General features: G+C 72.2%; 98 protein-coding genes, 1 tRNA gene, 2 pseudogenes and 1 riboswitch (1 of these 102 only partly in view). Of the genes and pseudogenes, 59 read left to right on the forward strand and 42 right to left on the reverse strand.

All coding sequences use genetic code 11. The features are described from left to right. Positions 1–23 precede the first annotated feature (23 nt). Positions 24–230 (reverse strand): annotated as a pseudogene (locus ACIQRW_RS15755) (AraC family transcriptional regulator); the annotation flags it as partial. A gap of 50 nt (positions 231–280) precedes the next feature. Between ACIQRW_RS15755 and ACIQRW_RS15760 the strand changes: the two are divergent. Further along, on the forward strand, positions 281–1486 hold the full coding sequence (locus ACIQRW_RS15760; RefSeq protein WP_403759827.1) for an MFS transporter: 1206 nt from the start codon (positions 281–283) through the stop codon (positions 1484–1486). Positions 1487–1518: 32 nt separating this feature from the next. After that, on the forward strand, positions 1519–2169 hold the full coding sequence (locus tag ACIQRW_RS15765) for an exonuclease domain-containing protein (protein ID WP_403759830.1): 651 nt from the start codon (positions 1519–1521) through the stop codon (positions 2167–2169). A 28-nt stretch (positions 2170–2197) separates the two neighbouring features. Here ACIQRW_RS15765 and ACIQRW_RS15770 read toward each other — a convergent pair whose 3' ends face one another. Beyond that, entirely contained in the window at positions 2198–3835 is a 1638-nt protein-coding gene (locus ACIQRW_RS15770) for a penicillin-binding transpeptidase domain-containing protein (RefSeq protein WP_403759833.1), read from the reverse strand. 94 nt (positions 3836–3929) lie between these two features. Next, positions 3930–4793: a hypothetical protein gene (locus ACIQRW_RS15775; protein ID WP_403759836.1), complete on the reverse strand. Its 864-nt coding sequence runs from the start codon at positions 4791–4793 to the stop codon at positions 3930–3932. A gap of 208 nt (positions 4794–5001) precedes the next feature. Between ACIQRW_RS15775 and ACIQRW_RS15780 the strand changes: the two genes are divergently transcribed. Continuing rightward, on the forward strand, positions 5002–5505 hold the full coding sequence (locus ACIQRW_RS15780; protein ID WP_403759838.1) for a hypothetical protein: 504 nt from the start codon (positions 5002–5004) through the stop codon (positions 5503–5505). A 170-nt stretch (positions 5506–5675) separates the two neighbouring features. Further along, positions 5676–5831 carry a hypothetical protein gene (locus tag ACIQRW_RS15785; RefSeq protein WP_010059700.1) on the forward strand — a complete coding sequence of 52 codons (156 nt, stop codon included), beginning with the start codon at positions 5676–5678 and terminating at the stop codon, positions 5829–5831. 229 nt (positions 5832–6060) lie between these two features. Here the strand turns inward: ACIQRW_RS15785 and ACIQRW_RS15790 are convergent, their stop codons facing one another. Continuing rightward, positions 6061–7830 (reverse strand): dolichyl-phosphate-mannose--protein mannosyltransferase, encoded by a 1770-nt coding sequence (locus tag ACIQRW_RS15790; protein ID WP_403759841.1) that lies wholly within the window; start codon positions 7828–7830, stop codon positions 6061–6063. A 53-nt stretch (positions 7831–7883) separates the two neighbouring features. Here ACIQRW_RS15790 and rsmI point away from each other — a divergent pair, with 53 nt between their 5' ends. Further along, positions 7884–8768, forward strand: a complete 885-nt coding sequence (gene rsmI, locus ACIQRW_RS15795) for a 16S rRNA (cytidine(1402)-2'-O)-methyltransferase (protein ID WP_403759844.1) — start codon at positions 7884–7886, stop codon at positions 8766–8768. 129 nt (positions 8769–8897) lie between these two features. Here the strand turns inward: rsmI and ACIQRW_RS15800 are convergent, their stop codons facing one another. From ACIQRW_RS15800 to ACIQRW_RS15820, 5 genes are read right to left on the reverse strand one after another with little or no spacing between them, the layout of a single operon-like run. After that, positions 8898–9965 (reverse strand): serine hydrolase domain-containing protein, encoded by a 1068-nt coding sequence (locus ACIQRW_RS15800; protein WP_403759847.1) that lies wholly within the window; start codon positions 9963–9965, stop codon positions 8898–8900. After that, positions 9962–10891 (reverse strand): DUF6895 family protein, encoded by a 930-nt coding sequence (locus ACIQRW_RS15805; RefSeq protein ID WP_403759850.1) that lies wholly within the window; start codon positions 10889–10891, stop codon positions 9962–9964. The genes ACIQRW_RS15800 and ACIQRW_RS15805 overlap by 4 nt, the downstream gene beginning before the upstream one ends. Continuing rightward, entirely contained in the window at positions 10888–11958 is a 1071-nt protein-coding gene (locus ACIQRW_RS15810; RefSeq protein WP_403759852.1) for a DUF6895 family protein, read from the reverse strand. The genes ACIQRW_RS15805 and ACIQRW_RS15810 overlap by 4 nt, the downstream gene beginning before the upstream one ends. Then, entirely contained in the window at positions 11955–12662 is a 708-nt protein-coding gene (locus ACIQRW_RS15815; protein WP_403759855.1) for a hypothetical protein, read from the reverse strand. Before ACIQRW_RS15815 ends, ACIQRW_RS15810 begins: the two co-directional genes overlap by 4 nt. Before the next feature lie 10 nt (positions 12663–12672). Continuing rightward, positions 12673–12849, reverse strand: a complete 177-nt coding sequence (locus ACIQRW_RS15820) for a hypothetical protein (protein WP_098892314.1) — start codon at positions 12847–12849, stop codon at positions 12673–12675. Between the two features lie 453 nt (positions 12850–13302). Here ACIQRW_RS15820 and ACIQRW_RS15825 point away from each other — a divergent pair, with 453 nt between their 5' ends. The 6 genes from ACIQRW_RS15825 (at position 13303) to ACIQRW_RS15850 (ending at position 19308) form a co-directional block, all read left to right on the forward strand. Further along, positions 13303–13674, forward strand: a complete 372-nt coding sequence (locus ACIQRW_RS15825; protein WP_403759858.1) for a hypothetical protein — start codon at positions 13303–13305, stop codon at positions 13672–13674. Between the two features lie 133 nt (positions 13675–13807). After that, positions 13808–14683 carry a TatD family hydrolase gene (locus ACIQRW_RS15830; protein ID WP_403759861.1) on the forward strand — a complete coding sequence of 292 codons (876 nt, stop codon included), beginning with the start codon at positions 13808–13810 and terminating at the stop codon, positions 14681–14683. Between the two features lie 118 nt (positions 14684–14801). Then, positions 14802–16109 (forward strand): ubiquitin-like domain-containing protein, encoded by a 1308-nt coding sequence (locus ACIQRW_RS15835; protein WP_403759864.1) that lies wholly within the window; start codon positions 14802–14804, stop codon positions 16107–16109. Continuing rightward, complete coding sequence (rsmA, locus tag ACIQRW_RS15840) at positions 16106–16978, forward strand: 16S rRNA (adenine(1518)-N(6)/adenine(1519)-N(6))-dimethyltransferase RsmA (RefSeq protein WP_403759867.1); 873 nt, start codon at positions 16106–16108, stop codon at positions 16976–16978. The genes ACIQRW_RS15835 and rsmA overlap by 4 nt, the downstream gene beginning before the upstream one ends. Beyond that, positions 16975–17874, forward strand: coding sequence for a 4-(cytidine 5'-diphospho)-2-C-methyl-D-erythritol kinase (locus ACIQRW_RS15845; RefSeq protein ID WP_403759870.1), 900 nt, complete (start codon positions 16975–16977; stop codon positions 17872–17874). The genes rsmA and ACIQRW_RS15845 overlap by 4 nt, the downstream gene beginning before the upstream one ends. Before the next feature lie 81 nt (positions 17875–17955). Beyond that, positions 17956–19308 (forward strand): acyltransferase, encoded by a 1353-nt coding sequence (locus tag ACIQRW_RS15850; protein WP_403759873.1) that lies wholly within the window; start codon positions 17956–17958, stop codon positions 19306–19308. Positions 19309–19318: 10 nt separating this feature from the next. On the opposite strand, the gene ACIQRW_RS15855 is transcribed toward ACIQRW_RS15850, so the two are convergent. Both ACIQRW_RS15855 and ACIQRW_RS15860 read right to left on the reverse strand, forming a co-directional pair. After that, a complete protein-coding gene (locus ACIQRW_RS15855) occupies positions 19319–19579 on the reverse strand; it encodes a Txe/YoeB family addiction module toxin (protein ID WP_403759876.1) in 261 nt (86 codons plus the stop codon). Next, positions 19576–19827, reverse strand: a complete 252-nt coding sequence (locus ACIQRW_RS15860) for a type II toxin-antitoxin system prevent-host-death family antitoxin (protein WP_361878268.1) — start codon at positions 19825–19827, stop codon at positions 19576–19578. Before ACIQRW_RS15860 ends, ACIQRW_RS15855 begins: the two co-directional genes overlap by 4 nt. 153 nt (positions 19828–19980) lie before the next feature. On the opposite strand from ACIQRW_RS15860, the gene ACIQRW_RS15865 reads away from it, so the two are divergent. The 5 genes from ACIQRW_RS15865 to ACIQRW_RS15885 all read left to right on the forward strand — a co-directional run bounded on the left by ACIQRW_RS15865 (position 19981) and on the right by ACIQRW_RS15885 (position 28698). Continuing rightward, positions 19981–21798, forward strand: a complete 1818-nt coding sequence (locus ACIQRW_RS15865) for an ABC-F family ATP-binding cassette domain-containing protein (protein WP_403759880.1) — start codon at positions 19981–19983, stop codon at positions 21796–21798. A gap of 67 nt (positions 21799–21865) precedes the next feature. Then, positions 21866–23599: a PQQ-binding-like beta-propeller repeat protein gene (locus ACIQRW_RS15870; protein ID WP_403759883.1), complete on the forward strand. Its 1734-nt coding sequence runs from the start codon at positions 21866–21868 to the stop codon at positions 23597–23599. 236 nt (positions 23600–23835) lie between these two features. Then, positions 23836–25761: a PQQ-binding-like beta-propeller repeat protein gene (locus tag ACIQRW_RS15875; RefSeq protein ID WP_403759885.1), complete on the forward strand. Its 1926-nt coding sequence runs from the start codon at positions 23836–23838 to the stop codon at positions 25759–25761. A gap of 85 nt (positions 25762–25846) precedes the next feature. After that, positions 25847–27718, forward strand: coding sequence for a PQQ-binding-like beta-propeller repeat protein (locus ACIQRW_RS15880; RefSeq protein WP_403759888.1), 1872 nt, complete (start codon positions 25847–25849; stop codon positions 27716–27718). Positions 27719–27987: 269 nt separating this feature from the next. Then, a complete protein-coding gene (locus ACIQRW_RS15885; RefSeq protein ID WP_403759891.1) occupies positions 27988–28698 on the forward strand; it encodes a response regulator transcription factor in 711 nt (236 codons plus the stop codon). Positions 28699–28740: 42 nt separating this feature from the next. Here ACIQRW_RS15885 and ACIQRW_RS15890 read toward each other — a convergent pair whose 3' ends face one another. Next, positions 28741–29067: a hypothetical protein gene (locus ACIQRW_RS15890; RefSeq protein WP_403760303.1), complete on the reverse strand. Its 327-nt coding sequence runs from the start codon at positions 29065–29067 to the stop codon at positions 28741–28743. 30 nt (positions 29068–29097) lie between these two features. After that, positions 29098–30768, reverse strand: coding sequence for a sodium:solute symporter family protein (locus tag ACIQRW_RS15895; RefSeq protein ID WP_403759894.1), 1671 nt, complete (start codon positions 30766–30768; stop codon positions 29098–29100). A gap of 224 nt (positions 30769–30992) precedes the next feature. Here ACIQRW_RS15895 and galT point away from each other — a divergent pair, with 224 nt between their 5' ends. Genes galT through galK form a run of 3 tightly spaced genes read left to right on the forward strand, consistent with a single transcriptional unit; the run spans position 30993 to position 34230 of the window. Next, positions 30993–32036 carry a galactose-1-phosphate uridylyltransferase gene (gene galT / locus ACIQRW_RS15900; protein WP_403759897.1) on the forward strand — a complete coding sequence of 348 codons (1044 nt, stop codon included), beginning with the start codon at positions 30993–30995 and terminating at the stop codon, positions 32034–32036. Beyond that, positions 32033–33031 carry a UDP-glucose 4-epimerase GalE gene (gene galE / locus ACIQRW_RS15905; RefSeq protein WP_403759900.1) on the forward strand — a complete coding sequence of 333 codons (999 nt, stop codon included), beginning with the start codon at positions 32033–32035 and terminating at the stop codon, positions 33029–33031. Before galT ends, galE begins: the two co-directional genes overlap by 4 nt. Beyond that, complete coding sequence (gene galK, locus ACIQRW_RS15910) at positions 33028–34230, forward strand: galactokinase (protein ID WP_403759903.1); 1203 nt, start codon at positions 33028–33030, stop codon at positions 34228–34230. Before galE ends, galK begins: the two co-directional genes overlap by 4 nt. A 21-nt stretch (positions 34231–34251) precedes the next feature. Here galK and ACIQRW_RS15915 read toward each other — a convergent pair whose 3' ends face one another. Beyond that, a complete protein-coding gene (locus ACIQRW_RS15915) occupies positions 34252–34692 on the reverse strand; it encodes a GNAT family N-acetyltransferase (RefSeq protein ID WP_403759906.1) in 441 nt (146 codons plus the stop codon). Positions 34693–34938: 246 nt separating this feature from the next. On the opposite strand from ACIQRW_RS15915, the gene ACIQRW_RS15920 reads away from it, so the two are divergent. Then, on the forward strand, positions 34939–35715 hold the full coding sequence (locus ACIQRW_RS15920; protein WP_403759909.1) for a LuxR C-terminal-related transcriptional regulator: 777 nt from the start codon (positions 34939–34941) through the stop codon (positions 35713–35715). Here the strand turns inward: ACIQRW_RS15920 and ACIQRW_RS15925 are convergent. Continuing rightward, positions 35671–36168 carry a MarR family winged helix-turn-helix transcriptional regulator gene (locus ACIQRW_RS15925; RefSeq protein ID WP_403759912.1) on the reverse strand — a complete coding sequence of 166 codons (498 nt, stop codon included), beginning with the start codon at positions 36166–36168 and terminating at the stop codon, positions 35671–35673. The two genes, ACIQRW_RS15920 and ACIQRW_RS15925, sit on opposite strands and share 45 nt — an antisense overlap. 89 nt (positions 36169–36257) lie before the next feature. Here ACIQRW_RS15925 and ACIQRW_RS15930 point away from each other — a divergent pair, with 89 nt between their 5' ends. Next, on the forward strand, positions 36258–37073 hold the full coding sequence (locus ACIQRW_RS15930) for a trans-aconitate 2-methyltransferase (protein WP_403759916.1): 816 nt from the start codon (positions 36258–36260) through the stop codon (positions 37071–37073). Between the two features lie 10 nt (positions 37074–37083). Here the strand turns inward: ACIQRW_RS15930 and ACIQRW_RS15935 are convergent, their stop codons facing one another. The 3 genes from ACIQRW_RS15935 to ACIQRW_RS15945 all read right to left on the reverse strand — a co-directional run bounded on the left by ACIQRW_RS15935 (position 37084) and on the right by ACIQRW_RS15945 (position 39458). Next, a complete protein-coding gene (locus ACIQRW_RS15935; protein ID WP_403760306.1) occupies positions 37084–37686 on the reverse strand; it encodes a Uma2 family endonuclease in 603 nt (200 codons plus the stop codon). 102 nt (positions 37687–37788) lie between these two features. After that, a complete protein-coding gene (locus ACIQRW_RS15940) occupies positions 37789–38475 on the reverse strand; it encodes a TetR/AcrR family transcriptional regulator (RefSeq protein ID WP_097869750.1) in 687 nt (228 codons plus the stop codon). Then, positions 38472–39458 carry an acyl-CoA desaturase gene (locus ACIQRW_RS15945; RefSeq protein WP_403759919.1) on the reverse strand — a complete coding sequence of 329 codons (987 nt, stop codon included), beginning with the start codon at positions 39456–39458 and terminating at the stop codon, positions 38472–38474. The genes ACIQRW_RS15940 and ACIQRW_RS15945 overlap by 4 nt, the downstream gene beginning before the upstream one ends. Before the next feature lie 400 nt (positions 39459–39858). On the opposite strand from ACIQRW_RS15945, the gene ppc reads away from it, so the two are divergent. Then, entirely contained in the window at positions 39859–42588 is a 2730-nt protein-coding gene (ppc, locus tag ACIQRW_RS15950) for a phosphoenolpyruvate carboxylase (protein ID WP_403759921.1), read from the forward strand. Between the two features lie 62 nt (positions 42589–42650). Here ppc and ACIQRW_RS15955 read toward each other — a convergent pair whose 3' ends face one another. From ACIQRW_RS15955 to ACIQRW_RS15985, 7 genes are all read right to left on the reverse strand, one after another. Beyond that, positions 42651–43121 carry a hypothetical protein gene (locus ACIQRW_RS15955; protein ID WP_403759924.1) on the reverse strand — a complete coding sequence of 157 codons (471 nt, stop codon included), beginning with the start codon at positions 43119–43121 and terminating at the stop codon, positions 42651–42653. 75 nt (positions 43122–43196) lie between these two features. After that, entirely contained in the window at positions 43197–43790 is a 594-nt protein-coding gene (gene pth, locus ACIQRW_RS15960) for an aminoacyl-tRNA hydrolase (RefSeq protein ID WP_403759927.1), read from the reverse strand. Positions 43791–43991: 201 nt separating this feature from the next. Next, positions 43992–44579, reverse strand: coding sequence for a 50S ribosomal protein L25/general stress protein Ctc (locus tag ACIQRW_RS15965; RefSeq protein WP_403759930.1), 588 nt, complete (start codon positions 44577–44579; stop codon positions 43992–43994). Between the two features lie 207 nt (positions 44580–44786). After that, positions 44787–45764, reverse strand: a complete 978-nt coding sequence (locus ACIQRW_RS15970; protein WP_015609053.1) for a ribose-phosphate diphosphokinase — start codon at positions 45762–45764, stop codon at positions 44787–44789. A gap of 119 nt (positions 45765–45883) precedes the next feature. Continuing rightward, the gene (gene glmU, locus ACIQRW_RS15975; protein WP_403759933.1) at positions 45884–47332 is read right to left on the reverse strand and encodes a bifunctional UDP-N-acetylglucosamine diphosphorylase/glucosamine-1-phosphate N-acetyltransferase GlmU; all 1449 of its coding nucleotides are present in this window, start codon (positions 47330–47332) and stop codon (positions 45884–45886) included. 107 nt (positions 47333–47439) lie between these two features. Then, positions 47440–47512 (reverse strand) — tRNA-Gln (locus ACIQRW_RS15980). Positions 47513–47519: 7 nt separating this feature from the next. Beyond that, positions 47520–48392 carry a hypothetical protein gene (locus tag ACIQRW_RS15985; RefSeq protein ID WP_403759936.1) on the reverse strand — a complete coding sequence of 291 codons (873 nt, stop codon included), beginning with the start codon at positions 48390–48392 and terminating at the stop codon, positions 47520–47522. A gap of 156 nt (positions 48393–48548) precedes the next feature. Here ACIQRW_RS15985 and ACIQRW_RS15990 point away from each other — a divergent pair, with 156 nt between their 5' ends. Further along, the gene (locus ACIQRW_RS15990; RefSeq protein ID WP_403759939.1) at positions 48549–49874 is read left to right on the forward strand and encodes a sensor histidine kinase; all 1326 of its coding nucleotides are present in this window, start codon (positions 48549–48551) and stop codon (positions 49872–49874) included. Positions 49875–50361: 487 nt separating this feature from the next. Here ACIQRW_RS15990 and ACIQRW_RS15995 read toward each other — a convergent pair whose 3' ends face one another. Together ACIQRW_RS15995 and ACIQRW_RS16000 are read right to left on the reverse strand one after the other, a co-directional pair. Next, a complete protein-coding gene (locus tag ACIQRW_RS15995) occupies positions 50362–50859 on the reverse strand; it encodes an SUKH-3 domain-containing protein (RefSeq protein WP_403759942.1) in 498 nt (165 codons plus the stop codon). 10 nt (positions 50860–50869) lie between these two features. Continuing rightward, a complete protein-coding gene (locus ACIQRW_RS16000) occupies positions 50870–51394 on the reverse strand; it encodes a YwqJ-related putative deaminase (protein ID WP_073805023.1) in 525 nt (174 codons plus the stop codon). Positions 51395–51629: 235 nt separating this feature from the next. Here ACIQRW_RS16000 and ACIQRW_RS16005 point away from each other — a divergent pair, with 235 nt between their 5' ends. The 4 genes from ACIQRW_RS16005 to ACIQRW_RS16020 all read left to right on the forward strand — a co-directional run bounded on the left by ACIQRW_RS16005 (position 51630) and on the right by ACIQRW_RS16020 (position 57616). Next, complete coding sequence (locus ACIQRW_RS16005) at positions 51630–52607, forward strand: SMI1/KNR4 family protein (protein WP_403759945.1); 978 nt, start codon at positions 51630–51632, stop codon at positions 52605–52607. 5 nt (positions 52608–52612) lie between these two features. Continuing rightward, positions 52613–55126 carry an SUKH-4 family immunity protein gene (locus ACIQRW_RS16010; RefSeq protein ID WP_403759948.1) on the forward strand — a complete coding sequence of 838 codons (2514 nt, stop codon included), beginning with the start codon at positions 52613–52615 and terminating at the stop codon, positions 55124–55126. A 247-nt stretch (positions 55127–55373) separates the two neighbouring features. Continuing rightward, positions 55374–56276, forward strand: coding sequence for a cellulose-binding protein (locus ACIQRW_RS16015; protein WP_403759951.1), 903 nt, complete (start codon positions 55374–55376; stop codon positions 56274–56276). 188 nt (positions 56277–56464) lie between these two features. Then, positions 56465–57616 (forward strand): cytochrome P450, encoded by a 1152-nt coding sequence (locus tag ACIQRW_RS16020; RefSeq protein WP_403759954.1) that lies wholly within the window; start codon positions 56465–56467, stop codon positions 57614–57616. A 129-nt stretch (positions 57617–57745) separates the two neighbouring features. Here ACIQRW_RS16020 and ACIQRW_RS16025 read toward each other — a convergent pair whose 3' ends face one another. The 6 genes from ACIQRW_RS16025 to ACIQRW_RS16050 form a co-directional block, all read right to left on the reverse strand. Then, entirely contained in the window at positions 57746–59014 is a 1269-nt protein-coding gene (locus ACIQRW_RS16025; RefSeq protein WP_403759957.1) for a cytochrome P450, read from the reverse strand. Continuing rightward, positions 59011–59625, reverse strand: coding sequence for a GTP-binding protein (locus ACIQRW_RS16030; protein ID WP_403759960.1), 615 nt, complete (start codon positions 59623–59625; stop codon positions 59011–59013). Before ACIQRW_RS16030 ends, ACIQRW_RS16025 begins: the two co-directional genes overlap by 4 nt. Further along, positions 59606–59962 carry a DUF742 domain-containing protein gene (locus tag ACIQRW_RS16035; RefSeq protein WP_097871632.1) on the reverse strand — a complete coding sequence of 119 codons (357 nt, stop codon included), beginning with the start codon at positions 59960–59962 and terminating at the stop codon, positions 59606–59608. Before ACIQRW_RS16035 ends, ACIQRW_RS16030 begins: the two co-directional genes overlap by 20 nt. Continuing rightward, the gene (locus tag ACIQRW_RS16040) at positions 59959–60375 is read right to left on the reverse strand and encodes a roadblock/LC7 domain-containing protein (RefSeq protein ID WP_007447032.1); all 417 of its coding nucleotides are present in this window, start codon (positions 60373–60375) and stop codon (positions 59959–59961) included. Before ACIQRW_RS16040 ends, ACIQRW_RS16035 begins: the two co-directional genes overlap by 4 nt. 115 nt (positions 60376–60490) lie before the next feature. After that, the gene (locus ACIQRW_RS16045; RefSeq protein ID WP_403759962.1) at positions 60491–62515 is read right to left on the reverse strand and encodes an ATP-binding protein; all 2025 of its coding nucleotides are present in this window, start codon (positions 62513–62515) and stop codon (positions 60491–60493) included. Positions 62516–63345: 830 nt separating this feature from the next. Beyond that, entirely contained in the window at positions 63346–64425 is a 1080-nt protein-coding gene (locus tag ACIQRW_RS16050; protein ID WP_403759965.1) for a methyltransferase, read from the reverse strand. A 451-nt stretch (positions 64426–64876) separates the two neighbouring features. Between ACIQRW_RS16050 and ACIQRW_RS16055 the strand changes: the two genes are divergently transcribed. Further along, positions 64877–66013: a cytochrome P450 gene (locus tag ACIQRW_RS16055; protein WP_403759968.1), complete on the forward strand. Its 1137-nt coding sequence runs from the start codon at positions 64877–64879 to the stop codon at positions 66011–66013. Positions 66014–66065: 52 nt separating this feature from the next. Further along, complete coding sequence (locus ACIQRW_RS16060; RefSeq protein ID WP_403759971.1) at positions 66066–66266, forward strand: ferredoxin; 201 nt, start codon at positions 66066–66068, stop codon at positions 66264–66266. 287 nt (positions 66267–66553) lie between these two features. Here the strand turns inward: ACIQRW_RS16060 and ACIQRW_RS16065 are convergent, their stop codons facing one another. The 3 genes from ACIQRW_RS16065 to ACIQRW_RS16075 form a co-directional block, all read right to left on the reverse strand. Continuing rightward, positions 66554–66943, reverse strand: a complete 390-nt coding sequence (locus ACIQRW_RS16065; RefSeq protein ID WP_403759974.1) for a VOC family protein — start codon at positions 66941–66943, stop codon at positions 66554–66556. Beyond that, the gene (locus tag ACIQRW_RS16070) at positions 66940–67233 is read right to left on the reverse strand and encodes a helix-turn-helix transcriptional regulator (protein WP_097912952.1); all 294 of its coding nucleotides are present in this window, start codon (positions 67231–67233) and stop codon (positions 66940–66942) included. The genes ACIQRW_RS16065 and ACIQRW_RS16070 overlap by 4 nt, the downstream gene beginning before the upstream one ends. A gap of 73 nt (positions 67234–67306) precedes the next feature. Then, positions 67307–69046 carry an MFS transporter gene (locus tag ACIQRW_RS16075; RefSeq protein ID WP_403759976.1) on the reverse strand — a complete coding sequence of 580 codons (1740 nt, stop codon included), beginning with the start codon at positions 69044–69046 and terminating at the stop codon, positions 67307–67309. Between the two features lie 527 nt (positions 69047–69573). On the opposite strand from ACIQRW_RS16075, the gene ACIQRW_RS16080 reads away from it, so the two are divergent. From ACIQRW_RS16080 to ACIQRW_RS16140, 13 genes are all read left to right on the forward strand, one after another. After that, positions 69574–70362, forward strand: a complete 789-nt coding sequence (locus ACIQRW_RS16080) for an ABC transporter ATP-binding protein (protein ID WP_403759979.1) — start codon at positions 69574–69576, stop codon at positions 70360–70362. Continuing rightward, positions 70359–72944 carry an ABC transporter permease gene (locus tag ACIQRW_RS16085; RefSeq protein WP_403759982.1) on the forward strand — a complete coding sequence of 862 codons (2586 nt, stop codon included), beginning with the start codon at positions 70359–70361 and terminating at the stop codon, positions 72942–72944. Before ACIQRW_RS16080 ends, ACIQRW_RS16085 begins: the two co-directional genes overlap by 4 nt. 346 nt (positions 72945–73290) lie before the next feature. Continuing rightward, a complete protein-coding gene (locus tag ACIQRW_RS16090) occupies positions 73291–73539 on the forward strand; it encodes a hypothetical protein (RefSeq protein ID WP_403759985.1) in 249 nt (82 codons plus the stop codon). A 134-nt stretch (positions 73540–73673) separates the two neighbouring features. Further along, entirely contained in the window at positions 73674–75647 is a 1974-nt protein-coding gene (locus ACIQRW_RS16095) for a BTAD domain-containing putative transcriptional regulator (protein WP_403759988.1), read from the forward strand. 5 nt (positions 75648–75652) lie between these two features. Beyond that, positions 75653–78049, forward strand: coding sequence for a TOMM precursor leader peptide-binding protein (locus ACIQRW_RS16100; RefSeq protein WP_403759991.1), 2397 nt, complete (start codon positions 75653–75655; stop codon positions 78047–78049). Between the two features lie 106 nt (positions 78050–78155). After that, on the forward strand, positions 78156–80120 hold the full coding sequence (locus ACIQRW_RS16105) for a TOMM precursor leader peptide-binding protein (RefSeq protein ID WP_403760309.1): 1965 nt from the start codon (positions 78156–78158) through the stop codon (positions 80118–80120). Positions 80121–80164: 44 nt separating this feature from the next. Next, positions 80165–81751, forward strand: a complete 1587-nt coding sequence (locus tag ACIQRW_RS16110; protein ID WP_403760312.1) for a nitroreductase family protein — start codon at positions 80165–80167, stop codon at positions 81749–81751. Positions 81752–81764: 13 nt separating this feature from the next. Next, the gene (locus ACIQRW_RS16115; protein ID WP_403759994.1) at positions 81765–84533 is read left to right on the forward strand and encodes a lantibiotic dehydratase; all 2769 of its coding nucleotides are present in this window, start codon (positions 81765–81767) and stop codon (positions 84531–84533) included. Continuing rightward, complete coding sequence (locus tag ACIQRW_RS16120) at positions 84530–85576, forward strand: lantibiotic dehydratase C-terminal domain-containing protein (protein ID WP_403759997.1); 1047 nt, start codon at positions 84530–84532, stop codon at positions 85574–85576. The genes ACIQRW_RS16115 and ACIQRW_RS16120 overlap by 4 nt, the downstream gene beginning before the upstream one ends. Further along, a complete protein-coding gene (locus tag ACIQRW_RS16125; protein ID WP_403760000.1) occupies positions 85573–86727 on the forward strand; it encodes a metalloprotease in 1155 nt (384 codons plus the stop codon). The genes ACIQRW_RS16120 and ACIQRW_RS16125 overlap by 4 nt, the downstream gene beginning before the upstream one ends. A 23-nt stretch (positions 86728–86750) precedes the next feature. Continuing rightward, entirely contained in the window at positions 86751–87713 is a 963-nt protein-coding gene (locus ACIQRW_RS16130) for an ABC transporter ATP-binding protein (protein ID WP_403760003.1), read from the forward strand. 81 nt (positions 87714–87794) lie between these two features. Then, positions 87795–88550 (forward strand): ABC transporter permease, encoded by a 756-nt coding sequence (locus ACIQRW_RS16135; protein WP_361332733.1) that lies wholly within the window; start codon positions 87795–87797, stop codon positions 88548–88550. Beyond that, positions 88547–90748 (forward strand): TOMM precursor leader peptide-binding protein, encoded by a 2202-nt coding sequence (locus ACIQRW_RS16140; RefSeq protein WP_403760007.1) that lies wholly within the window; start codon positions 88547–88549, stop codon positions 90746–90748. The genes ACIQRW_RS16135 and ACIQRW_RS16140 overlap by 4 nt, the downstream gene beginning before the upstream one ends. Positions 90749–90828: 80 nt before the next feature. Here the strand turns inward: ACIQRW_RS16140 and ACIQRW_RS16145 are convergent, their stop codons facing one another. Continuing rightward, positions 90829–91005 carry a thiazolylpeptide-type bacteriocin gene (locus ACIQRW_RS16145; RefSeq protein ID WP_003968635.1) on the reverse strand — a complete coding sequence of 59 codons (177 nt, stop codon included), beginning with the start codon at positions 91003–91005 and terminating at the stop codon, positions 90829–90831. Between the two features lie 183 nt (positions 91006–91188). On the opposite strand from ACIQRW_RS16145, the gene ACIQRW_RS16150 reads away from it, so the two are divergent. Both ACIQRW_RS16150 and ACIQRW_RS16155 read left to right on the forward strand, forming a co-directional pair. Then, positions 91189–92529 carry an amidohydrolase gene (locus ACIQRW_RS16150; protein ID WP_403760010.1) on the forward strand — a complete coding sequence of 447 codons (1341 nt, stop codon included), beginning with the start codon at positions 91189–91191 and terminating at the stop codon, positions 92527–92529. Beyond that, positions 92526–92792, forward strand: coding sequence for a hypothetical protein (locus ACIQRW_RS16155; protein ID WP_403760013.1), 267 nt, complete (start codon positions 92526–92528; stop codon positions 92790–92792). The genes ACIQRW_RS16150 and ACIQRW_RS16155 overlap by 4 nt, the downstream gene beginning before the upstream one ends. A gap of 156 nt (positions 92793–92948) precedes the next feature. Here ACIQRW_RS16155 and ACIQRW_RS16160 read toward each other — a convergent pair whose 3' ends face one another. Then, entirely contained in the window at positions 92949–93956 is a 1008-nt protein-coding gene (locus tag ACIQRW_RS16160; protein WP_403760015.1) for a helix-turn-helix transcriptional regulator, read from the reverse strand. A gap of 620 nt (positions 93957–94576) precedes the next feature. Between ACIQRW_RS16160 and mfd the strand changes: the two genes are divergently transcribed. Then, a complete protein-coding gene (gene mfd / locus ACIQRW_RS16165; RefSeq protein ID WP_403760017.1) occupies positions 94577–98110 on the forward strand; it encodes a transcription-repair coupling factor in 3534 nt (1177 codons plus the stop codon). Positions 98111–98181: 71 nt separating this feature from the next. On the opposite strand, the pseudogene ACIQRW_RS16170 reads toward mfd, so the two are convergent. Next, positions 98182–98573: pseudogene (locus tag ACIQRW_RS16170) on the reverse strand (ATP-binding protein). Positions 98574–98716: 143 nt separating this feature from the next. Here ACIQRW_RS16170 and ACIQRW_RS16175 point away from each other — a divergent pair. Together ACIQRW_RS16175 and ACIQRW_RS16180 are read left to right on the forward strand one after the other, a co-directional pair. After that, complete coding sequence (locus tag ACIQRW_RS16175; protein WP_403760021.1) at positions 98717–99256, forward strand: GntR family transcriptional regulator; 540 nt, start codon at positions 98717–98719, stop codon at positions 99254–99256. Further along, positions 99253–100038, forward strand: coding sequence for a GntR family transcriptional regulator (locus tag ACIQRW_RS16180; protein ID WP_403760024.1), 786 nt, complete (start codon positions 99253–99255; stop codon positions 100036–100038). The genes ACIQRW_RS16175 and ACIQRW_RS16180 overlap by 4 nt, the downstream gene beginning before the upstream one ends. Positions 100039–100040: 2 nt before the next feature. On the opposite strand, the gene ACIQRW_RS16185 is transcribed toward ACIQRW_RS16180, so the two are convergent. Both ACIQRW_RS16185 and ACIQRW_RS16190 read right to left on the reverse strand, forming a co-directional pair. Beyond that, positions 100041–100904, reverse strand: coding sequence for a nucleotidyltransferase domain-containing protein (locus tag ACIQRW_RS16185; protein WP_403760027.1), 864 nt, complete (start codon positions 100902–100904; stop codon positions 100041–100043). A gap of 135 nt (positions 100905–101039) precedes the next feature. Continuing rightward, positions 101040–101627, reverse strand: coding sequence for a TetR/AcrR family transcriptional regulator (locus tag ACIQRW_RS16190; protein WP_403760030.1), 588 nt, complete (start codon positions 101625–101627; stop codon positions 101040–101042). A 114-nt stretch (positions 101628–101741) separates the two neighbouring features. Here ACIQRW_RS16190 and ACIQRW_RS16195 point away from each other — a divergent pair, with 114 nt between their 5' ends. After that, a complete protein-coding gene (locus ACIQRW_RS16195; RefSeq protein WP_403760033.1) occupies positions 101742–102611 on the forward strand; it encodes a hypothetical protein in 870 nt (289 codons plus the stop codon). A gap of 130 nt (positions 102612–102741) precedes the next feature. Next, complete coding sequence (locus tag ACIQRW_RS16200; RefSeq protein ID WP_403760036.1) at positions 102742–103503, forward strand: HNH endonuclease family protein; 762 nt, start codon at positions 102742–102744, stop codon at positions 103501–103503. A gap of 22 nt (positions 103504–103525) precedes the next feature. On the opposite strand, the gene ACIQRW_RS16205 is transcribed toward ACIQRW_RS16200, so the two are convergent. Beyond that, complete coding sequence (locus ACIQRW_RS16205; protein ID WP_403760039.1) at positions 103526–104188, reverse strand: hypothetical protein; 663 nt, start codon at positions 104186–104188, stop codon at positions 103526–103528. A 191-nt stretch (positions 104189–104379) separates the two neighbouring features. On the opposite strand from ACIQRW_RS16205, the gene ACIQRW_RS16210 reads away from it, so the two are divergent. The 10 genes from ACIQRW_RS16210 to ACIQRW_RS16255 all read left to right on the forward strand — a co-directional run. Continuing rightward, positions 104380–105126: a GNAT family N-acetyltransferase gene (locus ACIQRW_RS16210; RefSeq protein WP_403760042.1), complete on the forward strand. Its 747-nt coding sequence runs from the start codon at positions 104380–104382 to the stop codon at positions 105124–105126. Beyond that, positions 105126–105731 (forward strand): cysteine hydrolase family protein, encoded by a 606-nt coding sequence (locus ACIQRW_RS16215; protein WP_403760044.1) that lies wholly within the window; start codon positions 105126–105128, stop codon positions 105729–105731. Before ACIQRW_RS16210 ends, ACIQRW_RS16215 begins: the two co-directional genes overlap by 1 nt. A 124-nt stretch (positions 105732–105855) precedes the next feature. Continuing rightward, positions 105856–106455, forward strand: coding sequence for a hypothetical protein (locus tag ACIQRW_RS16220; protein ID WP_403760047.1), 600 nt, complete (start codon positions 105856–105858; stop codon positions 106453–106455). Beyond that, positions 106452–108089: a protein kinase gene (locus ACIQRW_RS16225; RefSeq protein WP_403760050.1), complete on the forward strand. Its 1638-nt coding sequence runs from the start codon at positions 106452–106454 to the stop codon at positions 108087–108089. Before ACIQRW_RS16220 ends, ACIQRW_RS16225 begins: the two co-directional genes overlap by 4 nt. A 173-nt stretch (positions 108090–108262) precedes the next feature. After that, on the forward strand, positions 108263–108919 hold the full coding sequence (locus ACIQRW_RS16230) for a SurA N-terminal domain-containing protein (RefSeq protein WP_403760053.1): 657 nt from the start codon (positions 108263–108265) through the stop codon (positions 108917–108919). A gap of 106 nt (positions 108920–109025) precedes the next feature. Then, complete coding sequence (locus tag ACIQRW_RS16235; RefSeq protein WP_403760056.1) at positions 109026–110033, forward strand: nucleoside triphosphate pyrophosphohydrolase; 1008 nt, start codon at positions 109026–109028, stop codon at positions 110031–110033. Between the two features lie 251 nt (positions 110034–110284). After that, entirely contained in the window at positions 110285–111991 is a 1707-nt protein-coding gene (locus tag ACIQRW_RS16240) for a tetratricopeptide repeat protein (protein WP_403760059.1), read from the forward strand. Further along, entirely contained in the window at positions 111988–113328 is a 1341-nt protein-coding gene (locus ACIQRW_RS16245) for a cytochrome P450 (protein ID WP_403760062.1), read from the forward strand. Before ACIQRW_RS16240 ends, ACIQRW_RS16245 begins: the two co-directional genes overlap by 4 nt. Before the next feature lie 176 nt (positions 113329–113504). Beyond that, the gene (locus tag ACIQRW_RS16250; RefSeq protein WP_403760065.1) at positions 113505–114587 is read left to right on the forward strand and encodes a transglycosylase family protein; all 1083 of its coding nucleotides are present in this window, start codon (positions 113505–113507) and stop codon (positions 114585–114587) included. 340 nt (positions 114588–114927) lie between these two features. Next, a riboswitch (cyclic di-AMP (ydaO/yuaA leader) is annotated at positions 114928–115059 on the forward strand. A gap of 5 nt (positions 115060–115064) precedes the next feature. Then, positions 115065–115343 carry the start of a transglycosylase family protein gene (locus ACIQRW_RS16255; RefSeq protein ID WP_403760068.1) on the forward strand. The gene runs 426 nt beyond the window's last position, so only the first 279 of its 705 coding nucleotides appear in the window; the start codon lies at positions 115065–115067; its stop codon lies off the right edge, out of view.

A 115343-nucleotide genomic window follows, 5' to 3' on the forward strand; every position in this document is an offset into this window, starting at 1 on the left:
TGCACGGTGCCGGCGGGCACCCAGATCGCGCGCGTGGCCGGGGCGACCCAGGACCCCGCGTCGGTCGTGACGGTCAGCACCCCGCGGCCCGCGTAGACGATCTGGTGGTCGTCGTGCCGGTGGGCGTCGATCGAGCCGCCGGGAGCCAGCCGCCGGGTGCGGGTCGGGGCCACCGGATCGTGGCGGACGGAAGCCTGCCGGATGGCATTCTGGCGGATGTTCGTCATCATGTGGCAGTTTATCGAAAGCGCGACAGCGCCGCGGGCCGGAACATGGCGGGATGCCAAGGAACACGCCGATCGTCCTGCTGTCCGTGGGCCATGCCTGTGTCGACATCTACCAGGGCTCCGTCGCGGCCCTGGTGCCGTTCTTCATCGCCGAGCGCTCCTACTCCCTCGCGGTCGCCTCGGGCATCGTGCTGGCCGCCTCGCTGCTGTCCTCCGTGGCGCAGCCGCTGTTCGGCGTGCTCACCGACCGCTGGGCCATGCCGTGGCTCCTGCCGGTGAGCACGCTGCTCGGCGGTCTCGGCATCGCGCTCAGCGGCCTGAGCGGCTCCTATCCGCTCACCCTGGTGTTCGTCGCGCTGTCGGGGATCGGGGTGGCCGCCTACCACCCCGAATCCGCCCGGGTCGCCCGGATCGTCGGCCGGGGCAGCCACCGGGCGATGGGCTGGTTCTCCACGGGCGGCACGGTCGGCTTCGCGCTCGCCCCGCTCATGGTCGCCGCCGTGATGAGCGTCGGAGGGCTGCGCTGGACGCCCCTGCTCGTGCTGCCGGCCCTCGTCGGCGCCGCGTTGTGCCTGCCGGTCGTGCGTGTCCTTCAGCAGCGGCAGACCGCCGGGCCCCGGACGGCGACGCCGCCGACCGGGAGCGACGACGTCGCCTCCTTCGTGAGGCTGTCCCTGGCCGTGGTCTTCCGGTCGATCGCGTTCATCGGCCTGAGCACTTTCATCTCGCTGTACGTCCGCCAGCGCCTGGGCGGCGGCATCGCCGTGGGGACCGCGGCCCTGTTCGTGCTCTACCTCGGCAGCACGGTCGGCGCGGTGCTCGGCGGGTCCCTGGCCGCCCGGTGGGACCGGGTGGCGGTCGCGCGCTGGTCGTACCTGGTCACGGTCGCGGCCGTCGCGGGCGTGGTGTGGGTGCCCGGCCCGGCCGTCTTCCTGTTTCTGGCGCTGACCTCGGCCGGCCTGTACGTGCCGTTCTCGCTTCAGGTCACGCTCGGCCAGGACTACCTGCCCTCCCGCGTCGGCACCGCCAGCGGTATCACCCTCGGTCTGACCGTCAGCATCGGCGGCCTGGCCAGTCCCGCCGTCGGGGCGCTCGCCGACGCGACGTCCCTGCAGACCGCCTTGGCGCCGCTCGTGGCGATGCCCCTGCTGAGCTGGCTGCTCTTCCGCACCCTGTCCGAACCGGGTGTGCCGGGGGCCGAGTTGCCCGGGGCCGCTGCCGCCGCGCGCTCCGGGAGCGGGGCGGCGAAACCCGGATGATCCGGGGCGGGGGGCGCTCCTACGCTCGACCCATGGACATGGACATGGGCAGGCAGGACGGGCAGGGCGGGCAGGGCAGGCAGGGCGAGCAGGGCGAGCAGGACGGGCAGGGCGAGCAGAGACGGCACATCGACCACCTGCTGAACGTGGTCGACGTCGAGGCGACCTGCTGGGACGGGCAGCCGCCGCCCGGCCAGGTGAGCGAGATCATCGAGATCGGCCTCACCGTCGTCGACCTGCGCGCGGGCCGACGGCTGGCCAAGCACCGGCTGCTGGTCCGGCCCGCGCGCTCGAAGGTCAGCCCGTTCTGCACGGAGTTGACCGGGCTGACGCAGGCGGAGGCGGACGCCGGTATGCCCTTCGCCGAGGCCTGCCGGGTGTTGGCGGCCGAGCACCGTACGGGGCTTCTGCCGTGGGCGAGTTGGGGCGACTACGACCGTAACCAGTTCACGCGCCAGTGCCGGGCGACGGGCGCGGAATACCCCTTCGGGCAGCGGCACACGAATGCCAAGGTCGCCTTCACCGCTGCGTACGGACTGCGCCGCCGCCCCGGCATGGCCCAGGCGCTGGAGGTGGCCGGCCTCCCGCTGGAGGGCCGCCACCACCGGGGCGACGACGACGCGTGGAACATCGCCGCCCTGGTGCTGGACCTGGCGGGGCGGGGGGACTGGCCGGCGGGGTAGGGCCTTGGGCCCGGCCTCAGCCGCCCCCTCAGCCGCCCGCCTTCAGCACCTCCGCCACGACCGGGCCCGCCGCGTCGCCGCCGTGCCCGCCGGTCTGGACGACCGCCGCCGCGGCGAGGTCGTCGCTGAAGCCGGTGAACCAGCTGTTGGAGGTGTCCTGTCCGTCGACCTCCGCCGAGCCGGTCTTGGCTCCCTTGTCGCCGCCCACCGAGGCCATCGCCTCCGCGCCGGTGCCCCAGGCGGCCGTGGCGCGCATCATCGTCGTGAGCTGCTGGGTGACGGACGGCGACAGCGATCGCGAGGCCGTCGCCAACTGCCGGTTGTCCAGGGACTGCGGGACGATGACCGGCTGGCGGAACGTGCCGGTGCGGGCGGTGGCGGTGATGGACGCCATGTTGAGGGCGTTCATCTGGACCGTGCCCTGACCGATGTACTGGGCGGCGGCCTCACCCTGCACTTCCTCCGGCACACTGCCGTCGGTCGTGACGACACCGGTCTTCCAGTCCAGACCGATCCCGAAGACCTCCCGCGCCTCCTTGGCGAGCGCCGAGTCGTCGTCGACGTCGTCGATCAGCTTGACGAAGGCGGTGTTGCACGACTTGGCGAAGCTCTGCGTGAACGTCGAACCGTCCGGCAGGGCGAAGTGCTTCAGGTTGTGGATCGTGCGGGTGTAGTACCTGGCTTCCTTGGGGCACTCCGCCGCCCCGTTCGCCGTGACCAGACCCTTCTCCAGCAGCATCGCCGCCGTCATGATCTTCAGGGTGGAGCCGGGCGCCTGCTTCCCCTGCATCGCCGCGTTGAACCCGGTCGCCGGGTTGTTGGCCACCGCGCGGATCGCCCCGGTGGACGGCTTCACCGCGACCACGGACGCCTTCGGGAACTTCTTCACCGCCCGCTCGGCCGCCGCCTGCGCGCCCGCGTCAATCGTCGTCTGCACCCTGCCCGGCTTGCCCTTGGCCAGCGTCAGCAGGTTGACGTCCGGCTGGGTCTCGTCGGCGGGCTCGATCCACGTCTCGATGCCGGGCGAACCGCCCGCGCTCTCCCCGTACTTCTCGCGCAACGTGTCCAGGATCGGCCCGAGCGAGGGGTACTTCTCCTTGGTCAGTACCTTCCCGTCGTGGTCGACGGCCTCGATCGTCGGCGTCGAGGACTCGCCCGTCCTCAGCGTCGCGCCCTCCGTCAGCTGCGGGTGCACGACCGTCGGGGCCCAGTCGACGAGGGCCTTGCCCGTCGTCAGGCCGCGCACCACGGTCAGCTCCGATGCGTACGAAAGGGGCTTGGACTTCCCGTCGTACGAGACGGTCGCCTTCACCGTGTAGGGCACCTTCGTGCCGACGGCCGGGCCCGGGGTGATCTTCACCTTGCCGATGCGGGCGTCCTCACCGTACGAGGAGAGCACCGGCTCCGCGCCCGCCTCGTTGTTGGTGAGGAGCGACGCGGCCGTGGCGTCGCCGGACGCCCACGCGTCGAGGAAGCCCTTCGACGTCTCCGCTATCTCCTCCGCGCTCGGCGGCCCCGTCTTCACCTTCGACGACTCGGACGCGCTCCGCGTACCGCCGTCCCCGCTGCCCGTGTCCCCGAGCATGCTGTACGCCCCGTAACCGATCCCTCCGGCCACCAGGACGAACGCTCCGCCGATCACGGCGACCTTCGCTCCACTGCGCATCTCGCAGTCCCCCTCCCCAGGAGAGCCCCCTGAACACGTTCAAGGGGCAACCGTGAGGAACCCTAAAGGCTTGTGGCGGACGGTGAGAACGTTGTTACCGGACCGGAATGCTTGGCCGGAAAGCGCTCTCCGCAGTGTGGCGGTGGCCCGTCGTGGGCAGACTGGCCGGGAATGCGCGGGGGAGCGAGCGTCGGGGGGCGTGCGGCATGGGCATACGTGGGCGTGTGGCGGTGGACCGGTGACGGCGTATCACATCAAGCGTCTGCCACCCGAGATCCTGCCCGACGGCGCTTCCACCACCTGGTCCGTGACCGGAGGCGGCACGGTCTCCCGGCTGTCCGGCGGCGTCGCCGTCTGGCCCGCCGCCGGTGTTGGGGTCGCCGGTGCGCTCGCCGAGCCAGACCGTGGTCTCGGGGGCGCTGTCGTCCCAGGCGTTCTGGCCGCGGCTGTACCGGTCGCCGAGGCCGGCCGGGCGGATGTCGGCCGGAGGATCGATACGGGGCGCGGCGAACTCCTCGGCGGTGAGCCACAGGAGCGCGTGCGCGCCGCCGATGAGGTCTTCCAGGTCCCGCTGCTGGGGATGGCGTGCCGCGGCCGTCGCGGCCACCGCGGCGAGGAACGGATCGGCGGCCTGCTCGGCGGTGGGCGCGGTGCCCTCCAGCAGTTCGGCGACGCCTTCGATGTCGTCGGCGACATGGTCGTCGGCGTGGAAGAAGGAGAGGGCCACCAGGTCCTCGCCCTTGCGCCGGTAGTCCTCCGGCAGTTCGAGGGTGATGACATGGGTCATCGGCAGCCCGGTGACGGGGCTCCGGGGCCACGCGGCCGTCCCGATGCCGGGCGCACGACCGCCGCACCACCCGGCGACGCGGGCACCGGGCAGATCGGTCTCGATGGGCTTGCCGGGGCGGATCGTCAACTTGTCCGCGGATTCCCCGAACCCCAGTTCGTACGCCTTCACTGTGTGCCTTCCGTTCGACTGCGACGGCGCTCAACGTACGCGAGGGCACCGACACCCCTGGCCGTGGTTGCCGACAACAGGCAGCCGGGGCCGGTGCGGCAGTGCCGACATCACCCCCTGAAATCGCCTCGGTCGCCCGCCTACCCTGCTCGGAGACGAGGAAGCGGAACGTCGGCTGGGCGCCGACGGGCAAGGGGGGGCGAGCCAGATGGACGGCGAAGCGAGCGGGGGCGCGTCCGCGGTGCGCGCCCCGGCGAACACGGGTGCGGCAGGCAGCGGCGCGAACGGGCTGGGGCCCCGTGCGTCCATGCTGATGTCGTTGGCTCTCGGCCTGCTCCTGGGGGCGCTGTCGGCGCTGGTGATGTTTCCGGCGGCAGAACACCTGCGCTCCCTCCAGGACGGCGAGCGGGCTCAGGCGACCCTGCACACCAGCGGCGCGTGCATGGCGGGCCAGTGCGAGGTGAAGTTCGAGGCCGGCGGGCGGACCGTGGTGGCGGACCTCCCGGTGGGCAGCGGAGGCGGCAAGCGGTCCGTCGGCGCAGCCATGACCGTCCGGTACCAGGCGGACGACCCGCAGGTGGTCGTCCGAGAAGACGACCTCGGGGGTGGCGGCGCGGCCCTACTGGCGTGGATGTCGGGCGGGTCCGCCGCGTTCTTCCTGGTGATTTCGGGGGCGGCCGCGATTCTTCTGGCGCGACAGCGGCGGTCGTGACGGCGATGATGTGTAAGCGATGTGTGAATGCCGAATTGCGGGGCACCAGGACCTTCGCAACGAGGTTCTGGCGACATTCGGAACCGGGCGGTACCGGTGAGGTGGCACTGAGGCCGTTGTGAAGCGCAGGCGCATACGCGTCTGAACTGACTTGACGATGGGAAACGAAAATGATCATTCTTGGGCTTATTCTGCTGATCATCGGCCTGCTTGTCGGCATGGGGCTCCTGACGACCATCGGCGGCATCCTCATTCTGGTGGGTGCCATCCTGTGGATCCTGGGTGCGACCGGCCGCGCGGTGGGCGGGCGAAAGCACTTCTTCTAACCTTCGGGTTCAGAGGAGAGAGCCGGGAAGTCTGTCGACCGGACGGAATCCTGTGAAATGCGGGCGGGGGGGGGGGGGGGGGGGGGGGGGGGGGGGGGGGGGGGGGGGGGGGGGCGCCCCCCCCCCCCCGGGCCCCCCCCCCCCCCCCCGCCGGGGGGGCGGCCCCCCCCCCCCCCCCCCCCCCCCCCCCGCCCGCATTTCGACTTCCTGCCCGGTCACGTCGGGGTGCCTACACCCACGTGTCCAGCCACATCCGGTCCCGCCACAGGTCCTCCGGGATCGATGTCCCCGTGTACAGGGGCCAGAAGTAGATGAAGTTCCAGACGACCAGGAGCACCAGCACGCCCACCGCGATCGCCCCCAGCGTGCGGCGGCGTTCGCCGGTGGGGTCCTGGGCGGTGAGGCCCAGTTCGGCCCGGGCGCCCGTGCCCGCCGCCGGGCCCGCGATCGCGCCCAGCATCATCGTCACGGCCAGACACAGGAACGGGACGAAGACCACCGCGTAGAAGAGGAAGATCGTCCGCTCCTGGTAGAAGAACCAGGGCAGCCAGCCCGCCACCACACCGCAGGCGATGGCGCCCGCCCGCCAGTCGCGGCGGAAGAGCCAGCGCCAGACGACGTACGCGAGGGCGAAGCAGGCCAGCCACCACAGCAGAGGGGTGCCGATGGCGAGGACCTCGCTGGCGCACTTGCCGGTCGCCGACTCCTTGCAGCCCGCCTGCTCCTCGTAGTAGTACGACACGGGCCGGCCCAGCACGAGCCAGCTCCACGGGTTGGACTCGTAGGTGTGGCCCGAGGTCAGGCCGACGTGGAAGTCGTACACCTGGTTCTCGTAGTGCCACAGGCTGCGCAGCCAGTCCGGGAACAGCCAGCTCCAGGAGGAGTCCTTGCCCTCGGTGGCCGCCCAGTTCCGGTAGTAGCCCTTGTCCGTGACGATCCAGCCGGTCCACGACACGACGTACGTGACGATCGCGACCGGCACCGTGGAGAAGAACGCGGGGATCAGGTCGCGGCGCAGCACCGCCCGGTACGGGTGCACGGCCCCTGCCGTGCGGCGCGCCCCGACGTCCCACAGGACCGTCATCAGGCCGAACGCCGCCAGGACGTACAGGCCGTTCCACTTCGTGGCGAAGGCCAGGCCCAGCATCACGCCCGCCGCCAGCCGCCACGGCCGCCACCCCAGGCGCAGGGTCTCCGCGATCCGGGCGTCCGGGCGCAGCACCCCCTCCTCGTCGACCGGCAGCGCGTCGGCCAGTCGGCGGCGGGCATGGTCACGGTCGGCCACCAGACAGCCGAACGCGGCCAGCACGAAGAACATGACGATCAGGTCGAGCAGCGCGGTCCGGCTCATCACGAAGTGCAGGCCGTCCACCGCGAGCAGCAGCCCCGCCAGGCAGCCCAGGAACGTGGAGCGGAACAGCCGCCGGCCGATCCGGCAGAGGAGGAGAACGGAGATGGTGCCGAGCACCGCCACCATGAAGCGCCAGCCGAACGGCGTGAAGCCGAACAGCTGCTCGCCGAGCCCGATGATCCACTTGCCGACCGGCGGATGCACCACATAACCCGGGTCGGTCGGGATCGGGACGGAGGAGGGGTCCTTCAGGATCAGTTTGTCGACGTCCTTGGGCCAGGACCCCTCGTACCCCTGGTTGACCAGCGCCCACGCGTCCTTCGCGTAATACGTCTCGTCGAATATCACCGCGTGCGGCTGGTCCAGCCGCCAGAAGCGCAGCAGCCCGGCGACCAGCGTCACGAGCAGCGGACCGCCCCAGCCGGACCACCGCACCAGCCGGTCGGCCACGTGCGGCGGGATCGCGAGCACCGACCACACCTGCCGTCCCGGCCGGGTGTACGGCGGGTCCAGCCGGTCGCGGAGAGAGATCTCCGGACGGGGAACATGGCCGAAGCGGCGCAGCCGCCGTTGCCAGGAGGTCGGCTGTTCGCCGAGCGGGTCCCCGGCGTCTTGGCCCCGCTGGGTCTCGGGTGCGGTACTCGTCACCGCGCCATCGTAGGGAACGCATCTGTGCGAAGGGCGCTGCCCGTGCTGCGAGGATGGCTGATGTGACTGGAACGACTGGAACGCTCGTGCTCGCAGGGACCCCCATCGGTGACGTGTCGGACGCCCCGCCACGCCTCGCCGCCGAACTGGAGCGGGCCGACGTCGTCGCCGCCGAGGACACCCGGCGGCTGCGCCGGCTCACCCAGGCGCTCGGCATCCACACCTCGGGGCGTGTCGTCTCCTACTTCGAGGGGAACGAGTCGGCCCGTACGCCGGAACTCGTCGAAGCCCTGACCGGCGGCGCGCGTGTCCTGCTCGTCACGGACGCGGGCATGCCGTCCGTCTCCGACCCCGGCTACCGGCTCGTCGCCGCCGCCGTGGAGAAGGACATCCGCGTCACCGCCGTCCCGGGGCCCAGCGCCGTACTCACCGCGCTCGCGCTCTCCGGGCTGCCCGTGGACCGGTTCTGCTTCGAGGGGTTCCTGCCGCGCAAGGCCGGGGAACGGCTCTCCAAGCTCCGGGAGGTCGGGGACGAGCGGCGCACCATGGTCTTCTTCGAGGCCCCTCACCGGCTCGACGACACCCTCGCCGCGATGGCCGAGGTCTTCGGCGCCGAGCGCCGCGCCGCCGTGTGCCGGGAGCTGACCAAGACGTACGAGGAGGTCAAGCGCGGTCCGCTCGGCGAACTGGCCGTGTGGGCCGCCGACGGCGTACGCGGGGAGATCACCGTCGTCGTGGAGGGCGCCACCGACTCCGGCGACGAGGGACTGGACGCCGAGGAGCTGGTGCGGCGCGTGCGCGTGCGCGAGGAGGCGGGGGAGCGGCGCAAGGAGGCGATCGCCGCTGTCGCCGCCGCCGCGGGGCTGCCCAAGCGGGACGTCTTCGACGCGGTGGTGGCCGCCAAGAACGCGGAGAAGGCCGCTCCGCCGAAGCCATAGCGCTTACGGCGTCTCGGTCAGTCGGCCGTTGCGCTTACGGCGTCTCGGTCAGTCGGCCGTTGCGCTTACGGCGTCTCGGTCAGCCGGCCGTAGCGCCTACGGCGTCTCCGTCAGGCAGTCCGTAGCGGCCTACGGCGTCTCCGTCAGCAGGCCGTACGCCGTCGCGACGAACGTGTCCGCCCGGTGCACCCGCCGCGTCGCCGTCGCCGCCACCGCGAGACCCGTGCCCGGGCGGAAGCCCAGGAACGCCTGCTGGCCGAGGGTCGCTCCCGCGTGGAAGAGGACCGGGCCGTACGGGGACGGGTGGTGGAACCACGTGAGCGTGTGGGTGTGCGCGTGCCGCAGGCCCCGCCGCAGCAGGGGGCGGGACACGTCGGCGAGCGCGGCGACCAGCGTCGGGTCCCGGGGGTCGGGCCCGCCCGGACGTTCCTCCAGGTGCGCCTCCAGGAACGTCAGCAGGTCCAGCGGGGTCGCCCGGACCGCGCCCGCCGCCGTGAAGCCCCCGGTGTCCAGCGCGGGCACCGGCGTCCCGTCGCGGCGGTGGCCGACCGCCTCCGTGCCCTCCGGCCCCGGGCGCACCCGGGTCGCGTCCAGCCGCAGCGGGGCCAGCACCTGCTGGTGCAGCAGGACCTCCCACGGGGTGCCGGTGGCCGCCGCCAGGGTGTGGCCGAGGACCGAGACGGCGAAGTTCGAGTAGTGCCAGCGGGTCCCGGGCCGGTGGCGCGGGCGGGCCCGCAGGAAGGCCCGGACCACCCGGTCCGCCGGGTAGCCGCCGTACGGGTCGGTGGACCACCGGGGCACCGCCTGCGGGTAGAAGTCGGCAGGCAGGCCCGGCAGCCCCGAGGTGTGGGTGAGCAGATGGCGCAGGGTGATCCGGCGCACCGCCGGGTGCACCGGGAAGCCCGGGGCCAGCAGGTCCGCCGCCCGGTCCGCGTACCGCACCCGGCCCTGCGCCACCAGTCGGGCCAGCAGCAGCCCCGCGTACGGCTTCGACGCCGAGCCCAGCTCGTGGCCCAGCAGCTCACGGGGGACCGGGCCGGGCTCCCCGCTCCCCCCGGTGTGGACGGTGCGCACCCCGTTCCGGCTGACCGCGAGCACCAGGTCCGGGGCGTCGACCGCCCGGGCCGCCTCGGCGAGGAGGCGTACGGTGGCCGAGGAGTCGGGCGTGTCCACGCGGACCGCCGTCGCGTCCGTCATGCCGGGGCCGGGGCGGCGGAGAGGTCGGACAGCGCCCGGGACATCGCGAGCGCCGAGGCGAACGCGGCGACCAGCGTCGGGTGGTAGACGAGGTCGAACACCGCCTCCTCGTCGCCCTCCGGCATCCCGCCGACCACCGGCATCGCCCCGTCCGGCTGCTGGGCCTGCGCGAACCCCTGCCAGGCCGCCGGGTCCAGCGTCGGTTCGGGGAGGCACGCGTCGACGACCAGCAGCTCGCCCAGCAGGTCCCACCGTTTCAGGTCCAGCCAGTCGTCCAGCCAGACCGGCAGCCACAGCGCCAGGTACTCCGCGATGTCGGCGGGCAGCCCGGCCGGCTTCTCGCCCCAGTCGGTGAGGTGGAACACCGTGTGCGTGATGTCGTAGCCGATGTGGCCCTCGACCGTCCACGGCTCGGCCCGCCGCGCCAGCCAGGTGTGGGCCAGCGCCGCCGTCTCCGGGATGCCCGGCTCCACCCCGAAGCGCCGCTCGATCGCGCTCAGGCCGAGCCGCCGCACCGGCAGCACCTCCAGCGCCGCCCAGCTGGCCAGCCGGTGGTTGAGCCGGATCGCGGACTCCAGGTCCGGCTGCCGGTAGCCCAGCTCCCGGAACGGTACGTAGACCTCCAGCGGCACCGGCGACAGCGGTTCGCGCCGCTGGCCCTCCAGCAGCCGCGCACCGGAGTCCAGCAGCTCGTGCCAGGCGTGGTCCAGGAGCTTGTGGGCCAGGGAGGACTGCTGCGAGCCGGCCACGCCCTCGCGGAAGATGACCTTGCCGATCAGCGCCAGCTCGCCCAGCGGCTTGAAACGGTCCAGCATCCCCGCCTCCGGGGACGGGTCGGCCTCCAGCCGGAACCCCTCCCGGTGTTCGTACAGCCAGCCCAGGGCCTTCGCCCCCACGTCGTGGATCTGCTGGATGCCGCTGCTCATGCGGTCCGCCTTTCCCGGCCGGGCACGGCCTCGCCGGTCCCGGCCGCCCCGCGCAGCGACCTCAGGGACAGGGCCGCGGCGAAGGCCGTCACGAGGGTGGAGTGGTAGCAGTCGATGAAGGGGTACGGCTCCGGGGCCGTCGTGTCCCGCACCGGCGAGCCGGTCTCCGGCACGCAGCCGGTCCCGTGCTGTACGTCGGCGAGCACCGGCCACACCGCGTCCAGCAGCTCGACGGGCCCGGGGGCCGGCAACGACGCCGCCACCGCCAGCAGCTCGCCGGTGAGGTCCCACTGGCCGCTCTCCACGCAGCCGTCGGCCCACGCGGGCAGCCAGGTCCGCAGATAGCCGTCGATCCTCGCGGGGACCCGCTCGGGCATCCGGCCCCAGTCCGTGAGGTGGAAGACGGTGTGGGTCAGCGCGTAGCCGGAGGGGCCCTCGAACATCCAGGGCTCCGACAGGCCGCCCAGCCAGGTCCGGGACAGGACCGCGCCCGCGTCCGTGTGGGTCACCACGCCGACCCGCCGCTCGGAGTTGACCAGGCCCAGCTGCCGGTTGGCGTGCTGCTCGGTGTGGGCCCAGGCGCGGGTCGCGGTGAGCGGGCGGGCCAGGGCCTCGAAGCCCTCGTGGCGCAGCCCGTACCCGGCGAAGGCGGCGTAGATCTCGTACGGGTACGCGGCGAACGGCTCGGCGCGCAGCAGCTCCAGCAGCAGCTCGCCCGCCGCCACCTGCTCCCAGGCGTACGTGACGAGCTCCCCGGCCAGCTCGTGCTCCGGGGTGCCGGGGGCGGTGGTGCGGCGGATCGTGGAGCCGAGCTGGGCCAGTTCGCCCAGTGGCTTCAGCGTGGCGTTGACCTGGGTGTGGGGTTCCAGGACGTCGTCGGGGAGCGTGAAGTCCGCCCGGTGCGCGTCGGTCCAGGCGAGGGCGGAGCGCAGGACGCCGGGGAGGACCGCGAGCGCGGCGCCGGGGGCCGGGTGCTCCCGGTGGGCCGTGGACCCCGGCCCCGGGCGTCCCCGCGGACCCCCGGCCGGGCGGTCCTGGGAGGGGCCCTCGGTCGCGGTCGTGGTCACCGTGCCCTCGCTTCGGCCATCAGCCGGGCGGCCCGCACATGGAGGGTGACCCGGGAGTCGTGGCCGCCCATCAGCTCGACGAAGTCCAGGCCGCGTTCCAGGCCCAGCGTCGACGGTTCGCCGCCGATGGCCGCGAGCCAGCGGCCCGCGCCCGCCGCCTGGAGCCAGTCGCGCCGCCGGACCGCGCGGACGAAGCCGCGCGACAGGTCGACGGCCCGGTTCGTCGCGGCCTGCCGCACGGCCGATGGGGCGGCCGGCACGGCCAGCGGCGCGAGGACCGAGAGCTGGTGGGTGAACGCCTGCCAGGGCGCCCCCTCCAGCCAGGCGGCGTCGGGCTCCGCGTACGTCGCGGGAGCAGCCGCACCCGGTGGGGACGGCGCCATCCGCTGGAGCGTGGAGATCATGTGCCAGTGGCTCCAGGCCGTCGCGGCCGGAGCGTCGGGCTTGGGCGGGAACTCCCGCACCGCCCGGTCGAGCACGGCGACGTCACCCGGATGCGGATGACGTCCGTAGAGAACACTGGGCAGCAGCAGGTCGGCCCCGATGACCCGTGCCGCCGCGATTCCGGTCCGATTCTCCTCGTCGATTCCCGCCGCGCCGCACACCGTGGCGAGGTGGTCCCCGCTCCGAAGAGCGAGGACCACCTCTGTTGCCAGGTCATGCACGGCGCCCGCGAGGGGCGACGAAGCATGTGTCTGGTCCATGTGCCGTCGACTAGCCCTTCTTCGGGCGCGGGGTCGGAGGCGAGAGCAGCAGCGCGCCGCCGCCCGCGAGAAGCGCGAGATAGGCGCATTCGCGGGAGTCGCGGTACAGGCCTTCGACCTCGCCCGGGTTGAGGGCGGCGTCGAGGTCGAGCTCGACGTCGGTGGCAGTGGTGTCCGTGGTGAACATGGGTTGTTCCCCGTCCTGTGGGAAATGGGGTGGACGTAATGAGTGAAAAGGAGGAATGGGGGCGCCGCAAATCGGCGTGCGACATCCGGGGAAATCGCGATTTCAATTGAATGGTGAATTCATGGGGTGCGGGCGGGGGAAAAGCCCGAGAATTCAGGGGAGGGAGGCGGGTGGGCGGGGGTGGTGCGCCGGGCGCATTCACGACCGGGGCACGGCGCGCTCGGGGGCGCTCGGTGGTCCGGCGGTCACGCACCGCCCTCCCTTGGTCCAGTCCACTGCCATGCGTCGGCAAAGGGCCTCCAAAGGAGGCCAAGAACGCACCAATATTGGCTCCGAGCTGGTGCGTCCGTACGGGTGCAGGTGTCCACTGGAGGGGACGGGCCACCTGCTCGAAAACCCTCGGGCGGGCCGCCCGCCCCCGGAGCGCGTGACCCGCGGCCAAGAGGAGCAGGCATGAGCGAGATCGCAGCCACCACTGTCCATGAGGCGTATGCCTTCGCCTGCATGAAGTGCGGGTACGGCTGGGAGCAGTCCTACGAGATAGAGCACCATGTCGACGTCCACGGTCACGCCTTCGTCGTCTACACGGCGGGCGGCGAGCGCGTGCCGTCCCCGCTCTCCACGCCCACCTGCACGAACTGCGGCGGACACGTGGTGCGCATTATGCGGGCGGGGCGGGTCGCCGGCGTCCAGGAGCTGCTGCGGAAGCAGCGGATGCCGCGCGCGGCGGAGGCCGCCGCGAAGGACCGGACGGTGTCGACCGCCGCCGCTCCGGCCCGCCACTGGCGCCTGTCCGACCTGCTCCACCCCTTCCACCGCAGGTGACACGGACCAGCCACCGCGGGTGACGTGATCCTTCCAGTGCGGATGGGGTGGGCCTTCCGTCGCGGATGACGTACCCGGGTGGCTTCCGCAGCCGACGATCGTACGAGGGTGGGGCCCTCGTACGATCGTCGGCATGAGCCGTACCGAAGCCCCGCCGCTGCCCGAGCCCCTGCGGGTTCCGGTCGCCGACTCCCACACGCACCTGGACATGCAGGACGCCACCGTCGAGGAGGCCCTCGCCCGGGCCGCCGCGGTGAACGTGACGGCCGTCGTCCAGGTCGGCTGCGACGTGGCCGGCTCCCGCTGGGCCGCCGACACCGCGGCCGCGCACCCCGCCGTCCACGCCTCGGTCGCCCTGCACCCCAACGAGGCCCCGCGCATCGTCCACGGGTACGTCGAGGGCACCGGCGGCACCGCACGGCAGGGGGCGAGGGAGCCCGGCGGCAGGGCGGCGCTGGACGAGGCGCTGGCGGAGATCGACGCGCTGGCCGCCCTCGACCACGTACGCGGGGTCGGCGAGACGGGCCTGGACTTCTTCCGCACCGGACCCGAGGGCGTCGCTGCCCAGGAGGAGTCCTTCCGGGCCCACATCGAGATCGCCAAGCGGCACGGCAAGGCCCTGGTCATCCACGACCGCGACGCGCACGAGGACGTCCTGCGGGTCCTGCTCGACGCGGGCGCGCCCGAGCGGACCGTGTTCCACTGCTACTCCGGCGACGCCGACATGGCCCGGATCTGCGCGCGGGCCGGGTACTTCATGTCCTTCGCGGGCAACGTGACCTTCAAGAACGCCCAGCCGCTGCGGGACGCCCTGGCCGTCGCCCCGACCGAGCTGGTCCTCGTCGAGACGGACGCCCCTTTCCTCACCCCCGCCCCGTACCGCGGGCGCCCCAACGCGCCCTACCTCATCCCGGTCACACTCCGCGCCATGGCCGAGGTGAAGGGTCTGGACGAGGACGTGCTGGCCGCCGCGATCTACGACAACACCGCGCGCGCGTTTGATTTCTGACCGCCGACCGGACCGGTGCGGGCACGCTGCGTAGTCGTGTCGCTTTGGAGAGTCACCGCCGCTCCGCTATCGTCCCCGCGCACGACGGGGCGGCAGCGGGCGGATCTTCGGGAGCGGCGTGAACGGCGTGAACACTTCGCAGGACAGGCGTCTCGGCGCGTTCCACGAGCAGCTGACCGTGGCCGACGGGGTGTGGGCGGCGGCCCCCGCCGCCCACACCCCGACGGTGGTCGACACCCCGCTCGCCCCGCCGCCGCCCGCGTGGCCCCGGCAGGGCCCCACCCGGGCCGACGCCCGGCGGGCCGCCAAGCGCCGCCGGACGCTCGTCGCGAACCCCGGGAGTCTGCGGCGCCTCGTCCCGAAGGCCCTCGTCGTCGCCTTCCTGGCCGGCGGCACCACCGCGTTCGTCGCCCACGACAAGGCCGTCCGCCTGAGCGTCGACGGCACACCCCGGACCCTGCACACCTTCTCCGACGACGTCACCGGGCTCCTGGAGGAGGAGGGCGTCACCGTCGGCACGCACGACGTCGTCTCCCCGGCCCCCGGCACGGGCCTCGACCACGGCGACGAGGTCGTCGTCCGCCACGGACGGCCGCTCACCCTCACCCTCGACGGCGTCCGCCGCCAGGTCTGGACGACCGCCGACACCGTGGCGGGGGCCCTGCGCGCCCTCGGGGTCCGGGCCGAGGGCGCGTACCTCTCCGCCGCCCGCTCCGCACGCATCGCCCGCACCGGCCTGACCCTCACCGTCCGCACCGAACGCGCCGTGACCTTCATGGCCGACGGCCAGGAACGCACCCTGCGCACCAACGCCGCCACCGTCCACGAGGCCCTCGCCGAGGCGGGCATCACCCTGCACGGCCACGACACCACCTCCGTCGACCCCGCGAGCTTCCCGCGCGACGGCCAGACGATCTCCGTCATGCGGATCACCGACACCCGCGAGGTGCACGAGGAGACGGTCCCGTACGCCGTCGAACGGAGCGAGGACCCCGAGCTGTTCCGGGGCGCCGAGGTCATCGAGCGGGCCGGCCGCAACGGGGTGCGCCGGGTCACGTACGCGGTCCGGACCGTCAACGGCGTCCGGCAGAAACCGCGCAGGACCGCCGAGGAACTGGTCCACCTGCCGGTCAGCCGCGTCGTGCGCACCGGCACCCGGCAGCGCCCCGCATCGGTCGCCGGGGCGGACGGGCTGAACTGGTCCGCGCTCGCCGCCTGCGAGTCCGGCGGCCGTCCCGGCGCGGTGGACCCGAGCGGGACGTACGGCGGGCTGTACCAGTTCGACACAGGGACCTGGCAGTCCCTCGGCGGCAGCGGCCGCCCCCAGGACGCACCCGCCGCCGAGCAGACGTACCGGGCGAAGAAGCTGTACGTGCAGCGGGGGGCGAGTCCGTGGCCCCACTGCGGCCGTAGGCTTACCGGGTGAGCAGCACAGAGCCCGACGCCCTCCTGGGCCCCGCAGACATCCGCGACCTGGCCGCGAAGCTGGGCGTACGCCCCACCAAGCAGCGCGGTCAGAACTTCGTCATCGACGCCAACACCGTCCGCCGCATCGTGCGCACGGCCGAGGTCCGCCCGGACGACACCGTCGTCGAGGTCGGCCCCGGGCTCGGCTCGCTGACCCTGGCGCTGCTGGAGGCGGCGGACCGGGTGGTCGCGGTCGAGATCGACGACGTGCTCGCGGGTGCCCTGCCCGCCACGGTCCAGGCGCGGATGCCGGAGCGGGCCGACCGCTTCACCCTCGTCCACTCCGACGCGATGCTGGTCACCGAACTGCCGGGCCCCGCGCCCACCGCGCTCGTCGCCAACCTCCCGTACAACGTGGCCGTGCCCGTCCTGCTCACCATGCTGGAGCGCTTCCCCAGCATCGAGCGGACCCTCGTCATGGTCCAGGCCGAGGTCGCCGACCGGCTGGCCGCCCGCCCCGGCAACAAGGTCTACGGCGTGCCGTCGGTGAAGGCCAACTGGTACGCGGAGGTCAAGCGCGCCGGGTCCATCGGCCGCACCGTCTTCTGGCCCGCCCCGAACGTCGACTCCGGGCTCGTCTCCCTGGTCCGGCGCACCGAGCCCATCGCCACCACCGCGAGCCGCGCCGAGGTCTTCGCCGTCGTGGACGCCGCCTTCGCCCAGCGCCGCAAGACCCTGCGCGCGGCCCTGTCCGGCTGGGCAGGCTCCGCGCCCGCCGCCGAGGCGGCGCTCGTCGCCGCCGGGATCTCCCCGCAGGCGCGCGGCGAGGCGCTGACGGTGGAGGAGTTCGCGGCGATCGCGGAGAACAAGCCGGAGGCGTCCGCATGAGCGCCGCCGTCACCGTCCGCGTCCCCGCCAAGGTCAACGCCCAGCTCGCCGTGGGCGCCGCCCGCCCCGACGGCTTCCACGACCTGGCCAACGTCTTCCTCGCGGTCGGCCTGTACGACGAGGTCACCGCGGCCCCCGCCGACGAGCTGCGCATCACCTGCTCGGGTCCGGACGCCGCCCAGGTCCCGCTGGACACCACCAACCTCGCCGCCCGCGCCGCCCTCGCGCTGGCCAAGCGGTACGGCATCGAGCCCGCCGTCCATCTGCACATCGCCAAGGACATCCCGGTCGCGGGCGGCATGGCGGGCGGCAGCGCCGACGGGGCCGCCGCGCTCGTCGCCTGCGACGCCCTGTGGGGGACCGGCGCGAGCCGCGACGAGCTGCTGGCCATCTGCGCGGAGCTGGGCAGCGACGTGCCGTTCAGCCTGGTCGGCGGGGCCGCGCTCGGCACCGGACGCGGCGAGAAGCTGACCCCGATCGAGGTGGGCGGAACCTTCCACTGGGTCTTCGCGGTGGCGGACGGCGGGCTCTCCACGCCCGCGGTGTACGGGGAGTTCGACCGCCTCACGGCCGGCACCGAGGTCCCGGAGCCGGCCGCGTCCCCCGCGCTCCTCGCCGCCCTGCGCTCCGGCGACTCCGGCGCACTCGCGAAGGCCCTGGGCAACGACCTCCAGCCCGCCGCGCTCTCCCTGCGCCCCTCCCTCGCCGAGACCCTGGCCGCGGGCACCGAGGCGGGGGCCCTGGCCGCCCTGGTCTCCGGGTCCGGGCCGACGACGGCGTTCCTGGTGGAGGACGAGTCGGCGGCCGAGAAGGTGGCGGCCGCACTGCTGACGTCCGGGACCTGCCGCAACACGCGCGTGGCGGCCTCGCCCGCGCCGGGGGCGCACGTCATCTGAACTCCCTGCCCGGCGTACTCATCCCGGATCTGAGTACGGTCGCGCTGCCGCGCCCCGCCCGGCGCGCGCGACCGTACGTCCATGGGATCAAGTGTTCGTGAACTGGCCGGGGCGACGCCCGCCACCCGGGACCGCTACGTCGACCTCCTACGGGTCGCGTCGCTCGGCGCGGTCGTGCTCGGCCACTGGCTGATGGCCGCCGTCACCCCGGACGGGGTGGGCAACCTGCTCGCCGTCGTCCCCGAGCTCCAGCCGCTGACCTGGCTGCTCCAGGTCATGCCGGTGTTCTTCTTCGTCGGTGGCTTCTCCCACGCGCTGTCCTACCGCTCCCTGCTCCGCAAGCGCACCGAGGGCTCCCAGAGCTCCCAGGGCTCCGAGGACTCCGTCTACTCCGCGTTCCTCCGCGCCCGCCTCCAGCGGCTGCTGCGCCCGACCATGGTCTTCGTCCTGGTGTGGGGTGCGGCGGCGCTGCTGGTCCAACTCCTCGGCGCGGGCGGCGGACTGACCGGCGTCACCCTGCGCATGGTGACCCAGCCCCTGTGGTTCATCGGGATCTACCTGGCGATGGTCGCCTTCACCCCGCCGCTGCTGAAACTGCACGAGCGGTACGGCTGGGGGGCCTTCGCCGGACTGGCCGGGGCGGCGCTCGCGGTGGACGTGCTGCGCTTCGCGGCCGGAGTCCCGTACGTCGAGTTCCTGAACTTCGCGTTCGTCTGGCTGGCCGTCCACCAGCTCGGCTTCCTGCGCGCCGACGGCCGCGTCCGCCGCCCCGCGCTCCTCGCCGGGGCGGGCCTGGTCACCGCCGGCGCGCTGGTGGCGTTCGGGCCGTACCCGCTGTCCATGGTCGGGATGCCCGGCGAGAAGGTCAGCAACATGGCCCCGCCGACCCTCGCCCTGCTCTGCCACGGCCTCTGGCTCGTCGGCGCGGTCGAACTCCTCCGCGCCCCGGCCGCCCGCCTGCTGGAGCGCCCCCGGGTCTGGCGCACGGTGGTGGCGGCCAACGGGGTGGCGATGACCGCGTTCCTCTGGCACCTCACGGCGATGTTCGGGGTGTACGGGGTGCTGCTCGGCCTCGGCGTCGAGCTGCCCGTGCCGGCGTCGGCCGCCTGGTGGGCCCAGGTCCCGCTGCGGCTCGCCCTCGCGGCGGCCCTCACCGCGGGGCTCGTCGCCGCCTTCCGCGCCTTCGAACGCCCGGTCTCCGGGACCTCCGGGGCCTCTACGACACCCGGAGCAGCCGGGGCCGGCCCCCTCGCCGCCCTCGGCGCGACGCTCTGCCTGCTCGGCGTGCTGGGCCTGTCGATGGTCGGCTTCGGCGGCCTGCTGGACGGCCGTACCGCCCTGCTGATCGTGATCCCGGTCAGCGCCCCGGCCGCCGTCGCGATGACACTGGGCGGCTGGCTGCTGGTGGAGCGGGCGGGGCGGGGCGGGCGGTAGGGGGCAGGCTTCAGCGGCCGTAGTGGTACCGGCAGGCGGCGATACGGACCTCGTCGTCGGCCACCTTGCAGATGAGCCGGTGTTCGTCGGTGATGCGGCGCGACCAGTACCCCTGGAAGCCGTGTTTCAGGGGCTCCGGCTTGCCCATTCCTTCGTTGCCGTTCCGGGCGATGTCCTGGAGCAGTGTGTTGATCCTCTTGTGGATCTTGCGATCCTGGTTCTGCCACCAGACGTAGTCGTCCCACGAGGACTGGTCCCACACGAACTTCACTCCGCGAGCTCCCGCACCGTGCCGCCGCCGTTCTCCAGGCGGTCGATCGAGGAGAGCAGCCGACGGGCGTTCTCCGGGCTCCGGAGCTGGTACGCGGTCTCCTTGAGGGACTCGTACTCATCGAGCGCCACTATCACCACGGGCTCGTGCCCGGCACGCGTGACCACGACCTCCTCGCGGTCGTCCACGACGGCGCTCAGGGTCTCGGCGTACTTCGCCCGCGATTCCGTATAGGTCATCGTCCGCATGCCCTGCTCCTCTGCACGTCATCTCCGTACGTCATTCTGTACGTACAGGAAATTGTACGGACCGCTGGTCGTGCGGGCAAGGCCGCACGACCGGACCCCCCGCCACCGCGCCGTACCCTGGGAAGGTCGATCAACCCCCTAGGCAGGAGTGAAATGGCCGTCAATCTGGTCAATGTCGAGCAGGTCAGCAAGGTGTACGGCACCCGTGCCCTGCTCGACGGTGTATCCCTCGGGGTCTCCGAGGGCGACCGGATCGGTGTCGTGGGCCGCAACGGCGACGGCAAGACCACCCTCATCCGGATGCTCGCCAAGCTGGAGGACGCGGACACCGGCCGCGTCACCCACAACGGCGGGCTGCGACTCGGCGTCCTCACCCAGCACGACTCCCTGGACCCGAAGAAGACCGTCCGCCAGGAGGTCATCGGCGATCTCGCCGACCACGAGTGGGCGGGCAGCGCCAAGATCCGCGACGTGCTCACCGGGCTCTTCGGCGGCCTCGCCCTCCCCGGCTTCGAGCACGGGCTCGACACCGTCATCGCCCCGCTCTCCGGTGGCGAGCGCCGCCGTATCGCGCTGGCCAAGCTCCTCATCGACGAGCAGGACCTGATCGTCCTCGACGAGCCCACCAACCACCTCGACGTCGAGGGCATCTCCTGGCTGGCCGGCCACCTGCGGACCCGGCGCTCCGCCCTCGTCTGCGTCACCCACGACCGGTGGTTCCTCGACCAGGTCTGCACCCGCATGTGGGACGTCCAGCGCGGCACCGTCCACGAGTACGAGGGCGGCTACAGCGACTACGTGTTCGCCCGCGCCGAGCGGGAGCGCATCGCCGCCACCGAGGAGTCCAAGCGGCAGAACCTCATGCGCAAGGAGCTGGCCTGGCTGCGCCGCGGCGCCCCCGCCCGTACCTCCAAGCCGCGCTACCGCATCGAGGCCGCCAACGAACTCATCGCCGACGTGCCGCCGCCGCGCGACACCAGCGAGCTGATGAAGTTCGCCAACGCCCGCCTCGGCAAGACCGTCTTCGACCTGGAGGACGTGACCGTCCAGGCCGGGCCCAAGACCCTCCTCACCCACCTCACCTGGCAGCTCGGCCCCGGCGACCGCGTCGGCCTGGTCGGCGTCAACGGCGCGGGCAAGACCTCGCTGCTGCGCGCGCTCGCCGAGGCCGCCCGCACCCAGGGCGACGAGCAGCCCGCCGCCGGGAAGGTCGTCGTCGGCAAGACCGTCAAGCTCGCCTACCTCTCCCAGGAGGTCACCGAGCTCAACCCGAACCTCCGGGTCCTGGAGGCCGTCCAGCAGGTGCGCGACCGGGTCGACCTCGGCAAGGGCCGCGAGATGACCGCCGGTCAGCTCTGCGAGCAGTTCGGCTTCACCAAGGAGAAGCAGTGGACGCCCGTCGGCGACCTCTCCGGCGGTGAGCGCCGCCGGCTCCAGATCCTGCGGCTGCTGATGGACGAGCCCAACGTCCTCTTCCTCGACGAGCCCACCAACGACCTCGACATCGAGACCCTGACGCAGCTGGAGGACCTCCTCGACAGCTGGCCCGGGTCGATGATCGTGATCTCCCACGACCGGTTCTTCATCGAGCGGACCACCGACCGGGTCATGGCGCTCCTCGGCGACCGCGCCCTGCGGATGCTGCCGCGCGGCATCGACGAGTATCTGGAGCGCCGCCGGCGGATGGAGGAGGAGTCCACCCCCTCCGCCGCCGCACCCCGTACGTCCACCGCGGCCGCCGCGGCCCCGGCCGTCTCGGCGCAGGAGGCCCGCGCCGCGAAGAAGGAGCTCCAGAAGGTCGAGCGGCAGCTCGACAAGCTCTCCACCCGGGAGACCGCGCTGCACAAGCAGATCGCCGACAACGCCACCGACTTCGAGAAGGTCGCGGGCCTCGACGCCGAACTGCGCGAACTCGTCACCGAGCGGGACGAGTTGGAGATGCGCTGGCTGGAACTGGCCGAGGACGTCTGACGGACGGCGGTGCGGCAGGTGGTAGAACGGGACGGCAGGGACCGTACGTTCGAGGGGGACCACACTGATGTCGCAGCCGCCGCCGCATCCGCCGTCGCAGGGCGGGCCGGGGGAGCAGGAGGGCTTCGGCGCTCCGTACGAACCGCAGCCCGGTGCGTACGGGAACCCCGTGCCGCCCCCGTACCAGCCGCAGCCCCAGCCCGGCCCGTACGGTCAGCCGCCCACGGCGCCGTACGGCTACCCGCAGCCGCAGCCGCAGCCGCAGCCGCAGCCGCCCACCGTGTCGTACGGCCACCCGGGGCCCCGGCCCTCGCCCTCCGGCGGGCGCTCGCGGGGCCGGGCCGCGGGTCTCGTCGCCGCCGTGCTCGCCGGGGTCCTCGTCATCGGGACCGGCGTCTGGTTCGCGGTGGGCGGCGATGACGGCACCGACGACAAGAAGCCCCTCGCGAAGGAGAGCACCTCCCCGAAGCAGCCCGGCGCCGGGCCGGGCCCGAGGACGGCGCACGCCCCGGGGGCCGCGGAGATCAACAAGGGCCGCAAGGAGGGCGAGGCGAAGGCCCGCTGGGTCCAGAGGAACGGCGTGGACCTGCCGGGGGGCGGCGCCTCCGCCCTCGGCCCCTGGGTCGTCGGCGATGTCGTGGCCAAGGCCATGTACCGCACGGCGTCCGGCTATTCCCTCGACGACGGCGCGCGGAAGTGGAGCCTGCGGCTGCCCTCCGACGTCTGCGCGGCACCCACCCGGCCGACCGCGGACGGGAAGATCGTCGTCGGGCTCCTGACCGACACCTCCACGGAGAATTCGGTCTGCGACAAGCTCCAGATGATCGACCTGGCCACCGGTGAGGCGGGCTGGTCCGCGACCTTCGAACGGGCGCCGACGCAGGACGGGCTCGCGAACATCGTCATGGCGATCAGCGGCGACGTCCTGACGATCGGGCGCGTCGGCCGCACCGATGCCTACCGGGTCAGTGACGGCAAGCACCTGTGGGACAAGCTTCCCGGCCCCTGCCAGTCGTACGGTCTCGCCGGCGGAGCCGCCCTGCTCGCCGCTGTCAGCTGCCGTGATCAGCCGGCCGGAGAGTCCGAGGCCGACGATGCCATCGAGGAAGTGCGGCGCATCGACCCGTCCACCGGCCGGACCCTGTGGACCTACAAGCCCGGGAAGGGCTGGCTGATCGACCAGTTCCACTCCGTCGACCCGCCGGTGATCTCGCTCCGCAAGGGCGGGGCGGTGGAGGGCAAGTGGGCGATCACGGTCCTGAACGCCGACGGAACCTTCCGCTCCCGGCCCATCGCCGGTGACGACGTCCCCGAGGCCCGGTGCACCGGCATGCGGCGGAACGTGGGCGCGAACCTCGACACCTGCGTCGGCGTGGCCGCCGACGCCGACACGCTCTACACCGCCACGAAGCACCGGTTTGCGGACGGGGTGCTGACCAACGACGTCGTCGCCTTCGACATGAGCACCGGCAAGAAGAAGTGGAAGGTCCCCGCACCCGCCGGCCAGACCCTGATGCCGCTGCGCGTCGAAGGCGGCAAGGCGCTGATCTACCTCAGCCCGCCCGGCGCGAAGAGCGGGACCAAGGGCGTCGGCGGCGGCATCGTGGCGCTCGGGCAGGACGGCGGCGCGCCGCGGCAGGTCCTGCGCCACCCGGCGTCGGCCGCGGTGACCGAGCGCACCTTCACCGATCCGCTCGTCCTCTACACCGGCGGCCGCTCGCTGCTCATGCTCACGTATGTCTCCGCGGCCACCGACGAGGAGGAGATGAAGCTGCCGACGATGATCGCCTTCGGTGACTGACCATCACCTCCCCCCGGGCGTAACGGAGGCATCACAAGGCGGTTCTCCCTTGGGAACAGGGGTTGGCCCGAACCGGTTCCCGGTGGCGGGCGGGTGGTACAAAGAAGCCCCGCCCGACTGTCGTAACACCGCGGAAGCCATGCCCGATTCGCTCCTTTCCGAGGGGAATTGACCCTCTTGGGAATGCGGGGGAGACCGATTCGCGCACCGGGCCGCACGAAGGGGGACGTGCTGATATGAGCCAGCCGCCCAGCCAGCAACCGCCGCAGGGAGGCTTCGGGGCTCCGCAGGAGCCGCCGAACGGAGCTCCTCAGCAGCCCCAGGACCAGCCGAACCTGGCGAAGCCGCCGCAGACGCCGCCCGGTCAGCCGCCCCAGGGGCCGCCCCCCGCGCAGCCGCCGGCGCCCCCGGCCGACCCGCCGCAGACGCCCCCGCCGGGCACCCCGGCGTACGGCTATCCGCAGCAGCAGCCCCCGGCCGGGCCCGGCTACGGCTATCCGCAGCAGCCCGGCCAGGCCCCCGGCCCGTACGGGCAGCAGGCCCCCGGACCGTACGGCCAACAGCCCGGCCCCTACGGTCAGCAGGCCCCGGGCCCGTACGGCCAGCAGGCCCCGGGGCCGTACGGCCAGCAGCCCCAGCCCGGCTACGGCTACCCGACGCAGCAGCACCCCGGCGCCCCCGCCCCCGGCGGACCGGGCTCCGGCCCCGGCGGGCTCCTCAAGAACAAGACCGGCATCGTGGTCGCGGCGGCGCTCGCCGTGGTCCTGGTCGCCGGGGCGGGCACCTGGTTCCTCGTGAGCGACGGCGGGGACGACCCCAAGAAGCCCGTCGCCGGCACGAGCAACGACCCCAAGCCCCCCAGCGAGTCGCCGACGGTCGACGAGGGCGACGGCAACGGCGACGGCCGCGAGGGCAACGACGACCTCAACGCCGGGCGCAAGCCGGGCGAGGCCAAGGTCGCCTGGCTCCAGAAGAACGACGTCGACCTGCCGCGCAACGGCGCGTCCGTCGAAGGCCCCTGGTTCACCGGCGACCTGGTCGCCAAGGCCATGTACCGCGGCGTCTCCGGCTACTCCGTCGCCGACGGCAAGCAGAAGTGGACCCTGGCACTCCCCGCCGACGTGTGCGCCACGCCCAACACCGCGACCGCCGACGGCAAGCTCGTCATCGGCGTGAAGGACGGCACCACCGACCGGGCCAAGTGCTCCGTCCTCCAGATGATCGACCTCAACACCGGCAAGGCCGGCTGGAAGAAGACGATCAAGAAGAACGGCACCTGGGACTTCCTGTCGGACATCGGTCTGGCGATCAGCGGAGACACCGTCACGGTGGGGCGCACCGGCAACTCCAACGCCTACCGCGTCAGCGACGGCAAGGAGCTGTTCGGCAACCCCGAGGGCAACTGCAAGCCCTTCGCCTTCGCCGGCGGCGCGAAGCTGATCGCCGCCACCAGCTGCCGCACCGACGACGCCAAGAACCCGCAGCACCAGGTCCAGGAGCTGGACCCGGTCACCGGCAAGGCCAAGTGGACGTACCAGCCGAAGCGCGGCTGGGAGGTCACCAAGGTCTACTCGGTCACCCCGCTCGTCGTCAGGTTCGACAACGAAGCGAAGAAGCAGTACGCCATCGCCTCGCTCACCGAGAGCGGCAAGCTCCGCTCGCAGCTCGCACCCGCGCAGGGCGACAAGCTCACCGTCGACTGCGGGGGCAGCTTCGCGATCTTCGGCGAGAAGCTCGAAGGGTGCAGCGGCGTCGCCGCCGACGCCAACACCTTCTACATCGCGACCGAGGACGACAGCAGCGGGACCTCCCGGACGAACAAGGTCATCGCCTTCGACCTGAACACCGGGAAGCCCAAGTGGGAGGCGCCCGCCCCGGCCGAGCGTGTTCTGAAGCCGCTGGGCATGGAGGGCGGCGACGTACTGCTCTACATGCGGCCGAAGTACGACACCGCCGGCGCACTCGTGACCCTGCCGCCGACCGGCGGCACTCCCAAGACGCTGCTCCAGCACCCGGCGTCGGCCGGCCGGATCGAGAACGGCTTCTTCTCGTCCAAGGTCCTCTACCAGGACGGCCGCTCCTACATCTTCAGCAAGCGTGTGAGCGCGAGCAACGACAAGGAAGAGCTGGAGCAGTCGACGATGCTGGTGTTCACCAAGTGACGGTCCGCCACGGCATCCGACCGCGGTCGGCCCCTCCCGGCCTCACGCGCCCCCACACCCACTCGTCTCCCGAGGTACGCACGCCATGACCCAGCCGCCCCAGCCACCGCAGCAGCCGCCCAACGAACCGCCGAACACGCCCCCGGCACCGCCCGCAGGCCCGCCCTCCGGTGGGTTCGGCGCGCCACAGGACCCGCCGCCGGGAGGGTTCGGCCGGCCGACCCCGCCGCCCGCGGACCCCTTCGGCAAGCAGCCGCACCAGCAGCCCGCCGCCCCGCAGGACGCACCCGCCGGGGGCTACGGCACCCCGCCGCCGGCCGGTGGCTACCCCACCCCGCCCGCGCCGCAGCCCAACGGATACGGCTACCCCCAGGCCCCGCAGCAGGGTTACGGCTACCCGCAGGGGCCCGCCGGACAGCCCGGGATGCCCCAGCAGGGTTACGGCTACCCGACCCAGCCGATGCAGCCGCAGTACGGGGCCCCGCAGCCGGCCGGCGGCGGCGGCAAGAAGTTCTCCACCCAGATGCAGATCATCGTCGCCGCGGCCGTCGCCGTGGTGCTGATCATCGGCGGCGGGATCATCTACGCCTCCACCGGCGACGACAAGGGCGGCACGGACGAGGCCTCCTCGTCCGGCGCCACCGGCGGCGAGGCCAAGGGCGGCGAGGGCGGCCTGGCCGGCGGCGAGGAGAAGGCGCCCGCCAACACCAAGTCCAAGGTCGCCTTCCAGTTCCCGGAGCCGGTGGTCACCGACATCACCACGGTCGCGGGCTCCTGGGTCACCGACAAGGCGTACGTCAAGTCCGGCATCGCCGAGGTCACCGGCTACGACCGCGACAAGGGCACCAAGCTCTGGTCCTTCCCGCTGGCCGGCGACATCTGCACCGTGTCCCGGCACATGAGCAAGGACTACAAGGCGGCCATCGTCTTCCAGGAGACGAAGGCGACCAAGGAGAACAAGTACCCGTCGTGCAACCAGGTCGGCGTGATCGACCTGAGCGCCGGCAAGCTCCTGTGGAGCAAGAGCGTCACCTCCGCCACCGGCGGTGACCGGCCGATCCGCTTCGACGAGGTCACGCTCAGCGGGACCACCGTCGCCGCGGGCGGAACCTCCGGCGGCGCGGCCTTCAAGCTGGCCGACGGCGCCGAACTCTGGAAGCCGAAGGTCGGCGCGGACGGCTGCTACGACCGTGGCTACGCGGGAGGCGAAGCCCTCGCCGTGGTCCGCAGGTGCGGCACGTCCGACAGCCCGCAGCTCACCGTGCAGGCGCTGAACCCGGCGACCGGCGCGCCGTTGTCCTCGTACCAGATGCCCGCGGGCGTCGAATACGCGAGCATCGTCTCCACCAAGCCGCTGGTGGTCGCGGCCGACGTCGGCGACACCGCCGGCGACGGCAGCAGCATCTCCGACTTCTTCTCGATCGACGCGGCGACCGGCAAGCTGATCGTCCGGATCCCCGCCGACGCGGACAAGTACGCGGCGGAATGCGGCTCCACCGATGTCGAGCAGTGCAAGCACATGGCCGTCGGCAACAACCGGCTCTACCTGCCGACCGAGAGGCACGACGGAACCAGCGAGTACGGCGACACGAACGAGATCGTCGCCTTCGACCTGACCACCGGAAAGCTCCTCGGCGGCCGGGCGGACGCGGGCGACCGCCACACCCTGACCCCGCTCCGGATGGACGGCACCAGCATCATCGCCTACAAGGAGGGCCCGTACGACAAGGGCGGCCAGGTCGTCTCCATCGACGGCGAGACCCTCAAGCAGACCCTCCTGATGGAGAACCCGAGCGACGAGACCGTCCGGGAGGCGGAGAAGCGGTTCTCCATCGACACGGGCGAACTCCTCTACACCGACGGCCGGTTCTACATGGCGAGCAGCTCGGTCCACAAGCCCAGCACCGTCAACCCCGACGAGAAGCGCTACCTCGTCGTCGCCTACCGCACCGACTGATCACCGCGCTCCCCGGGGAGCGCCCGCAGTGCCAGGCCCCGCCGGTCGATCACCTCACCGGCGGGGCCGATCGTTTTCCGCCCGTGAAGTGATCGCGAAGTGCCGGTCAACGAGCCATGAACGCAGGTCGACGAGGCCCGAATGGCGCAGGATTCGGCATTCCGGGGGGCTTCTCCCACGTAAGGGCCGCGCGGTGTCGAACGAGCGTGTAACTTGCCGGGGCAGGAGTCCGGGGGGCCGGGCGTACAGGGGCTTTGGGGGTGAGGACCGTGGGTGTGCGGCTCATAGTGGTCGACGATCACCGGCTGCTCGCCGAGGCACTCGCCTCGGCGCTGAAACTGCGCGGGCACCGGGTGCTCGCGGCGGCGGCGCCGACGTCCGGGGCAGCGGAACTGGTCGTCAGCAGGGCCCCGGAGGTCTGTCTGTTCGGTACGGCCTCGCCCGCCGCCCCCGGGGTCTTCGACCCGATCACGCGCATCGGTCAGGAGCGCCCGCAGGTGGCGGTGGTGGTCCTCGGGCCGGTGCCCAGCCCGCGCGGGATCGCCGCGGCGTTCGCCGCCGGGGCCGCGGGGTACGTCCGGCACGACGAGCGCATCGAGGGCGTCGAGCGGGCCATGCTCAAGGCGCGGGCGGGGGAGAGCGCCATCGCCCCGCAGTTGCTGCGGGGGGCCTTCGCCGAACTGCTCAACCCGGCGGCCCAGCCCGACGACGAGGGGCGGCGGCTGCTGCGGATGCTGACCCCGCGCGAGGCGGAGGTGCTGGTGCGGGTCGCCGAGGGCGAGGGCACCCGGCTGATCGCGGCCGGCATGGACATCGCCCCGAGCACCGCCCGCACCCACGTCCAGCGGGTCCTGATGAAGCTCGGCGTCGGCTCCCGCCTGGAGGCGGCCGCCCTCGCGGCCCGTACGGGACTGCTGGAGCGGGCCGCGGACAACTGCGGTACGCCGCGGGGGCCGTACATCCCCGGACAGCGCGGGTGACGTACGGCCCCTGCGGGCACGGCGGACGAGCGGTGGGGCGGGTCAGCCCGCGTCGGACTCCGGCTTCCGGGCCGGGTCCGGGCCGGAAGCCCGGTCCGTTTCCGGGGCCGCCGGGGCCTCGGCCGGGCGCAGCTTCATCCAGACCAGGAAGAACAGGCCGAGCGCCAGCATGGCGAGGCCCGTCCACAGGTTGATGTGGACGCCCTCGGCCTTCTTCAGGTCGGCGTCGGACGGGCTGATGCCCGCGATGGTGACGATCACTCCGTAGACCACGAACAGGCCGCCGATGATCCGCCGGATGTCGAAGAGACGGGCGGCGGTGGCGGACTTGCGCTCCAGCTCGGAGACTTCCTTGTGCAGGTCGGACATGTGCGGTTCGGACATGGTGAGTTCCTCCGATCAGAGCGAGTAGGGGATGTAGCAGACGGCGGCGAGGACGACCGCGCCCCAGCCGAGCAGCGCGGGCTTGCGGTACCAGGCGCTGTCGGCCTCGTCGGCAGCCTCGTCGGGGTCCGGTGATTCGGTCCCGTACACCAGACCGGCCAGTTCCGCTTCGGGCTTCGGCGCGGTGAAGAGGGTGACGGCGACCATGACGACGGCTCCGGCGACGAATCCGACGATCGCGGAGACGAAGTTGGCGCCCTGGTCGGACGGGATGTCGATGATCCCGCCCTTGTAGATCCAGAAGTAGTTGATCATCGCGGCCCCGGTGCCCGCGACCAGGCCCCAGACACCGGACTTCATCGAGGCCCGCTTCCAGAACATGCCGATGATGAAGACGACGAACATCGGGACGTTGAAGAACGAGAACAGCGTCTGGAGGTAGCTCATGATGTTCGAGAAGCTGGCGGCGATGAACGCCGTGCCGATCGAGGCCAGCACACCGATCGCCGTGATCAGCCGCCCGAAGCGCAGGTAGTAGGCGTCCGGCTTGTCCTTCACCACGTACCGCTGCCAGATGTCGGTGGTGAACACCGTGTTGAACGAGGACACGTTGGCCGCCATGCCCGCCATGAACGCGGCGAGCAGACCGGTCACCGCGATGCCGAGCACGCCGTTGGGCAGCAGCTCCTGCATCAGCAGGGGTATCGCGTCGTTGTACGTGAGGTCGGAGTCCGGGGTGCCGATCTTGGGCACGATCACGGCGGCGACCAGGCCCGGGATCATCACCGCGAAGACGATGAAGATCTTCGGGAAGGCGGCGATCAGCGGGGTGCGCTTGGCGGCGGAGAGGTTCTTCGCGGACAGGGCGCGCTGCACCTCGGCGAAGTTCGTCGTCCAGTAGCCGAAGGACAGCACGAAGCCGAGACCCAGGATGATCGTCAGCCAGTTGGCGCCCAGCGGGTTGGCGTCACCGATGCCGGTGCCGCCCCAGGCGGTCATGAAGTCCCCGCCGTGCTGCTTCGTCAGCGAGTCGCTCATCGCGTCCCAGCCGCCGACCCGCTTCAGGCCGAGGACGGTGAGGGGGATCAGCGCGGCGAGGATGACGAAGAACTGGAGCACCTCGTTGTAGATCGCCGAGGAGAGTCCGCCGATCGTGATGTAGACCAGCACGAACAGGCCCGCGACGACGATCGCGACCCACTGGGGCCAGCCGAGGAGCGCCTCCACGACGATCGACAGGGCGTAGAGGTTGACGCCCGCGATGAGGATCGCCGCGAAGGCGAAGAGCACGGAGCTGAGCAGGTGCGCGGACTTGTCGAACCGCTGGAGCAGGAACTCCGGCACGGAGCGCACCTTGGAGCGGTAGTAGAACGGCATCATCACCAGGCCGAGGAAGACCATGGCCGGGATCGCGCCGATCCAGTACCAGTGCACCACCGCGACGCCGTACTGGGCGCCGGTGGCCGCCATGCCGAGGATCTCGGTGGCGCCCAGGTTCGCCGCGACGAAGGCGAGCCCGGTCACCCAGGCGGGCAGAGACCGTCCGGAGAGGAAGAAGTCGAGGCTCGTCCTCACACTGGCACGGGCCGCGAAGCCGATGCCGAGCACGACGACGAAGTAGATCGCCAGGATGGCGTAGTCGAGCCCGTTCGTGGGGAGCCGAAGCCCTTCGGCAAGTGTGTGCATGGGGGGTACTCGCTTCGTTGCGCGAACTGAACCCGTCGGAACTTACGCCTCTGTGTTCGAGAAATGAACAGCTTCATTGGGGTTCTTTGTTCGATCGTGATCGAGTGCGGGTGAATGTCCGGTATGCCGCACCCGGGGCGCGGGTGCTCATGGCCATTGACGCTAGTGTTTGCTTGTGATTTGTTATGTGCGATTATGTTGGGAGGATCTGGTGGAGGACCCTGGTGAAGAAGACGGTTACGACCCTCGCCGACGGCCGTGAGCTGATCTATTACGACTCCGCGGACGACACCGTCCGCGACGCCGTCGACCACCGCCCGCTGGACCCCGTCTCGACCTCGTCCGAGATCCGCCGCGACCCGCTGCTCGGTGACGCGGTCGCCATCGCCTCGCACCGCCAGGCGCGCACCTATCACCCGCCGGCCGACGCCTGCCCGCTCTGCCCCACGCGCGACGGACGCGCCGGCGAGATCCCCGACAGCGACTACGACGTCGCCGTCTTCGAGAACCGCTTCCCCTCCCTCGCCGGCGACTCCGGCCGCTGCGAGGTCGTCTGCTTCACCTCCGACCACGACGCGTCGTTCGCCGACCTCACCGAGGAACAGGCCGCCCTCGTCCTCGCCGCCTGGACCGACCGCACCGCCGAACTCGCCGCACTCGACCAGGTCACCCAGGTCTTCTGCTTCGAGAACCGGGGCGCCGAGATCGGCGTCACCCTCGGCCACCCGCACGGCCAGATCTACGGCTACCCCTTCGTCACCCCGCGCACCGAGCTGATGCTCCGCTCGGCCTCGCGGCACCGCGAGGAGACCGGCCGCAACCTCTTCGACGACGTGGTCGCCCGCGAGGAGAAGGACGGCTCACGCGTCGTCCTCGCCACCGACCACTGGACCGCCTTCGTCCCGTACGCGGCGCACTGGCCCTACGAGGTCCACCTCCACCCCCGCCGCCGCGTCCCCGACCTGCGGGAGCTGGACGAGGAGGCGCGGACAGAGTTCCCACAGGTCTATCTGGAACTCTTGAGGCGCTTCGACCGGCTCTTCGGACCCGGCGAGCCGCCGACCCCGTACATCTCCGCCTGGCACCAGGCGCCGTTCGGGGTCCCCGGACGGGAGGACTTCGCCCTGCACCTGGAGCTTTTCACCATTCGCCGGACCTCCGGCAAGCTGAAGTTCCTCGCGGGGTCCGAGTCCGGCATGAGCGTGTTCATCAACGACGTGCCGCCGGAGGCCGCGGCCGAGCGACTGCGAGAGGTAGCGAGCAAGTGAGCGATTCCCCGAATGCCGGCAAGCTCCCGAAGAAGTACCTGGTCACCGGCGGCGCCGGCTACGTCGGGAGCGTCGTCGCCCAGCATCTGCTGGAGGCCGGGCACACGGTGACCGTCCTGGACGACCTCTCCACCGGCTTCCGGGCGGGCGTCCCGGCCGGAGCCGCGTTCATCGAGGGCCGCGTCCAGGACGCCGCCCGCCATCTGGACCCCTCCTACGACGGCGTCCTGCACTTCGCCGCCTTCTCCCAGGTCGGCGAATCCGTCGTCGACCCGGAGAAGTACTGGGTCAACAACGTCGGCGGCACCACCGCCCTGCTCGCCGCGATGCGCGAGCACGGCGTGCGCACCCTCGTCTTCTCCTCCACCGCCGCCACCTACGGCGAACCGGTCTCCAGCCCCATCACCGAGACCGACCCCACCGCCCCCACCAGCCCCTACGGCGCGTCCAAACTCGCCGTCGACCACATGATCAGCGGCGAGGCCACCGCCCACGGCCTGGCCGCCGTCTCGCTGCGCTACTTCAACGTGGCCGGGGCCTACGGCAGTTGCGGAGAACGCCACGCGCCCGAGTCCCACCTCATCCCGCTGGTCCTCCAAGTGGCCCTGGGACAGCGCGAGTCGATCTCCGTGTACGGCGACGACTACCCCACCCCCGACGGCACCTGCGTCCGCGACTACATCCACGTCGCCGACCTCGCCGACGCCCACCTGCTGGCCCTTCAGGCCGCCGCCCCCGGCGAGCACCTCATCTGCAACCTCGGCAACGGCAACGGCTTCTCGGTCCGCGAGGTCATCGAGACCGTCCGCAAGGTCACCGGCCACCCCGTCCCCGAGACCGCCGCCCCCCGCCGCGGCGGCGACCCGGCCGTCCTCGTCGCCTCCGCCTCCACCGCCATCGAGCGCCTCGGCTGGCAGCCCTCCCGCGCCGACCTGGCCGGAATCATCGCCGACGCCTGGCAGTTCGCCCGCCGAGAGGACACGACCACCCCATGACCGAGACCACCGCTCCGTCCACGCCCCTCGCGGAGCCGGACGGGACCGACCCCGCCGCCACCTTCGCCGAGCTGTACGGGGGCGAGCCCGACGGCATCTGGGCGGCACCCGGACGAGTGAACCTGATCGGCGAGTACACCGACTTCAACGACGGCTTCGTCATGCCGCTCGCCCTCCCGCACACCGCCGTCGCGGCCGTCTCCCGCCGCGACGACGGCATCCTGCGCCTGTACTCCTCCGACGTCCCCGGCGGCGTCGTCTCCCTGCGCGTCGACGAACTCGCCCCGCACTCCGGCCACGGCTGGGCCGCCTACCCCGCCGGGGTGCTCTGGGCGCTGCGCGAGGCCGGACACCCGGTGACCGGGGCGGACATCGCACTGACCTCCACCGTGCCCACGGGCGCCGGACTCTCCTCCTCCGCCGCCCTGGAAGTCGTCACCGCGCTGGCCCTGAACGACCTCTTCCACCTCGGCCTCACCGGACCCGAACTCGCCGTCGTCGGCCGCCGCGCCGAGAACGACTTCGTCGGCGTGCCCTGCGGGATCATGGACCAGATGGCCTCGGCCTGCTGCGTCGAGGGCCACGCCCTCCACCTGGACACCCGCGACCTCTCCCTGCGCCAGGTCCCCTTCGACCTGGCCGCCCAGGGCCTGACGCTGCTGGTCGTCGACACCCGGGTCAAGCACGCACTCGGCGACGGGGCGTACGCGGAGCGCCGCGCCGGCTGCGAGGAGGGCGCCCGGCTGCTCGGCATACCGATGCTGCGCGACCTGCCGTACGCCGGTCTCGACGCGGCGCTCGCCACCCTCGCCGACGCCGGGGCGGACGAGCCCGTGATCCGTTACGTACGCCATGTCGTCGGCGACAACCGCCGGGTCGAGCAGGTCATCGCCCTGCTCGACGCGGGCGACGTCCGGGCGGCGGGCCCCGTCCTGAACGAGGGCCACCGCTCGCTCCGCGACGATCTGCGGGTCTCCTGCCCCGAACTGGACCTGGTGGTCGAGTCGGCGAACGAGGCCGGGGCGCTCGGTGCCCGAATGACCGGCGGCGGCTTCGGCGGCTCGGCGGTCGTCCTGGTGGAGGAGGCGGCGGCCCACGCCGTCGCCAAGGCCGTCAGCGAGGCGTTCGCGGCGGCCCGACACACGGCCCCGGGGATCTTCGACGCCATCCCGTCGGCCGGGGCGCGCCGACTGCGCTGAGCCCGCCGCGGAGCACCGCGCTCACAACTCCTTGACCAGGATGAACTCGGTGACGCCCGGCGGGTAGTCCGCGACCCGGCCGATCTCCTCGTACCCCTGTCCGCGGTAGAAGCCGGGGGCCTGGAAGTCCCAGGTCTCCAGCCGCGACCGGGTGCAGGCGCGCTCGGTGCGGGCGGTCCGTTCGGCCTCGGCGAGCAGACGCGCGCCGAGGCCGGAGCCCCGGTGCGGGGCGTCGACCCAGAGCAGATCGACATGCAGCCAGTACGCCCAGGTCCGCCCGGTCAGCCCACCGGCCAGGGCCCCGTGCTCATCCAACGCCCAAACCTCCAACGGAACTTCGTGCTCGGCGGAGGTGGAGAGCAGCGCACGCAGGCCGGCCGCGGCCGCGATGTTGTCCTCGTGCAGACGCCCGCTCAGCAGAATACGACGTTCTTTGTCTACTTCTGTCTCAAGACGGAACATGAAGCACACCCTAAACACCTGAGGCAACCAGTTCGGTGAATCGCCTTCCCCCCGTGGCCCCCACCCGTACGCTGATGCTCAGCACCGGTGGGGGCCGGTGCTCATTCAGGGGAGCGAGAGAGCCGGGTACGGCGCCCGGGGGCGGGGCGGCAGGCGGTGCGAAGGCGGCGGCCGGAGCACAGCGGGCCGCGCCGATGCCTCCGGGCGCCGTACCCGCAGCTGTCCGCCCCCACCGATGGGGGTTCTGTGGCGCGCATCCGGGTCCTGGTGGTCGACGACCACCGCATCTTCGCCGAGTCGCTCGCGGCGGCCCTCGCGGCCGAGCCGGACGTGGACGTGTCCGCGGCGGGCAGCGGCCCGGCCGCGCTGCGCGCCCTGGAGCGCGCCGCCGCCGAGGGGCGCGGTTACGACGTGCTGCTGGTGGACGCCGAGTTGGGCGCCCTGACGGCCGGCGGCGCGCACGCCGTCCCCGCGCCCCGGCAGGAGGAGACGGGCGTCGTCGACGGCATCTCCCTGGTCGCCGGGGTCAGTTCGGGCCGGCCCGCCGTCCGGTCGGTGGTGCTGGCCGAGAAGGACGACCCGCGGGCCGCCGCACGGGCGCTCCAGGCGGGCGCCTCGGGCTGGGTGGCCAAGGACTGCTCGCTGCAGCGGCTGCTGGCGGTGATACGGGGCGTGCTGCGCGACGAGACGCATCTGCCGCCCGCGCTGCTCACCGGCGTACTGCGGGAGCTGACCGCCGCCCGCAAGCACCGCACCGAGAGCGAGCGACTGGTGGAGTCGCTGACGCCCCGGGAGCGGGAGGTGCTGCGCTGCATGGTGGCGGGGCTCGGCCGCAAGGCGGTCGCCGAGCGGCTGTTCCTGTCCCCGCACACGGTGCGCACCCATATGCAGAACGTGCTGGGCAAGCTGGGGGTGCACTCGACGCTGGCCGCGGTGGCGCTGGCGCGCCGGGCGGGGGTCGGCCCCGCCGAACCGCCGCTACGTGGGGATGTTGTCGAACGGGGCGGTCAACTGGCGCAGTAGCCCGGCCAGTTCGCCGCGCTGGTGGCGGGAGAGCTCGCCGAGGATGGCGCGTTCCTGGTCGAGCAGTCCGGCCAGCGACTGGTCGGCCTTGTCGCGTCCCTCGGCCGTGAGCCGGACGAGGACGCCGCGCCGGTCGCTCGGGTCGGGCAGCCGCTCGACGAGGTTCTTCTTGGTCAGCCGGTCGATGCGGTTGGTCATCGTGCCCGAGGTGACCAGGGTCTGGGTGAGCAGTTGCCCGGGGGAGAGCTGGTAGGGGGCGCCGGCCCGGCGCAACGACGTCAGCACGTCGAACTCCCACGGCTCCAGATGGTGCTCGGAGAAGGCTATGCGGCGGGCCCGGTCGAGGTGGCGTGCCAGGCGGGAGACGCGGCTGAGCACCTCGAGTGGTTCCACGTCGAGGTCGGGGCGCTCTCGGCGCCATGCAGCGACCAGTCGGTCGACCTCGTCCTCCATGTCGATCAGTGTAGAGGGTCCCTCGACATGAAGTCTCTTGAATTCAAGTGTCTTGACATCAAGAGATTCTCGGCGTGATCCTGTTTCCCATGACCGCACCCGACCAGCCCTCCTGGGACCCGCAGCAGTACCTGCGCCACGCGGACCACCGCACCCGCCCCTTCCACGACCTCCTGGCCCGCATCGGCGACCTCCCCGGCCACCCCGCACCCCGCATCGCCGACCTCGGCTGCGGCGCGGGCAACGTCACCGCCCTCCTCGCGGACCGCTGGCCGACCGCCCGGATCACCGGCTACGACACCTCGCGCGAGATGCTCGCCGAAGCCGCCGCCCACGCCCGGCCGCCCCTGCTCGACTTCGCCGAGGCCGACGCCGCGACCTGGACGCCCACCGAGACGTACGGTCTGATCGTCTCCACCTCCGCACTCCAGTGGATCCCCGGCCACGCCGAACACTTCCCCCGCTGGCTCGACGCCCTCGCCCCCGGCGGCACCCTCGCCTTCCAGGTCCCCGGCAACTTCACCGCCCCCAGCCACACCCTCCTGGCCGCCCTCCGCGAATCCGACCGCTGGCGCCCCCTGCTCCACGGCATCGGCGACCGCACCGCCTCCGCCCTGGACCCCACCGACTACCTCACCCGCCTCCGCGACCTGGGCTGCACGGCGGACGTCTGGGAGACCACCTACCTCCAGACGCTGGGCGGCGACGACGCGGTCCTCGACTGGGTCAAGGGCACCGCACTGCGCCCCGTCCTCACCGCCCTGGCCGACGACCCGGCGGCCCGCGACGCGTTCCTCACCGAATACCGCGACCTGCTCCGCGAGGCCTACCCGCCCGGCCCGTACGGCACGGTCTTCCCGTTCCGCCGCATCTTCGCCGTCGCCCGCAAGGAGCCGGAGGCGTAACCGGCGGGCTTTACAGCTCCTTGAGCGCGTCCGCCGAGACGTCGATGTCCACCGGGAACGGCACACCCGTCTTCAGCCGGTCGTGATGGATCCCGGTCAGCGCGTACGCCTTCGTCACCGGGTCCAGCTCGTAGACCCGCACGACGGGGTGCTGGTCGGTGCCGGTCATCTCCACCAGCCAGAAGTGCGGGATGCCGGCGGTCGCGTACTTGTGCGGCTTGGCCTCACGGTCACGGGCCTCGGAGTCGGGGGAGACGACCTCCACGGCGAGGAGGACGTCGGCGGCCTGGTACCGCGTCACGTCCAGCCCGGTGACCGCCTCGGTCCGTACGACGGAGACGTCCGGCTCGGGAGCGTTCCGCCGATCCAGCACCACGGTCATCTCCCGGCGCACCCTCACCTCCGGCGGTGCCGTACTGCGCAGTCCCGTCACCAGCAGATCGATCATCGTGCTGTGAAAGTCTCGCTGCGGACTCACGAAAACCAGGCTCCCGTCGATCAGCTCTGTGTGCGGCGGGAGATCGGGCAGCGTGAACAGATCGTCCACGGTGTATCCGTCCTGCGGGGGCACCGGCCAGCGGGAGCTGTGCGCGGTGGTCGGCTCGGCGGTCATGGTTCCTCCCATGGACGAATCCTCTGCCCTCCCGACCACACTACGGCCGGAAATCCGCACCCGTCATGACAACGAGTGACCTGTGCGAACAGGTTTCGAAGATCAGTTCTTCCGGTGCCCTATCAGCCGAGGCTTCGCCTCCAGGTTCTCCAGCCCGTGCCAGCACAGATTCACCAGATGGGCGGCGACCTCGGCCTTCTTCGGCTTGCGCACGTCCAGCCACCACTGGCCCGTCAGCGCCACCATCCCCACCAGCGCCTGCGCGTACAGCGGGGCCAGCTTCGGATCGAAGCCCCGGGCCTTGAACTCCAGGCCCAGGATGTCCTCCACCTGCGTGGCGATATCACTGATCAGCGAAGCGAACGTGCCCGTCGACTGCGCCACCGGCGAATCCCGCACCAGGATCCGGAAACCGTCCGTGTACGACTCGATGTAGTCCAGCAGCGCGAACGCCGCCTGCTCCAGCAGCTCGCGCGGATGGCCCGCCGTGAGCGCCCCCGTCACCATGTCCAGCAACTGACGCATCTCGCGGTCGACCACCACCGCGTACAGGCCCTCCTTGCCGCCGAAGTGCTCGTACACCACCGGCTTGGACACCCCGGCACGCGCCGCGATCTCCTCCACCGAAGTGCCCTCGAAACCCTTGTCGGCGAACAGGGCGCGCCCGATGTCCAGCAGCTGCTCGCGGCGCTCCTTGCCCGTCATCCGGACCCGCCGGGCCCGGCGGGATGGGGAGGTCCTGCTCTTCTCGCTGCTCGTGCTGCCGTCGGTCGCCACGTCGTCAATCATGCCGCGTCGGCCGGAACGGACATGCGCCGGGAGTCGATACGCTCTACATCCGGCCACCGCACATCCGTGGCCCAGCCCGCCATCTCGAACCAGCGGATCAGCCGGGCACTGGAGTCGATCTGCCCCCGCATCACACCGTGCCGGGCGCTCGTCGGGTCCGCGTGGTGCAGGTTGTGCCACGACTCGCCGCACGACAGCACCGCCAGCCACCACACGTTCCCCGACCGGTCACGGGACTTGAAGGGCCGCTTGCCCACCGCGTGGCAGATCGAGTTGATCGACCAGGTCACATGGTGCAGCAACGCCACCCGCACCAGCGAACCCCAGAAGAACGCCGTCGCCGCACCCCACCACGACATGGTCACCAGGCCGCCGACCAGCGGCGGAATCGCCAGCGAGACAATCGTGAAGGAGAGGAAGTGGCGCGAGATGCCCCGGATCGCCGGGTCCTTGATCAGGTCGGGGGCGTACTTCTGCTGCGGCGTCTGCTCCTCGTCGAACATCCACGCGATGTGCGCCCACCACAGCCCCTTCATCAGGGCCGGCAGGCTCTCCCCGAACCGCCACGGCGAATGCGGATCACCCTCCGCGTCCGAGAACCGGTGGTGCTTGCGGTGATCGGCCACCCACCGCACCAGGGGCCCCTCCACCGCCAGCGAACCCATCACGGCCAGCGCGATCCGCAACGGCCGCTTCGCCTTGAACGAACCGTGCGTGAAATACCGGTGGAAGCCGATCGTGACCCCGTGACAGCCGATGAAATACATCGCCACCAGCAGCCCCAGGTCCAGCCAGCTCACCCCCCGGCCCCACGCCAGCGGCACCGCCGCGACCAGGGCCACGAACGGCACCACGATGAACGCCAGCAGCGCGAACTGCTCGATCGCCCGCTTGTTGTCGCCGCCCAGCGTGCCGGGGGGCAACGAGGTCTGGGCCGCTCCGGGAGGCTCGGTCTCGTCGATCACATGGGGGGTTCTCGCCATGGGGGGATACCTCTGAGGGTGAGGGAGAAGACTCGGACGGCCGTGGCTACGGTTCCGTAACCTACGGCTTGGTAAGTATGGCAGTGACGGGCCCCACAACACGAGAGGCCACTCCAACCCGTCCCGCGCGATACCCCCGCCCGCCCGCTGGGTAAGGGGATAGAGGCCCGGGTGTCCCGGGCGGCGACCGCGACCCCCGTCGGGGCAACGGACACGCCGCCTGCGACGACACCTATCCTGGGAGCGTCGGACAGCGCGGTCCGCACCCGCTCGTCGGGGCGTGGCGACAGCACCGCTGCCAGCCGCAGGGCCCCGGACCCCGCCACCCGTCCCCACCACCACGTAACGGGGGGCGGCGAAGCGAACGCACCTCCTCATTCACTGCAAGGAGCCGCACACTGTGAGCAGTGCCGACCAGACCCCTGCCGCCAGCCCCGCGCTGCGCGCCGACATCCGCCGCCTCGGCGACCTCCTCGGCGAGACCCTCGTACGCCAGGAGGGCCAGGAGCTCCTCGACCTCGTCGAGCGGGTCCGCGCCCTGACCCGCACCGACGGCGAAGCCGCCGCCGAGCTCCTCGGCGACACGGACCTGGAGACCGCGGCACAGCTCGTGCGCGCCTTCTCCACCTACTTCCACCTCGCCAACGTCACCGAGCAGGTCCACCGCGCCCACGAGATGCGCGACCGCCGCGCGGCCGAGGGCGGCCTGCTGGCCCGCACCGCCGACCGGCTCAAGGACGCCGACCCCGAGCACCTCCGCGAGACGGTCAAGAACCTCAACGTCCGACCCGTCTTCACCGCACACCCCACCGAGGCCGCCCGCCGCTCGGTCCTCAACAAGCTCCGCCGCATCGGGGCCCTCCTGGAGACCCCGGTCATCGAGGCCGACCGGCGCCGCCTGGACCTCCGCCTCGCCGAGAACATCGACCTCATCTGGCAGACCGACGAACTCCGCGTCGTCCGCCCGGAGCCCGCCGACGAGGCCCGCAACGCCATCTACTACCTCGACGAACTCCACGCAGGCGCCGTCGGAGACGTCCTGGAGGACCTCGCCGCCGAGCTGGAACGCGTCGGCGTCGAACTGCCCGCCGGCACCCGCCCCCTCACCTTCGGCACCTGGATCGGCGGCGACCGCGACGGCAACCCCAACGTGACGCCCGCCGTCACCTGGGACGTCCTGATCCTCCAGCACGAGCACGGCATCACCGACGCCCTGGAGATGATCGACCACCTCCGCGGCCTCCTCTCCAACTCCATCCGCTACGCCGGAGCCACCGCGGAACTCCTCACCTCCCTCCAGGCCGACCTGGAACGCCTCCCCGGCATCAGCCCCCGCTACAAGCGGCTGAACGCCGAGGAGCCCTACCGCCTCAAGGCCACCTGCATCCGCCAGAAGCTCGTCAACACCCGCGAGCGCCTCGCCGAAGGCACCCCCCACCGCCCCGGCTGCGACTACCTCGGCACCGCCGAGCTGATCGCCGACCTGGAACTCATCCAGACCTCCCTGCGCGCGCACAAGGGCGGCCTCTTCGCCGACGGCCGGATGGACCGCACCATCCGCACCCTCGGCGCGTTCGGCCTCCAGCTCGCCACCATGGACGTACGCGAACACGCCGACGCCCACCACCACGCCCTCGGCCAGCTCTTCGACCGGCTCGGCGAGGAGTCCTGGCGCTACGCCGACATGCCCCGCGACTACCGGCAGAAGCTCCTCGCCAAGGAACTCCGCTCCCGCCGGCCGCTCGCCCCCACCCCGGCCCCGCTCGACGCGGCCGGCGAGAAGACCCTCGGCGTCTTCCACACCATCAAGCAGGCCTTCGAACGCTTCGGCCCCGAAGTCATCGAGTCCTACATCATCTCGATGTGCCAGGGCGCCGACGACGTCTTCGCCGCCGCCGTCCTCGCCCGCGAGGCCGGACTCGTCGACCTCCACGCCGGCTGGGCCAAGATCGGCATCGTCCCGCTCCTGGAGACCACCGACGAGCTCAAGGCCGCCGACGTCATCCTCGACGAAATGCTCGCCGACCCCTCCTACCGCCGCCTCGTCTCCCTGCGCGGCGACGTCCAGGAGGTCATGCTCGGCTACAGCGACTCGTCCAAGTTCGGCGGCATCACCACCTCCCAGTGGGAGATCCACCGCGCCCAGCGACGCCTCCGCGACGTCGCCCACCGCTACGGCGTACGCCTGCGCCTCTTCCACGGCCGCGGCGGCACCGTCGGCCGAGGCGGCGGCCCCTCCCACGACGCCATCCTCGCCCAGCCCTGGGGCACCCTGGAGGGCGAGATCAAGGTGACCGAGCAGGGCGAGGTCATCTCCGACAAGTACCTCATCCCCGCCCTCGCCCGCGAGAACCTGGAACTGACCCTCGCGGCCACCCTCCAGGCCTCCGCCCTGCACACCGCGCCCCGCCAGTCCGACGAAGCCCTCGCCCGCTGGGACGCGGCCATGGACACCGTCTCCGACGCGGCCCACGGCGCCTACCGCAAGCTCGTCGAGGACCCCGACCTGCCCGCGTACTTCCTCGCCTCCACCCCGGTGGACCAGCTCGCCGACCTGCACCTGGGCTCACGGCCCTCCCGCCGCCCCGGCTCCGGCGTCTCGCTCGACGGCCTGCGGGCCATCCCGTGGGTCTTCGGCTGGACCCAGTCGCGGCAGATCGTGCCCGGCTGGTACGGCGTCGGCTCCGGCCTCAAGGCCCTGCGCGAAGCCGGACTCGACACCGTCCTCGACGAGATGCACGAGCACTGGCACTTCTTCCGGAACTTCCTCTCCAACGTGGAGATGACACTCGCCAAGACCGACCTGCGCATCGCCCGGCACTACGTCGACACGCTCGTCCCCGACGAGCTGAAGCACGTCTTCGACGCCATCGAGGCCGAGCACGCGCTGACCGTACGGGAAGTCCTCAAGGTCACCGGCTCCACCGAACTGCTCGGCACCAGCCCGGTGCTCCAGCAGACCTTCGCCATCCGCGACGCCTACCTGGACCCGATCTCCTACCTCCAGGTCTCCCTGCTGGCCCGCCAGCGCCAGGCGGCCGAGCGCGGCGAGGAAGCCGACCCGCTGCTCGCCCGCGCCCTGCTGCTCACCGTCAACGGCGTCGCGGCAGGACTCCGCAACACCGGCTGACCGTAAGGAAGTACGGAAGTACGGAAGCAGGGAAGTACGGAAGGACCCCCGGGGCGGTCCTGCTACAGCGCGACGAACGTCGCCACCAGCAGGGCCGCCCCCGCCGTACCGACACCCCACGCCGACCGCGACATCCGCAGCCCGCCGCCGATCACGAACGCGGCCAGCACCATCGCCCCGCCCAACGGCACCCACGCATGCAGAAAGCCCGGCACCCCCGTGCGGACCACCGCATCGGAACCGGGCTTCACCACCACGGGGAAACGATCCCCCTCCCGCGCCGCGACCGACCGGTCCACGCTCACCCGCGGGCGCTCCCGCGACACCGCGTCCGGCTCGTACGAACCGGTGCACGTCTCCTCGCCGCACCCCGTCACCGTCACGGTGCCGTGGTCACGCCCCTTGGCCAGAACGATGTGGTGCGCGGTGTTCCACGACGACCACGCACCCGCGACCAGCAGCACCAGGACGACCAGCCCCATGGCCGCCCGACGGCCCGCGAGCGCCGCACGCTGGGAAGAGCTCCGCTTCATGGGGGCCGATCCTTGGCCAGACCCCCACCCGCGGTCAACCTGTGGCCGAAAAACGCCCCACCAGGGAAGGGAATGTCAGGAGTTGTACGCGCTCTGCGCCCGCTCCAGCCCCTCCGCCAGCAGACACTCCACCGCGTCCGCCGACCGGTCCACCAGGAACGCCAGCTCCTTGCGCTCGGTCGACGAGAAGTCCTTCAGCACGAAATCCGCGACCTGCATCCGCCCCGGCGGCCGCCCGATCCCGAACCGCACCCGGTGATAGTCCGGACCCATCGCCTTCGTCATCGACTTCAGCCCATTGTGCCCGTTGTCGCCGCCACCCAACTTCAGCCGCAGCATCCCGTAATCGACGTCCAGCTCGTCATGGACCGCCACGACATGATCCGTCGGCACCTTGTAGAAGTCGCGCAGCGCCGTCACCGGCCCGCCCGACAGATTCATGTACGACATCGGCTTCACCAGGATCACCCGACGGCTCGCCGGACCCGGCGGACCCACTCGCCCCTCCACGACCTGCGCCTGCGCCTTCTGCGCCCGCTTGAACTTCCCGCCGATCCGCGTCGCCAGCAGATCGGCGACCATGAACCCGACGTTGTGCCGGTTCGCCGCGTAGTCGGGACCCGGATTGCCCAGGCCCACGATGAGCCAGGGGTCGGTGGCGTCGGACATCAGCGCTCGGTCTCCTCGCACGCAGGGGATGGCAGGACTAGCACGCATGGCCCGCATGGCCCGCATGGCACGCATGGCCCGCATGGCCCGCATGGCACGTATGGCAGGGGTGGCACGCATGGCAGGCAAACGGGGCGGCGGCTCCCCGGAAGGGAACCACCACCCCGTCAGTCAAGCAGGTGGAACGGTGAGCGGTACGGCTCAGGCCTCGGCGGCGGTCTCGCCGGCCTCGTCCGCGGACGGCTCCTCGGCCTGCGCGGCGACGACCTGGATCACGATGGCGTCCTCGTCACCGGCCAGCACGGAGCCCTTGGGCAGCTTGATGTCCTTGGCCTGGATCGAGTCACCGGCGTCCAGACCCGCGACGGAGACCGTCACGGACTCGGGAATGTGGGTGGCCTCGGCCTCGACGAGCAGCGTGTTCAGCACGAACTCCAGCAGGTTGGCGCCCGGCGCCAGGTCGCCCTCGGCGTGCACCGCGATCTCGACGTTGACCTTCTCGCCGCGCTTCACGGTCAGCAGGTCGACGTGCTCGATGGTGCTGCGGAGGGGGTGACGCTGCACAGCCCTGGGGATGACCAGCGCGTCCTTGCCGTCGATCTCCAGACCGATCAGGACGTTGGCCGTACGCAGCGCCAGCAGCAGCTCGTGGCCCGGCAGCGTGACGTGGACCGGCTCGGCACCGTGGCCGTAGACGACCGCGGGAACACGGTTGGCACGACGCACACGGCGGGCAGCGCCCTTGCCGAACTCGGTACGGACCTCGGTGGCGAGCTTGATCTCAGCCATGGTTGCACTCCTCGTCAGGTGGGTGAGCCGTCGGGAGACGGAACACGAACGGTCACCCGGCCCACGACAGGCCTGCTACGAAGAGCGCGTCGATAACGGACCGCCGTACACACAGGTACGGCCTCCCTCGCCGAGCAACTCGCTGAGTCTACCCGGCGGGGAGGCCGCACCCCAAAGTGGATCACCAGAGGGTGATCGTCACTGCTGTCAGCCCTGCTCCTCGAAGAGGCTCGTCACCGAACCGTCCTCGAACACCTCACGCACCGCGCGCGCGATCGTCGGCGCGATCGACAGCACCGTGATCTTGTCCAGCTCCAGCTCACCCGGGGTCGGCAACGTGTCCGTGAACACGAACTCGCTCACCTTCGAGTTCTTCAGCCGGTCCGCCGCCGGACCCGACAGCACCCCGTGCGTCGCCGTCACGATGACGTCCTCCGCACCGTGCGCGAACAGCGCGTCCGCGGCGGCGCAGATCGTGCCACCGGTGTCGATCATGTCGTCGACCAGCACACAGACCCGGCCCTCGACGTTGCCCACGACCTCGTGGACGGAGACCTGGTTCGGCACGTCCTTGTCGCGACGCTTGTGCACGATCGCCAGCGGCGCGTCCAGCCGGTCGCACCAGCGGTCGGCGACCCGCACCCGGCCCGCGTCCGGCGACACGATCGTCAGCTTGGAACGGTCGACCTTCGCGCCCACGTAGTCCGCCAGGATCGGCAGCGCGAACAGGTGGTCCACCGGGCCGTCGAAGAAGCCCTGGATCTGGTCCGTGTGCAGATCGACGGTGAGGATCCGGTCCGCACCCGCCGTCGCCATCAGATCCGCCACCATGCGCGCCGAGATCGGCTCACGGCCACGGTGCTTCTTGTCCTGGCGGGCATAGCCGTAGAACGGCACGATCACCGTGATGGAGCGGGCCGAAGCGCGCTTCAGCGCGTCCAGCATGATCAACTGCTCCATGATCCACTTGTTGATCGGAGCCGTGTGGCTCTGGATCAGGAAGCAGTCCGCGCCACGTGCCGACTCCTGGAACCGCACATAGATCTCACCGTTGGCGAAATCGAAGGCCTTCGTCGGCACGAGACCGACTCCCAGCTGATGGGCGACCTCCTCGGCAAGCTCGGGGTGGGCGCGGCCGGAGAAGAGCATCAGTTTCTTCTCGCCGGTCGTCTTGATCCCGGTCACAGCACAGTCTCCTCAGACGTGTATCTGGCGCTGCACGCATAGGTCCCGATGTGCAACGAGCCAGCCGAAATGGGTGAGCATCTATCACGGTACGCCGTCACCGGCGCACCTGTTTCCGGTCAGCTTTGCCCGTCGGTCTCCTGCGACGACGCCTGAGCGGCCTGTGCGGCGGCACTGCCCGGCCGCTTCCGGGCCACCCAACCCTCGATATTCCGCTGCTGGCCCCGCGCCACGGCCAGTGAACCGGCGGGCACATCCTTGGTGATGACCGACCCGGCGGCGGTGTAGACCCCGTCCCCGACCGTGACGGGCGCCACAAACATATTGTCCGAACCGGTACGGCAGTGAGAGCCGATCGTCGTGTGGTGCTTGGCGACACCGTCGTAGTTCACGAAGACGCTCGCCGCACCGATGTTGGTGTGATCACCGATCGTCGCGTCACCGACGTAACTCAGATGCGGGACCTTGGTCCCTTCCCCGATCGTCGCGTTCTTCATCTCCACGTACGTACCGGCCTTGGCCTTCGTCCCCAGCCGGGTGCCCGGCCGCAGATAGGCGTACGGGCCGACAAGCGCCCCCGCCCCGATCTCGGCCGAGTCCGTCACGGAGTTGTCCACCCGGGCGCCGGTCCCGACGGTGGTGTTCTCGATCCGCGAGTTCGGCCCCACCTCGCTGTCCTCCGCGAGGTGCGTGGTCCCCAGCAGCTGGGTCCCCGGGTGCACGACCGCGTCCCGCTCGTACGTCACCGTCGCGTCGATCAGCGTGGACGACGGGTCCACCACGGTCACACCCGCGAGCATCGCCCGCTCCAGCAGCCGCTCGTTGAGCAGCCGGCGCGCCTCGGCCAGCTGGAGCCGGTTGTTGATGCCGAGGATCTCCCGGTGGTCGCCCGCCACGGAGGCCCCGACCCGGTGCCCGGCCTCGCGCAGGATGGACAGCACGTCGGTGAGGTACTCCTCGCCCTGGCTGTTGTCGGTGCGCACCTTGCCCAGCGCGTCGCCCAACAGCCGCCCGTCGAACGCGAACACCCCGGAGTTGATCTCCCGGATCGCCCGCTGCTCGTCGGTGGCGTCCTTGTGCTCGACGATCTCGGTGACCGCACCGGTGGCGGGGTCGCGCACGATGCGCCCGTAGCCGGTGGAGTCGGGGACCTCGGCGCTCAGGACGGTGACCGCGTTGGCGTCGGCGGCGTGGGTGGCGGCGAGGGCGCCGAGCGTCTCACCGGACAGCAGGGGGGTGTCGCCGCAGACGACGATCACGGTGCCCTCGACGGCTCCGCCCAGCTCCTCGAGACCCATACGGACGGCGTGACCGGTCCCGTTCTGCTCGGCCTGGAAGGCGGTGCGCACGGGGGCGTCGCCGGCGTTCAGGTGCGCGGTGACCTGCTCGCTGGCATGGCCGACGACCACGACGAGGTGCTGGGGATCCAGCTCACGGGCGGCGGCGACGACATGTCCGACGAGCGAGCGCCCGGAGATCTCGTGCAGAACCTTGGGTGTCTTCGACTTCATGCGGGTGCCCTCACCCGCTGCGAGGACGACGACGGCTGCCGGGCTGGTTGCGCTCACGGATGTGCCCTTCGGCTTCGGGTGGTGGTCATCCGCAGGATACCGGGGGTGTTTCCGGTGGAAACGGGGGCGGGCCCCGACCGGTGTGGTCGGGGCCCGCGAAGTCGCTCCGCCGCTAGGACTCGAACCTAGACCGAACACCTCCAAAGGGTGCCGTGCTGCCAATTACACTACGGCGGAACACGCGTCAGCAGGGCAGAGAGACGTCCTGCCCGAAAACGCTGCCGCCTACTATGCCGCACCACCACCCTTCGATGCGACGGTAGAGGTCAGCGCTTCGCTGGACCTGGATGACCAGACAGCCGCGATAGTCCGTGCCGACGTTCTTGCGGTTGGTCTTCGGGTTGTGCTTCTTGAGCGTGGTCTTGCCGAACGACGCGACATCGGTCCCGGCGAGATCTGCCCAGTAGTCCAGGGCTGAGGGCACATCGGCCGATTCGTGGATCATCACGTGGAAGCGAAGCCGCTCGTGGTCGACCTTGAGAAGGGCGAGCCAGGCCAGGAAGACCTTGATCATGTCGGGGTCGCTGTTCACGAAGGCCACGCGTTCCCGGCGCGCATGAGGCTTGTCCTTAGTGCCCTCGGCCCAATACAGCCCGACGCCCAAGAGAAACAGCTCACGCTCGGACAGGGCGCCGATCTCACGCTCTGCTGCACTCTTGGCCGCCTGGCGCTCTGCCTCGCGTCGTTGCAGAGTCGCTTCCCATCCCCGCCTCGCGATCGCTGACGCTTCTTCCTTTGTGCGTGGCTCGGGCTTCGGCAGATCCCGTACCCACAGTGAGATGGACCCCTTGGAGCACCCCAGCTCCACCTGGATCTGGTCATACGTCATCCCCTGGAGACGCAGTTCCCGGGCCTTCGCCCGTACGTCGTCCTTGGCGCGGGGCCGCTTCGTCCAGTCCGGAGCTGGCTCACCCTCCAGGAGCCGGTTGAGGATGTCGTTGTTGTCCACGTGGAGCCGGTCGCGGATCTGGCGGCGGCTGAGCCCCTCCCGGCGCAGCGCCACTGCCTGCTCACGCAATCCCTCGAAGTCGGCGTACTTGCTTGTGGTTTCCGTCATACGGGGATCGTCGTCCGGAATGCGAACGTCCGGGTCGAAAGCGCGGTCGATTCGCCATTTCAGGCGATCGGCATGTGTTTCGTGCTTGTTCGAATGCGGAACGTGCTGTTGCCGGTCACCCGAAAATGAGATGCGTCCGCCCGTAGGCTGGATGCCATGACCGCAACGGGGGCAGACCGGGAAGCGGCGGGATCGACCACCCGCGGCTACTGGTGGTGGGAGCGGCGACGCAGTGTCGCCCTGGACGTGGGACTGGCGCTGGTATCGGCGCTGGAGTGTGGCCTGGAGGGGGTGGAGTTCGCCCGGAACACCGGGATACCGGTGCCGGTGGGCGTGGTGTTCGGGCTGTTGGCGGGTTCGGTGCTGCTGGTGCGCCGGCGGTGGCCGATCGCCGTGGTGCTCGTGACGATCGCGATGACGCCCGCCGAGATGGGCTTCCTGATGGCCCTCGTGGGGCTCTACACGCTGGCCGCGTCCGAGGTGCCGCGCCGGATCACCGTCGTGCTGGCGGGGATGGCGCTGGTGGGGACGTTCATCGTCACCTGGGTGCGGCTGCGGCAGAGCGTGGCTGAGCAGGCGGACTTCGGGCCGGGGGGCTGGTACGTCCCGCTGTTGTCCGTCTTCATGGCGGTGGGGCTCACGGCCCCGTCTGTGCTGCTGGGCCTCTACATAGGGGCCAGGCGCCGTCTGATGGAGAGCCTGCGGGAGCGGGCCGATTCGCTGGAGCGGGAGCTGTCGCTGCTCGCGGACCGGGCCGAGGAGCGGGCCGAGTGGGCGCGTACGGAGGAGCGGACCCGGATCGCCCGGGAGATGCACGACGTGGTCGCCCACCGGGTGAGCCTGATGGTGGTCCACGCCGCGGCCCTCCAGGCCGTCGCGCCGAAGGATCCGGCGAAGGCCGTGCGCAACGCGGCGTTGGTCGGGGACATGGGCCGGCAGGCGCTGACGGAGTTGCGCGAGATGCTGGGGGTGCTGCGGACCGGGGACGCGTTGACCGCGCCGGCCGCCGCGGGGGCGGTTCCGCTGGCGTCGGTGAGGAAGGCGGCTGTCGCGGCCGCTGCCGCTGCCGCGTCCGAGGACGGGCCCCGGCTGCATGAGCTGGAGGCGTTGGTGGCGCAGTCGCGGCAGGCGGGGATGGTCGTGGAGCTGTCGGTGGACGGTGATGTGCGGCCGTATCCGCCGGAGGTCGAGCAGACGGCGTTCCGGGTGGTGCAGGAGGCGCTGACGAACGTGCACAAGCATGCGGCGGGCGCGAAGACGTGGGTACGGCTCGCGCATCGGGAGGCCGAGGTCGCGATGCAGGTGGAGAACGGTCCTTCGGACTCGGCGGCGGCGGACGCGGGGCTGCCGAGCGGGGGGAACGGGCTTGTGGGGATGCGGGAGCGGGTGCTGGGGCTGGGGGGTGTGTTCGTGTCCGGTCCCACGGACGCGGGGGGCTTCCGGGTTTCGGCGGTACTCCCGGACGCCTCGCGCGACGCCTGAAGCCGGCGATTTCGGGCCGCCCATTTCAGCCCGTCCGGCGTTTGCGGGCCGCCCGCTTCGGCCTGCCTGTGGGCGCCGCCAACTTCGGCCTGCCTGCTTGAGGGCCGCCCATTTCAGCCCGTCCGGCGTTTGAGGACGGAACCCTGGTCGTGGGGAGCGGCGACCCTTCCGTGTCCGGGAAGCGATGGTCCCTCTCGGTGTCCGGGAAGCGATGGTCCCCGTTCGTCCCGAGCGACGGTTCCGTCCTCAAGCGCCGGACGGGCTGGAGGGTGTGGCTGGTTTCGCCTCAAGCGCCGGACGGGCTGGAGGGGCGGCCGGTTTCGCCTCAGGCGCCGGACGGGCTGGAGGGGGTGGCCGGTTCCGTCCTCTGGCGCCGGACGGGCTGGAGGGGTGGCCGGTTTCGCCTCTGGCGCCGGACGGGCTGGAGGGTGTGGCTGGTTCCGCCTCAGGCGCCGGACGGGCTGGAGGGGGCCGGGCAGGCCCGGGGTCAGGCGGAGGTCAGGCGGGCCGGTTGGGTGCCGGTGACCAGGGTGGCCAGGGCCTCGTCGATGTCCTGGCCCAGGAACCAGTCCCCCGTGTGGTCGATGCTGTACACCCGGCCCTCCGTGTCGATCGCCAGGACCGCCTGCTCCTCGCCCTCCGCCCCGAGCGGGCTGACCTCCGTCTCCAGGGCGCGGCCGAGGTCCCCGAGCGTCCGCGCCAGGTGGAGGCCGCTGAGCGGGTCGATGCGCACCGCGGCGGGCGCGATGTGCCGGCCGGGTGCGGACGCGGTGATGTGGAGGCCGCCGAACTCCGCCCAGGCCTCGACCGCGGCCGGGAAGACCGCGTGCTGGTGGCCGGCCGGGGAGGCGTGGGAGCGCAGTGCGTCGGCCCATTCCTCGGCCTGGCGGATGTCCCAGCGCCCGGGCTGCCAGCCCGCGTCGCGCAGGGCGGCGTCGACGGCGACGGGGAAACGGGTGGAGGAGTGCTGCTGACGGTCGTGCATCGGTGGGCGGTCAGCCCTTCTCGGCGGTGGTCGCGGCGCCGGTGGAGGTCAGGTCGACGGGGCGTACGCCGAAGTGGGACAGGAGTGCGGAGCAGGACCGGCAGGGTGGTGCGTAGCTGCCGTGGAGGGGGTCGCCGTCCTCGCGGATGCGGCGGGCGGTGAGCCGGGAGTGCTTGAGCGCGCGGCGCGCTTCCCCGTTGGTCAGGGGTTTTCGCTGGGCGCGTTTGGAGCGCCCGCTCTCGGCGGCGGTGAGTTGGCGTGAGAGCAGTATGGCTTCGGGGCAGCGGCCGGTGAAGCGTTCGCGTTGGCCGCTGGTGAGGGTGTCGAGGAAGTCCTGGACGAGCGGGTGCAGTACCGGTGGCTGGTCCCCCTTGCCGGCGGTGCAGGTCAGCGTCTCGCCGCGTACGGACAGCGCGGCGGCCACGGCGGGCAGAATCCCGTCGCGGCGGTGGATCAGTCGGGGCGTACGGCTGGTCTCGGTGCTGCTCCAGCTGAGGCGCGGATCCCCTGATGTGACGGTTTGTGTGGAATGCATCGTGTTGACGTCCCTCCCTGCAATCCCCCGAGTTGCGGGGACAGCCTGCCAAATGTGCCAGGTGGTGGGGAAGCTGGGTCGGGGAAACGTGTCTGCGTGTCGCCCGAAGGTGCGTGACTGCCGCCTCACCGTCACGCGAATGTGACCGTTCGTGACGGATTCGGCGGGACGGGATCCCCTGTTGCCCCACCGCTTAGGCTGTGCGGAACACCGGACGCAGCAGGGGGCAACAGCCATGACGACAGGTCGGCTCGGGCAGCAAGCCGCGCCACCGAACGCCGCCTACGCCGGGCAGGTCGTGAACTTCCCGGACCCGGTCCGGGCGTCCCGCCACCCCAGAGGGGTGCGGATGGACGGGAGCGGCCACCCGGTTCTTTCGCCGTACGCGCGTGCCGCCGCCGAGATCGCCGATCCGCCTCCGGGCTTCGGCATCGATGAGCTGCGCCTCACCGACTACGTGTCGGCGAACGCGGCGTTGGCGGCGAGCGGTCACGACCTGTGGGACACGATTCCCGCGGTGGCGACCCCGCACGGCTGGACCTGGCATCACGTGCCGGGCGGCCGGCGGATGGAGTTGGTGCCGGTCGAGGTGAAGGCGCTGCTGCGTCATCACGGCGGTCTGGCGGGCACGGATGTGGATCAGCACCGGCGTGGCACCCGCCCGTTGCAGGAGACCCGCCCGGCGCACTTCCGGCTGCCCAAGGGTGCGGCCGCGGTGAGTGAGCAGCAGGTCCAGGGCGTCGAGGAGGATCTCGGCTACCGGCTGCCGGGTGCGTACCGCTCGTTCCTGAAGGCGGCGGGTGGTTCGGCCCCGGTGGGCGCGGCGTTGGACCCGGAGCTGGGGCTGCTGGTGGACCAGCCGTTCTTCACGGTGCGTGACGAGGCCGCGGTGAACGATCTGGTGTACGTGAACAAGTGTCTGCGGGACCACTTCACCAAGGATTTCCTGGGCGTCGCGTTCGTCCAGGGCGGGATTCTCGCCGTGAAGGTGCGCGGTCAGGATCCCGGTTCGGTGTGGTTCTGCCCGTACGACGATGCCCGGGACCAGGACGGCTGGAGTGTCCAGGAGCGTGTGGAGCGGCTGCTGCTGCCCTGCGGTGCGGACTTCGACGCCTTCCTTCAGCGGCTGGCGGGCAATCCGCCGGAGCTGGAGACCGTGGCGAACCTGATGGTGGACGGTGGCTTCGCGCGCGCTGTCCCGGTGGAGGGGTGAGCGCGGTGGTGACTTTCGCGCAGGCGCAGGAGCGGGCGGACGAGTGGGTCAACGGTGACGTGCCCGCGTATCAGCACCGTGAGGTGCGGGTCCGTGAGTTCGAGCTGGGTTTCGTGGTGTGGGCCGAGGACCGGGCGGAGGGCCCCGTGTCGGACGGGGGCCGTCAGCGGCTGGTGATCGCGCGGGACAGCGGTGAGGCGACGTTGTGGCCGGGGTTGCCGGTGGGTGAGGTGATCCGGCGGTACGAGGAGGAGTACGGGACTCCGGCCGGTGCGCCGGTCGCCGCTCCCGAGCCGCCGCAGCGAGTGGATCTGAACCAGACGTCGTTCCTGCTGACGCCGCCGGAGTGGCTCCAGGAGGCGGCGGACAAGCTGGGGATTCCGGATCATCGTGCGGAGCGCCGGGAGTCGGCGGAGGCCGCCGCGGCGGCCTCGGGTGCGCCCGCTGCCCCTGCTGCTTTTGTTCCGGAGCCCGAGCCCCGCCCCGTGCCCTCCGCTGTCGGGGACGCGTCGCCGCCGCTTTCCTCTGCCGCTTCCGCCGGGGGTTCCGCCGCGTCGTGGCCCGCCGCCGGTGGTGGCGACGCCCATGAGCCCACGGCGTCCGACGGCGTGCCCGCGGGGGCGACGCCCTGGGCGGGTACGGACACCAACTCGGACTCCGACGACGGGGCGGTTCCGCTGCCCGCGACGGTGTTCGCGCCGCCGCTGTCGGGCACGGACGACGAGGAGGCGCCGCCGCCGGTCGTCCCGGCGGAGGCGCCCACGGCCCTGATGTCCGGGGGCAGTCAGCTGCCGCGTACGCAGGTGGCGCAGGCGCTCCGGCCGGACCAGGGTCCCCCGGGCGGGGCCGGTGACATCGCGGACGCGGCCACCAGCAAGGCGGTCGTGCCGCCGCGCGGGGCTCGCGGGGGCGGTGCGTCGACCCCGCCGCCGCCCGGTGCCCCGGGGGTTCCCGGGATGCCGCCCGGTGCGACGCCGCCGCCTTCGGGTCCGGGTGCGCCCGGTGCTCCGGCGGGCGGGTACGTCCCGACGCAGCTCGTGTCCCAGCTCGGCCCGCCCGGTGCCACCCCGCCGCCGGGGCCGCCGCCGGGTTCCACCCCACCGCCCGGTCCGCCCGCGCCTCCTGGGCCTCCCGGTTCCACGCCGCCTCCGGGCGGGGGGTTGCACCATGCCGCGACGATGTTCGCCGACGGGAGCAGCATCGGTGCGGGCGTCGCGGGTGCGCCCAGGCCGCCGGGTCCGCCCGGTGCCCCGGGAGTCCCGCAGCCTCCCGGCCCGCCCGGTGTTCCGGGTGCGCCGCAGCCTCCCGGTCCGCCGGGTCCGCCGCCGGGTTCCACGCCGCCTCCCGGTGGCGGGGTGCACCACGCGGAGACGATGTTCGCGGGTCCGGGGCAGGTCGGTCCGCCCGGTCCTCCCGGGGCCCCTGGCGCTTCGCCGGTCGGGGCCCCCGGTCCCGTACCGCAGCCGCCGGGTCCGCCCGGTCCGCCGCCCGGTGGGCACACTCCGCCGCCGGCGGCGTACGGCTATCCGCAGCAGCCCACCGGTCAGCCGACCGTGGGCCCCGGCTACCAGGCCGTGCTGCGGTTCCGGGCTCCGGACGGCAGCGAGCAGCAGCTGATCCGCCGTTCGGCGCCGGGCACCCCGCATCCCGAGTGGCAGATGCTGCACGAGCTGCGGGCGATGAACGTGCCGCCGCAGCAGGTCATCGAGCTGCACACCGAGCTGGAGTCCTGTGAGCTGCCGGGCGGGTACTGCGCCCGGATGATCCGGGAGACCTGGCCGCAGGTGCGGATCACCAGCGTCGCCCCGTACGGCACGGATCACGCCAGCCGTCAGCAGGGCATGCAGCATCTGCTGACGCACCAGGGCGAGCTGCACCAGGTCGCGGACGGCCCGGCGCGGCCCGCGCCGGTGCGGGCGCCGCTGCCGCAGATGCCGCCCGCGCCCGCGCTGCCGCCGGAGGCGGTGGCTGAGGAGCTGGCGCAGGCGTTCGGTCCGCAGGGCATCCTGCGGTTCGACCAGCGTGCGGTGTCCCGTCAGGGGGTGCCGGAGGTTGTCGCGCACACCCTGGTGTGGGCGGGGCTGCCCGCCGATTTCGGGCCGTTCTTCTGGGCGCAGCCGGGTCAGCCGGTGGTGCCGACGCTGGCCGAGCTGGCGGCGCAGCGTCAGGTGCGGCCCGCGCCGGACGCGGGGTCGTATCTGGTGATGGGCACGGACTTCGGCCGGGCGATCTGTGTTCAGTACGGGACGGCGAACATCGTGGCCGTGCCGGTGGAGGCGGGTCCCGGCGGGCAGTCGGTGCCGCCGCAGTTCGTGAACACCGGGCTGCCGGAGTTCGTGCGGTCGATGGCGTTGCTGGGCCGGATGTGGCGGCTGCGGTTCGGGCTGAACCCGGAGCAGGCGGGCCGCTGGACCGTCGATTTCCAGGCACAGCTGGTGGCGCTGGACCCGGCGGCGCTGGCGTCGCCGGAGAGCTGGTGGTCGGTGCTGCTGGAGCAGATGTGGGACGGCCTGATCTGAGCCGTACGCGGAGCTGAGCGACGAGCGCGTACGAGGCGCCCGGACCCGGAAGGGCCCGGGCGCCTCCTTGCGTACCGGGGCGTCCGGCCGATGATCACCGGTTCGCCCGGGTCTGTGATGCCGGTCGCTTCCGGCCTGAATGCCGCTGATCGATTCCGACTTCCGGCATCAATTGCCGCATCCTTGGCGTAACACGGGTGTCGGAGCGTGGCAGAGCGTGTCGGCGGGTCGGAGAGAGGTTTCAGGGATGAGTGCTGGACCGGTGTCCGCGTACGACGTCGTCGGGGTGCGGGGGCGTGGTTACCGTCCGGAGCAGGTGGACCGGGCGACGGCCGCCCTGATCGCCGAGCGGGATGGGGCGCTCGCCGAGCTCGCGCGGCTGACGGGCCGGGTGGAGGAGCTGCTCGCCGAGTCCGCCCGGCTGGCGGAGACCGTCGCGACGCTGCCCGTGCAGGACTACGCGGAGCTGGGGGAGCGGGCGCAGCGGATCCTGGCGCTGGCCGAGAGCGAGGCGGAGGCGCTGGACGCCGCGGCGGTGGCGGCCGGCCAGGCGCTGCGGGACGCGGCCGGGGCGGCGGGCCGGGCGGCCGGGGACGCGGCGCGCGGGGCGGCCGGCGAGGTGCGTGCGGCGGCGGACCGGGCGGCCGACGAGCGGGTGGCCGGGGCGGTCCGGGAGGCGGAGGGCCTGCTCGCCGCGGCCCGGCAGGACGCCGAGGAGGTGCGGGCGGCGGCCGCTTCCGCGATGGCGGCGACCCGTGACCGTACGGCGAGCGTGCTGGCCCACCAGGAGCAGGAGCACGCGGAGCGCCTCAAGGCGGCCGAGGCCGAACTGGCCGACCGGGAGGCGGCGTCGGAGGCCCGGTTCGCGGGGCTGACCGAGCGGGCCGAGGCGCTGCTCGCGGAGGCGGGCCGGGACCTCGCCGCCACGCAGGAGGCGGCCCGGCACGGCCAGGAGGACGCGGAGGCGCGGGCGGCGGAGCTGCTGGCCGAGGCCCGGGTCCGCGAGGAGCGGGTGGTGCGGGAGACGGAGCGGATCCTGCGGGAGCACGAGGAGTGCCGCGAGGAGGCCCAGGCGCACATGGCGCATGTGCGCAGCTCGCTGGCGGCGCTGACGGGACGGGTGGCGTCGGGCGACGGTCAGGAGGACTGAGCGGGTCTGGGTCCCGGCGGATGGCAACGGGTGGCAACTCTTGACGAACGCGTGTTCTCGGGAGGTGATGGAAGCGTTCAGTTCACACGTTTCCGTTCCCCGTTCAGCAGGGAGTGTTCATGTCGGTCCCAGCGCCGGACATTCTGTCACCGGAGTTCGAGAGAGATCCGTATGGGGCATATCGCCTGATGCGTCAGGACACGCCTCTCATGTGGCACGAGGCCACCGGAAGTTACATCGTCTCGCGTTACGAGGACGTCGAGCGCGTCTTCAAGGACAAAGAAGGCGAATTCACCACGGAGAACTACGACTGGCAGATCGAACCCGTACACGGGCGGACGATTCTCCAGCTCAGCGGGCGCGAGCACGCCGTGCGTCGGGCCCTGGTGGCACCGGCCTTCCGGGGCAGCGACCTGCGCGAGAAGTTCCTACCGGTCATCGAGCGCAATTCGCGCGAATTGATCGACGGGTTCCGTGACGCGGGTTCCGTCGATCTGGTCGCCGACTATGCCACCCGCTTTCCTGTCAACGTCATTGCCGACATGCTCGGACTGGACAAGTCCGACTATGAGCGCTTTCACGGCTGGTACACGGCCGTCATCGCGTTTCTCGGCAATCTCTCCGGTGATCCGGAGGTGACACGGGCCGGTGAGCGTACGCGCGTCGAGTTCGCCGAGTACATGCTGCCGATCATCCGGAAGCGGCGGGAGGCGCCGGGCGACGATCTGCTGTCGACCCTGTGCACCGCGGAGGTCGACGGCGTCCGGATGGGCGACGAGGACATCAAGGCGTTCTGCAGTCTGCTGCTGGCCGCCGGGGGCGAGACCACCGACAAGGCCATCGCCGGTATCTTCACCAATCTGCTGCGCCACCCGGAGCAGTTGGCGGCGGTCCGCGCCGACCGCACCCTGATATCCCGCGCCTTCGCCGAGACGCTGCGCTACACACCGCCGGTGCACATGATCATGCGCAAGTCGGCGACGGAGGTGGCGCTCAGCGGCGGCACCGTACCGGCGGGTGTCACCGTCACCTGCCTGATAGGCGCCGCCAACCGTGACGAGGACCGCTACCGGAACCCCGATGTCTTCGACATCTTCCGTGAGGACCTGACCGCCACGAACGCCTTCTCGGCGGCGGCCGACCATCTCGCCTTCGCACTCGGCCGGCATTTCTGCGTCGGTGCTCTGCTGGCCAAGGCCGAGGTCGAGATCGGGGTGGGCCAGTTGCTGGACGCGATGCCGGACCTGCGGCTGGCCGACGGCTTCGACCCGGTCGAGCGGGGTGTCTTCACCCGAGGGCCGCAGAGCCTGCCGGTCCGCTTCACGCCGGTGTCCGGCTGACCGGAACGTCGGCGTCGACCCGAGCGGCCGGATCCACCACGGACTCCGGCCGCTCGCACCGCTCAGCTACGGGGCGGCTACCGCGCCCCGCTCGCCCTCGCTCGCCCCCGGTCGCCCCGCGACGGTCCGCTACTGCGCCATCGGGCTGAACTGGACCGGCAGCGTCGACAGCCCGCGCATCCAGATCGAAGGACGCCAGGAGAGCTCCGTCGGCTCAACCGCCAGCATCAGGTCCGGCAGCTGTTCCAGCAGCGTCTCCACCGCCGTACGGGCCATCACGTCGGCCAGGAGCGGTGCGGGGTAGGGGCAGCGGTGTTCGCCGCCGCTGAACGACAGGTGCGCGGAGTTCTCGGCCCCGACGTACGACTCCGGCCAGATCTCCGGGTCGGTGTTGGCCGCGGCGAGTCCGAGGACCAGGCAGTCGCCCGCCCGGATGTGCCGGCCGCCGAGCTGGGTGTCCCGTACGGCCCAGCGGCCGATGAAGTTCTGCGTCGGGGTGTCGAGCCACAGGACCTCGTTGAGCGCCTCGCCGACGCTGAGCCGGCCGCCGGAGACGTTCAGCGCGAAGCGTTCGTCCGTCAGGAGCAGCCGCAGCGTGTTGCAGATCCAGTTCGCGGTGGGCTGCTGGGCCGCGGCGATCACCGAGATCAGGTCCTGGACGATCTCCTCGTCCGTGAGGCCCGCCCCGTGCGTCACCATGCGGGAGGTGACGTCGGCGCCGGGTGCCGCCCGTTTGTCCTTGACCAGTTGGCGCAGCCGGTCGCCGACGCGGCCGTAGGCCGCCACCGGGTCGTCGCCCTCGCCGGCGTCGAGCGAGATGCGCAGGTCGTCCACCAACTGCTGGGTGTCGGAGCCCGACACGGGCATGCCGCACATCTGGACCACGGCCCGCATCGGCAGGGCGTGGACGTAACTGCTCATCAGTTCCGTCCGGCCGCTTCCGGCGAAGTCCGCGATGAGCCGGTCGGCGATGCGCCGGCAGTCGCGTGCCAGCTCGAACTGGTCGATGCCTTCGAGGGCTTCGGTGATGACGCCGGCCCTGCGCCGGTGCTCGTCGCCCTCGGTGAAGAGCACCGACGGCTGGTAGCCGACGAACGGCATCAGCGGCCAGTCCGGGGGAATGGTCTCCCACTGGTTCCAGCGGCGTGAGTCCCGCGCGAACAGTTCGTCGTGCGTGGTGACGTAGGACAGTTCGGCGTAGCCGAGGACCAGCCAGGCCGGAACGTCACCGTCCAGCAGTACCGGCGCCACCGCCCCGTGATCCCGTCGCAGCGAACGGTAGAGCTCCGTGGGCGTCTGCTGGTAGGAGGCTCCGGACAGCCGCACCGCGCCGGCGCCGCCACCGACCGGGCAGCCGGAGGGGGCCTGGGGATGGAAGGAGGGGCTGGAGGTGCTCATGGTGTCGTCTCCCGGGCGATGGCCATCGTGCGCAGATGGTCGACGAGCGTGATCAGTACGTTCTTGCTGGACCGCCGGACCCGGGCGTCGCAGTCGATCATCGGGATGTGCTCGGGCAGCGCCAGGGCCTGACGGATCTCGTCGAGGGAGTGGGCGAGGTCGTCGTCGAAGCGGTTGACCGCCACCACGAACGGTGTGCCGTGGTGTTCCAGCCGGTCGATCGCGTACCAGGAGTCGCCCATCCGACGGGTGTCCACGAGGACCACGGCGCCGAGCGTGCCGGAGAACAGGCGGTCCCACAGGAACCAGAAGCGCTCCTGGCCCGGGGCGCCGAACAGATAGAGCACGATGCGCTCGTTGAGGCTGATGCGTCCGAAGTCGAAGGCGACCGTGGTCGTCGTCTTGGCGTCGACACCGTCCGTCTCGTCGACGCCGACGCCCGCCTGCGTCATGACCTCTTCGGTGTTCAGCGGCCGGATCTCGCTCACCGAGTGGACGAGCGTGGTCTTGCCGGCGCCGAATCCTCCGACGACGACTATCTTCAGGCCGGTTTCCGCGGCGTCGGCCAGCGGCGTGCGCCGGTCCGGCAGCTCATAGCTTCCGGAGTCCATGGAGCACCTCCTTCAGCAGGTCGGAGTCGGGCAGCGCGCTGGGTGAGGTGGCCGAGCGGGGGTGGCGGGCGGTGATACGGCCCATGTCGTGGAGGTCGTCGAGCAGGATGCGCACCACGGTGACGGGAAGCGAGAGCTCGGCGGCGATCTCGACGACGGCGGTCGGGTGGCGGCACAGGTCGAGGATCTGCGCGTGCTCCGACTGCATTCCGGCGGTGGGCCGGCACTCGCTGACCACGAGGGTCACCAGGTCGAAGGAGTCAGCGGAGCGGCTCCGTCCGCCGGTGACCGTGTAGAGCCGGTCGGGAGCTCCGGTGTCGACGGGGCGAAGGGTCATGACGCGCTCCTCGGCACCTCGCCGCGTGGTGCGGCGCGCAGGTGCTCGCCGATCTGCTCGACCATCTCCGTCATCTGGTGGCCCACCACGCTGGGGTCGGCCTCCTCCGTGGCGACGACGGCCAGATGCGCGCCCTCACCGGCTTCGACGATGAAGAGCAGACCGCCGTGGAACTCGGTCATCGAGTGCCGGACGCCTCCGGTGCTGTCGCCGAACTCGATGGAAGCGCCCTGTGCGAGCGCCTGCATGCCCGAGCAGATGGCCGCCAGTTGATCGGCCTGGTCCAGGGTGAGGTGCTCGGTCCAGCAGAGCTTGAGCCCGTCGCGTGACAGGGCCAGGGCGTGCCGGGTGCCGGGGGTCTGCTCGAGGAGCCTCTGCAGGAGCCAGGTGAGGCTGTTGTCTGTGGTCTGCATGATGAGTGAACGGGACCGCGGCGCCGGGGGAGCGGCGAGGGCCCGTACCTCCAATCTCGGGTGTTCGAGCGAGCGCGTCCGGTGGACCGGACACCGAACGGATGGGCGTTCCGGGTTACGGAGCGGTGGTCGGCGGTACGGTCCCGCCGTCGGGTCCTTCGGCTCTGCCGTCGGCGCCTCCGGCCCTGCCTTGGGGGTTTCCGGGACTGCCTCCGGGACTGCCTCCGGTATTGGCTCCGAGATTGCCTCCGGGCTTGGTACCGCGCCGGAAGGCGCCGAACTGCTGTCCCGCGCTGCGTGGCGGTGAGGTCCGCGGTGTGTTGCCGCGCGGGTCCCCCGGAGAGGCGGGCGCGGGCGAGCCGCGGTGACGGCCGCGCTCCCGGTCCGCCTCGGCCATGGTGCGGCCGGGCGTGCGTACGGGCAGACCTCCAGGGGTGGAGCTCACCGCCGGGCCGACGGCCTCCCGCCCGTGCTCGCGCGGACGGACCACGAGGTGGTTCTCCGCCGTTGCGGGCGCCGGAGGCGTTACGGCGGCGGGCGCGACCGCTTCGGGCACGGAGGGTGCCAGGGGCGCGGGGGCGGCGGGCGGGGGTGTGGAGGACGGTGACGGCTGTACGGGCGTGGGCTCGGGTGCGAGCGGAGGCGCCGGGGAAGCCGGTGCGGCCGGTGTCGGGGTCGCGGGCGGCGTCGGCGCGGGCGCCTGTGCGGCTGCGGCGGGCGCGGCGACCGCCCGCTGGACCGGAGCCGGGTGGTTCTCCCGGGGCTCCTGCGCGATCAGGTGCCGGGGCAGCAGGACGACCACGCCGGTGCCGCCGCGTGAGGACGGACGATAGTTGACGCTGATCCGGTGCTTGAGCGCGAGCCGTCCCACGACGGCGAGGCCGAGCCGGGTGCCCTGGAGGGTCGCGAGGTCGGTCATCCGGCCGGCGACGGAGTCCGCCGCCCGTCGCATCGCCGCGTCGGCCATCTTCAGACCGCTGTCCTCGATGGTGATGACGATCCCGGTGCCGCGTTCCTCGACGTAGACGTGCACCTCGTCGATGGGCGGCGAGAAGTTGGCGGCGTTGTCCATCAGTTCGGCGAGCAGGTGCATGACGCCTTCGGCGGCGAAGCCGGAGATGGAGACGCTGGACGAGCAGTGCAGCCGGACGCGCTGATAGGCGGCGATGCGGCCGACCGCGCCCCGCAGAATGCTCTCCATGACGATCGGCCTGTTCCAGGCGCGGCTCGGCCGGCCGCCCATCAGCAGCGCCAGCCGGTCCGTCATCAGACCGAGCTGCGAGGTGCTGTGGTCCAGCCTCAGCAGATCCCCGAAGACCTCTTCGCCGTGACGTTCCTGCATGCCGCGCAGATCGGCGAGCATGCTGACGGACTTCGCCTGGACACGGCTGAGCGCCTTGGCCGACGCGGTCGTCGCCGCGAGAGCACGGCGCTCGCTGAGCGCGAGCTCCCGGAGCACCGCCTCGATCGACGCGCGCAGCAGCGGCTGCTCCGGCAGGTACACCTCGGACTGCACCGTGGCGCCGGACTCGCCGTCACGGAGCCTGGCGACCACGCCCGGCAGCGTCTCACGCGTGAACCGGTCCACCTCGGAGGTCAGCGCGTGCAGCTCCTCACGGAGCCGTGCGTTCTCCGCTCCCAGCTCGTCGTGGACCCGGGTGCTCTCCGTCCGCAGCGAGGCGGTCTGCTGCGCCTGCCCGTCGACCGTGGTCGCGAGGACGTGCAGCAGCTTGCGCTGACGGGGGCTGCGCGGCAGCGGGATCCGGCCGAGGGCGTCGGAGGCCTTCACTCCGCCGCGTACCAGCTGGATCAACGCGGGCAGCGCCACGTCGGCGGTGTGCGCCGTGTCCGTTTCGAGAGCGGCCAGCGAGGCCTTGAGCCGTTCGGCCTCCGCGCCCCGGTCGGAGGCCGAGCGCCGGGCCCGCCGGGTGACGCCGTGAGCGGTGGCGAGCGTGACGGCCAGGGCCACCCAGGCGGTGAGAACCACCGCCACAACCCAGCCGCGGGCCTCCGAAGGCGCCAGAGTCGCTGCCACGGCTCCGGCGACGGCACTCGCCGACAACACGGCCACGAGCGGGGCTATCGCGGCCCTCGGCGCTTTCCTCGGCCGGTGCTGACTGGCTGGTGCTGGTTTCGGCATGGATGCGGTTCCTCAGTTCTACCGGGCAGAAGTATGCGGCCGTTCCGAGAAGGTGGTGATCACCTTGGTGCATCGGAGGAAAGCGGAAGCGGTCTTTCCTGTCAGGGGTTGACCACATCGTAGACATGCTTGCGCGGCGGATGATCCGGTCTGCGGCATAGTCCGTAGGCAGAGTGATTTTGTCGAGAAGTGGCCAGCGGGCTTTGGGCGTTGTGGTATTTGCGCGGCGGCGCGCTCGCGATGGCGGGCGCCGGCGCGGAGACTGGCCACGGGAGGGCGTCCCAGGTGTGCGATGCGCCCACCGGAAGGCCTCGGATGAAGCCGAGAATCGAGCCGCAAAGCGGAGATGGCCCCTGCGGAGGAATTCTTTTCGGTCAATCTGAAAAATCTCGCCGGGTCGTTCGATCGGCACCGACGGCACCGACGGCACCGACGGCACCGGTGGATTCGGGATGACACCAGTAGGAAGTCACCTCATTTGGACGACTCCGTAGAGTGTTGGCCATGGTGGGGATCGTTGGGCGGCTGGTGCCGGGCGAGTTGTGGGAGCTGTTCCAGCGGGTGGTGCCGGAGGCGCCGTCGCGGAGTACGGCTCGAAGATCCACCTGATCACGGAACGATCAGGTCTGCCTGGCCCGTCGGCTGTCACCGCCTCCCCCGACGCTACGAACGCAAGGCGCAGCGCCTTCGCGCAGCGTACGGCCCTGACGCGCGTTACCTTCCTCGGCTGGTCCTCGGCTGAGCGGGGCCGGTGGACCTGTGGAGGCCGGGGTCCGAAGCCGCCGGGTGTTCGTCGGCCGAAAGGGAGGAGGTGCCGTCCCTGTTTCCGGTCACCGGCCCGTCTGCGGGGAGGGGAGCGGGATCCGTGGCGTGCACTCGAAGGCGTGGTGTCCGCTGGCCAGTCCGGTGACCGAGAGCAGGTCCAGGCCGGCCTCGGTGAGCAGCCGCCGCATGTCCTCGGGCGTTTCGAAGGCGCCGGCCCCGCTTCCGGAGATCACCGTCCGGAAGAGAGCGTGGACGGAGTCGGCTTCCCGGTCGAGGAGTGGTTCGAGCACGATAAGGCGGGGCGGGGCCGCACCGGGTGCGCGGGAAGCCGGCGAGTGCGTCATCGCGTTCCGCACGGACGCGAGAATGCGCAGGCACAGGTGCCAGGGCCAGTCGTGCAGGACGTTCTTCAGCAGGTACAGGTCGCCGCCGTCGGCCACCGACTCGAAGATGTTTGCCGGGTGGAAGCTGAGCCGCCCGCCGTGGGGATGGCCGGCCGCCGCCATCCGGGTGGCCGACCGGGCACAGACGCTGGGCCGGTCGACGCACACGCCCTCCAGGTGCGGGTTCCTGGCCAGGATCGCGCCGAGTACTGTGCCGTTGCCCCCACCGATGTCGACCACACACCGTACTGCGGAGAAGTCGAACTGCTCGGCGACGGCCTCCGCCGCCGACTGTGCCAGCTCGGCCATCGCGGCGTCGAAGACCTGCTCCGTGGCCGGGTCACCTTCGAGGTACTCATACAGGGAGGATCCGAAGACCTTGTCGAATCCGGGGCGGCCGGTCCGCACGGTGCTGAGGAGTGCGCCGAAGGCGTCGTCGTAGGTTTCCGCCAGCAGGATGCAGCGGTTTCGCACAGAGTGGGGATGGTCCTTCCGGAGCGCGGCGAACTCTTCGGCCAGGGCGAAGGTTCCGTCCGGGGCGCTTTCGAAGATCTCGTAGTGGGACAGCACGTGCAGGATGCGGAGCAGTACGTCCTGGTCGGTCCCGGTGCGTGCCGCGAGGTCGTCCGGCGTCATGGAGCCGCCGTCCAGGATGTCCGCGAGTCCCAGTCTGGCCGTCACCGCCAGCACGCGGGAGATGCAGCCGCCCGAGGCCAGCGCCGCGAGCCGGGGACCGCCCAATGTGTCGTGCTTCTGGTGCAATGTCTCATCCCTCACAGGTGCTGATGCCCAGCGCGTCCGGCGCGGTCGTGGGCACGGTGTCCGGATGTCGCGCCTGCGGCTGTCAGCAGGTGTGGTCCCACCGCTCGGCGCGTGAATGAACAACGAGACCGGGGCCGGTAGGGGAACGGGCCCCGGCGCTGATCGGGCGGCGAACACACGGCCGGAGAAGCCACATGAGGATGAACATGACCGTTTCGGATGGCGTCGCGGACCGGCGGGTCGGCACTCTGTTGGCGGGACCGTCCGGCGCGTCGCAGGGTGCCGGGAGTCCGCCGCGGCGGCGGGCCGGGTCCTCGGTCTCCCGTCGCGTACGGGATTGGTGATCGGTCCGCGTGCGGCCCGGCATAGGGTGAGGAAGACGGTGACAGTTACCCCTCAGGACACGGGCCAGGCTCCGACGTACCCGATGTACAGGAGTTGCCCTTACGAAATGCCCCCGGGCTACGTCGAGCTGCGGAAGCGCAGGCCGCTCTCACGAGTGTCCCTGGGCGACGGTCGCGAGGTGTGGCTCGTGGCCGGGAACGCCGAGGGCAGGGCCCTGTTGCGCGATTCCCGGCTGTCATCCAGCACGAGCCGTCCGGGCTTCCCCTGTCTGGCCGGGCAGGAGGTGCCCGAGCTCCCGCTGATCGGCACGGACGACCCCGTGCACGCCGGGCAAAGGCGGCTGTTGGCGTCGAGCTTCGGCATCCGCCGGATCGCCGCCCTGCGCCCGCAGATCGAGCGCACCGCGGAAGAGCTCATCGACGCGATGTTCGCCGGGGGCGACGGCGCCGAACTCGTCCGGGCCTACTCGCTGCCGCTGGCATGCGACGCGTCCTTCGCGTTCCTCGGCGTGCCGCGTGAGGAACGGCACCTGCTCAAAGACCTGGTCCGGAGCACCCTGCTGGGCTCTCCGGAGAAGGAGACGCACACCTCCCAACACGCTTTCACCGACATCCAGGACCATCTGCGTGAGTTGATCGCGCGGAAGGAGCGGAATCCCGGTGACGGGCTGATCGACGAGCTCCTCGCGGCCCACCCGCTTCGTGACGAGGCGGACCGGGACGAACTGGTCCTGCTCTGCACGGTTCTGGCGACCGGCGGGAACGAGACCACCTCGGCGACCATCGCCACCTCCGTCTTCGCGTTGCTCGAACACCCGGAGCAAGCAGCGGTGCTGAGGGCCGATCCCACACTGACGGCGGCAGCCGTCGAGGAGCTGAACCGGCTCATCTCGGCCGGTGACGCGCTTCTGCGAGCGGCCGTCGCGGACATCGAGATCGCGGGGCACACCATCAGGGCCGGAGACGGAGTGATCATCTCCACGATGCTGATGAACCGGGACCCCGGCGCGTGGGACGGACCCGATGTCCTCGACATCCGCCGCCGGGCCACCCGCCACGTCGCCTTCGGCTACGGCATCCACCAGTGCGTGGGTCAGAACTTGGCCCGCGCGGAGATGGAGATCGCACTGAACACCCTGCTGCGGCGTGTTCCCACACTGCGCCTGGCCGTCCCCGCCGACCAGGTGCGGAGCACCACCGCGACCACGCAGGAGGGCGTCGCCGAACTGCCGGTCACCTGGTAGCGGGAGGGGGGAGACGGCAACGGCGAAGAGGGGGAAGGAGAGGCGGAAACGGATGCGTATCGACATCGACATCGACACCGACCGGTGCATCGGGGCGGCCAGGTGCGTGCAGCACGCCCCCGGCGTCTTCACGCAGAACGATGACGGCGTGGTCGAGCTGCTGCCGGACTCCGGCGAGCGGGAGGATGCCCCGCTGGTCCAGGAGGCCGTGATCGCCTGCCCGGTGCAGGCGATCACTGTGGAGCATCCCTGATGAGCCGAGGGCCCGACGCGCACCGTCCGTCAGCGGGGCTTCCCGGCTCGTGCGAATAGGTTCCATCGCCTCTGTCCAGACTGCGGCTTCCTCCTGCGGCTTCCTCCTGCGGAATCCCCTGCGCCACGAGCCCGGCCCGGTAGGCGGACGGCTCGACGCCCGGTAGACGGACGGCTCGACGCCCTGATCAGAGAACCGGGGGCGGCGACGTCACCTGCGAGGAGGGGGCAGGCAGTACGTCGTGGACGCGCACCTGAGGGCGGCCCGCGCCGCGCCCGTGCTCCGTGTCAGGAACCGTGCATGATCTGGATCAGGTTGCCGACGGTGTCGTCCAGGACCGCCGTGGTGACGGCGCCCATCTCCGTCGGCTCCTGGGTGAACCGCACGCCGAGCTTGCTCAGTCGCTCGAACTCGGCCTGGACGTCGTCCACGGCGAAGGCGGTGGCCGGGATGCCGTCCTCGACCAGGGCCGTCGTGTACGGCCGTACGGCGGGGTGCTTGTTCGGCTCCAGGAGGAGTTCGGTGCCGTCGGGGTCCTCCGGTGAGACCACGGTCAGCCAGCGGTCCTCGCCGCCGAGCGGGACGTCGTGCTTCTTCCGGAAGCCCAGTACGTCCGTGTAGAAGCGCAGGGCCTTCTCCTGGTCTTCGACGAAGACGCTGGTCAAATTGATCCTCATGGGGTGCTCTCCGGTGCTTTCGGCCCGAGCCACCGGCTGACGATGTGCTCAAGGGGTTCGGTGTCGAGGTCGTGGAACTTGTAGCGGCCCTGGCGGCGCGTGACGACCAGCCCCGCCGCTTCCAGGACGGCCAGGTGCTGGCTGACCGCCTGGCGGGACAGGCCCAGGCCGTGTCTGGTGGCCAGTCGCGCGCATATCTCGAACAGGGTCTGGCCGTTCCGTTCCGTCAGTTCGTCGAGGATGTGCCGCCGGGTGGGGTCGGCCAGGGCCTTGAAGACATCGTCCGCCATGACCCCACAATAGGCAAGTAGCGACTTGCCTATCAAGGCGGGGCGCTCGCGGACAGCTCCGTGACCGCGGCGGCTAGGAGGGGCTGTCCTGCCGGCCGGCCGCCCCGGTCCTGGGGGCGGCGACGGTCTCGGTGATGACCGGGAAGCGGCGCGGGGCGAGGGTGATCAGGGCGAGCAGGGCCAGGGCCGCGGCTCCGGCGGCCCCGATGTAGACGTGGTCCACCGCGGCGTCGACCGCCCGGCGCAGGTAGTCCGTGGCCGCCGCGGAAAGGGTGCCCGGCTCCTCCAGGGCGCGGGCGACCGCGTCCAGGTCGTCGGGGAGGCCGGTCACCGGGGCGTCGAGGAGGCGGGCGGCCAGGACGCCGTTGGCGACGGCCCCGAAGACGGCCGCGCCGATGCTCTGGCCGACCTGGCGGCAGAAGAGGACGGACGCCGTCGTCGTACCGCGCTCCGCCCAGCCGACCGTCGACTGGACGCCCACGATCAGGGGGAGCTGGAAGAGGCCGAGGGCCGCGCCGAGCAGGAGCATGAGCAGGGCCGGGTGCCAGGGCTCGCCGGGGTAGGGGAGCAGGGGGAAGGCCAGCAGGATCAGCAGGGCCGCACCGATGCCGATGATCGCGGTGAGCCGGAAGCCGATGCGGTTGTAGACCCGGTCGGACAGGGCCGCCGTGACGGGCCAGCTCAGCGTCATCACGGAGAGCACGAACCCGGCCGCTATCGGGCCGAGGCCCAGCACCGACTGGGCGTACGTGGGGAGGAAGACGGTCGGCGCGACCATCAGCAGGCCCAGCGCGCCGAGCGCCAGGTTGACCGAGGCGATGGTGCGCCGACGCCACACCCAGCCCGGGATGATCGGCTCCGCCGCCCGCCGTTCGATGACGACGGTGAGCGCGGCCAGCACCGCGCTCACCCCGAACAGGCCGAGCGAGGGCGCCGAGAGCCAGGGCCAGGCGACACCGCCCTGTACGAGCGCGGTGAGCAGCAGGGCGCCGGTCGCGAAGACGGCGAGCGCGCCCGCCCAGTCGACGCGGGGCCGGACGGCGGGGCGGGGGCGTGCGGGTTCATGGAGGTGGCGGACCACCAGCCAGAGGGCGATCGCCCCGACCGGGAGGTTGATCAGGAAGATCCACCGCCAGTCGGCGTACCCGGCGAGCAGCCCGCCGACCACCGGTCCGGCGACCGCGGAGGTGGCCCAGACCGTCGACAGCTTCGCCTGGATGCGCGGGCGTTCCTTGAGCGGGTAGAGGTCGGCCGCGATGGTCTGGACCGTGCCCTGGAGCGCGCCGCCGCCCAGGCCCTGGACGATGCGGAACGCGATGAGCGCGCCCATGTTCCAGGCGGCCGCGCAGAGGATCGAGCCGATCAGGAACAGGATGATCCCGGCTATCAGGACCGGCTTGCGGCCGAAGGTGTCGGAGAGCTTCCCGTACAGGGGGAGCGTGACGGTGACGGCCAGCAGATAGCCGGAGAAGAGCCAGGAGAAGACGGTGAACCCGCCGAGGTCCCCGACGATCTGGGGGACGGCGGTGGACACGATGGTGCCGTCGATGGCCGCCAGCGCCATGCCGAGCATGAGCGCCGCCACGACGGGGCGGCGGCCCCGGGGGGTGGTGAGGGCGGGCGGCCCGCCCGTGCCGTCCCCGCCCGCGCCGGGGCCCGTACTCGTACTCGCCCCCGCGCCGGGGCCCGTCCCGGAGCCCGCGCCTGGGCCGGCTTTGGCGTCCGCGCCCGTGCCGGTCCTGTCCGCGCCGGGGGCGGAGCCTGCCGCTGTGTCGTCCGCGCCCACGTCGCTCTTGTCGTCCGTGCCGCTCACCGGGTTTCCTTCCCTATGCACGTATCTCCCGGGGCACTGTCTCATCCGGGAGCGCCGTACGGGGCGGGACGAGGAGAACCGTCGAGGGGTTCGGCGGGGGGAAGGGCAGGGTGGGCAAGGGGGCACCGGCGGACGCCTCCGCTCCGGTTGGGTGGCCGCCCCGCCCGGGGTCCCGCCGGGGCGAACGGTGCCCCTGACCTCGCCTCCCCCTGGGGGGCGAGTCCCCTAGGGGGTGCCCCCTCATGGTGGCCAGGGCCCGTTCCTCCCGGCGGAGGACGTGGCGGCAGGGGGCGTTTCCTTAACCTGTTCTTACGCCCTAGGGAGTGTCCGCAAAGTATCGTCGTCCGCCCTCTGGGTGGGCCAGACGAGACTTTGCGGACACGACCTAGGGCCCACCGCAGGGGGGCAGGTAGGGAAAACCCCACCTGAAGACTGCGCTGGGCACCATCGCGCCGGACACCGTCCAGAACCCAGACTCGGACCGTACCCAATGACGTCCAGTCATCGACTGACATAGGAGAAATACCGTGACAACGGCTGTGACCATTCCCAGGCACGGGGGCACTGGAGGGCGTACGGCCGTCGCGGCGCGAGCGCGGCAGGTCGTGAAGGCGTACGGCACCGGGGAGACCCGGGTCGTCGCGCTCGACCATGTCGATGTGGACATCGCCCGCGGGCAGTTCACGGCGATCATGGGCCCGTCCGGCTCCGGCAAGTCGACCCTGATGCACTGCCTGGCCGGGCTCGACACGGTGACGTCGGGCGAGATCTTCCTCGACGAGACCGAGATCACCAAGCTCAAGGACAAGAAGCTCACCCAGCTCCGGCGCGACCGGATCGGGTTCATCTTCCAGGCGTTCAACCTGCTCCCGACGCTCAACGCGATCGAGAACATCACGCTGCCGATGGACATCGCGGGCCGCAAGCCCGACGCCGCCTGGCTCCAGCAGGTCGTGGAGACGGTCGGGCTCTCCGAGCGCCTCAAGCACCGGCCCACCCAGCTCTCGGGCGGTCAGCAGCAGCGTGTCGCCGTCGCCAGGGCGCTCGCCGCCCGGCCGGAGATCATCTTCGGTGACGAGCCCACCGGAAACCTGGACTCCCGCGCCGGGGCCGAAGTCCTGTCCTTCCTCCGCAAGTCGGTCGACGAGCTGGGCCAGACCATCGTCATGGTCACCCACGACCCCGTCGCCGCCTCCTACGCGGACCGGGTGCTGTATCTCGCCGACGGTTCCATCGTCGACGAGATGTACAACCCGACCGCGGAGCAGGTCCTCGACCGCATGAAGCACTTCGACGCACGTGGGCGGACGTCATGACTGTCTGGAAGACCTCGGTGCGCAACTTCCTCGCGCACAAGGGCCGGATGGCCCTCTCCGCCGTGGCGGTGCTGCTGTCCGTGGCGTTCGTCTGCGGCACGCTCGTCTTCACCGACACGATGAACACCACCTTCGACAAGCTCTTCGCGGTGACCTCGCCCGACGTCACCGTCAGCCCGAAGACGGCCGGCGGGAACGACGAGCAGCCCGACAACGGCAAGCCCGTCTCGCTGCCCGCCTCCGCCGTCCAGGAGGTCGCGAAGGCCGACGGCGTGAAGAAGGCGGAGGGCGCCGTCTTCTCCATGGCGGTCACCGTCGTCAACAGCGAGAACAAGAACATGGGCTCCGAGACCGGAGCCCCCACCATCGCGGGCAACTGGACCGAGAACGACCTGCGTTCGATGGAGATCACCTCCGGACACGCACCCCGCGGCCCCACCGAGGTGATGGTCGACGCCGACACCGCGAAGAAGCACAAGCTCAAGATCGGTGACGAGCTGCGCACCATCGCCGCCACCGGTGACATCACGGCGAAGATCAGCGGCATCGCGTCGTTCACCGTCACCAACCCGGGCGCGGCCGTCGTCTACCTCGACACCGCCACCGCCCAGAAGCAGCTGCTCGGCGCCCCCGACGTCTTCACCCAGATCCTGGTGAGCGCGGAGAGCGGCGTCAGCGACACCCAGCTGAAGAAGAACGTCGCCACCGTCCTCGACGGCTCGGCCGCGTACAAGCTCCAGACCCAGCAGGAGGCCACGGACGCCAACAAGGACTCCATGGGCTCCTTCCTGGACGTCATGAAGTACGCGATGCTCGGCTTCGCCGGAATCGCCTTCCTCGTCGGCATCTTCCTCATCGTCAACACCTTCTCGATGCTGGTCGCCCAGCGGACCCGTGAGATCGGCCTGATGCGGGCCATCGGGTCCAGCCGCAAGCAGGTCAACCGCTCCGTGCTGGTGGAGGCGGTCCTCCTCGGCATCGTCGGCTCCGTGCTCGGCGTCGCGGCCGGCGTCGGTCTCGCCGTCGGGCTGATGAAGGCGATGGGCGCCGTGGGCATGGAGCTGTCCACCGGCGACCTGACCGTCGCCTGGACGACCCCCGCGATCGGCCTCGTGCTCGGCGTCGTCGTCACGGTTCTCGCCGCGTACATACCGGCCCGCCGGGCCGGCAAGGTCTCGCCGATGGCCGCGCTGCGCGACGCCGGGACCCCCGCCGACGGCAGGTCCGGCTGGATCAGGGCCGGTATCGGCCTGTTCCTGACGGCGGCCGGCGGTGCGGCGCTGTGGGCGACGACCCAGGCGGACAAGGCCACCGAAGGCTCGACGTTCCTCGCCCTCGGCGTGCTGCTGACCCTGATCGGCTTCATCGTGATCGGCCCGCTCCTGGCCGGTGTGGTGGTGCGCGCCCTGAGCGTCGTCGTCCTGCGGCTCTTCGGCCCGGTCGGCCGGCTGGCCGAGCGCAACGCCCTGCGCAACCCCCGGCGTACGGGAGCGACCGGCGCCGCCCTGATGATCGGGCTCGCCCTGGTGGCCTGCCTGTCCGTCGTCGGGTCCTCCATGGTGGCCTCGGCCACCGAGGAGCTCGACAAGTCGGTCGGAGCGGACTTCATCGTCCAGGACAGCGGCGCCGGGCGGCCGATCGTGCCCCAGGCCGCCGAGGCCCTGAACGCCGTGCCGGGCCTGGAGCACATGACGAACTACACCTACGTCAAGGCGAAGATCACCGCCCCCGACGGAAAGACGGTGGACGAGGGGGTCACCGCCGCCGACCCGACGTACCAGCAGGACGTCCGGCGCACCGCGCTCTCCGGCGACCTCTCGAAGGCGTACGGCAAGAACGCCATGTCCGTCGGCGAGGACTACGCCGAGAAGCACGGGGTCAAGGTCGGCGACACCCTCACCGTCGCGTTCAAGGCGGGGGAGACGGCGAAGCTGAAGGTCGCCGCCATCACCTCCGACGACACCAACATCGACCGCGGCGCGATGTACACCAACCTCACGACGGCGACGTCCTACGTCCCGGCCGACCGGATGCCGCAGAACGTGGCCATGTTCGGCAAGGCCGAGGAGGGCAAGGAGAAGGAGGCGTACGCGGCCCTGAAGAGCGCGATGGCCGAGTACCCGGTCTACAAGGTGCAGAACCAGGCCGACTTCAAGGAAGACCTGAAGGACCAGATCGGCCAGTTGCTGAACATCGTGTACGGCCTGCTCGCCCTGGCGATCATCGTCGCGGTGCTCGGTGTGGTGAACACCCTCGCCCTGTCCGTGGTCGAACGGACCCGCGAGATCGGCCTGATGCGCGCCATCGGGCTCTCCCGCCGCCAGCTGCGCCGCATGATCCGGCTGGAGTCCGTGGTCATCGCCCTCTTCGGGGCGCTGCTCGGACTCGGACTCGGGATGGGCTGGGGCACCGCGGCCCAGAAGCTGCTGGCGCTGGAGGGTCTGGAGGTCCTGGAGATCCCGTGGCCGACGATCCTCACGGTCTTCGCCTGCTCCGCCCTCGTCGGACTGTTCGCCGCTCTCGTCCCGGCCTTCCGGGCGGGCCGGATGAACGTCCTGAACGCCATCGCGACGGACGGATGAGCCGGCGTCCTCCCGACTACGGTGACCCTCCGGGTGTCACCGTAGGATGACCCGCAGGCCCCGGGACGTTCCTCCAAACGTCCCGGGGCCGACCCCGTTCCCCGCGCGCCGTTCCCCGCCCCGCGCGGTTCCCCGCCCCCCCGGCCGTTCCCCCCGCCGTTCCCCGCCCCCCGTTCCCCGTCCGGGCCCACCGGTCACGGCGGACCGTGTCAGCTTGCTGCACAGGGCGGCGGTCCCCTGTGCAGCAAGCTGACACCGAGGCCCCTCTTGTGGTGCGTTCTGCGCTGGCATGGTCGTTCGAGCCGGGACGAACCCCGGCTCCGACGCCACCGTCGAAGGGGAAAACGTGTCCAGGTCACCGCTTGCCAAGAAGCAGCGCCGCCCGGCCAGAGCCGCCGCCCTCGTCACCGGAATCGCCCTCGCCGCCCTCGCGCTCTCCACCGGCGCCGCGTCGGCCACCACCCCCGCGGGCCCCCCGCCCACCGCCGACCACGTCACCCGGCTGATCTGTACGGAGTTGGCGGACCTCATCGGCCAACTGCCCCCGGAATCCGCACCCGCCCAGGTGTGCAAACTGGTCAACGGCTGGGACTAGGAATGTCGACCCGCGCAGGGGCGGCAGGACCCACGGGAACGGATGAGCCGACAGGGCCGGCGGGACCGGCAGGAGCGGCAGACCCGGCAGACCCGGCAGGAGAGGCGGGACGCTCCCTGGGGGCGCCGGGCGTGATGCGTTTCCGGCTCCTGGGCCCGCTGGCCCTCGCGGACGGACCCGACACCGTCGTCCTCCAGCCCTCCAAGCCCGCGAACCTGCTCGCCGCGCTGCTCCTGCACGCCAACTCCACGGTCTCCGCCGAGTACTTGCAGCGCGCGGTGTGGGGCGAGGAGCAGCCCGTCACCGCCAGGGCCGCCCTCCAGACCTGTGTCCTGCGGCTCCGTCGGCTGTTCGCCAAGCACGGGGTCACCGGCGCCTCCATCGAGGCGGTGCCCGGCGGCTACCGGATCACCGCCGCACCGCACACCCTGGACCTGCTCGGCTTCCGCGAGCAGGTGCGCCGGGCCGCCGGCCTGGACCGGGACCCGGAGGCGGAGCTCTGCGCGCTCAGGGACGCCCTCTCGCTCTGGCAGGGCTCGCTGCTCGCCAACGTACGGTCCGTCGTCCTGCACCGCGACGAGGTGCCCCGGCTCGCGGAGGAACGGCTGCGCGCGGTCGAGCGGGTCTGCGACCTGCTGCTGGGGCTCGGGCGCTGCGGTGAGGCGCTCGTCGACCTGTGGACCACTACGCGCGTATATCCGGGGCACGAGCGTTTCCACGAACAGCTCATCGAGGCCCTTTACCGCAGCGGACGCCAGTCCCAGGCCCTCGCCGAGTACCGCAGGGTCAAGGGTTTCCTGCTGGAGGAGTTGGGCGTGGACCCCTCGCCCTCCCTGCGCCGCCTCGAACTGTCCATCCTGCGCGGCGAGGATTTGGGCTCCGCCGGCCCGGCGGCCCCTCGCGTCATCCGGGGCGAGACCGTTCCCCTCCCCGCCGCGCCCTCGGCCGGCCCGGCCGCCGCCTCGCCCACAGCCCCGGCCGCCGTCACCTCGTCCGCGGCCCCGGCCGCCGTCACTTCTTCGTCCGCGACCCCGGCCGCCGCTGCGGTCTTCGCCCCGGCCGCCGCCCCCGGCGTCGGGCCCGTCCCCGCCGTGCCGCACTTCACCGGGCGGGCCGCCGAGGCCGCCGCCATGGCCGCCCGCCTCACCGCGCTCCCGGCCCCCGGTCCCGAGGACCACCGGCCCCTCACCGTCCTGGTCTCCGGAGCCCCCGGAATCGGCAAGTCCGCGCTCGCCCAGCACGTCGCCCGGCTCGTCCGGGACGACTTCCCCGCCGGGCGGTTACTCGTCCGGATGACCCGCGTGGACGGCGAACCCCGCACGGTCGACGAGGTGGCCGCCGAAGTGGCCGCCGCGCTGGGGGAGTCGGGCGAGGGGCGCGCCCTGCTGATCCTGGACGACGTGGTCGACGCCGATCAGGTGCGCCCCCTGCTCGCGCCGGGCGCGGGAGTTTTGGGGGCGCCCGCCGGGGCGTCGGCGGGAAGCGCGGGCGCGGGGGGCTCCGCCGTCGGACCGGGCCTCGCCGTCGTGGTCACCAGCCGGATGGGGCTTGGCGGGCTCATCGCGACGCACGGCGGCTGGGTGCAGCGCCTGACCGCCTTCACCGAGGCCGAGTCGTACGCCCTGCTGCTGGCCGCCCTGGGGGCCGAGCGGGTCGAGGCCGAACCGCGCGCCGCCCGTCGACTGGCCGCCCTGTGCGGCCACTTCCCGGCCGCCCTGCGCATCCTCACCGCCCGGCTGCTGACCCGGCCGGGGCTGCGGCTCGCCGACGCCGTCGACTGGCTGGGCGAGGACCCGCTCGCCCGGCTCACCCTGACCGACTCCCCGGACCTCTCGGTCACCGGACTCTTCGACCGGGCGCTCGGCCGGCTCGACCCCCGGCTGTCGGAGGCCTTCGAGCTCCTCGCCCAGGGCCCGCCGGAGCTGCTCGCCGACCGGGACCGGGGCCCCGAGGACGAGGGAGGCGTTCCCGAAGCCGTACGGGAGCGGCTCGCCGATGCCGGACTGCTGGAGGACGGCCCGCCGGGCCCGTACCGCATCCACGACCTGCTCCGCGCCCACGTACGAAGAACCGCCCGGATCCGCGACCGCCGCACAGAGAAGGTGTGATCCCCATGGCCGAGAGCGCCGCACCCACCGCACCCGCCACGCCCCCCTCGACGACCGCACCCGCGTCGTCCCCCGCGACGACCGCGTTCGACGCGCTCGCCGGAACCCGGCCGCGCATCCGGCGCGACGTGCTGTTCACCGAGACCCCCGGCGGGGTGCTGTTCCACAACGCCGACGGCGGCTTCCACCTCACCGGCCGCACCGCCTACCGCTTCGCCTCCCTCGTCGTCCCGCACCTCACCGGGCAGCACCGGCTGGCCGAACTCTGCGCCGGGTTCGGCCCCGCGCAGCGGGCGATGGCCGCCGAGCTGGTCAAGACGCTGTACGCGCGCGGTTTCGCCCGCGACATCCCTGAGGCCGATCCCGCCGGGGGCACCCTCGACGAGGGGACCGCCGAGCGGTTCGCCGCGCAGATCGCCTACGTCGACCACTACGCCGACGACGCCCCCGCCCGCTTCGCCCGCTACCGGGCCACCCGCGTCGCCGTCCTCGGCGACGACGAGACGGCCCGCTGGTGCGCGCTGAGCCTGGTGCGCAACGGCTGCGCGAGCATCGGGACCGTCACGGCAGCGGAGGGCGCGGCGGCCTCGGAGAATGCCGGGGCCTCACGGGACATCCCGACTTCGCAGGCCAGCGCGGCCCCGCAGGACATCCCGGCTTCGCAGGACAGCGCGGCCTCCCAGGACGTCGCCGCTTCGCAGGACGTCGCCGCCGAGGCCGCCGCCAACGGGGCGCGTGTCGAGACGATCACCGCCGGGACGGACGCGGGCTGGGCCGACCTGGACGGCTATGACGTCGTCGTGGTCACCGGCGCGGGTGCCGGGGCGCGCACCCATCGGCTGCTGGCCGCCGGGGTGCCCGAGGGCGTGACCCTGGTCCCCGCCTGGCTGTTCGGCCGCCGCCTGGTCGTCGGCCCGCTCTCCACGGCCCGCTCGACCGGCTGCTGGTCCTGCGCCCTCCTGCGGCTGAGCGGCAACGTCGACCCCGGCACGGCTGCCGAGCTGTGGAGCGAGGCGGCCGGGGCCGTACCGGCCGGCGGGGCGGCCCTGTCCGGTCCGGTCGCGGCGATGGTCGGCAACCTCGTCGGCTACGAGATCTTCCGCCTGGCCACCGGCGCGCTGCCCGCCGAGACGGCCGGCCAGGTCCTCGTCCAGGACCTGGAATCGCTGGACGTGGTGGCCGAACCGGTCCAGCCCCACCCCCGGTGCGCCCGCTGCACCGTGCTCGCCGCCGACGATCTCGCCGGCGACCCCGTCGGCGAACCCGCCGCGCTGCCCGGCACGCTCGCGCTGCCCGTCACCGCGACCGTGGAGACCGCCCGCGACGCGGAGGAGCTGGTCGAGGAGCTGAACCGGATCAGCACCGTGCTGGTCCGCCCGTACACCGGGATCTTCCGCCGCTACGACGACGAGGAGCTGACCCAGACCCCGTTGAAGCTCAGCCGTGTCGAGGTGGCCCTCGGCGGCGGGACGAGCCGCCGGATCGCCGCGTTCGACGTGCACCACCTGGCCGGGGCGCGGACCCGGGCGCTGTACGCGGCGGCCGAGGTGTACGTCGAGCACGTGGTCCCGCTGGCGGGCGTCGGGAGCGGTGAGCCGGACGGCGGTGTGCGGGCGCTGCGGGCGCTCGGGCCCGACGCCCTGACGACCGGCGGCGGCACCGGGGCCGTGCCCGCCGCCTGGGCGGTCGCCACCTCGCTGATCGGCAAGGACCCGGTACGCGTCCCGGCCGCCGCCCTGCGCCCGTTCGGGCCGCACAACCACGACCGGGCGCACCTGGCGACCACCGCCGGCTCCGGGGCGGGCGGCAGCGCGGCGGAGGCGGCGGGCCGGGGGCTGCTGTCCGCGCTCACCCACGACGCCCTGCTGCGCGCGGTGCGGGGCGCCACCCGGGTCGGCCCGCTGGCGGTGGGCGGCGACGATCCGGAGCTGGTGTTCCTGCTGAAGTCCGCCGCCAACCTGGACATCGCCGTGGACCTCCTCGATCTGGGCGAGGCGGACCGCACCTCCGCCCACGTGGTGCTCGCCCGGGAGGCGAACGGGCCCTCCGCCGCAGCCCGTTGGGCGGTCGGGGCCGGGCTGTCCCGGCGTTCGGCGGCCGCGTCCGCCCTGCGGGACCTGCTCGGTCAGGTGCAGCTCGCCGCCGAGGACCCGGGGGCGGCGGTCGACACCGGAGACCCGTTGATGGTCGACCTGGCCCCGGGGGCGATCGCGGTGGGCGGCGCGTCCGTCGCGGCGGACGCGGCGGAGACCACGTTCGACGCGGTGCTGGAGGCCCTGAGGTCCGCCGGCCGCGACGCCCTGTACGTGCCGACGACCCCGGCGGACCTGCGCTCCGGTTCCATCGCCACGGCTCGGGTGCTGCTCACGGTGGACGGCGAGGGCGGCACCGATGCCCGTTGAGACCGCGCCGGGCACGCCGGACGCGGCGGCGACCACTGACACCGCGCCGGGCACGCCGGACGCGGTGATGGCCACTGACACCGCGCCGGGCACGCCGGACGCGGTGATGGCCACTGACACCGCGTCGGGCCGACCGGTGCTGGGGGAGTCCACCCGGCTCCTCGCGGAGCTGCTGGGGGAGGCCCTCGCCCGCCACGGCGGGGCGGCGGCCATCACCCCGCTGGACGTCCAACCCCTGGGCGTACGCGACGCGTTCGCGGAGAACGGACCGGTGGGGGGCTGGGCCGTCCCCGTGCGCTACTACGGGCGGCACGCCGTCGTCGGCCCCCTCCCGGCCCCCGACGGCACCGCCGAACGCCCCTGCGCCCGCTGCCTGGAGCGCCGGTGGCAGGGGGTGCGGTCCGTCGCCCTGCGCGAGGCGCTGGAGCTCGGCTCCGGGACCCGGGCGGCGGGCCCGTCCCCGTATGTCACCCCGTTCGCGGCCGAGGCTCTCGCCGGCGTCGTCGCCGCCCGGCTGTCCGGCGGCGGACCGGCCACCGGCGCCTTCCCGGCCGTCCACCTCGTCGACCTCGACACCCTGGCCGTACGCCACTACCCGCTCGTCCCCGACCCGGAGTGCCCCGCCTGTGGGCGGCCCGAGCCGGACAGCGACGAGGCGGCGGCCCTCACCCTGCGGCCCGCGCCCAAACTGCGGCCCGGCGGCTTCCGGGTCCGGGACATCGAGGACTACGAGCTGCCCGTCGAGCCGTACGCCAACCCCGTCTGCGGCTCGCTCGGCCCCTCCGTCGTCCAGGACGTCTCCTCCACGTCCACCTCCGCCACCATCGGCTGCTTCTCCATGCGCTCGGGACCGTATCTGCGCGAGACGTTCTGGGGCGGGCACGCCGACACCTTCGCCGAGAGCGTGCGCATCGGGGTGCTGGAGGGCCTGGAGCGGTACGCGGGCATGCGCTCCCGCGCCAAACGCGCCCAGGTGCACGCCAGTCTGCACGCGCTGCGCGCCGAGGGCCGGGCCGCCCTGGACCCACGTGTCAGCGGCCTGTACTCCGACGACTTCCACCGGGCCAACCCCCGCGTCCGGCCCTTCACTCCGGACCGGGAGATCCCCTGGGTGCGCGGCTGGTCGCTCCGCGACTCCCGTACCGTCCTGGTCCCCGAGGTGCTCACCTACTACCACGCGCCGGGCCTGGAGAACCGGTTCGTGCAGGAGAGCTCCAACGGCTGCGCCTCCGGGGGCACGCTGGAGGAGGCCGCCTACTTCGGGCTGATGGAGGTCGTCGAACGGGACGCGTTCCTGCTCTCCTGGTACGGGCGGGCCGCGCTGCCCGAGATCGACCCGCGCACCAGCCGCCGCCCCGCCACCCGGCAGATGGTGGACCGGCTGGAGATGTACGGGTACGAGGCGCGGTTCTTCGACACCCGGATCACCTTCCCGATCCCCGTCGTCACCGGCGTCGCCGTCCGCCCCGACGGCGGACCCGGCCGGATGTGCTTCGGCGCGGGCGCCGGACTCGACCCGGAGGCGGCCCTCGCCGGGGCGCTCTGCGAGATCGCCACCGACGCCGTCAACCTCCAGGGCCGCACCGAGCGGGACGAGGACCGGCTGCGGGCCATGGCAGGCGACTTCGCGAAGGTCGAGGCGCTGCACGACCACCCGCTGGCGTACGGGATCCCCGAGATGGGCGACCACGCGGACTTCCTGCTCGGCGCGCCGGGCAGCCCCCGCCCACCGCTCCGTTCCTTCGACGATCTGTACGGGGACGAGCCCGGCGCGCGGCCGGTGCTCCCGGTCTCCGACGATCTGCGCGAGGACCTGCTGCGGTGCGTGGACACCGTCGCCGCCGCCGGGTTCGACGTGGTCGTCGTCGACCAGACCATGCCGGAACAGCGCGACCTGGGGCTGAGGACGGTGAGCGTGATCGTGCCGGGACTGCTGCCGATCGACTTCGGCTGGACCCGCCAGCGCGCCCTGCGCATGCCCCGGCTGCGCACCGCCCTGCGCGAGGCGGGCCTGCGGACGGCGGACCTCACCGACGCCGACCTCAACCCGGCCCCGCACCCGTTCCCATGACCGCCACTCCCCTTCACCCTCCTGCCGTGACCAAGGAGCTCGCCATGGGATACGCCCATGAATACGCTGCCGCGATCATGCATCGCGGCCGGGTCCCGATGGACCCCGCGGACTACGTACCGAACTGGCAGGACGGCCCCCGCAAGGCCAAGTTCCACCCGGGCGCGGACGGCTTCCCGCTGCCGGACGCCCTCTACCCGGCCGGGGCGACGCTCGACCGGGGCCTGTTCCCCGAAGGCGGCCCGGGGGGAGACGAGTTCGACCTGGTCTCGCTCTCCGGCATGCTCCGCGACTCCTACGGCCTGACCGGCCGCCGTCTCGGCGTCCAGGCCAACACGGACCTGAACGCCCTGCCCTTCTACCCGCTGGCCAACTGGTCGCGCGGCTCCGCCTCCGGCGGCGGGCTGTACCCGGTCGGCATCCACTGGGTGTCCGGGCCGAGCGGCCCCGTACCGCCGGGAGTGCACTACTACTCCACCCGGCACCACTCCATGCAGCGGCTGCTCACGGGCGATGTCTCCGGCCGGGTCCGTGACGCCCTGGGGGAGGACGCTCCGGGGCCGGAGACCGATCAGTACCTGGTGCTCTCCATCAAGTACTGGCAGAACTCCTTCAAGTACAACAGCTTCTCCTTCCACGCCGTCTCCATGGACCTCGGGGCCTGCGTCCAGACCTGGCGGATGTGGGCCGCCGCCCGGGGACTGGCCGTCGAGCCGGCCCTCTGGTTCGACGAGGAGCGTCTCGCGGAACTCCTCGGGGTCGACCCGGAGGCGGAGGGGATCTTCGCCGTCGTCCCGCTCAAGTGGGCGGGCGGGCAAGCTTCTTCGGAGCGGCGGACCGCCGAGGCGCCCGTCTCCGTACGCCGTGAGGACGTCGAGCGCTCCCGTACCGTCCTCACCTTCGACGCGCTGCTCCGCATGCAGGCGGCCACCTCGGCCGACGCCGCCGCCCGGCCCGCCCCCGGCGCGCTGGCCCCGGCCGCCGCGCACCCCGTCGACCCGGCGCTCGTGGAGGTCGCGCTGCCGCCCGCCCGGCCGCTGGACGCCGACGTACGCACCGCCCTGCGCGCACGCCGCAGCAGCTTCGGCCGGTTCGACGCCCAGCAGCCGGTCACCGCCGCCCAGTTGGCCGCCTGCCTGGCCGCGGCCTCGGCCGGATCGCGGATCGGCGGCGACACCGGTGACGTCCGGCTGACCCGGCTGTACGCGTTCGTGAACCACGTCGAGGGCGTCGAGCCCGGCTCGTACGCCTACGACCCCGAGCGGCGGAGCCTGCGGCGGGTGAAGGAGGGCCGGCCGGGAGAGTTCCTCCAGCGGAACTACTTCCTCTCCAACTACAACCTGGAGCAGGCCGGAGCCGTCCTGGTGCCGACCGTCCGCACCACCGCTGTCCTCGACGCGGTCGGGGACCGGGGATACCGGCTGGTCAACGCCACCATCGGGGCCGTCGCCCAGTCCGTCTACACCGCCGCCGCGGCCGTCGACCTCGGGTGCGGGGTCGCCCTCGGCTTCGACAACATCTCCTACATCGAGGAGCTGGGTCTCGAAGGGACGGGCGAGGCGCCCCTGCTGATCATGATGATCGGCAACGAACGCCCCGCCCCCGCCGACTTCCGCTACGAGATCGCCTGAACGGGGGCCGACGATGACCGAGACCGCCGAGACCGCCGAGACCGCCGGCACGGTCGAAACCGACTCTGCCAACTCACCCTCCCCGCGCCCCGCGTTCATGCTGCGCATCGCCGGGCTCCCCGTCGACGACGTCCGGGCCCTGCGCTGCCCCGACAGCCGCCGCTGGGCCGACGACGTCCTCGACACCACGGAGCAGCTGGCACTGCTGGCCGGGAAGGCCGGGGACCAGCTGCACGGGCTGATCGGCGGCAGCGACGACGAACCGCTGCGCCGCGCCCTGCTGAAGCTGCGCCGGGACGTCTTCAACAACCGGCTGCCGGACCCCTCGGCCGCCGAGGACGCCCTCGCCCGGGTGGGCGCCCTCGACCCGGCCGCCGCCCGGGCCCTCGCCGACTGGCTGACCGGCCGCCGCGCCCTCGCCGGGAAGCGGGAGGCGGGGGCCGGCCTGCTGTCCGCCGAGACCGGCCGCAGCCGCGCCGAACTGGCCCGGCTCGCGGGTCACGAGCGCCTGCGCAAGGGGCTGTTGCTCGCCTCGCCGACCCTGGACACCCAACTCGACGCCTACCGGCACAAGGCGTCCCGGGCCGGGGCGCGCCCCGACCGCAAACAGCGCAAGATCGAACGCTCGCTGCTGTCCTACGTCTACCGCACCGCCTGCAAGACCAGCCCCTTCTCCACCTTCACCGCCGTCGCCCCCGGTGTGTTCGGCGGCTCCGACGGGCTGCGCGTCCAGGTCGGGGAGGAGTGGCGGACGCAGGTCCGGCTCAACGTCGTGGCGCTGGGCCGGCTCGCCGACGCGGTGATCGCCGACCCGGTCCGCCGGGCCGATCTGCCCCTCGCCCTCGCCTCCGGCTGGGGGCGCGACGACGACCGGGTCCGCTACGTCCGGCGGTGGGTCACCGCGGGGGACGACGACACCGCCGTCACCTTCGACGCCGTGAAGGACCGGCTGTTCTTCCTGCGCCGCAGCGGCACCCTGGAACGGCTGCTCGGCCTGTTCGAGGAGCGCGGCACCCTCCGCTACGGCGAACTGGCCGCCTGGCTGGAGCAGGACCGGGGAGCGGCGCGCGAGGAGTGCGAGCAGTACCTCGGGGCGCTCCTGGACGTCGGCATGGTCCAGGTGCCGTGCCTGCGGACCGAGGTCCACGACACCGACCCGCTCCGCGCCTTCCAGGACGCCCTGCGCGGCCTGGACCGCCCCTGGGCCGACCGCCTCGCGGACCGGCTGGAGGAACCCGCCGCCCACGCCGCGCGCTTCGCCGAAGCCGCCCCGGACGAGCGGCGCGCCCTGCTGGAATCCGTACGGGCCGGGCTGCGGGCCGTCCAGGAGGAGGAGCTGGGGGCCGAGCGCGCGAAGGTCCCGCAGACCCTGCTGTACGAGGACGCGGCGGCGGGGCCCCGCCGGGCGACCGGCACCGGCGTCGCGCTGGACCCCGACGCGTGGGAGGAGCTGGCCGCCGGTCCGCTGGCGGCGGTGGAGCGGGTCCTGCCCGCCTTCGACCTCACCCTTCCGCAGCGGATCACCTTCCAGGGCTTCTTCCTCGCCCGGTACGGACGCGGCGGGCGCTGCGACGACCTGCTGAAGCTGGTCCACGACTTCCACGAGGACTTCTTCGACCAGTACATGACGTTCACCGCCTCCCGCACCCCGTACGACGCCGACGGCACCTACGTCCCCGAGGTCAACTGGCTGGGCCTGGAGAGGCTGCGCTCCCTCGACACCGCCCGGCGCACCTTCACCGCCCGGATGACCGCGCTGTGGGAGGCGGCGGAGGCGGCGGGGCCAGGGGCGGCCGAAGTGCGGCTCGACGAGACGTTCCTGGACGCCGTGGCCGACGAACTGAGGGGACTGGACGCAGACTTCACGCCGATGAGCCACCATGTCCAGATAGCCGACCGGCCCGGCGACCCCCTCGTCGTCCTCAACCGGTCCTACGGCGGGGTGTCGTTCTCGTTCACCCGGTTCACCCAGCTCTTCGACGGCCTCGGCGAACGGCTCCTCGCGGACACCGAGACCCTCGTTCCCGACGGGGCCGTCCTGGCCGAGGTCACCGGCGGCCCGGTCACCAGCAACCTCAACCTGCACGCCAGACTGACCCCGTACGAGATCGTCTGCCCCGGCGAACGCGGCACGCTGGAGGAGGAGTTCAGGATCGCGCTGGACGACCTGTACCTCGTGCACGACCCTGGGGCCGACCGGCTGGCCCTGCGCTCGGTCCGCCTGGACCGCGAGGTGATCCCCGTCTACCTCGGCTATCTCGTCCCCCTCGCCCTGCCCGAGCTGCCCCGCACCCTGCTCCTCCTCTCCCCGACCTCGATGGCCCCCCTCAACGTGTGGGCGGGCGTCCCCGAGGGCGAGCCGCGCGGCGGGGTCACCGGGCGGCCCCGGGTGCGGCACGGCTCGCTCGTCCTGAGCCGGCGCAGCTGGAGCGCCCCGGCGACCGTCCTGCCGCTGCACCGGCCGGGCACGCCGGAGGACGGCTGGTTCCTGGACTGGCACGCCTTCCGGCGCACCCACGGTCTGCCCGACCGGGTCTTCGCGACCGTGTCGGACACCGGGGCCCGGGGAGCGACCGGGGCCAAACCGCAGTACCTCGACTTCGACAGCCCGCTGTCCCTGTCCGCCTTCGAGGCACTGGTCAAGTCCCCCGACGCCCGCGTGGTGTTCCGGGAGATGCTGCCCGACGAGGACACGCTGCCCACCGTCAGTGGCCACGGCCGCCATGTCGCCGAACTGGCCGTGGAGACGGCCGTACCCGTCCGCAGGAGGACCACCTCATGACACCCCCCACCGCACCGGCCGCGACCACCACCGGGGCGTGGCAGGCCACCCACGTCTTCTACGCCGCCAACCCCCGCCCCTTCCTCCTGAACTGCGTCCGCCCGCTGGTCGCGGAGCTGGAGGCCGACGGGCTGCTCGCCGGGTACTTCTTCATCAACTACTGGCTGGAGGGCCCCCACGTACGGCTGCGCCTCAAGCCGTCCTCGCCCGCCGCCGAGCCGGAGGTGGCCCGCCGCACCGAAGAGGCCGTCGACGCGTTCCTGGCCGAGCGGCCCGCCCTGTACGAGGTCGACTCCGGGTTCCTCAACGACTTCTACAACACCCTCTTCGAGATCGAGTTCCCCGGCGGCGAGCGCGGCCACTACACGGACGAGCAGGGCCGGATGAACCTGCGCCCCAACAACTCCCGCCACCGCGAGGCCTACGAGCCGGAGTTCGGGAAGTACGGCGGGCCCGCCGGGATCGAGCTGGCCGAGTGGCACTTCCGGCACTCCAGCGACCTGGTGATCGACGCCCTCGCCACCAAGAACCTCCACCTGCGCACCGTCCTGCTGGGCACGGCCGCCCAGTTCATGATGGTGATGTCCTCCACCTTCCTGCCGGACCGGGCGGAGCTGACCGGATACCTCGACGACTACTACGAGTTCTGGCACCGGGCGTTCCCCGGCACCGGGTTCATCGGCACCGACGAGTACGACACCAACTACGCCCGTACGGCGGACGGGCTGCGGGACCGGTTCGCCCGTGTCCGGGCCGCCACCGCCCCGCCCGGGAGCGCCCGTTCGCTCCCCGGGTCGCTGGCCGGCTGGGCCGAGCACTGCGCCGAACTGCGCGACCGGGCACGGAAGCTGGCCGTCGACGGAGACCTGGTCTTCCGGTCCTGGGACGGCGAGCGGGACGAACGGGTCACCGACCCCGCCGTGGCGCTGCCGCTGCTGCTCTCCCCGTACCTGCACATGACCAACAACCGGCTGCACGTCACCATCCGCGACGAGGCCTACCTCAGCCACGTCCTGGGCCGGGTCCTCAAGGAGTCCGCGTGAGCGCGGCCCCCGGGGCGCTCACCTCCTACCGGCCCGCGCTGCGGCCCCGCGTCCTGCTCAGTGACCCGCTGCTGGACGGGGCCGCCACCGTCCACCTGATCAAGGACGCCGAGAGCGGCAACTCCTTCAAGGTCGGGCCCAAGGAGCACTTCCTCATCGCGCGCATGGACGGGCAGCGGAGCCTGGGGGAGATCGGTGAGGAGTACGCCGGCGCGTACGGGCGGCGGCTGGGGGACGCCCACTGGAAGCAGCTCCTGGCCCTGCTGGGGGCGAAGGGACTGCTGGCGGGCGCCCCCGCGCGGACGGCCGCCCCGGGGGCCCTCACCGCCGCGCCCGCCCCGGAGGTCCCCGCCGCCGCGCCCGCCCCCGTACCGGAGAAGCGCACTCTCCTGCGCGGCTCCCTCCCCCTGGTCGCCGACGCCGACGCCACCACCGCCCGCCTCCACCGGGCGTTCGGCTTCCTCCTCGCGCCCCTGGCGATGGTGCCCCTCCTGGCGCTGGTCCTCGCGATGGAGACGGTCGTGGTCGCCCGCTCCGGCGAACTGCTGCTCGCCGTACGGCAATTGCTCACCAACCCCGTCCTGCTGACCGGTACGGCGATCCTGCTCTGGGTGAGCACCGCGCTGCACGAGCTGGCACACGGAGTGGTGGCCCGGCACTACGGCGGGCGGGTCGCCGAGATCGGGCTGCGGTGGCGGCTGCCCGCCGTGATCATGTACTGCACGGTCGACGACTACCTCTACCTCGGCACCCGTCGGCACCGCATCGCCACCGCCCTTGCCGGAGCGGTGATGAACCTGGTCTTCCTGCTCCCGTTCTGCGCGCTCTGGCTGTTCGCCCCGCTCGACGACGCGACGCACGACGCGTTCGCCGCCCTGCTGCTCCTCGGCAGCGTCCAGGCGTTCGCGATGCTCGTACCGCTGCCGCCTCTGGACGGCTACCGGATCGCGGGCCAGCTCGCCGGAGCCACCGGCCTCGCCGCCTCGGCCGGCGCCTACCTCCGGCTCGCCCTGCGCCGCTCCCCGGAAGCCGCCGCCTATCCACGCCGGGCCCGTATCGCCTATCCCGCCTACGCGGCGGTCACGGTGCTCGTTCTCGCCGCGACCGTGGCGGCGGTCGTCGCGGCCACCCACCATCTGCTGACGGCCTGATGTTCCACCTCAAGGAGAGTTCCATGACGTCCACCGCCCCCCGCACCCCCCACGACCCCCCGGCGGGACCGTCCGCCGGGCCCGCCGTCGCCCTGACCGACGTCCACAAGGCGTACGGCGCCACCCGGGCCGTCGACGGGGTCTCGCTGACTGTCGAACGCGGGGAGTTCTTCGGGCTGCTCGGGCCCAACGGGGCGGGCAAGACGACGCTCGTCGAGATCATGGAGGGCCAGCGGCGGGCCGACTCCGGGACGGTGGCCGTCCTCGGGACGAGCCCCTGGCCACGCAACACCGCCCTGCTGCCCCGGCTCGGCGTGCAGACCCAGGCCTCCGCGTTCTTCGTCCGGCTGACCGCCCGCGAACACCTGGCCACCATGGCCGCCCTCTACCGGTGCGACGCCGCCGCCGCCGAGCGCACGCTCGCCTCCGTCGGCCTCACCGAGCAGGGCGACACCCGGGTCGACGACCTCTCGGGCGGCCAGCGGCAGCGGCTCGCCATCGCCTCCGCCCTGGTCCACGACCCCGAGCTGATCTTCCTGGACGAGCCGACCGCCGCCCTCGACCCGCAGGCCCGCCGCTCCCTGTGGCAGGTCCTGCGCGACCTCAAGGGCCAGGGCCGCACCATCGTCTACACCACCCACCACCTGGACGAGGCCGAGGCGCTCTGCGACCGGGTCGCCATCATGGTCGCGGGCCGGGTCGCCGCCCTGGACAGCCCCGGCCGGCTGATCGCCGCCTCCAGCCCGACCACCCGGCTGCTGGTCCCGGCCGACCGCCTCACAGCCGAACAGGCCCGCGCCATCGAGGACGTGGACCGGGTGACCGAGGAAGGCGGCTCGCTCGTGCTGGAGACCCTCGCCGCGGGCCGGGTCCTGGCCGCCGTCGACGCGATCGCCGGGCTCCAGGGCGTACAGACCAGGACGGTGAGCCTGGAGGACGTGTACCTGGACCTGACCGGCACCGGGGCCGATGCCCCGCGATCCTGAACCGTGTCCGCGAAGTCTCGTCCGGCCCGGCAAGCCGATCCGCCCCCACGTGCAGCAGAACCAGCGATACGGAGACACCCCATGAGCGCCTACACCGCGCTGAGCCAGGCCGGATACCGGGCCTACACCCGCGACCGCACCACCCTCTTCTTCACCTTCGCGTTCCCGCTGATCTTCCTGGTGGTCTTCGGGCTGATCTTCCACGGCCAGACGGTCGAGGAGAGCGGCAAGCCCTACATCAACTACATCGCGCCCGGCGTGCTGTCCTGGGGCGTCGGCAACGCCGCCGTCTTCGGCGTCGGGTTCGTCCTCATGCAGTGGCGGCGCGACGACATCCTCCGGCTGATCCGGATGACGCCCACGCCCGTCTCCACCGTCCTCGCCTCCCGTTACGTCCTGGCCCTCGGCATCGGAGCCGTGCAGGCGGTCCTCTTCGTGGCCGTGGCGCTGCTCCCGTCCTTCGGGCTCCAGCTGGACGGCCGCTGGCCGCTCGCCCTGCCGGTGCTGGTCCTCGGCATCACGGCGTTCCTCGCGCTCGGCGTCATCGTCGGCAGCTACGCGAAGACCCCCGAGGCGGTCGCCGCCGTCGCCAACTGCCTGATGATCCCCATGGCGTTCCTGTCCGGCTCGTTCTTCCCGCTGGACGCCATGCCCGGCTGGATGCAGAACCTCTCCCGGGTCCTGCCCCTGCGCTACCTCAACGACGGGGTCTCCGGCGCGCTGACCGGCGACGGCTCCCTGAAGGACATCGGCGTCGCCTGCGCCGTCCTCGCCGGATTCGCCCTCGTCCTCGGCGCGGTCGCGCTGAAGACCTTCCGCTGGAGCGACAAGTCATGACGACGACGGCCCCCGACCCGACGGCGCCGGCCCCCGCCCCGACCCCCCTGGAAGCGGGGCGCGACCGGCTCCAGTCCGCCCTGACCGCCCGCCACACCCGTTTCCCCGACGGTCTGCCCGCGCCCTACGCCGTGCCGCTCGGGGCCGCCGACGTCCTCGGCTTCGGCCACCCGGACCCGTACGCCGACACCCGGCCCGCCGCCAACGTGCAGCTGACCTCCCGGGCCGTGCTCATCGGCCCCTGGGGCGGCGGGCCCGACGCCACCGCGTGCGGCCAGTGCCTCGCGATGCGCTGGCAGCGGCTGCGCAGCCGGTCCGAGCGCGAGGCCCTGGAGCTGGGGTACGAGCCGCACGGGGCCGTGCACTGGCCGGTGCTCACCGACTACGCGGTGGACGCCGTCTGGGCCGCGTACCGCGCGGTCCTGACCGGCCGGCGCACCCGTCCGGAAGCGGCCACCGCAGACACCGCAGACAGCGCAGACCCCGCCGGCGCGCCTGCGCACACGCTCGCCGCGCCCGTGCCCACCGCAGCCGGGCCTGCGCACACGGTCGCCGGGCCTGCCCACACGGACACCGCGCCCGCACACACCGCAGCGGGGCCTGCCCACACGGACACCGCGCCCGCACACACCGAAGCCGGGCCTGCGCACACGGACACGGACACCGCGCCCGCGCACACCGACGCCACCCCCGCCGACCGGGCGCTGCCCCAGGTCACTCGGGTCGACCTGGTCACCCTCGCCACAGCCACCTTCCCGCTGCTGCCCGAACCGCTCTGCCCCGCCTGCGTCCACGAGGTCCCGGACACGGCGGAGGCCGCCCGTATGCGGCTGAGGCCCACCCCCAAACCGGACCCTGACGGCTACCGGCTCCGCACCCTGGACTCCTACCCGCTGCCGACGGCCGCCCTCGCCAACCCGGTCTGCGGCGCCCTCGGCTCCGACACCTGGATCAACCCCGCCTCCACCACCACCGCCCCGGTCGCCGGGACCCACTTCGTCCGGGGCTACGCGGGCCTGAACGACGTCACCTGGAGCGGCCAGGCCAACCGGTACTCCACCAGCCGCACCCTCGCCCACCTGGAAGGCCTTGAGCGGTACGCGGGCACCCACCGCCGACGCGGCACCACCCCGGTCGTCGACTCCTACGCCAACCTCTCCGGCCAGGCGCTGAACCCCGCCGACTGCGGCTTCTACACCGCCGCGACGTACGCCACCGACCCCCTGGTCAGCCCCTTCGACCCGGACCGGGCGATCCCCTGGGTCTGGGGCCACTCCCTGCGCGACGACGCCCCGATCCTGATCCCGGCCCGGCTCGCCCACTACAGCGCGGGCGTCGACGCCGACAACTTCGTCTTCGAGTGCTCCAACGGCTGTGCCACCGGCGGCAGTCCGGAGGAGGCGATCCTCTTCGCGCTCCTCGAACTCGTCGAACGGGACGCCTTCCTCCTCGCCTGGTACGGCGGCGCGCCCCTCACCGCGATCGACCTCACCACCGCGACCACCCCCGCCGTCCGCTCGATGCTCGACCGGGCGGCCCTGCACGGCTACGACGTGCACGCCTTCGACACGCGGATGGACCTGGCGGTCCCCGTCGTCACCGCCCTCGCGGTGCGCCGGGACGGCGGCCACGGCACGCTGTCGTTCAGCGCGGCGGCCGGCTTCGACCCGGCGGACACGGTGGAGGCGGCCCTGTCCGAGGTCCTCACCTACATCCCGCACCTGCCCTACCAGGTCACCGAGAGACTGCCTGAACTGGAGGCGATGGCAAGGGACTTCGGCAAGGTCCTGCACCTCAAGGACCACGCACAGCTCTACGGGCTGCCGTCCATGGCCCGGCACGCCGCCACCTACCTGCAACCGGTCGACGTCCTCCCGCTGGAGGAGACGTTCGCCAACTGGCAGCCGCTGCGACCCCGCACCGGCGACCTGCTGGACGATCTGCGGCTGCTGCGGGACCGGCTCACCGCCGCGGGGTACGACGTCCTCGCCGTCGACCAGACGACGCCGGAGCAGCACCGGATGGGCCTGCACACCGTGTCCGCCATCGTCCCCGGACTGCTGCCGCTGGACTTCGGCTGGAGCAGACAGCGGGCGCTGACCATGCCCCGGCTGCGGACCGCGCTGCGGGCGGCGGGGCGGCGGGCCGACGACCTGCCGGAGGCGGAGATCAAGGCCGTCCCGCACCCCTTCCCGTGACCGGGCCCGCGCCGCACGCGCGACGGCCCCCTCCGACCGACGGAGGGGGCCGCGGGCGCACGAACCGGCCGGCAGCGGTATCAGGCGCTGCAGGAGGTGGTGCTGGTGGTGCTGGAACAGGTCGACGTCGAGGAGCACGACGTGGAACCGGCGAGGACGACCTCCGACGCGTCGGAGTAGTCCGAGATCTCGAAGGTCTCCGACTCCAGCTCCAGGATCTCGTCGGCGAGGGTGGCGAGTTCGGTCTTGGGGGCCATGGTGATCTCCCTGGTCTCGTGGGGGTCCGGCCGGCTGCTCCGTCCGGTGCCCGGGTGCTGGACCCATTGCAGGGGTGGCCGCTGTCAGATCGGCCGCGATTTCGCTGTCACATCGCTGGCACCCGGTGGCAGGGCGACGGCACGGCACGTGACAGCCGTACGGAGCAGGCTCGTCGAGCAGAGATGAGGTGCGCGGTGGTCACAGCGGCCGGAACGACGAAGAACGCGGACGACGGCAACGGGACGCCGGAGCCACGGGCAGGCGGAGCGGCGGCAGCGGACACGCCCCTGCCGCGCCCCCTGCTCCGCTCCGCCGTCGAGCTCTACCTCGACCTGCACGCCCACCCCGAGCTCTCCGGCCACGAACACCGCACCGCCGACCGCCTCGCCGCCCGGCTCGCCGAGCACGGCTGTACGGTCACCCGTTCCGTGGGCGGCGGCCACGGACTCGTCGGGATGCTGCGCAACGGCCCGGGACCCACGGTGCTGCTGCGCACCGAGCTGGACGCGCTGCCCGTCACCGAGGCCACCGGACTCCCGTACGCCAGCACCGTGCCCGGCGTCATGCACGCCTGCGGCCACGACCTGCACATCGCGGCGGTCGCCGGGGCGGTGGCGCTCCTCGCCGCCTCCCGGACCGCGTGGCGGGGCACGGTTCTCGTCGTCGGCCAGCCGGAGGAGGAGACGCTGAGTGGGGCCCGGTCCCTGCTGGAGGACGGCCGGCTGTACGAGCGCTTCGGCGTCCCCGACGCGGTCCTCGCCCAGCACGCCGCCCAGCTCCCCGCCGGGACCCTCGCCCACGCGCCGGCCGGCGGGCCGCCCCTGATGGCGGGGAGCGTCGCCGTCGAGGCGGTCCTGCACGGCCGGGGCGGTCACGCGGCCACCCCGCACCTCAACGTCGACCCGGTCCTGATGGCCGCCGCCACCGTGCTGCGGCTGCGCACCGTGGTGGCCGAGGCGACCGCGCCCGCCGAACAGGCCGTGCTCACCGTGGGCTCGGTCCGGGCCGGCGAGCGCGGCAACATCACCCCGGACCACGCCGAACTCTCGCTCACCATCAGGGCGTTCACCGAACCGGCCCTCGACCGGCTGGCCGCCGCCGCCGAGCGCGTCGTCCGAGCCGAGGCCGCCGCGTCCGGGGCCCCGCGCGCCCCCGGGTTCACCGTCACCGCCCGCTCGCCCGCCCTGCGCCCCGACCCGGCGCTGACCGCCCGGGTACGCCGGGCCCACGAGGCGCTCCTCGGACCCGGCCGGGTGCTGGACCTCGGCGGGTCGGCGGCCACCGAGGACTTCCCGCACTACGCGTCGGGCGGGGTCCCGGCCGCGTACTGGATGCTCGGGACCACCGGGGCGGGCCCCTGGCGGACCGCCCGCGCCGGAGGCGCACCCGTACCGCCCAACCACGCCCCCGGTTTCGCGCCCGACGTCAGGGCCGCCCTGCCCGTCGGCATCAGGGCCCTGGCGGCGGCGGCCCGGCAGGTGCTGGACCCGGGGCCCGCCGGGGACCGGGAGGCGACGTCATGACGGCGGGCCGGACCGGGACGGCCGACGTCGTCGTCGTACGCCGCGACCGGGCGGCCCCGACCGGGTGGACCACCGTCGTACGGCTGCTGGGGCTGCTCCCCGCGCACTGGGCCTGCCACGCCGAGGTGGACCAGGACCGGGTGGTCCTGCGGGTCGAGCTGGCCGGGGCGACGGACACGTCGGCGGTGCGGCGGGCGGTGTCCCGCGTACTGGCGGACACGGCGCTGCGCGGCTGGACCGAGGAGCTCCGCACCATCCGCTGACCACGCACTGAGCACTGACTGAGCACTGACTGTGCACCCACCGAGCACCCACCGAGCACCCACCGAGCACTCACCGAGGACTCACCGAGCGCTCGGTGAGCACCCACTCGCCACCCACTGAGCACTGGCTGTGCAAGTGCCGAGGGGCCCCGGATCTCAGATCCAGCCGCGCTCCCGGGCCAGCAGCGCGGCCTGCGCCCGGCTGGCCGCGCCGAGTGTCTGCATCAGGTCGGCGACGTGCCGCCGGTAGGTCCGCACCGACACCCCCAGCTCCCGCGCGCCCGCCTCGTCCTTGCCCACCGTGCACATCGACACCAGCACCCGCCGCTCGATGCCGGAGGGCCGGGGGGCGGCGGTGTGCTCGCCGCTCTCCGTGCCGTCGGCCGCCCGGGACAGCTCTTCGGCCTGGTCCCAGATCCGTTCGAACAGGGAGATGATGTTGGAGACCAGACCGCTGCGGTGGGCGAGGAGCGCGCCCCGGGCGGTGTCGCGCGGGTCCAGCGGGACGAGCGCCGCCCGGCGGTCGTAGACCAGGAGCCGCTCGGTGGTGTCCGCCGTCACCCGGATGGCCGCCCCGTGCTCGGCCAGCTCCCGCAGATAGGCGGCGGTCGGCGGGTCCTGGAGCGCCACGCTGGAGACGACGTTACGGATCCGCACCCCGCGCCGCAGACAGCGCAGGTCCAGCGGGCGGGACCGGGCGATGTTCTCCGCCGACAGCCGGGTGTACGGCTCCACGGACAGGATCTCGTCCCGCGCGAAGAACGCGAGGTCGTCGATCCGGTTACGGATCTGGGCGAGCCCCTCCAACTGCTCGATGCCCTGCGGAGGGGGCGTACGGGCCCCCTGCTCCGCGCGTAGACCATCAATGACGTGCCGCGACCGGGTGACGCGCTGCAGCTCCTGATGGAGTGCGTGCAGCCGGACGTCCACCAGCCGGGTGAGGGCCACCTCGGGGTCCGCGGGGAAGATCCGCCGCTCGGCGTCCTCGGCGCGCAGCAGCCCGAGCTCCTGGAGCCGGGCGATCCGGGCGTGGGCGTCCCGGGGCCGGGAGTGCAGCAGGAGGTGGAGGCCGTCGGCGCGGGTGCCGGGGTTGCGCAGGAAGTGCCGGTAGATCTCTTCCTCGGCCTCCGGGACCCCGAAGACAGACATCTCGTTCTCGCCCACGTACGCCCCCGAATGCCTGATGCCGTGGGGGGCGTGCACCGAGGGGGATCGCCCCACGCCGCCCGCCCCGGCCGCCGCTAGCTCCGCCCGTGCCGTTGACTGTGCCCCGTACCGCAGGTGTGACGCGCCGGCCGCCGCACTCGTCCGCGTGTCCGTGCAATGGTCGGGCAAAGACTAGACGCTGGGATCACTCCTGTGAGGATCCCCGGCAGAACTGTGTGCGAGACGGAGATGAACGGTGCGCGACCGTCGACGAGCGGCGGTGTCGGCACGACGGGCGGCGGGGCGGGCGCGAAGCGGGCGCCGGGGGCGGGGATACGGGCGGCGGCTCGGGCGGGACGGTCCGGTCCCGGACGCCGGCTCGGGCGCCCGGATGGTGCGGCCCCGGCCGCTGGCTCGGGGGCCCGGATGGTGCGGTTCCGGCCGTCGGCCTCGGCGCGCTCGCCCGTTGCGGACGCGGCTGTCACCCCCGGGTCGTACTCTGGAAGCCACCCCGGCCCCCGGGGGTGCCCGGCGGATCAGGGCACTCCCGACGTGTCGGGCCCTTCGCGTTGCCCCGGTAGCAGCCGGCTGCCGGTGAACCCTCAGCTCCACCTGATCTGATCCCGGACGGAAACTTCATGAGCCTGCACGGTCTGCTGGATGTCGTCGTTACGGACCCGGCGCTCGCCGAGGCGGTGAAGGCCGCCGGGGACGGGCACCGGGCCCACGTCGACCTGGTGGGCCCGCCCGGCGCGCGGCCGTTCGCCGTGGCCGCGCTGGCCCGGCAGACCGGCCGGACCGTGCTGGCCGTCACCGCGACGGGCCGCGAGGCCGAGGACCTGGCCGCCGCGCTCCGCACACTGCTGCCGCCGGACACGATCGCGGAGTACCCGTCCTGGGAGACCCTGCCGCACGAGCGGCTCTCACCCCGGTCGGACACCGTGGGCCGCCGCCTCGCCGTGCTGCGGCGGCTGGCGCATCCGCGCGTGGACGACCCGGAGACCGGCCCGGTCTCCGTCGTCGTCGCGCCGATCCGCTCCGTGCTCCAGCCGCAGGTCAAGGGGCTCGGCGAGCTGGAGCCCGTGGCGCTGACCGGCGGGCAGAGCGCGGATCTGGGGGAGGTGGTGGACGCGCTGGCGGCCGCCGCGTACTCCCGGGTCGAACTGGTCGAGAAGCGCGGCGAGTTCGCCGTACGCGGCGGAATCCTGGACGTCTTTCCGCCGACCGAGGAACACCCCCTTCGGGTGGAGTTCTGGGGCGACGAGGTCGAGGAGATCCGCTACTTCAAGATCGCCGACCAGCGGTCCCTGGAGGTCGCCGCGCACGGGCTGTGGGCGCCGCCCTGCCGCGAGCTGCTGCTGACCGACCAGGTGCGGGAGCGGGCCGCCGTGCTGGCCGAGGCCCACCCGGAGCTGGGCGAGCTGCTCGGCAAGATCGCGGAGGGCATCGCGGTCGAGGGCATGGAGTCCCTGGCCCCGGTCCTGGTCGACGACATGGAGCTGCTGCTCGACGTCCTGCCGAAGGACGCGATGGCGATCGTCTGCGACCCGGAGCGGGTCCGCACCCGGGCGGCCGACCTGGTCGCCACGAGCCAGGAGTTCCTCCAGGCGTCGTGGGCGGCGAGCGCGGGCGGCGGCGAGGCCCCCATCGACGTGGGCGCGGCCTCGCTGTGGGGCATCGCGGACGTCCGGGACCGGGCCCGTGAGCTGGACATGATGTGGTGGTCGATCTCGCCGTTCGCGGCCGACGCCGCCGACCACGACGACGACACCCTCCAGCTCTCCATGCACGCCCCCGAGGCGTACCGGGGCGACACCGCCCGTGCGCTCGCCGACACCAAGGGCTGGCTGGCCGACGGCTGGCGTACGGTGTACGTGACGGAGGGCCAGGGCCTCGCCACCCGTACGGTCGAGGTGCTGGGCGGCGAGGGCATCGCGGCCCGTCTCGACGCGGACCTGACCGAGCTCACCCCGTCCCTGGTGCACGTCTCCTGCGGGGCCATCGAGCAGGGGTTCGTCGACCCGGCGCTGAAGCTCGTCGTGCTCACCGAGACGGACCTGACCGGCCAGCGCACCGCCACCAAGGACCTGGGCCGGATGCCGGCCCGCCGCCGGAAGACGATCGACCCGCTGACGCTGGAGGTCGGCGACTACATCGTCCACGAGCAGCACGGTGTGGGCCGGTACGTGGAGATGGTGCAGCGGACGGTCCAGGGCGCGACCCGCGAGTATCTGCTCGTCGAGTACGCCCCCGCCAAGCGCGGCCAGCCGGGCGACCGCCTCTACATCCCGACCGACCAGCTGGAGCAGGTCACCAAGTACGTCGGCGGCGAGGCCCCGACGCTGCACCGGCTCGGCGGCGCGGACTGGACGAAGACGAAGCAGCGGGCGAAGAAGGCGGTCAAGGAGATCGCCGCCGACCTGATCAAGCTCTACTCCGCCCGGATGGCGGCCCCCGGCCACGCCTTCGGCGCGGACACCCCCTGGCAGCGGGAGCTGGAGGACGCCTTCCCGTACGCGGAGACGCCCGACCAGCTGTCCACGATCGCCGAGGTCAAGGAGGACATGGAGAAGACGGTCCCGATGGACCGGCTGATCTGCGGCGACGTCGGCTACGGCAAGACGGAGATCGCGGTCCGGGCGGCGTTCAAGGCGGTCCAGGACGGCAAGCAGGTAGCGGTCCTCGTCCCCACCACTCTCCTCGTCCAGCAGCACTACGGCACGTTCACGGAGCGCTACTCCCAATTCCCGGTGAACGTGAGGGCGCTGAGCCGCTTCCAGTCGGAGACGGAGTCCAAGGCCACGCTCGAAGGCCTGAAGGACGGCGCCGTCGACCTGGTCATCGGCACCCACCGCCTCTTCTCCTCCGAGACGAAGTTCAAGGACCTCGGACTGGTCGTCGTGGACGAGGAACAGCGGTTCGGCGTCGAGCACAAGGAGCAGCTCAAGAAGCTCCGCGCCAACGTCGACGTGCTCACGATGTCCGCGACCCCCATCCCCCGTACGCTCGAAATGGCGGTCACCGGCATCCGCGAGATGTCCACGATCACCACCCCGCCGGAGGAGCGCCACCCGGTCCTCACCTTCGTCGGCCCGTACGAGGAGAAGCAGATCGGCGCGGCGGTCCGCCGTGAACTCCTGCGTGAGGGCCAGGTCTTCTACATCCACAACCGGGTCGAGTCCATCGACCGGGCCGCCGCCCGCCTCCGCGAGATCATCCCGGAGGCCAGGATCGCCACGGCCCACGGCCAGATGTCGGAAGCGGCCCTGGAACAGGTGGTGGTGGACTTCTGGGAGAAGAAGTTCGACGTCCTGGTCTCCACGACGATCGTCGAGTCCGGTATCGACATCTCCAACGCGAACACCCTGATCGTGGAGCGCGGCGACAACTTCGGCCTCTCCCAACTGCACCAGCTGCGCGGCCGGGTGGGCCGAGGCCGCGACCGGGGCTACGCCTACTTCCTCTACCCCCCAGAGAAGCCCTTGACGGAGACGGCCCACGAACGCCTGGCCACGATCGCCCAGCACACGGAGATGGGCGCGGGCATGTACGTGGCGATGAAGGACCTGGAGATCCGCGGCGCGGGCAATCTGCTCGGCGGCGAGCAGTCCGGCCACATCGCGGGCGTCGGCTTCGACCTGTACGTCCGCATGGTCGGCGAGGCGGTCGCCGACTACCGGGCCCAGATGGAGGGCGGCGAGCAGGAGGAGCCCCCGCTGGAGGTCAAGATCGAGCTCCCGGTCGACGCACACGTCCCGCACGACTACGCCCCCGGCGAGCGGCTGCGCCTCCAGGCCTACCGCGCGATCGCCGCGGCCTCCTCGGAGGACGACATCCGCGCGGTCCGCGAGGAGTTGACCGACCGCTACGGCCCGCTGCCCGAACCGGTCGAGAACCTCCTCCTGGTCGCCGGCCTGCGCATGCTGGCCCGCGCCTGCGGCGTCGGCGAGATCGTGCTCCAGGGTTCCAACATCCGCTTCGCCCCGGTGGAGTTGCGCGAGTCCCAGGAACTGCGCCTGAAGCGCCTGCACCCCAAGACGGTCATCAAGCCGACCGCCCACCAGATCCTGGTCCCGCGCCCGACAACCGGAAAGATCGGCGGCAAGCCGGTCATCGGCCGCGAACTGCTGGCGTGGACGGGGGAGTTCCTGACGACGATCCTGGGGTCGTAACCCCACGTACCGCCTGAACGACGGGCCCCGCCGGCTGATCGGCGGGGCCCGAGGTGTCTGACCCGGGGGCGCTAGGGCGTCGCGGGCCGCTTGAACGCGGCCCATACCGTCTTGCCCACGACGTGGTGGTCGATGCCGAAGTCCGCGGCGAGTTCACCGACGAGGAACAGCCCGCGCCCTGAACAACTGCTTTCGTCCGGGTGCTGCGCCTCCGGCCGCCCGTCGCCGCTGTCCCGGACTTCCAGCCGTACGAGGTCGTCCGTCAGGTCGAGCCGAACGGCGAATTCCCGTCCCGGTGGGACGCCATGGAGCAGAGCGTTGGTCGCCAGCTCCGAGGCGCAGAGCTCTATGTCGTCGATCAGTTCCGTGAGCTGCCATTCCATGAGGACATGGACGACGAAATCGCGTGAGGCACCGACGGATGTGCGCCGTCGGGGAAACGCCGTAACTGCGAAGAGGACACGGTGGTTCACCGCCTTGCTCGTGGGTCGTAGCGGGATGACCGTACTGCTATTCGCGAAAGGCAGCAAGGTATTCTTTGGGGTGTTCGACGGAGTCGCCTACCGTGTGCACCGGCAAGGTCCGTCGTCGGCGAAGGAGGAGGCCATGGGTGAGGGCGAAGTGATCAGCGCGTCCACGCGCTACCTGACGCCGACGGAGGGCGGAGGCGACGTCTGGAGCGCCGAGGCAGCGTCGGCGGGGCGACGGGGCACGCAGAAGATCGTGAGTGCCGGTGAAGCCGCCGCCCCGGAGCGAGTGGCGGACCTGCTCGCGGTGGAGCGGAGCGGGCCGGTCGTCGTACGGCGGCGAATCATGTACCTCGACGGTGAGCCGTGCGAGTTGACCGACACCTACTACCCCGTGGAGATCGCGCGGGGTACAGGGTTGGCGGCCACAGCGAAGATCCCGGGAGGAGCGGTCCGACTGCTCGCCGAACTGGGCCACATCGGTGTCAGGGCGCAAGAGGATGTGGCTGCTCGCATGCCGTCCGAGAGCGAGCGGGCGTCCCTGTTGCTCAAGGCCGACGAGCCGGTCCTCGAACTGACCCGGCTCACCCAGGACGCGGATGGCCGACCTGTCCAGGTCGACGTGATGGTCATGCCTCCCCGGGGTCAGACGCTGCGGTACGAGATCAGGATCGGATGACGGTGCACGGACCGGAGACGGGCGAGACGGACAGCCGCCCCCTGCACGAGCGGATCGCCGCTGATCTGCGGGACGACATCATGTCCGGGCATGTGGCTCCGGGCGACAGCTTGCCCTCCACCGCACAACTGAAAGAGCGGTTCGGCGCCGCGAACGCCACCGTGCAGAAGGCCCTGCACCTCCTCAAGGGCGAGCACTTGGTGGTCGGCCGGGCAGGGGCGTCGGTGACCGTACGCGAACACCGGCAGCGCACGATACGACCTGCCGCGTACATGGCCCCGTCCCCGTCAGGAGAGCCCTATCGCTGGCTGACCGAGGCGGTGAACTCAGGCGCACGCGCCCGCAGCACACTCCTGGACGTTGCGGAGGTCGAACCTCCGGCGGATGTCGCGGACGCACTGGCGCTCCAGCCGGGTGGCACGGCGGTCCTCCGCTATCAACTGCTGTCGATCGACGACGAGCCCGCAGAGCTCGTCGCGTCCTACTACCCGCCGGACATCGCCGAAGGCACGGCCATCACCGAACGCCGCCGCATCCCGGGAGGCACGCCCACCCTCCTGGCCTCGCTCGGCCACCCGCCCAGACTCAGTGTGGACCGGGTCTCGGCCCGCGTCGCGACGCAGGAGCAGTACCGGCTGCTCCGGCTCCCCGGCGACCTCCCCGTCCTACGGACCCTGCGGGTGGTGTTCAGCGACGACGACCGGCCCATCGAGGCCACCGTGATGGTCAAGGCGGGCCATCTGTACGAGGTGCAGTACGAGTTCCTGCCCGAGAACGGCTGAGGTCACTCAGCCGGAGACAGCGCCTCCGCGATCTCCTCGTGCAGCCCCAGCGGCAGATCGATGCCCCACCGGTCCGCCGCCCCGGCCGCCAGTTCCCGGCTCCACCGCCAGCTGTTCGCCGCCGCCGTGCGGAGGGCCTCCGGGGTCAGGGGCCCGGTCGTCGTGGTGTACCGCTCGACGTCCGTCTGCGGCAGGTCCGCCTCCAGGGCGCGGCTCGGGGTGAGCCAGTGGGTGGTCGAGCCGCGCAGCAGGCGGCAGAGCTTCAGCTGAAGCGGGGCGATCACGGCGTGCAGCAGGTTGTGGGCGCGGGCGTACTCGCCCCGGTTCTGGATGTGGGCCAGCATCAGGGTCCAGTTGGCCAGTTCGTCCGTCAGCTGCTGGGCGGTGGACACCGGCTCAGGCGGGCGGAAGGCGGCCAGTTCGCGGGCGGCGGCCGTGAGGTCGCCGGTGCGGTCCAGGAGGACGGCCGCTTCCGGAAGGGGGAGGTGGACCTGGCCGCGCCAGGTGCGGATCTCCGCGATGCCGGGGCCGGTGGGCTCGACGTGGAACTCGCCGCGCATCAGGTCGTCGAAGACCACGGCGAGGATGCCGTACATGTTGGTGTACGCCAGCTTCAGCGGGGCCAGCCGCTCCACGAACTCCCGTCCGTCGAAGGCGTCGACGTCCTCCTCCCGTACGTAGAGGTAGGCGTCCAGGTCCGAGTGGGCGTCGGCCTCGCCGAGCGTCCACGAGCCGTAGAGGAGGACGCCCTCCACCCGTGGATCGGCCTCGGCTGTCGCGCGCAGCAGCTCGATGCGGCGGTCCAGGCCGTCGGCGGGCAGGGGAGTGCGGGCGGTACGGGCTTGGGCGGGTCGGGCGTGCGGCATGGCCGGGGCTCCTGGGTGGGTGCGTAGGCATACGAACGGGCCCGGCGGTCGGCGCCGGGCGGCTTCCGGTCCCGCTGTGGGACCTCTTTCGTCACTCAGGAAACGCCCATGAGGGGCAGCCTAGAGGACGCCCCGTCAGCCGGCGCGGCCGTTTTCCGGTGTGAAGATCAACGCCGTGAGCAACCGGAACGTCTCCTCCGGGTCCCGGCCCTCCATCGCTTCGGCGAGATTGCCGCTGAGCAGCAGCGTCGCGAAGCCGTGGGCCAGGGACCACGCGGCCACGCCCGCGAGGCGGTCGTCATCGCCCCGGCCGGCCGGCGGGAGGTCCGCCACGCCCGCGCGCAGGGCCTCGGTCGCCCGGGCGCGGGCGGCCAGGAGGTCCGGGTCGTCGGTGCGGTGCAGGTCCGGCTGGAACATCACCTGGAAGTGCGCGGGGTGCGTCGCCGCGAACCGTACGTACGCCACGCCCCGCTCCCGGAGGTCCGGGGCCCCGGCCAGTGCGTCGGCGAACAGGGCGTAGCCCTCGGTGGCCACGGCGGTCAGCAGGCCCGTGCGGTCCTTGAAGTGGTGCGCCGGCGCGGCGTGCGAGACGCCGGCTCGCCGGGCCAGGTCGCGCAGGCTCAGGGCGCCGGGGCCGTTCGTCGCGATGGCGTCGAGGGTCGCGTCCAGGATCACGCGCCGCAGGTCGCCGTGGTGGTAGGTGCGCTCGCGCTCGCTGGTCATGGCAGCACCCTACCCGGCATCTAGTCATTGACAAGTTCCGATGGCGCGCGCATGCTGGAGATCTGATCTAGTCACTGGCAAGATGCGCGACGCATGTTCCGAAGGGTGGAGATCATGACCGGAGAACCGGCCCGTGTGCGGCAGATGTGGCACCTCCTGGAGCCCCTGCACGCCGTTCTGTACTACGCCCCCGAGGCCTTCGATGAGGCCGCCGCGCTGGGGTACGACACCGAGGAGCGCTGGGCGAGCTACTTCGCCTGGCGGGCGGCTCCGCTGGGGGCGGTGGGCGCGGAGGAGGCGGTGCGGACGTTCCACAGCTTCGCCCCGGCGTTGGTGGAGCGTTACGTTCCGGGCGTCTGGGCGACCGCCGCCCCCGAGGCCGTGCTCGCGGCCCGGCTGCGGGCGGTCGACCGGTCCTACCGGACCCTGTTCGGGGACCGCGTGGAGGGACCGGCGTTCGCCGAGGCCGCCGCACTGGCCCGCCGCGCGGCGGAGGCGGCGGGCCCGGGGACTCCCGGCGGCCTCGGAGCCGCCAACTCCGCGCTGCCCTGGCCCGAAGCCCCGCACCTGGTGCTCTGGCAGGCGGCGACCGTGCTGCGCGAACACCGGGGCGACGGGCACATCGCCGCCCTCGTCGGGGCCGGCCTCGACCCGGTCGAGTCGCTGGTCTCCTTCGCGGCGGTCGGCGCGGCGCCCCCCGAGGTGTTCGCGAGCCGGGGATGGGGCGCGGAGGAGTGGGACGCGGCCCGGCGGCGGCTGCGGGAGCGCGGGTTGCTGGCGGCGGACGGCACGGCCACGGACGCGGGGCGCGAGCTGCGCGCGAAGGTGGAGCTGCGTACCGACGAGGAGGCCGCCGCGCCGTGGCGGGCGCTGGGGGAGACGGGGCGCGAGCGGCTGGTGGAACTGCTGGGGGAGCCCTGGCTGGAGGTCATCGGGTCGGGGATGCTGCCCGCCGAGAACACCCTTGGCATCGGGAAGGTGTGAGAGAGGCGAAAGGTGGGCGCGGTCATGGAAACCCCTCCGGCGGGGAAGACGCCCATAGGATTCTCGGCGTTCGGCTTTCTCTCCGTCAGGACGGCTTCACGTGATAGCTCCCGGTACCTACCGCGCGGCAATGCCCGCCATCGGCGCCCTCGTCGCGATCGCCCTGGCGGGCGGCTGCGGCCCCGACGGCCTCGCGGGCGACGGCGGCGGAGCCGGCACGAGCGGCGGGACCAACGGCGGCGCGCAGTCCGCCGAGGGCTTCGGCGCCGGCCCGCTGGACAACCCCGACGGTACGAAGCCGGGCCTGGCCCCCCTCACCACCGACGCGGACCGGGCCGCCGCCCGGAAGATCATCGAGAAGGTGGCCACCAAGGGACGCGGCCCGAAGACCGGCTACGAGCGCGAGAAGTTCGGCTACGCCTGGAAGGACGGGATCGACGGCATCCCGCTCGCCCGCAACGGCTGCGACACCCGCAACGACCTGCTCGCCCGGGACGGCAAGGGCATCGAGCACAAGGCGGGATCTGATTGCGTGGTCATGTCGATGACGCTCCAGGACCCCTATACCGGCGAGCGCATCGACTGGCGCAAGCAGCAGGCCACCGAGGTGCAGATCGACCATGTGATGCCGCTGTCCTACAACTGGCAGATGGGCGCCGCCCGCTGGAGCGAGGCCAAGCGCGAGCGGATCGCCAACGACCCGCTCAACCTCATCCCGGTGGACGGCCCGGCCAACAGCGCCAAACGGGACTCCGGCCCCGCCTCCTGGCTGCCGCCGTACAAGCCGATCCGCTGCTCCTACGCCGTACGGTTCGCCCAGGTCTCGCTGAAGTACGAACTCCCGGTCACGGCCGCCGACAAGCGGACCATGCTCACCCAGTGCGGCGGCTGAGCGGGCCCCTGGGGCCGCCCGATCAGACCTTGCCGCCGCAGATCACGTCGTACGGGCGGCCCATCGCCATCATCAGCTGCATCGGCTCCGTGGTCGCCGCCGGGCACTCGGTCTTCTCCTTGACGAGGCCGAGGACCTTGAAGTCCTGCGCCCCGGCCGAGGCGCAGGCGATCTCCTTTGCCGTCGCCGAGATGCAGTCGCCCGCGACGAGCTGGCCGCCCCCGGCGCCCGCGTCGCCGGGGTGCTCCCCGGACAGGTTGCGGCCGCAGACCGTGTTGGTCGGGATACCGCCGCCCTTCTTGTCGTCGCCGGAGCCGAGGACCCGGGAGACCTGGATGATCAAGTCCGTTCCGGCCGGGCACTGGATAGCGTTGGGCAGGAAGCTCGCGTCCTCGATCTTCAGGGCCTTGAAGGTCGCGCCCTGCTCGTCGCAGTCGAAGGCGCGGTAGCCGTCCGGCTTGTTCTCCGGGTCGGGACCTCCGCAGTCACCGATCTCCCACGAGCCGCCCTTGCCGTCCGACGCGGACGAGGACGAGGACGACTTGGAGTACTTGTTCGAGGAATCGTCACCGAAGATTTTGAACGCCCCGTAGCCCAGGCCGAGTATCACCGCGAGCACCACCAGGCTCTGCAGGCACCCGGCGCCTCTCCGGGGGCGGGTCGGTGTACTGCCGGGCTGGGTCATGGTTCTGCTCCTCGACGAGTGGCGCTCAGGGTGCGAAGTCACGGGTGGGGACGCGGCATGCACACCTCATGGTTCCGGCTGGTTCCCGTCGGTTCCGGCTGGAAACCGACGGTGGGCGCGCGGTGGGCGCGCGGTGGTTCCGAGCCGATATTCGCTGGTCGGAGTGGGAAAGGCTGTTTAGGGTCGCGCGCATGGAGCTGAACATCACCACCCTCGCCGAGCGCCCGGAGCTGGCCGACGCCCTGGACCGGATGCCCGACACCTGGCCGGAGTTCGTCCTGGAGGACATCGTCGGCTGGGCGAACTTCGCCCGGATCGCCGTCGAGTTCCCCCAGTACGTGCTGGTCGCCACCGACCCCGAGGACACCGTCGTCGCCCGCGCCTACAGCGTGCCCTTCGTGCTGGACGCCCCCGGGCGCGGAGAACTGCCCGTCGGCGGCTGGGACCGGATGCTGCTGTGGGCGTTCGCGGACCTGCGGCGCGGACGGACGCCCGATACGGTCGGAGCGATCGAGATCACGGTGGCCACCGGCCACCAGGGCAAGGGCATATCGGGCCGGATGCTCGCCGCGATGCGCGACAACGCGCGACGGCTCGGCGTCCGGGAAGTCGTCGCCCCGGTGCGTCCGAACGGCAAGCACCTGCGGTCCGGCCTGCCGATGGAGGAGTACGCCCGGCTGACCCGCCCCGAGGACGGGCTGCCCGAGGACCCCTGGCTGCGGGTCCACGCCCGGGCGGGCGGCAAGGTGGACTCGGTAGCCACGGTGTCGATGACGGTGAGCGGTTCGCTCGCCCAGTGGCGGCAGTGGACCGGGCTGCCGTTCGACACGGACGGTCCGGTGGAGGTGCCGGGGGCGCTCGTCCCGGTGCACTGCGCCCTCGCGCACGGTTACGCGGTCTACGTCGAGCCCAACGTCTGGGTGCGGCACCAGCTGTGATGCCCGAGCCCGAAGGTCCGGGCGCGGCGCCCACCGCGACGCCCGCGCACGCCCCCGCTCTCCTCGTCATCGACATGCAGAACGCCCTGGTGGCGATGGCGTACCGGGCGTCCGCCACCGTCGCGGCCATCGCCGGCCTCCAGGCGCGGGCGAGGGCGGCCGGCGCGCCGGTGATGTTCGCGCAGCAGCGGGACGACGAGCTGGAGCCCGGGACCGAGGGCTGGCGGATCGTGCCCGAACTGGCCCCCGCCCCCGGCGAGACGGTCGTGCCCAAGGCCGCCCCGGACAGCTTCCTCGACACGGGCCTGGACGCGGTCCTGCGCGCCCGGGGGATCACCGAGGTCGTCGTCACCGGGTTCGCCACCGAGATCTGCGTCGAGTCCACGGCCCGGCAGGCGCTGAGCCGGGGGTACGACGTGGTGCTCGTCGCGGACGGCCACACCACGTCCGTCCGGCCAGGCCCCGGCCCGTACGCCGCACCGGAGGCGTCCGTCGCGCACCACAACGAGATCTACCGCAACCTCCGCTTCCCCGGCCGCCGGGTGCGCGTACAAGCGGCGGCCGAGGTGGACTTCACCGGCGGAGCCCCGGCACCGGCCGGGTGACCGGGGGCGTCGGGCCCGCGGACGGGGTGCAGCACAACGGTTGGGTACAACCCGGGGTCGGCCGGTCGGGGGAGGTGTATACGCTCACCCCACACGTCCGACATACGCGTCCCAGGAGCAGCACATGCACGGCTACGGCCCGACGCCGCAGCAGCAGACGACATCCCGGCCGTCCTCGGCGACGCTCACCGCTGTGCGCGTGATCCTCGTGACGGTGACCGTGCTGAGCTGCGGCCTGCTGGGCTGGGTGGCGATGCTGCGGCTGGCGTTCGTCACCCGCAGACCGCGCGACTGGGTGCTGCTCGCGGTCGTGATCGTCCTCAACGTCGCGCTGTTCGCCTTCATCATGGGCACACCCGACGACCCCGATGACATGTCGGACGCCTCGGTGCTGTTCATGATGGTCTGGATCTTCGGCCTGCTGGCCGGGGTGATCACCTACTACCTGTACGTGGAGATCCGCCACTACAGCTCCCTCGGCTCCCCGCCCCCGTACGCCGTTCCCGGCCACCCCACGCCGCTCCCGTACCAGCAGCAGCCCGCGCAGCAGCAGCACCAGAGTCACCACCAGCAGCAGAGTCAGCACCCGCGCCCGCAGCCCAACCCGTACACCGTGCAGACCCCGCCGCCCACGCCCACCCCCGCGCCCCAGCGCCTCGACCAGGTCCGCGCCGAGCTGGACGAGCTGAGCGACTACCTCCGCAAGGAGGGCGAGGGCCGGTGAGCGGGCGGATCATCGCCGACCGGTACGAACTGGCGACCATCCTCGGCCAGGGCGGCATGGGCCAGGTGTGGACGGCCTACGACCGGCGGCTGGACCGTCGCGTCGCCGTGAAGCTGCTCCGCCCCGACCGGGTCGCCGGGCCCATCGGCAGCGACGCCGCCGACGAACTGCGCCGCCGGTTCGTCCGCGAGTGCCGGGTCACCGCGCAGGTCGACCACCCGGGCCTGGTCACCGTCCACGACGCGGGCAGCGAGGACGACGACCTCTACCTCGTCATGCAGTACGTCGAGGGCGCCGACCTCGCCGACCATCTCGCCGAGCGGAACCCGTACCCCTGGCCGTGGGCCGTCGCGGTCGCGGCCCAGCTCTGCGCGGTCCTCTGCGCGGTGCACGCGGTGCCCATCGTCCACCGCGACCTCAAGCCCCGGAACGTGATGGTCCGACCCGACGGCACCGTCACCGTTCTCGACCTCGGCGTCGCCTCCGTCCTCGACACGGACACCACCCGCCTCACCCACACCGGTTCACCCATCGGCTCCCCGGCCTACATGGCCCCCGAGCAGGCGATGGGCGGTGCGGTCGGCCCGTACACCGACCTGTACGCCCTCGGGGTGCTCCTGCACGAACTCCTCAGCGGTGACGTGCCGTTCGCCGGGTCCACCGCGCTCGGCGTCCTGCACCGCCATCTCTACGAGCCCCCGCTCCCGGTCCGGAAGACCCGCCCGGAGGTCCCCGTCGCGCTGGAGGCCCTCGTGCTGCGGCTCCTCGCCAAGGATCCCCAGGACCGGCCCGCCTCCGCCCAGGAGGTGTACGAGGACCTCGCCCCGCTGCTGCCCAAGCACGGGACCCCCGCCGGCCCGCTCGACCCGACGCGCCCGTTCCTGCGCCCGCACGCCCCCTGGCCGGACCGGGCAGCGATACCCGCCTCCGTGCCCGCTCCCGCCACCTTCGCCGCGACGCCCCCCTCCCTCGGCGCCCCGCCGTCCTTCACCCCGCCCCCGGCCGTCGCGCCGGCCCCCGCGCGCCCCGCCCACCTGCCGCCGAGCACCCCGCCGCCCGCCCGGCCGGATGTCGCGCGGGCCGTGGACGAGGTCAAGAAGCTGCTCGGCGAGGGCCGGATCACCCAGGCCGTGGACGTCCTCGGCGCCACGCTCCCGGCCGCCGCCGCCGAGCACGGCGAACACTCACCGGTCGTCCGCATCCTGCGCAAGCAGTACGCCGCGACGCTGATGGACGACGGGCAGTACCGCCGCGCCCTGCCCGAGCTGCGCCGCCTCGCCGAGGACCGCGTCGCCGAGGCGGGCCAGGCCGACGCCCAGGCACTCCAGTTCCGCTACGACGCCGCCCAGTGCCTCGAACAGCTCGGCGAGGCCGGGGCCGCGCTGGTCGAGTACCGCGCGATCCTCCCGTTCTACGAGAACGCGTACGGGCCGATCGCCTCCGACCCCGGCCGCGCACTCGACATCCGGCACCGCATCGGGCAACTGCTCCTGGCGGTCGGCGACCACACCGCGGGCCGGGCACAGCTCCAGGCCCTGCTGTACGACGCCGAGCGCACCTATGGGCCGCACCACCCGCTGCCGATGGACCTGCGCCGCCTGCTCAGCCACCAACGGGACGTCCGCGGGGGCTGACAGCGCCCCGTACAGACTCCGTACCGCCCCCGCACCGGGCCACATTCCCGCCCACATCCCCAACTCCTCCCGAATCGTTGGTCGAATCAGTGGCACCGGCCACCTCCACTGCCTAACATCGATCACCGCAAGGCTTTGTGCACTGATGCACAAACTCTCCCCGGGAGGCTCCTTTGCACCGCCGTCGTCGCACCGCGCTCGCCGTCCTCGCCGCGACACTCGTCGCCGCGCCGCTCCTCACGGCCTGCGGCAACCAGTCCCACCCCGGCGCCGCGGCCGTCGTGGGCGGCGAGCGGATCGAGGTGTCGACGGTCCAGGACCGGGCCGCGGACGTCCGCAGCGCCCAGGAAAGCTCCCCCGAGGCCGCCCAGCTGGTGAACAAGTCGGGCCAGCTCAACCGCGCCAAGCTGCACGGACTGATCTTCGGCCGGATCCTCGACCGCGCCGCGGCGGACGCGGGGGTCACGGTCACCCGCAAGGAGATCCAGGAGATGCGGAAGGCCAGCGGCGCCCAGCAGGGCGGCGAGGAGCGGTTCGAGGCGATGATGCTCCAGCAGCGCTGGGTCGCCCCGGACCAGATCGACGCCGACATGCGCCAGGAGGTCCAGCTCCCGAAGCTGGCCGAGGCGCTCGGCGCGGACCTCGGCACACCGGCCGGCCAGCAGGTCGTCGGCGAGGCCCTCACCAAGGCGTCGAAGGCCCTCGACATCGACGTCAACCCGCGCTTCGGCACCTGGGACGACCAGAAGATGCAGCTCGGCAACTACAGCGCGCCCTGGATCACCCAGGTCACCGAGTTCGCGCCGAAGGACTCCCCGGCGGGCGCCTGAACCGCGGGCGCCTGAACCGGCGGGCACCTGAACCGGCGGGCGCCTGAGCCGGCCGGCGCCTGAACCGGCGGGCCGGGGACCCCGGGGCCGGGGGTAGGTTCGCAGGGTGAACGCCGAAGCCCCCGACGCCCCCGTCGAGACCCCCGCCGACCCCGGCCGCATCGTCCTGCTCACCGCCAGCCACCGGGTCGCGCCCGGCCTGCTGTCCTGGCCGGCCTGGCAGACACTGCACGCGGCCGACCGGGTCCTCGCCGCCGGCCCGGACCACCCGCAGCTCCCCTACCTCCGCGAGGCGGGCGTAAGCGTCGAGCACGCCACGCCCTCCGCCGACGAACTGGTCGCCGACTGCGCGGGCGGCCGGACCGTCGTCGTCCTGGTCGGCGGCGAGGGCGACAGCCGTCTGACGGACGGCCTGGCCCGGCTCGGCGGCTCGGGCCGGGTGGCCATGCCGGACCTGGAACTGCTCCCCGGCTCCTACGACCTGCCCGGCGCTCGCCTGCTGGACCTGGTCCAGGTCATGGACCGGATCCGCCGTGAGTGCCCCTGGACCTCGCGGAAGACGCACCGGGGCCTCGCCAAGTACGCCATCGAGGAGGCGTACGAACTGGTCGAGGCGATCGAGGACGGCGACCGGGACGAACTGCGCGAGGAGCTCGGCGACGTCCTGCTCCAGGTCGTCTTCCACGCGCGGATCGCCGAGGAGGATGCCGAGGCGCCCTTCGCCATCGACGACGTCGCGGGCGGCCTCGTCGAGAAGCTGATCCACCGCCACCCGCACGTCTTCGGCGACGAGAGCGCCGAGACCCCCGAGGACGTCCACGCGCACTGGCTGCGCACCAAGGCGATCGAGAAGCAGCGCACATCGGTCACCGAAGGCGTCCCCCTCGGCCAGCCCGGCCTGGCCCTCGCGGCGAAGCTCGGCAGCCGCGTCCGCACAGCCGGCCTCACCGTGCCCCTCCCGACCGGTGATCCCACCGCCGACCCCATCGGCTACGACCTCCTCGCCCTCGCCGTCTCCGCCGAGGCGAACGGCACCGACCCGGAGGCCGCCCTGCGCGCCGCGGCCCGCGCCTACCGCGACGCGATCATGGCGGCGGAGGGCCACGCGGGTTAGTACGGTGACGGCAGGGGTTCGAGGAGGGGCGGGGGACAGACGTGGAAGCTGAACTGCAGTCACTGGCCGATACTCTGGGGCGAGTGGTGGCCACGGGTCCTTCCGGCGCGCGCGAGCTGCTGACCGAGACCTCGCACCAAAGCGTCACGGCCCCTTTGCTGGTGCCACGGTTGGACCAGGTGTTCGAGAGATATCAGGGGAATTCGGCCGCGGGGCCGCTGGCAGCCCGGGATCTGCTCGATGTTCTGCGCTTGACCCGGCGCCAGGACGCCGTCGCGTACGAGGAGCTGAGGACGATCGCCGACGCCTTCACCGAGGACGAGCGGGCACGCACGGTTCTCGCACCGCGGCGACGCGCGCCCGACGCCGCCACGAACAGCAACACTGTCTCGGGCGGCACATTCCGCGAACCGGTCGTCCAAGCCGGGACGTTCAACGGCGGCGTGCACACCTACTACGGGTCGCCGCAGCACCCCGGCCTGCCCCCGGTCGCCGAGTGGCCGCGACTCGACGCGGCCGATCCGATCGCCTTCGGTGTGAGGCGTACCCGGCGGATCGGCGACGAGCCGCCGCTGCCCCCTTACGTCGCCCGGGACGGCGACGCCGTGCTGAAGGAGCGGGTCCGCACCGCCGCCGAGACCGGCGGGCTGGTGCTGGTGACCGGCGAGCCACTGTCCGGGAAGAGCCGGACCGCCTGGGCGGGGATGCTCACGAACCTGCCGGGCACGACCCGCGTCCTCGCCCCCGCGATCGGCACGGATCTGCGCGGTCTGCCCGCCGTGCTGCGCGGCCGGGGCGGGGAACGGTGTGTGATCTGGCTGGACGACCTGGAGGGCCACCTCGGCGAACACGGCCTGTCCCCGGCGCTCCTCGCCGACCTCGTCGGCCTGCGCGTTCCGGTGATCGCCACGATGAGCGACGAGGCCTACGACGCCCACCGCTTCGGCGGGCAGGCGCGCGCCCGGGTGCTGGCGGGCGTCGACCCGGTGGAGCTGAGCTCGGACTGGACCGAGCCCGAGCTGCTGCGGCTGGAGGCCGGTTACGGTGACGCCAGGCTGCATGACGCCGGCACTTGGTGCGACGGCGCTCGTGTCACCGAGTACCTCGCTGTCGCACCGGAGTTGTGGGACGAGTGGTGGCGTGCCCGACGCCTGAACGCCCACCCGCACGGGCACCTGCTGGTGCGGGCCGCCATCGACTTCGCCCGGTGCGGGACCGATGATGTCCCCATCCCCTTGGCCGTGCTGCGCAAGGCATGCGCGCTGTACGAGCAGGAAGGGGCGCGGGCGGCCGGGGAGTCCTTCGAGGACGCGTTGGAGTGGGTGACCGCCATCCGTCACGGGGTGGCCGGGATGCTGGTCCCGGGGGAAGCCCCGGATACCTGGCGCGTCCACAGCTCGTTGTTCAGCGAGGCGGAGACCCGACCGGGCACCCCACCCGTACCGCTCGGCCTCTGGCTGCTCGCAGGGGAAGCGATGCGCGAGGCCCCTCCGTACCTGGGCGCCGTGCTGGCCACGGCAGAGAACGCGCTGGTGCGTGAGGCAGGCGAAGATCCGGAGGTCGCCCTGCTGCTCGGCCACCTGCACGAAGCGACTGGGCAGGCCGAGGACGCCGAGAAGTGGTACAGACGCTCCGCCGACGCGGGCAACGTCGAAGCGGCGGGGATCGTGGGCCGGGCTCTCGCGGCCCGGGGGGAGACGGCCGAAGCCATTCCGTACCTGGAGCGGGCGGCGGAGGCCGGGTACACCGACGCACGGGGCCACCTCGTAACCGTGCTCGTCGACCGGGCGGTGTTCTGGCTGGACCGCAGCGCCGAGGACGGGAGCCCGACGGCGGCGGACTACGCGAGAAGACTGCGGGAGTCCGTCAGCCTGCCGCCAGACAACGTCATCGTGGAGCACTTCCAAAGAAGGCTGCAAGAGGCCCTCGATACCTCGCCCGATAACGTCAAGGAGTGAACGACAGCCCCGCCCCGAGCACCCCCGAGCCCTCCGCCTGCCCCCACGCCACCCCCAGCGAGGCCACCCCGGCGGCCCCCGCCCCCGAACTCTTCACCTGGGAGTTCGCCACCGACCCCTACCCCGCCTACGCCTGGCTCCGCGAGCACCGTCCCGTGCACCGCACCGCGCTGCCCAGCGGGGTCGAGGCCTGGCTCGTGACCCGGTACGGGGACGCCAAGGAGGCGCTCGCCGACGCGCGGCTCTCCAAGAACCCGGCCAACCACGCCGAGTCGCCGCACGCCAAGGGGAAGACGGGGATCCCGGGGGAGCGCAAGGCGGAGCTGATGACGCATCTGCTCAATATCGACCCGCCGGACCACACCCGGCTGCGTCGACTCGTGTCCAAGGCGTTCACCCCGCGCCGGGTCGCGGAGTTCGCGCCCCGCGTGCAGGAGCTGACGGACCGGCTCATCGACGACTTCGTGGAGAAGGGGAACGCCGACCTCATCCACGACTTCGCCTTCCCGCTCCCCATCTACGCCATCTGCGACCTGCTCGGCGTCCCCGAGGAGGACAGGGCCGACTTCCGGGACTGGGCGGGCATGATGATCCGGCACGGCGGCGGGCCGCGCGGCGGGGTCGCCCGGTCGGTGAAGAAGATGCGCGGCTACCTCGCCGAACTCATCCACCGTAAAAGGGAGAACCCGGGCGACGACCTGATCTCCGGGCTGATCCGGGCCAGCGACCACGGCGAGCACCTCACGGAGAACGAGGCGGCCGCCATGGCGTTCATCCTGTTGTTCGCCGGGTTCGAGACGACGGTCAACCTCATCGGCAACGGGACCTACGCGCTCCTGCGCCACCCCGAGCAGCGCGCCCGGCTGGAGGCCTCCCTGGCGGCGGGGGAGGACGCGCTGCTGGCCACCGGCATCGAGGAGCTGCTCCGGTTCGACGGGCCGGTCGAGATGGCGACCTGGCGGTACGCCACCGAGGCGCTGACCCTGGGCGGCGAGGAAATCGCCGCCGGGGACCCCGTACTCGTGGTGCTGGCGGCGGCCGACCGCGACCCGGACCGGTTCACTGATCCGGACACCCTGGACCTTGCACGGCGTGACAATCAGCACCTCGGATACGGGCACGGCATCCACTACTGCCTGGGGGCGCCGCTGGCCCGGCTGGAGGGACAGACCGCGCTGACCACACTGTTGAGGCGCCTTCCTGACCTGCGACTTGCGGGAGAACCTGGCGATTTGCGCTGGCGTGGCGGGCTCATCATGCGTGGACTGCGCACCCTCCCGGTCGAGTTCGAACCGGGTAGCCGATCCGAAAAAAGTGACACAGTGTCAACTCTGTGACTTTCACGTGATCTGCGCTGCATCGACTTGTGACACACGTTCGAGTCCCGCTAGGTTCACGGTTCGACGCGTCGGTCGCACCTTGCTCACGCGTCACTTGGGCGCCGAAGCGGGCACGTCAATCCGCTGCGCGGCGCTCAGGTCACTCGCTTGTCAGTCGCACGGAAGGCATACCCATGGGCTCCGCGAACGGCAGACACCGCCGCCCTCGTCAGGCACCCGCCATCATCGTCGCCGCAGGTGTGACGGGATCGGCCATCGCCATCCCGCTGCTCGGCGCCGGCGGCGCGCACGCGGCCGAGGCCACCACCTGGGACCGGGTCGCGGAGTGCGAGAGCGGCGGCATGTGGAGCGCCGATCTCGGCAACGGCTACTACGGCGGGCTCCAGTTCTCGCAGGAGACCTGGTCGGCGTACGGCGGCACGGCGTTCGCGCCCCGCGCCGACCTCGCCAGCCGCTCGCAGCAGATCTCGGTGGCCGAGAAGGTCCTGGACGACCAGGGTTCGAAGGCGTGGCCCAGCTGTGCGGTGATCTCCGGCCTCGCGGTGGACGGCAGTCTGCCGGGCGTCGACCCGGGCACCTCGCCGTCCGCGGACCCCTCCGCCGACCCGTCCGCCGATCCCTCGGCGGACCCCTCGGCCGACCCGACCTCCACCCCGACCGACGAAGCGGACGCAACCGGCGAACCGGGTGAATCCGGCAAGGGTGAGAAGGGTGATGAGGCGGACAAGGGTGGTACGGGTGACGCGGAGAAGGGGAGCGAGGCTCCCGACTCCTCGGTGACGCCCTCCGCCCCGCCCGCCTCCGACGCCCCCGACGCCTCGGACCCCTCCACCGCCCCCGACGCCTCGACGGGTGAGGGCGGCCAGGGAGGCAAGCACCGGGGCACCCCCGCGCCCGAGGAGGCCGACGCGGGCCGGCAGGACGGCCCCCGTGAGTCCGGTCGGCACGCCTCGCGCGGCGAAGGCGACGCGCGGGACGGTGGCGCGGCGACCGCCGGCGGCTACACGGTGCGGCCCGGGGACAACCTCTGGGCGATCGCCGACGCCCAGGAGATCCCCGGCGGTTGGACCGGCCTGTACGAGACGAACAAGGGCCTCCTGGGCTCCGACCCGGACCTGATCCTGCCCGGCCAGAACCTGGACCTGGGCCTGGACCGTGGCGCGGGCGAGGGCGCGGACCGGGGTGCGGGCAAGAGCGCGGACCCGGCCGCGCCGGAGGGTGCCGAGACGCCCGCCGGGGCGCCCGCCACCAACTGATCGAATTCGGGAAAACACCCCGAAAATCGAGGCAGTTAAGAGACCTATGTCCACTTTTGCGTAAGTGAGACATGGGTCTCTTTGCTTCAACTGGCGCGTCTCGTCCGGCTGGTCCGGGCGAATCGCCCCCCACCTGCGGAAACACCCCGCCGACCAAGGTGAGTTCGGGTTGATTGCCCCCTATGTCCATCTTTGAATGTCGGGGTTGCCTGTGTTTACGGTCGGAACCGCTCGCACCGCGGGCCCCGTCGACCGTCACGCCGAATCCTGCCGTCGGTCGAAGGGAACAGACGCGTAAGCGCCGTAGGCAGGAGCGGGGGACCCAGGTAAGCCGCCGGGTCCGGACGCCTCGTCGAACCGACGAGGACGTACGGGGCCGGCTAGGGGTGAAGTCGCGAGCAGCACCGCGCGACCGGGCAACTCATCAGCCCGAACCCGACAGCTCACCTCGTAGGCGTCGGTGAGGAGATTCGTTCCATGCTGCTGAACAGCAAGGGCAAGCACCGCCGCCCGTCCAAGGCCACCCGTATCGCCACCCTCGCGGGTGTCACCGGTGCCGCCATCGCCGTCCCGCTGATGGGCGCGACCAACGCTTCCGCCGCCTCCGTCGAGACCTGGGACGCCGTCGCCCAGTGCGAGTCCGGCGGCAACTGGTCCATCAACACCGGCAACGGCTACTACGGCGGACTGCAGTTCTCGCAGTCCAGCTGGGCCGCCGCCGGCGGTACGCAGTACGCCTCCCGTGCCGACCTGGCC

Source organism: Streptomyces sp. NPDC091287, from assembly GCF_044768525.1.
GTDB lineage: Bacteria > Actinomycetota > Actinomycetes > Streptomycetales > Streptomycetaceae > Streptomyces.

Coding starts and splice junctions, on each gene's coding strand:
- ACIQRW_RS15760 (WP_403759827.1), top strand. CDS start 281: ATGCCAAGGAACACGCCGATCGTCCTGCTGTCCGTGGGCCATGCCTGT.
- ACIQRW_RS15765 (WP_403759830.1), top strand. CDS start 1,519: ATGGACATGGACATGGGCAGGCAGGACGGGCAGGGCGGGCAGGGCAGG.
- ACIQRW_RS15770 (WP_403759833.1), bottom strand. CDS start 3,835: ATGCGCAGTGGAGCGAAGGTCGCCGTGATCGGCGGAGCGTTCGTCCTG.
- ACIQRW_RS15780 (WP_403759838.1), top strand. CDS start 5,002: ATGGACGGCGAAGCGAGCGGGGGCGCGTCCGCGGTGCGCGCCCCGGCG.
- ACIQRW_RS15785 (WP_010059700.1), top strand. CDS start 5,676: ATGATCATTCTTGGGCTTATTCTGCTGATCATCGGCCTGCTTGTCGGC.
- rsmI (WP_403759844.1), top strand. CDS start 7,884: ATGGCTGATGTGACTGGAACGACTGGAACGCTCGTGCTCGCAGGGACC.
- ACIQRW_RS15800 (WP_403759847.1), bottom strand. CDS start 9,965: ATGACGGACGCGACGGCGGTCCGCGTGGACACGCCCGACTCCTCGGCC.
- ACIQRW_RS15805 (WP_403759850.1), bottom strand. CDS start 10,891: ATGAGCAGCGGCATCCAGCAGATCCACGACGTGGGGGCGAAGGCCCTG.
- ACIQRW_RS15815 (WP_403759855.1), bottom strand. CDS start 12,662: ATGGACCAGACACATGCTTCGTCGCCCCTCGCGGGCGCCGTGCATGAC.
- ACIQRW_RS15820 (WP_098892314.1), bottom strand. CDS start 12,849: ATGTTCACCACGGACACCACTGCCACCGACGTCGAGCTCGACCTCGAC.
- ACIQRW_RS15825 (WP_403759858.1), top strand. CDS start 13,303: ATGAGCGAGATCGCAGCCACCACTGTCCATGAGGCGTATGCCTTCGCC.
- ACIQRW_RS15830 (WP_403759861.1), top strand. CDS start 13,808: ATGAGCCGTACCGAAGCCCCGCCGCTGCCCGAGCCCCTGCGGGTTCCG.
- ACIQRW_RS15845 (WP_403759870.1), top strand. CDS start 16,975: ATGAGCGCCGCCGTCACCGTCCGCGTCCCCGCCAAGGTCAACGCCCAG.
- ACIQRW_RS15850 (WP_403759873.1), top strand. CDS start 17,956: ATGGGATCAAGTGTTCGTGAACTGGCCGGGGCGACGCCCGCCACCCGG.
- ACIQRW_RS15860 (WP_361878268.1), bottom strand. CDS start 19,827: ATGCGGACGATGACCTATACGGAATCGCGGGCGAAGTACGCCGAGACC.
- ACIQRW_RS15865 (WP_403759880.1), top strand. CDS start 19,981: ATGGCCGTCAATCTGGTCAATGTCGAGCAGGTCAGCAAGGTGTACGGC.
- ACIQRW_RS15870 (WP_403759883.1), top strand. CDS start 21,866: ATGTCGCAGCCGCCGCCGCATCCGCCGTCGCAGGGCGGGCCGGGGGAG.
- ACIQRW_RS15875 (WP_403759885.1), top strand. CDS start 23,836: ATGAGCCAGCCGCCCAGCCAGCAACCGCCGCAGGGAGGCTTCGGGGCT.
- ACIQRW_RS15880 (WP_403759888.1), top strand. CDS start 25,847: ATGACCCAGCCGCCCCAGCCACCGCAGCAGCCGCCCAACGAACCGCCG.
- ACIQRW_RS15890 (WP_403760303.1), bottom strand. CDS start 29,067: ATGTCCGACCTGCACAAGGAAGTCTCCGAGCTGGAGCGCAAGTCCGCC.
- ACIQRW_RS15895 (WP_403759894.1), bottom strand. CDS start 30,768: ATGCACACACTTGCCGAAGGGCTTCGGCTCCCCACGAACGGGCTCGAC.
- galK (WP_403759903.1), top strand. CDS start 33,028: ATGACCGAGACCACCGCTCCGTCCACGCCCCTCGCGGAGCCGGACGGG.
- ACIQRW_RS15915 (WP_403759906.1), bottom strand. CDS start 34,692: ATGTTCCGTCTTGAGACAGAAGTAGACAAAGAACGTCGTATTCTGCTG.
- ACIQRW_RS15925 (WP_403759912.1), bottom strand. CDS start 36,168: ATGGAGGACGAGGTCGACCGACTGGTCGCTGCATGGCGCCGAGAGCGC.
- ACIQRW_RS15930 (WP_403759916.1), top strand. CDS start 36,258: ATGACCGCACCCGACCAGCCCTCCTGGGACCCGCAGCAGTACCTGCGC.
- ACIQRW_RS15935 (WP_403760306.1), bottom strand. CDS start 37,686: ATGACCGCCGAGCCGACCACCGCGCACAGCTCCCGCTGGCCGGTGCCC.
- ACIQRW_RS15940 (WP_097869750.1), bottom strand. CDS start 38,475: ATGATTGACGACGTGGCGACCGACGGCAGCACGAGCAGCGAGAAGAGC.
- ACIQRW_RS15945 (WP_403759919.1), bottom strand. CDS start 39,458: ATGGCGAGAACCCCCCATGTGATCGACGAGACCGAGCCTCCCGGAGCG.
- ACIQRW_RS15955 (WP_403759924.1), bottom strand. CDS start 43,121: ATGAAGCGGAGCTCTTCCCAGCGTGCGGCGCTCGCGGGCCGTCGGGCG.
- pth (WP_403759927.1), bottom strand. CDS start 43,790: ATGTCCGACGCCACCGACCCCTGGCTCATCGTGGGCCTGGGCAATCCG.
- ACIQRW_RS15965 (WP_403759930.1), bottom strand. CDS start 44,579: ATGGCTGAGATCAAGCTCGCCACCGAGGTCCGTACCGAGTTCGGCAAG.
- ACIQRW_RS15985 (WP_403759936.1), bottom strand. CDS start 48,392: ATGACGGAAACCACAAGCAAGTACGCCGACTTCGAGGGATTGCGTGAG.
- ACIQRW_RS15990 (WP_403759939.1), top strand. CDS start 48,549: ATGACCGCAACGGGGGCAGACCGGGAAGCGGCGGGATCGACCACCCGC.
- ACIQRW_RS15995 (WP_403759942.1), bottom strand. CDS start 50,859: ATGCACGACCGTCAGCAGCACTCCTCCACCCGTTTCCCCGTCGCCGTC.
- ACIQRW_RS16000 (WP_073805023.1), bottom strand. CDS start 51,394: ATGCATTCCACACAAACCGTCACATCAGGGGATCCGCGCCTCAGCTGG.
- ACIQRW_RS16005 (WP_403759945.1), top strand. CDS start 51,630: ATGACGACAGGTCGGCTCGGGCAGCAAGCCGCGCCACCGAACGCCGCC.
- ACIQRW_RS16015 (WP_403759951.1), top strand. CDS start 55,374: ATGAGTGCTGGACCGGTGTCCGCGTACGACGTCGTCGGGGTGCGGGGG.
- ACIQRW_RS16020 (WP_403759954.1), top strand. CDS start 56,465: ATGCGTCAGGACACGCCTCTCATGTGGCACGAGGCCACCGGAAGTTAC.
- ACIQRW_RS16025 (WP_403759957.1), bottom strand. CDS start 59,014: ATGAGCACCTCCAGCCCCTCCTTCCATCCCCAGGCCCCCTCCGGCTGC.
- ACIQRW_RS16030 (WP_403759960.1), bottom strand. CDS start 59,625: ATGGACTCCGGAAGCTATGAGCTGCCGGACCGGCGCACGCCGCTGGCC.
- ACIQRW_RS16035 (WP_097871632.1), bottom strand. CDS start 59,962: ATGACCCTTCGCCCCGTCGACACCGGAGCTCCCGACCGGCTCTACACG.
- ACIQRW_RS16040 (WP_007447032.1), bottom strand. CDS start 60,375: ATGCAGACCACAGACAACAGCCTCACCTGGCTCCTGCAGAGGCTCCTC.
- ACIQRW_RS16045 (WP_403759962.1), bottom strand. CDS start 62,515: ATGCCGAAACCAGCACCAGCCAGTCAGCACCGGCCGAGGAAAGCGCCG.
- ACIQRW_RS16055 (WP_403759968.1), top strand. CDS start 64,877: ATGCCCCCGGGCTACGTCGAGCTGCGGAAGCGCAGGCCGCTCTCACGA.
- ACIQRW_RS16060 (WP_403759971.1), top strand. CDS start 66,066: ATGCGTATCGACATCGACATCGACACCGACCGGTGCATCGGGGCGGCC.
- ACIQRW_RS16065 (WP_403759974.1), bottom strand. CDS start 66,943: ATGAGGATCAATTTGACCAGCGTCTTCGTCGAAGACCAGGAGAAGGCC.
- ACIQRW_RS16070 (WP_097912952.1), bottom strand. CDS start 67,233: ATGGCGGACGATGTCTTCAAGGCCCTGGCCGACCCCACCCGGCGGCAC.
- ACIQRW_RS16085 (WP_403759982.1), top strand. CDS start 70,359: ATGACTGTCTGGAAGACCTCGGTGCGCAACTTCCTCGCGCACAAGGGC.
- ACIQRW_RS16095 (WP_403759988.1), top strand. CDS start 73,674: ATGCGTTTCCGGCTCCTGGGCCCGCTGGCCCTCGCGGACGGACCCGAC.
- ACIQRW_RS16100 (WP_403759991.1), top strand. CDS start 75,653: ATGGCCGAGAGCGCCGCACCCACCGCACCCGCCACGCCCCCCTCGACG.
- ACIQRW_RS16105 (WP_403760309.1), top strand. CDS start 78,156: ATGGCCACTGACACCGCGTCGGGCCGACCGGTGCTGGGGGAGTCCACC.
- ACIQRW_RS16110 (WP_403760312.1), top strand. CDS start 80,165: ATGGGATACGCCCATGAATACGCTGCCGCGATCATGCATCGCGGCCGG.
- ACIQRW_RS16115 (WP_403759994.1), top strand. CDS start 81,765: ATGACCGAGACCGCCGAGACCGCCGAGACCGCCGGCACGGTCGAAACC.
- ACIQRW_RS16120 (WP_403759997.1), top strand. CDS start 84,530: ATGACACCCCCCACCGCACCGGCCGCGACCACCACCGGGGCGTGGCAG.
- ACIQRW_RS16130 (WP_403760003.1), top strand. CDS start 86,751: ATGACGTCCACCGCCCCCCGCACCCCCCACGACCCCCCGGCGGGACCG.
- ACIQRW_RS16135 (WP_361332733.1), top strand. CDS start 87,795: ATGAGCGCCTACACCGCGCTGAGCCAGGCCGGATACCGGGCCTACACC.
- ACIQRW_RS16140 (WP_403760007.1), top strand. CDS start 88,547: ATGACGACGACGGCCCCCGACCCGACGGCGCCGGCCCCCGCCCCGACC.
- ACIQRW_RS16145 (WP_003968635.1), bottom strand. CDS start 91,005: ATGGCCCCCAAGACCGAACTCGCCACCCTCGCCGACGAGATCCTGGAG.
- ACIQRW_RS16150 (WP_403760010.1), top strand. CDS start 91,189: ATGAGGTGCGCGGTGGTCACAGCGGCCGGAACGACGAAGAACGCGGAC.
- ACIQRW_RS16155 (WP_403760013.1), top strand. CDS start 92,526: ATGACGGCGGGCCGGACCGGGACGGCCGACGTCGTCGTCGTACGCCGC.
- mfd (WP_403760017.1), top strand. CDS start 94,577: ATGAGCCTGCACGGTCTGCTGGATGTCGTCGTTACGGACCCGGCGCTC.
- ACIQRW_RS16175 (WP_403760021.1), top strand. CDS start 98,717: ATGGGTGAGGGCGAAGTGATCAGCGCGTCCACGCGCTACCTGACGCCG.
- ACIQRW_RS16180 (WP_403760024.1), top strand. CDS start 99,253: ATGACGGTGCACGGACCGGAGACGGGCGAGACGGACAGCCGCCCCCTG.
- ACIQRW_RS16185 (WP_403760027.1), bottom strand. CDS start 100,904: ATGCCGCACGCCCGACCCGCCCAAGCCCGTACCGCCCGCACTCCCCTG.
- ACIQRW_RS16190 (WP_403760030.1), bottom strand. CDS start 101,627: ATGACCAGCGAGCGCGAGCGCACCTACCACCACGGCGACCTGCGGCGC.
- ACIQRW_RS16195 (WP_403760033.1), top strand. CDS start 101,742: ATGACCGGAGAACCGGCCCGTGTGCGGCAGATGTGGCACCTCCTGGAG.
- ACIQRW_RS16200 (WP_403760036.1), top strand. CDS start 102,742: ATGCCCGCCATCGGCGCCCTCGTCGCGATCGCCCTGGCGGGCGGCTGC.
- ACIQRW_RS16205 (WP_403760039.1), bottom strand. CDS start 104,188: ATGACCCAGCCCGGCAGTACACCGACCCGCCCCCGGAGAGGCGCCGGG.
- ACIQRW_RS16210 (WP_403760042.1), top strand. CDS start 104,380: ATGGAGCTGAACATCACCACCCTCGCCGAGCGCCCGGAGCTGGCCGAC.
- ACIQRW_RS16215 (WP_403760044.1), top strand. CDS start 105,126: ATGCCCGAGCCCGAAGGTCCGGGCGCGGCGCCCACCGCGACGCCCGCG.
- ACIQRW_RS16220 (WP_403760047.1), top strand. CDS start 105,856: ATGCACGGCTACGGCCCGACGCCGCAGCAGCAGACGACATCCCGGCCG.
- ACIQRW_RS16250 (WP_403760065.1), top strand. CDS start 113,505: ATGGGCTCCGCGAACGGCAGACACCGCCGCCCTCGTCAGGCACCCGCC.